The organism is Pseudomonas sp. FFUP_PS_473 (assembly GCF_002858665.1).
GTDB classification, from domain to species: Bacteria; Pseudomonadota; Gammaproteobacteria; order Pseudomonadales; family Pseudomonadaceae; genus Aquipseudomonas; species Aquipseudomonas defluvii.
Genome location: NZ_PJQQ01000008.1, coordinates 1 through 115,343, shown reverse-complemented (window position 1 = coordinate 115,343; position 115,343 = coordinate 1). Strand labels below are relative to the sequence as shown.

The 115,343-nt window shown below is 61.0% G+C and carries 101 protein-coding genes, 1 tRNA gene and 4 pseudogenes (1 of these 106 running past the window's edge); 74 read left to right on the top strand and 32 right to left on the bottom strand.

The features are described 5' to 3' along the window. Positions 1-2,031: the 3' portion of a phage receptor gene (locus tag CYD26_RS07795; protein WP_102052299.1), read on the top strand. It extends 831 nt beyond the left edge of the window; the window shows 2,031 of its 2,862 coding nt (coding positions 832-2,862); the start codon falls outside the window, past its left edge; the stop codon is at positions 2,029-2,031. Beyond that, positions 2,031-2,882: a DUF4434 family protein gene (locus tag CYD26_RS07790; protein WP_102052298.1), complete on the top strand. Its 852-nt coding sequence runs from the start codon at positions 2,031-2,033 to the stop codon at positions 2,880-2,882. Before CYD26_RS07795 ends, CYD26_RS07790 begins: the two co-directional genes overlap by 1 nt. An 11-nt stretch (positions 2,883-2,893) precedes the next feature. On the opposite strand, the gene paaX is transcribed toward CYD26_RS07790, so the two are convergent. Next, the gene (gene paaX / locus CYD26_RS07785; protein WP_102052297.1) at positions 2,894-3,856 is read right to left on the bottom strand and encodes a phenylacetic acid degradation operon negative regulatory protein PaaX; all 963 of its coding nucleotides are present in this window, start codon (positions 3,854-3,856) and stop codon (positions 2,894-2,896) included. A 77-nt stretch (positions 3,857-3,933) separates the two neighbouring features. Then, positions 3,934-4,533: a phenylacetic acid degradation protein PaaY gene (gene paaY / locus CYD26_RS07780; RefSeq protein ID WP_102052296.1), complete on the bottom strand. Its 600-nt coding sequence runs from the start codon at positions 4,531-4,533 to the stop codon at positions 3,934-3,936. Between the two features lie 288 nt (positions 4,534-4,821). Here paaY and paaF point away from each other — a divergent pair, with 288 nt between their 5' ends. The 16 genes from paaF (at position 4,822) to CYD26_RS07700 (ending at position 20,870) form a co-directional block, all read left to right on the top strand. Then, positions 4,822-5,592, top strand: a complete 771-nt coding sequence (gene paaF, locus CYD26_RS07775; RefSeq protein ID WP_102052295.1) for a 2,3-dehydroadipyl-CoA hydratase PaaF — start codon at positions 4,822-4,824, stop codon at positions 5,590-5,592. Positions 5,593-5,645: 53 nt separating this feature from the next. After that, positions 5,646-6,437 (top strand): 2-(1,2-epoxy-1,2-dihydrophenyl)acetyl-CoA isomerase PaaG, encoded by a 792-nt coding sequence (gene paaG, locus CYD26_RS07770; RefSeq protein WP_102052294.1) that lies wholly within the window; start codon positions 5,646-5,648, stop codon positions 6,435-6,437. 2 nt (positions 6,438-6,439) lie between these two features. Next, positions 6,440-7,957, top strand: coding sequence for a 3-hydroxyacyl-CoA dehydrogenase PaaH (gene paaH, locus CYD26_RS07765; RefSeq protein ID WP_102052293.1), 1,518 nt, complete (start codon positions 6,440-6,442; stop codon positions 7,955-7,957). Further along, positions 7,950-8,390 carry a hydroxyphenylacetyl-CoA thioesterase PaaI gene (gene paaI / locus CYD26_RS07760; protein ID WP_099774747.1) on the top strand — a complete coding sequence of 147 codons (441 nt, stop codon included), beginning with the start codon at positions 7,950-7,952 and terminating at the stop codon, positions 8,388-8,390. The genes paaH and paaI overlap by 8 nt, the downstream gene beginning before the upstream one ends. Then, positions 8,387-9,598, top strand: a complete 1,212-nt coding sequence (gene pcaF / locus CYD26_RS07755; protein ID WP_102052292.1) for a 3-oxoadipyl-CoA thiolase — start codon at positions 8,387-8,389, stop codon at positions 9,596-9,598. The genes paaI and pcaF overlap by 4 nt, the downstream gene beginning before the upstream one ends. Before the next feature lie 94 nt (positions 9,599-9,692). Further along, the gene (gene paaK, locus CYD26_RS07750; protein ID WP_102052291.1) at positions 9,693-11,003 is read left to right on the top strand and encodes a phenylacetate--CoA ligase PaaK; all 1,311 of its coding nucleotides are present in this window, start codon (positions 9,693-9,695) and stop codon (positions 11,001-11,003) included. Between the two features lie 191 nt (positions 11,004-11,194). Then, the gene (gene paaA / locus CYD26_RS07745; protein WP_065758394.1) at positions 11,195-12,184 is read left to right on the top strand and encodes a 1,2-phenylacetyl-CoA epoxidase subunit PaaA; all 990 of its coding nucleotides are present in this window, start codon (positions 11,195-11,197) and stop codon (positions 12,182-12,184) included. A gap of 15 nt (positions 12,185-12,199) precedes the next feature. Next, the gene (gene paaB, locus CYD26_RS07740) at positions 12,200-12,481 is read left to right on the top strand and encodes a 1,2-phenylacetyl-CoA epoxidase subunit PaaB (protein ID WP_065758393.1); all 282 of its coding nucleotides are present in this window, start codon (positions 12,200-12,202) and stop codon (positions 12,479-12,481) included. 1 nt (position 12,482) lies between these two features. Next, the gene (gene paaC, locus CYD26_RS07735; RefSeq protein ID WP_102052290.1) at positions 12,483-13,238 is read left to right on the top strand and encodes a 1,2-phenylacetyl-CoA epoxidase subunit PaaC; all 756 of its coding nucleotides are present in this window, start codon (positions 12,483-12,485) and stop codon (positions 13,236-13,238) included. Then, a complete protein-coding gene (gene paaD, locus CYD26_RS07730; protein WP_102052289.1) occupies positions 13,225-13,758 on the top strand; it encodes a 1,2-phenylacetyl-CoA epoxidase subunit PaaD in 534 nt (177 codons plus the stop codon). The genes paaC and paaD overlap by 14 nt, the downstream gene beginning before the upstream one ends. A 20-nt stretch (positions 13,759-13,778) precedes the next feature. After that, the gene (gene paaE / locus CYD26_RS07725; protein WP_102052288.1) at positions 13,779-14,855 is read left to right on the top strand and encodes a 1,2-phenylacetyl-CoA epoxidase subunit PaaE; all 1,077 of its coding nucleotides are present in this window, start codon (positions 13,779-13,781) and stop codon (positions 14,853-14,855) included. 86 nt (positions 14,856-14,941) lie between these two features. Continuing rightward, entirely contained in the window at positions 14,942-15,250 is a 309-nt protein-coding gene (locus tag CYD26_RS07720; protein WP_102052287.1) for a DUF485 domain-containing protein, read from the top strand. Continuing rightward, complete coding sequence (locus CYD26_RS07715; protein ID WP_218060839.1) at positions 15,247-16,887, top strand: cation acetate symporter; 1,641 nt, start codon at positions 15,247-15,249, stop codon at positions 16,885-16,887. Before CYD26_RS07720 ends, CYD26_RS07715 begins: the two co-directional genes overlap by 4 nt. A 42-nt stretch (positions 16,888-16,929) precedes the next feature. Continuing rightward, positions 16,930-18,183: an OprD family porin gene (locus CYD26_RS07710; protein ID WP_102052286.1), complete on the top strand. Its 1,254-nt coding sequence runs from the start codon at positions 16,930-16,932 to the stop codon at positions 18,181-18,183. 59 nt (positions 18,184-18,242) lie between these two features. Continuing rightward, on the top strand, positions 18,243-20,297 hold the full coding sequence (gene paaZ / locus CYD26_RS07705) for a phenylacetic acid degradation bifunctional protein PaaZ (RefSeq protein WP_102052285.1): 2,055 nt from the start codon (positions 18,243-18,245) through the stop codon (positions 20,295-20,297). A gap of 144 nt (positions 20,298-20,441) precedes the next feature. After that, a complete protein-coding gene (locus CYD26_RS07700; RefSeq protein WP_102052284.1) occupies positions 20,442-20,870 on the top strand; it encodes a GNAT family N-acetyltransferase in 429 nt (142 codons plus the stop codon). A 100-nt stretch (positions 20,871-20,970) separates the two neighbouring features. Here CYD26_RS07700 and CYD26_RS07695 read toward each other — a convergent pair whose 3' ends face one another. The 3 genes from CYD26_RS07695 to CYD26_RS07685 all read right to left on the bottom strand — a co-directional run bounded on the left by CYD26_RS07695 (position 20,971) and on the right by CYD26_RS07685 (position 23,336). Further along, entirely contained in the window at positions 20,971-21,591 is a 621-nt protein-coding gene (locus tag CYD26_RS07695; protein ID WP_065758384.1) for a TetR/AcrR family transcriptional regulator, read from the bottom strand. A gap of 151 nt (positions 21,592-21,742) precedes the next feature. Continuing rightward, on the bottom strand, positions 21,743-21,985 hold the full coding sequence (locus CYD26_RS07690; RefSeq protein WP_102052283.1) for a DUF2790 domain-containing protein: 243 nt from the start codon (positions 21,983-21,985) through the stop codon (positions 21,743-21,745). A 121-nt stretch (positions 21,986-22,106) separates the two neighbouring features. Continuing rightward, positions 22,107-23,336, bottom strand: coding sequence for a cyanate transporter (locus CYD26_RS07685; RefSeq protein WP_256587980.1), 1,230 nt, complete (start codon positions 23,334-23,336; stop codon positions 22,107-22,109). A gap of 101 nt (positions 23,337-23,437) precedes the next feature. Between CYD26_RS07685 and CYD26_RS07680 the strand changes: the two genes are divergently transcribed. Both CYD26_RS07680 and zapE read left to right on the top strand, forming a co-directional pair. Then, the gene (locus CYD26_RS07680; RefSeq protein WP_065758382.1) at positions 23,438-24,286 is read left to right on the top strand and encodes a LysR substrate-binding domain-containing protein; all 849 of its coding nucleotides are present in this window, start codon (positions 23,438-23,440) and stop codon (positions 24,284-24,286) included. Positions 24,287-24,410: 124 nt separating this feature from the next. Further along, a complete protein-coding gene (zapE, locus tag CYD26_RS07675; protein ID WP_256587610.1) occupies positions 24,411-25,511 on the top strand; it encodes a cell division protein ZapE in 1,101 nt (366 codons plus the stop codon). 48 nt (positions 25,512-25,559) lie between these two features. Here the strand turns inward: zapE and CYD26_RS07670 are convergent, their stop codons facing one another. The 7 genes from CYD26_RS07670 to CYD26_RS07640 all read right to left on the bottom strand — a co-directional run bounded on the left by CYD26_RS07670 (position 25,560) and on the right by CYD26_RS07640 (position 33,694). Beyond that, positions 25,560-27,449 carry a propionyl-CoA synthetase gene (locus CYD26_RS07670; protein ID WP_102052282.1) on the bottom strand — a complete coding sequence of 630 codons (1,890 nt, stop codon included), beginning with the start codon at positions 27,447-27,449 and terminating at the stop codon, positions 25,560-25,562. A gap of 85 nt (positions 27,450-27,534) precedes the next feature. Continuing rightward, positions 27,535-28,125: a TetR/AcrR family transcriptional regulator gene (locus tag CYD26_RS07665; RefSeq protein WP_065758379.1), complete on the bottom strand. Its 591-nt coding sequence runs from the start codon at positions 28,123-28,125 to the stop codon at positions 27,535-27,537. A gap of 32 nt (positions 28,126-28,157) precedes the next feature. Then, positions 28,158-29,381 (bottom strand): multidrug effflux MFS transporter, encoded by a 1,224-nt coding sequence (locus CYD26_RS07660; protein ID WP_102052281.1) that lies wholly within the window; start codon positions 29,379-29,381, stop codon positions 28,158-28,160. Positions 29,382-29,548: 167 nt separating this feature from the next. Further along, positions 29,549-30,049, bottom strand: a complete 501-nt coding sequence (locus tag CYD26_RS07655; RefSeq protein ID WP_065758377.1) for a PaaI family thioesterase — start codon at positions 30,047-30,049, stop codon at positions 29,549-29,551. Between the two features lie 112 nt (positions 30,050-30,161). Beyond that, positions 30,162-30,866, bottom strand: coding sequence for a YebC/PmpR family DNA-binding transcriptional regulator (locus CYD26_RS07650; RefSeq protein ID WP_102052280.1), 705 nt, complete (start codon positions 30,864-30,866; stop codon positions 30,162-30,164). 100 nt (positions 30,867-30,966) lie between these two features. After that, positions 30,967-32,358: an FAD-dependent oxidoreductase gene (locus CYD26_RS07645; RefSeq protein ID WP_102052279.1), complete on the bottom strand. Its 1,392-nt coding sequence runs from the start codon at positions 32,356-32,358 to the stop codon at positions 30,967-30,969. Between the two features lie 19 nt (positions 32,359-32,377). Beyond that, positions 32,378-33,694: an MFS transporter gene (locus tag CYD26_RS07640; RefSeq protein ID WP_102052278.1), complete on the bottom strand. Its 1,317-nt coding sequence runs from the start codon at positions 33,692-33,694 to the stop codon at positions 32,378-32,380. A 286-nt stretch (positions 33,695-33,980) separates the two neighbouring features. Between CYD26_RS07640 and CYD26_RS07635 the strand changes: the two genes are divergently transcribed. Next, positions 33,981-34,892 carry a LysR family transcriptional regulator gene (locus CYD26_RS07635; protein ID WP_102052277.1) on the top strand — a complete coding sequence of 304 codons (912 nt, stop codon included), beginning with the start codon at positions 33,981-33,983 and terminating at the stop codon, positions 34,890-34,892. A gap of 197 nt (positions 34,893-35,089) precedes the next feature. On the opposite strand, the gene CYD26_RS07630 is transcribed toward CYD26_RS07635, so the two are convergent. Both CYD26_RS07630 and CYD26_RS07625 read right to left on the bottom strand, forming a co-directional pair. Beyond that, on the bottom strand, positions 35,090-36,373 hold the full coding sequence (locus CYD26_RS07630; RefSeq protein WP_102052276.1) for a Zn-dependent hydrolase: 1,284 nt from the start codon (positions 36,371-36,373) through the stop codon (positions 35,090-35,092). A gap of 45 nt (positions 36,374-36,418) precedes the next feature. Further along, complete coding sequence (locus CYD26_RS07625; protein WP_102052275.1) at positions 36,419-37,906, bottom strand: NCS1 family nucleobase:cation symporter-1; 1,488 nt, start codon at positions 37,904-37,906, stop codon at positions 36,419-36,421. Between the two features lie 588 nt (positions 37,907-38,494). On the opposite strand from CYD26_RS07625, the gene hydA reads away from it, so the two are divergent. From hydA to CYD26_RS07605, 4 genes are all read left to right on the top strand, one after another. Beyond that, positions 38,495-39,934, top strand: coding sequence for a dihydropyrimidinase (gene hydA, locus CYD26_RS07620; RefSeq protein WP_102052274.1), 1,440 nt, complete (start codon positions 38,495-38,497; stop codon positions 39,932-39,934). A gap of 66 nt (positions 39,935-40,000) precedes the next feature. After that, positions 40,001-41,368, top strand: a complete 1,368-nt coding sequence (locus CYD26_RS07615) for an NAD(P)-dependent oxidoreductase (protein ID WP_102052273.1) — start codon at positions 40,001-40,003, stop codon at positions 41,366-41,368. Further along, the gene (preA, locus tag CYD26_RS07610; protein ID WP_102052272.1) at positions 41,369-42,643 is read left to right on the top strand and encodes an NAD-dependent dihydropyrimidine dehydrogenase subunit PreA; all 1,275 of its coding nucleotides are present in this window, start codon (positions 41,369-41,371) and stop codon (positions 42,641-42,643) included. Positions 42,644-42,805: 162 nt separating this feature from the next. After that, on the top strand, positions 42,806-43,192 hold the full coding sequence (locus tag CYD26_RS07605; protein ID WP_102052271.1) for a DUF2784 domain-containing protein: 387 nt from the start codon (positions 42,806-42,808) through the stop codon (positions 43,190-43,192). Between the two features lie 6 nt (positions 43,193-43,198). Here the strand turns inward: CYD26_RS07605 and CYD26_RS07600 are convergent, their stop codons facing one another. Further along, the gene (locus CYD26_RS07600; RefSeq protein ID WP_102052270.1) at positions 43,199-44,392 is read right to left on the bottom strand and encodes a sugar transporter; all 1,194 of its coding nucleotides are present in this window, start codon (positions 44,390-44,392) and stop codon (positions 43,199-43,201) included. A gap of 395 nt (positions 44,393-44,787) precedes the next feature. Here CYD26_RS07600 and CYD26_RS07595 point away from each other — a divergent pair, with 395 nt between their 5' ends. From CYD26_RS07595 to CYD26_RS07585, 3 genes are all read left to right on the top strand, one after another. Further along, positions 44,788-45,399: a DUF4157 domain-containing protein gene (locus CYD26_RS07595; RefSeq protein WP_083199920.1), complete on the top strand. Its 612-nt coding sequence runs from the start codon at positions 44,788-44,790 to the stop codon at positions 45,397-45,399. A 143-nt stretch (positions 45,400-45,542) separates the two neighbouring features. Next, on the top strand, positions 45,543-46,589 hold the full coding sequence (locus CYD26_RS07590; protein ID WP_102052269.1) for a class I SAM-dependent methyltransferase: 1,047 nt from the start codon (positions 45,543-45,545) through the stop codon (positions 46,587-46,589). A gap of 248 nt (positions 46,590-46,837) precedes the next feature. After that, positions 46,838-49,339, top strand: coding sequence for a LysM domain-containing protein (locus tag CYD26_RS07585; protein ID WP_102052268.1), 2,502 nt, complete (start codon positions 46,838-46,840; stop codon positions 49,337-49,339). A gap of 51 nt (positions 49,340-49,390) precedes the next feature. On the opposite strand, the gene CYD26_RS07580 is transcribed toward CYD26_RS07585, so the two are convergent. Then, positions 49,391-50,395, bottom strand: coding sequence for an SUMF1/EgtB/PvdO family nonheme iron enzyme (locus CYD26_RS07580; RefSeq protein ID WP_256587978.1), 1,005 nt, complete (start codon positions 50,393-50,395; stop codon positions 49,391-49,393). 102 nt (positions 50,396-50,497) lie between these two features. Continuing rightward, on the bottom strand, positions 50,498-51,463 hold the full coding sequence (locus tag CYD26_RS07575; RefSeq protein ID WP_102052267.1) for a bile acid:sodium symporter family protein: 966 nt from the start codon (positions 51,461-51,463) through the stop codon (positions 50,498-50,500). Positions 51,464-51,555: 92 nt separating this feature from the next. On the opposite strand from CYD26_RS07575, the gene CYD26_RS07570 reads away from it, so the two are divergent. Further along, positions 51,556-52,374, top strand: a complete 819-nt coding sequence (locus tag CYD26_RS07570) for a helix-turn-helix domain-containing protein (protein ID WP_102052266.1) — start codon at positions 51,556-51,558, stop codon at positions 52,372-52,374. 1 nt (position 52,375) lies between these two features. Here CYD26_RS07570 and thpR read toward each other — a convergent pair. After that, positions 52,376-52,921 (bottom strand): annotated as a pseudogene (gene thpR / locus CYD26_RS07565) (RNA 2',3'-cyclic phosphodiesterase). A 336-nt stretch (positions 52,922-53,257) separates the two neighbouring features. Between thpR and CYD26_RS07560 the strand changes: the two are divergent. The 8 genes and pseudogenes from CYD26_RS07560 (at position 53,258) to CYD26_RS07525 (ending at position 63,157) form a co-directional block, all read left to right on the top strand. Then, positions 53,258-54,610, top strand: coding sequence for a PAS domain-containing methyl-accepting chemotaxis protein (locus CYD26_RS07560; protein WP_102052265.1), 1,353 nt, complete (start codon positions 53,258-53,260; stop codon positions 54,608-54,610). 151 nt (positions 54,611-54,761) lie between these two features. Continuing rightward, positions 54,762-56,573, top strand: coding sequence for a copper resistance system multicopper oxidase (locus CYD26_RS07555; protein WP_102052264.1), 1,812 nt, complete (start codon positions 54,762-54,764; stop codon positions 56,571-56,573). 9 nt (positions 56,574-56,582) lie between these two features. After that, a pseudogene (locus CYD26_RS07550) lies at positions 56,583-57,472 on the top strand (copper resistance protein B). 68 nt (positions 57,473-57,540) lie between these two features. After that, on the top strand, positions 57,541-57,924 hold the full coding sequence (gene copC / locus CYD26_RS07545; protein WP_065761415.1) for a copper homeostasis periplasmic binding protein CopC: 384 nt from the start codon (positions 57,541-57,543) through the stop codon (positions 57,922-57,924). A gap of 4 nt (positions 57,925-57,928) precedes the next feature. Further along, positions 57,929-58,867 (top strand): copper homeostasis membrane protein CopD, encoded by a 939-nt coding sequence (gene copD, locus CYD26_RS07540; RefSeq protein ID WP_102052263.1) that lies wholly within the window; start codon positions 57,929-57,931, stop codon positions 58,865-58,867. An 87-nt stretch (positions 58,868-58,954) separates the two neighbouring features. Continuing rightward, on the top strand, positions 58,955-59,620 hold the full coding sequence (locus CYD26_RS07535; protein ID WP_099774689.1) for an ABC transporter ATP-binding protein: 666 nt from the start codon (positions 58,955-58,957) through the stop codon (positions 59,618-59,620). Further along, complete coding sequence (locus tag CYD26_RS07530; protein WP_102052262.1) at positions 59,620-62,097, top strand: FtsX-like permease family protein; 2,478 nt, start codon at positions 59,620-59,622, stop codon at positions 62,095-62,097. Before CYD26_RS07535 ends, CYD26_RS07530 begins: the two co-directional genes overlap by 1 nt. Further along, positions 62,087-63,157, top strand: coding sequence for a lipocalin-like domain-containing protein (locus CYD26_RS07525; protein WP_099774685.1), 1,071 nt, complete (start codon positions 62,087-62,089; stop codon positions 63,155-63,157). The genes CYD26_RS07530 and CYD26_RS07525 overlap by 11 nt, the downstream gene beginning before the upstream one ends. A gap of 6 nt (positions 63,158-63,163) precedes the next feature. Here the strand turns inward: CYD26_RS07525 and CYD26_RS07520 are convergent, their stop codons facing one another. Further along, positions 63,164-63,982 (bottom strand): helix-turn-helix transcriptional regulator, encoded by an 819-nt coding sequence (locus tag CYD26_RS07520; protein ID WP_102052261.1) that lies wholly within the window; start codon positions 63,980-63,982, stop codon positions 63,164-63,166. Positions 63,983-64,156: 174 nt separating this feature from the next. Here CYD26_RS07520 and CYD26_RS07515 point away from each other — a divergent pair, with 174 nt between their 5' ends. From CYD26_RS07515 to CYD26_RS07485, 7 genes are all read left to right on the top strand, one after another. Next, on the top strand, positions 64,157-65,599 hold the full coding sequence (locus CYD26_RS07515) for a sodium:alanine symporter family protein (protein WP_099774681.1): 1,443 nt from the start codon (positions 64,157-64,159) through the stop codon (positions 65,597-65,599). Positions 65,600-65,696: 97 nt separating this feature from the next. Beyond that, positions 65,697-66,689: an asparaginase gene (locus tag CYD26_RS07510; RefSeq protein ID WP_102052260.1), complete on the top strand. Its 993-nt coding sequence runs from the start codon at positions 65,697-65,699 to the stop codon at positions 66,687-66,689. A gap of 116 nt (positions 66,690-66,805) precedes the next feature. After that, the gene (gene alkB / locus CYD26_RS07505; protein ID WP_102052259.1) at positions 66,806-67,462 is read left to right on the top strand and encodes a DNA oxidative demethylase AlkB; all 657 of its coding nucleotides are present in this window, start codon (positions 66,806-66,808) and stop codon (positions 67,460-67,462) included. 134 nt (positions 67,463-67,596) lie between these two features. Continuing rightward, the gene (gene ada, locus CYD26_RS07500) at positions 67,597-68,679 is read left to right on the top strand and encodes a bifunctional DNA-binding transcriptional regulator/O6-methylguanine-DNA methyltransferase Ada (RefSeq protein WP_102052258.1); all 1,083 of its coding nucleotides are present in this window, start codon (positions 67,597-67,599) and stop codon (positions 68,677-68,679) included. A 166-nt stretch (positions 68,680-68,845) separates the two neighbouring features. Continuing rightward, positions 68,846-70,276 (top strand): cytosine permease, encoded by a 1,431-nt coding sequence (locus tag CYD26_RS07495; protein ID WP_099774674.1) that lies wholly within the window; start codon positions 68,846-68,848, stop codon positions 70,274-70,276. Continuing rightward, on the top strand, positions 70,273-71,109 hold the full coding sequence (locus tag CYD26_RS07490) for a nitrilase family protein (RefSeq protein WP_102052257.1): 837 nt from the start codon (positions 70,273-70,275) through the stop codon (positions 71,107-71,109). Before CYD26_RS07495 ends, CYD26_RS07490 begins: the two co-directional genes overlap by 4 nt. A gap of 128 nt (positions 71,110-71,237) precedes the next feature. Continuing rightward, on the top strand, positions 71,238-72,101 hold the full coding sequence (locus CYD26_RS07485; RefSeq protein WP_102052256.1) for a LysR family transcriptional regulator: 864 nt from the start codon (positions 71,238-71,240) through the stop codon (positions 72,099-72,101). Here CYD26_RS07485 and CYD26_RS07480 read toward each other — a convergent pair. After that, positions 72,075-73,241 (bottom strand): HPP family protein, encoded by a 1,167-nt coding sequence (locus tag CYD26_RS07480; protein ID WP_099774668.1) that lies wholly within the window; start codon positions 73,239-73,241, stop codon positions 72,075-72,077. The genes CYD26_RS07485 and CYD26_RS07480 overlap by 27 nt on opposite strands. A 498-nt stretch (positions 73,242-73,739) precedes the next feature. Between CYD26_RS07480 and CYD26_RS07475 the strand changes: the two genes are divergently transcribed. Beyond that, positions 73,740-75,452 carry an amidase gene (locus CYD26_RS07475; protein WP_102052255.1) on the top strand — a complete coding sequence of 571 codons (1,713 nt, stop codon included), beginning with the start codon at positions 73,740-73,742 and terminating at the stop codon, positions 75,450-75,452. A 219-nt stretch (positions 75,453-75,671) separates the two neighbouring features. On the opposite strand, the gene CYD26_RS07470 is transcribed toward CYD26_RS07475, so the two are convergent. Further along, positions 75,672-75,746 (bottom strand) — tRNA-Gln (locus CYD26_RS07470). Between the two features lie 371 nt (positions 75,747-76,117). After that, positions 76,118-76,630, bottom strand: a complete 513-nt coding sequence (locus tag CYD26_RS07465) for a GNAT family N-acetyltransferase (RefSeq protein ID WP_065761197.1) — start codon at positions 76,628-76,630, stop codon at positions 76,118-76,120. Between the two features lie 292 nt (positions 76,631-76,922). Between CYD26_RS07465 and CYD26_RS07460 the strand changes: the two genes are divergently transcribed. Next, a complete protein-coding gene (locus CYD26_RS07460) occupies positions 76,923-77,657 on the top strand; it encodes a phytanoyl-CoA dioxygenase family protein (RefSeq protein WP_102052254.1) in 735 nt (244 codons plus the stop codon). 8 nt (positions 77,658-77,665) lie between these two features. Here CYD26_RS07460 and arsJ read toward each other — a convergent pair whose 3' ends face one another. The 4 genes from arsJ to CYD26_RS07440 form a co-directional block, all read right to left on the bottom strand. Continuing rightward, on the bottom strand, positions 77,666-78,886 hold the full coding sequence (gene arsJ, locus CYD26_RS07455) for an organoarsenical effux MFS transporter ArsJ (RefSeq protein WP_065761199.1): 1,221 nt from the start codon (positions 78,884-78,886) through the stop codon (positions 77,666-77,668). A gap of 13 nt (positions 78,887-78,899) precedes the next feature. Continuing rightward, positions 78,900-79,904 (bottom strand): ArsJ-associated glyceraldehyde-3-phosphate dehydrogenase, encoded by a 1,005-nt coding sequence (locus CYD26_RS07450; RefSeq protein ID WP_102052253.1) that lies wholly within the window; start codon positions 79,902-79,904, stop codon positions 78,900-78,902. Between the two features lie 111 nt (positions 79,905-80,015). Next, complete coding sequence (arsH, locus tag CYD26_RS07445; protein ID WP_099774662.1) at positions 80,016-80,732, bottom strand: arsenical resistance protein ArsH; 717 nt, start codon at positions 80,730-80,732, stop codon at positions 80,016-80,018. Between the two features lie 73 nt (positions 80,733-80,805). Continuing rightward, the gene (locus CYD26_RS07440) at positions 80,806-81,162 is read right to left on the bottom strand and encodes a metalloregulator ArsR/SmtB family transcription factor (RefSeq protein ID WP_102052252.1); all 357 of its coding nucleotides are present in this window, start codon (positions 81,160-81,162) and stop codon (positions 80,806-80,808) included. Positions 81,163-81,522: 360 nt separating this feature from the next. Here CYD26_RS07440 and CYD26_RS07430 point away from each other — a divergent pair, with 360 nt between their 5' ends. The 3 genes from CYD26_RS07430 to CYD26_RS07420 are packed head-to-tail and all read left to right on the top strand — an operon-like array spanning position 81,523 to position 83,923. After that, positions 81,523-82,602 (top strand): ArsO family NAD(P)H-dependent flavin-containing monooxygenase, encoded by a 1,080-nt coding sequence (locus tag CYD26_RS07430; protein ID WP_099774657.1) that lies wholly within the window; start codon positions 81,523-81,525, stop codon positions 82,600-82,602. 27 nt (positions 82,603-82,629) lie between these two features. Beyond that, positions 82,630-83,667, top strand: a complete 1,038-nt coding sequence (locus CYD26_RS07425; RefSeq protein ID WP_102052251.1) for a permease — start codon at positions 82,630-82,632, stop codon at positions 83,665-83,667. Positions 83,668-83,686: 19 nt separating this feature from the next. Further along, positions 83,687-83,923, top strand: coding sequence for a thioredoxin family protein (locus CYD26_RS07420; RefSeq protein WP_102052250.1), 237 nt, complete (start codon positions 83,687-83,689; stop codon positions 83,921-83,923). Between the two features lie 138 nt (positions 83,924-84,061). On the opposite strand, the gene CYD26_RS07415 is transcribed toward CYD26_RS07420, so the two are convergent. Further along, entirely contained in the window at positions 84,062-84,580 is a 519-nt protein-coding gene (locus CYD26_RS07415) for an isochorismatase family protein (protein WP_102052249.1), read from the bottom strand. A 592-nt stretch (positions 84,581-85,172) separates the two neighbouring features. On the opposite strand from CYD26_RS07415, the gene CYD26_RS07410 reads away from it, so the two are divergent. The 4 genes from CYD26_RS07410 (at position 85,173) to CYD26_RS07395 (ending at position 90,562) form a co-directional block, all read left to right on the top strand. Continuing rightward, positions 85,173-87,473 carry an Orn/Lys/Arg decarboxylase N-terminal domain-containing protein gene (locus CYD26_RS07410; RefSeq protein WP_102052248.1) on the top strand — a complete coding sequence of 767 codons (2,301 nt, stop codon included), beginning with the start codon at positions 85,173-85,175 and terminating at the stop codon, positions 87,471-87,473. 80 nt (positions 87,474-87,553) lie between these two features. Next, on the top strand, positions 87,554-88,894 hold the full coding sequence (gene potE / locus CYD26_RS07405) for a putrescine-ornithine antiporter (protein ID WP_102052247.1): 1,341 nt from the start codon (positions 87,554-87,556) through the stop codon (positions 88,892-88,894). A gap of 47 nt (positions 88,895-88,941) precedes the next feature. Further along, positions 88,942-89,847: an amino acid ABC transporter substrate-binding protein gene (locus CYD26_RS07400; RefSeq protein ID WP_102052246.1), complete on the top strand. Its 906-nt coding sequence runs from the start codon at positions 88,942-88,944 to the stop codon at positions 89,845-89,847. Positions 89,848-89,923: 76 nt separating this feature from the next. Further along, a complete protein-coding gene (locus tag CYD26_RS07395; RefSeq protein WP_099776659.1) occupies positions 89,924-90,562 on the top strand; it encodes an START domain-containing protein in 639 nt (212 codons plus the stop codon). 11 nt (positions 90,563-90,573) lie between these two features. Here CYD26_RS07395 and CYD26_RS07390 read toward each other — a convergent pair whose 3' ends face one another. Further along, entirely contained in the window at positions 90,574-91,074 is a 501-nt protein-coding gene (locus tag CYD26_RS07390; RefSeq protein WP_099774643.1) for an HPP family protein, read from the bottom strand. Between the two features lie 109 nt (positions 91,075-91,183). Between CYD26_RS07390 and CYD26_RS07385 the strand changes: the two genes are divergently transcribed. Further along, positions 91,184-91,741 (top strand): TetR/AcrR family transcriptional regulator, encoded by a 558-nt coding sequence (locus tag CYD26_RS07385; protein WP_099774641.1) that lies wholly within the window; start codon positions 91,184-91,186, stop codon positions 91,739-91,741. 16 nt (positions 91,742-91,757) lie between these two features. Here the strand turns inward: CYD26_RS07385 and CYD26_RS07380 are convergent, their stop codons facing one another. Further along, positions 91,758-92,639 (bottom strand): LysR family transcriptional regulator, encoded by an 882-nt coding sequence (locus CYD26_RS07380; RefSeq protein WP_102052245.1) that lies wholly within the window; start codon positions 92,637-92,639, stop codon positions 91,758-91,760. Between the two features lie 99 nt (positions 92,640-92,738). On the opposite strand from CYD26_RS07380, the gene CYD26_RS07375 reads away from it, so the two are divergent. From CYD26_RS07375 to CYD26_RS07335, 10 genes and pseudogenes are all read left to right on the top strand, one after another. Continuing rightward, positions 92,739-93,803: an alkene reductase gene (locus CYD26_RS07375; RefSeq protein ID WP_102052244.1), complete on the top strand. Its 1,065-nt coding sequence runs from the start codon at positions 92,739-92,741 to the stop codon at positions 93,801-93,803. Positions 93,804-93,814: 11 nt separating this feature from the next. Beyond that, on the top strand, positions 93,815-94,651 hold the full coding sequence (locus CYD26_RS07370; RefSeq protein WP_102052243.1) for a pirin family protein: 837 nt from the start codon (positions 93,815-93,817) through the stop codon (positions 94,649-94,651). Positions 94,652-94,699: 48 nt separating this feature from the next. Continuing rightward, positions 94,700-95,284 carry an isochorismatase family protein gene (locus tag CYD26_RS07365; RefSeq protein ID WP_099774635.1) on the top strand — a complete coding sequence of 195 codons (585 nt, stop codon included), beginning with the start codon at positions 94,700-94,702 and terminating at the stop codon, positions 95,282-95,284. 77 nt (positions 95,285-95,361) lie between these two features. Continuing rightward, positions 95,362-96,249, top strand: a pseudogene (locus CYD26_RS07360) (LysR substrate-binding domain-containing protein). Positions 96,250-96,357: 108 nt separating this feature from the next. Then, a complete protein-coding gene (locus tag CYD26_RS07355; RefSeq protein WP_256587977.1) occupies positions 96,358-96,579 on the top strand; it encodes a LysR substrate-binding domain-containing protein in 222 nt (73 codons plus the stop codon). 175 nt (positions 96,580-96,754) lie between these two features. Beyond that, a complete protein-coding gene (locus CYD26_RS07350) occupies positions 96,755-97,213 on the top strand; it encodes a (2Fe-2S)-binding protein (protein ID WP_099774632.1) in 459 nt (152 codons plus the stop codon). After that, positions 97,213-99,471 (top strand): xanthine dehydrogenase family protein molybdopterin-binding subunit, encoded by a 2,259-nt coding sequence (locus tag CYD26_RS07345; protein ID WP_102052241.1) that lies wholly within the window; start codon positions 97,213-97,215, stop codon positions 99,469-99,471. The genes CYD26_RS07350 and CYD26_RS07345 overlap by 1 nt, the downstream gene beginning before the upstream one ends. Before the next feature lie 81 nt (positions 99,472-99,552). Continuing rightward, positions 99,553-100,554: pseudogene (locus tag CYD26_RS25470) on the top strand (XdhC family protein); the annotation flags it as partial. Then, positions 100,528-101,226, top strand: a complete 699-nt coding sequence (locus CYD26_RS25465) for an NTP transferase domain-containing protein (protein WP_256587986.1) — start codon at positions 100,528-100,530, stop codon at positions 101,224-101,226. The pseudogene CYD26_RS25470 and the gene CYD26_RS25465, both read left to right, overlap by 27 nt. Positions 101,227-101,257: 31 nt before the next feature. Then, on the top strand, positions 101,258-102,184 hold the full coding sequence (locus tag CYD26_RS07335) for a transporter (RefSeq protein WP_102052239.1): 927 nt from the start codon (positions 101,258-101,260) through the stop codon (positions 102,182-102,184). Positions 102,185-102,256: 72 nt separating this feature from the next. On the opposite strand, the gene CYD26_RS07330 is transcribed toward CYD26_RS07335, so the two are convergent. Then, positions 102,257-102,955 carry a potassium channel family protein gene (locus CYD26_RS07330; RefSeq protein ID WP_102052238.1) on the bottom strand — a complete coding sequence of 233 codons (699 nt, stop codon included), beginning with the start codon at positions 102,953-102,955 and terminating at the stop codon, positions 102,257-102,259. A 227-nt stretch (positions 102,956-103,182) separates the two neighbouring features. On the opposite strand from CYD26_RS07330, the gene CYD26_RS07325 reads away from it, so the two are divergent. The 9 genes from CYD26_RS07325 (at position 103,183) to CYD26_RS07285 (ending at position 111,767) form a co-directional block, all read left to right on the top strand. Beyond that, the gene (locus tag CYD26_RS07325) at positions 103,183-104,130 is read left to right on the top strand and encodes a sensor domain-containing diguanylate cyclase (RefSeq protein WP_102052237.1); all 948 of its coding nucleotides are present in this window, start codon (positions 103,183-103,185) and stop codon (positions 104,128-104,130) included. A 370-nt stretch (positions 104,131-104,500) separates the two neighbouring features. Next, entirely contained in the window at positions 104,501-105,490 is a 990-nt protein-coding gene (locus tag CYD26_RS07320) for an aldo/keto reductase (protein WP_102052236.1), read from the top strand. Beyond that, the gene (locus tag CYD26_RS07315) at positions 105,487-106,077 is read left to right on the top strand and encodes a flavodoxin (RefSeq protein ID WP_102052235.1); all 591 of its coding nucleotides are present in this window, start codon (positions 105,487-105,489) and stop codon (positions 106,075-106,077) included. Before CYD26_RS07320 ends, CYD26_RS07315 begins: the two co-directional genes overlap by 4 nt. Positions 106,078-106,101: 24 nt before the next feature. Continuing rightward, entirely contained in the window at positions 106,102-107,094 is a 993-nt protein-coding gene (locus CYD26_RS07310; RefSeq protein ID WP_102052234.1) for an aldo/keto reductase, read from the top strand. A gap of 59 nt (positions 107,095-107,153) precedes the next feature. Further along, positions 107,154-107,621: a cupin domain-containing protein gene (locus tag CYD26_RS07305; RefSeq protein WP_102052233.1), complete on the top strand. Its 468-nt coding sequence runs from the start codon at positions 107,154-107,156 to the stop codon at positions 107,619-107,621. A 229-nt stretch (positions 107,622-107,850) separates the two neighbouring features. After that, complete coding sequence (locus CYD26_RS07300; protein ID WP_102052232.1) at positions 107,851-108,624, top strand: carboxymuconolactone decarboxylase family protein; 774 nt, start codon at positions 107,851-107,853, stop codon at positions 108,622-108,624. Between the two features lie 121 nt (positions 108,625-108,745). Continuing rightward, the gene (locus CYD26_RS07295) at positions 108,746-109,690 is read left to right on the top strand and encodes an alpha/beta fold hydrolase (protein ID WP_177442442.1); all 945 of its coding nucleotides are present in this window, start codon (positions 108,746-108,748) and stop codon (positions 109,688-109,690) included. A 49-nt stretch (positions 109,691-109,739) separates the two neighbouring features. Next, the gene (locus CYD26_RS07290; RefSeq protein ID WP_102052231.1) at positions 109,740-110,792 is read left to right on the top strand and encodes an alpha/beta hydrolase; all 1,053 of its coding nucleotides are present in this window, start codon (positions 109,740-109,742) and stop codon (positions 110,790-110,792) included. Between the two features lie 81 nt (positions 110,793-110,873). Further along, on the top strand, positions 110,874-111,767 hold the full coding sequence (locus CYD26_RS07285) for a LysR family transcriptional regulator (RefSeq protein WP_099774609.1): 894 nt from the start codon (positions 110,874-110,876) through the stop codon (positions 111,765-111,767). A 291-nt stretch (positions 111,768-112,058) separates the two neighbouring features. Here the strand turns inward: CYD26_RS07285 and CYD26_RS07280 are convergent, their stop codons facing one another. Beyond that, positions 112,059-112,889, bottom strand: a complete 831-nt coding sequence (locus CYD26_RS07280) for a class I SAM-dependent methyltransferase (RefSeq protein ID WP_102052230.1) — start codon at positions 112,887-112,889, stop codon at positions 112,059-112,061. 329 nt (positions 112,890-113,218) lie between these two features. Here CYD26_RS07280 and CYD26_RS07275 point away from each other — a divergent pair, with 329 nt between their 5' ends. Beyond that, positions 113,219-113,968, top strand: coding sequence for a 3-oxoacyl-ACP reductase family protein (locus tag CYD26_RS07275; RefSeq protein WP_099774605.1), 750 nt, complete (start codon positions 113,219-113,221; stop codon positions 113,966-113,968). Between the two features lie 133 nt (positions 113,969-114,101). Here CYD26_RS07275 and ltrA read toward each other — a convergent pair. Next, positions 114,102-115,343 (bottom strand): group II intron reverse transcriptase/maturase (gene ltrA, locus CYD26_RS07270; protein ID WP_102052229.1); only part of this gene is annotated, 1,242 nt, incomplete at its 5' end.

Below are 115,343 nucleotides of genomic sequence, written 5' to 3'. Positions count from 1 at the left end.
CTCGTCCAGCAAAGCGACCGCAGGGCCTTGGCCCAACGCCTGCCGGTCGAAGCAGTGGCGCATCCTCTCGATCGCCCAGGTGAAGCCATTGATGCCTGGGAGCGCCTTTACCACCTCAACGGTAGCCTGGAGGCGCTGGATCAGGCGACCTACCTGCAACTCACACACCATCAGGATGACCGTGCACAACAACTGCTCGAACAGGCCTACGACCGTCGCCAAGGCCCCTGGCCACCGGTGTTACTGCAACGGTTAGGTGGATTGTACAGCCGCGTCGACAGACCACTGGATGCAGGCCGTGCGAAAACCCTGATCCCGCAACTCGACAGCGCCAGCCGCGAGCAACTGCTGGCACGCTTGGCACAGAGTGGTCACTGCGAGGTCGTTCGCGCTGCGACCCCGCCAATACCTCGTGAAATCGGTGAGCTGCGTGCACTGGGCCGCTGCGCGATGCCAGAACGCCCCGGCGAGGCCGTCGCCTATTACCAGGCGGCCGTACGCCGTGGCGACCCGGCCAGCCAAGTGCCATTGGCCTATGCACTGGACGCGGCGGGCGACGCCGAAGCCGCCTACAGGATCTGGCAGCAACTGCCCCCCGAGCAGTGGACGGCCAATGCCCGACTCACCGCCGCCCGTAGCGCCTTGAACAGCAACCATACTCAAGAGGCCTGGGAGCATTGGCGTGCTGCGCCACACAGCAGCGCCGACGACTGGGCATTGGGCGCGGCCATTGCGCAACGCCGTGGCGCTTCTGCCGAAGCCATGGCCCTGCAACGCGAAGCCCTGCGCCATCAGCCGCGCGCCGATCACTACTATGCAGCCTCCGTGACTGCACAACACGCCAACGACCCACAACAGAGCCGTGAATGGCTGGCAGAAGCGGCACGGCTCGCCCCCGACAACCCGCGCTATCGCGCCGACTACGGCGTGCGACTGGCCGCCGCCGACACACCACAACTGCGCAGGCAATCGCTGCCCTACCTGATACAGGCCAGCCACGACTTTCCAGAAGACTACCGCATCGGCGAAACCCTGGCCTGGCGCTACGACGAGGTTGAAAACAGCGCGGCCGCCCGCCAGGAACTGCGCCGTATCATCGACCTGGAACAGAACATGGTGGACGACGGAACCGATGACACCCGCCTCGCCGCCCGTGTGTACCGGCAACGCCGCGCCCATCAGAGCCTTTCGCAACGCGACAGCATCAGTTTGGCCAGCACCTGGTCGCCGGCCGGCGTCTCGACCAACGACACCCTGCGCAGCAACAACCCACAACGCCGTGCCGCCTCGCAGAACGTTCAGTTGGCCCTGTGGGACCATGCCCTGGGTGATGAGCCGAGCCGCAACGGCAGCACACTGTCGGTGTATGGCCGAGTGCTGTTCGGCGGCCAGGACCGCAGCAACTATGCTCAAAGCATGGGGACCGGGCTTGGCCTGCGCTACAAACCATTCGGCACCACCAACCTGAACCTGTACGCCGAGTTGTACCAGCAACGCCAGATCGACGATCAGCACTACAGCGGCCTCAGCCTCGGCCAACTGCTCAGCCCCGGCAAGGTCGCTGACAACTATGGCGACCTGCGCGGCAATGCCCAGAGCAGCAATGACCTGCTGCTACGCGCGACTGCTTCGTTCCTCGATCAAGGCGACTACCGCAATGACTGGCGTGTCGAGGAGAACCACTGGAGTGAACGGTTTCTCTACCTGGACGCCGCCTGGTGGACGCATGCTGGTGAACACCAGTGGACATCACGATTCCAGCAGGGGCATACCTGGAAACTGCCAGCTACCCGCCCGCAAACACTGATGCCCTATGGTTTTCTGGCGTTTTCCAGCCAGGATCCCGGCAACGACTGGCGTCAGGACCTGCGCACCGGCCTCGGCCTGCGCTGGCAATGGTGGTTCGATGACGACCGCTATAACGCCTACCGCGGCCATCTGACAGTTCGCACCGAATACCAGCAGGCGCTGGGCGGCAATCTATATGAGCAGGCCAACGGCGTGCTCCTGGGCGTGGAGTTGAACTTCTGATGGGGCGATACGTACTGGGTGTGCTACTGCTGATACTGAGTGTTCTGGTCAATGCTGACGAACGTCTGTTTTACCAGCCGCTCAGCCGCGATGCGGCGCTGAGTCCGGCACAGTGGCGCACCCTCTGGCGCGAAACCGCAAACCAGGGCGTCCAGACCCTGATCGTGCAATGGAGCCGCTACGGCAGCGAGGACTTTGGCGGCGCCCAGGGTTGGCTCGCCAACAGCCTGCGCCTGGCCCATGAACAGGGCCTGCAATTGGTACTCGGGCTGCACATGGACGACGCCTACTACAGGCGTATCGACGAACTGGACGGCGCGGGCCTGATCGCCTACTGGAAAGCACAACTGGGCCAATCGCTGGCTCAGCAGCAACGGCTAAAGGACACCTGGGCGCTTCCGGTCAGCGGTTGGTACCTGCCCATGGAACTGGATGACCTGCACTTCCAACAGGCCGACCGCCGTGAGGCGCTGCACACGCTGCTGCAAGCCTTCCTGCGCGAAGCAGGTGGCCCCATGCACCTTAGTGTTTTCAGCACTGGCAAGCTGTCACCGAACGGACAAGCACAGTGGCTGGAGGCATTGGCCCGTCTCGGCCTGACGGTATGGTGGCAGGACGGCGCGGGGACCGGGCGCTTGCCTGAGTTCGTCCGCCAGCAGTACGCGGCAGCGCTCGCCTGCGAGATTGGCATCATCCGTGAAGCGTTTCGCCAAACCAGCACGGAAGGTCAACCGTTCAAGGCCGCCCCCGCACCACCGCAAACCACCACAGGCTGCCATCCTCAGGCCGTATTTGAATTGCATTACCGGCCGTGGGCCAAGCACCTCCTGCCCGCGCCAGACGGTAGCTGAGCCAGCTTCTGCTAGTCCGCTGTATCGGCTTCGCTGCCAGGCCCGGCGCCGATCGGCAAGCCGCCAAAGCGTTTGTAGAACCCTGCGCTGGCATCCGGCAACGGCCCGTCGGCGGTCTCCATCGCCGACTCCAGCCACTGCTCGGCTGCCGCATAGATCAACCGATAGATATTCCGGCACAACTGCCGCGCTGCACGCCCTTCCCAATCGCCAGGGAGCAATTCGTCAGGCAACTGCGGGTCACGCAGCAGCAGCTTGCGGTACTCATGAATCAGCAGGATGCGCGCCAGGAAGCATTCCTGTGGGTCAAGTTGCTCCTGCTCGCGCAGGCTTTGCCACAGTGGCCGGAACAACTGGATGAACTCGCTGTAATGCGCCGCCAACTCATCGATGTTCCAACTCTCGCGAACCTGCATGCGCAGTGCTTTTGAAGCCATCACATCCTGTGCGGTGGTCTCGAACAGCAGTGTGTCTTCCTGTGCGCCGAGGTCCAGAAGCGTGGCATTCACATCGGCCCGGTCGCAACGTGGACACGCCAGCACCACCGGAGAAATCGCACCAAAGCCTTGCCACTCCAACTCTTCACGCACCTGCTTGCGCTTGTCGGCCGGCAGTTGAGTCAACATTGCCAGGCACCACGAGCCGTCCCAGGCCGGTAAAGTGCTGGCGTAGACCCGCTTGAAGGCCTTGTCGAAACGACGCCGTCCCGTGCCGGTCAAGCTGTAATAGCTGCGCCGCCCGACTTTTTCAGCCGTTAGCCAGTTCTCCTTGGTCAAGCGAAAAATGGATGTGCGAATCAAGCGCTCGTTGATCCCAACGGGTTCGAGCAGCTGGATCAGGCTTCCCAGCCACACGGTACCGCCATGTGGCTCAATGGCATCACCGTAGAGCGTGATGATCAACGAACTGGCGCGAATGGGCGTTTGCTGCTGGAAACGGTCGATCAGTTGAGTGAGCGGAGCTAGGGACGACATGGGCGTTCCGGTCGAAAAATAAGAAATATACCCCTGGCAGTCAGCAATGACCATTCAGGGCACAGCCGGGGCGCTGTTCAGGCGCTGCCCGACGACTTGGGGCGCAACCCGCTGTCATGGATACGGCGGCGGTCGGCCTCGACGACGCTCAGTGGCGTGCATTCCTGCAGCGAGGCCATGCAGCGTTGCGCCAACACTTGATACTCGCGCGTACCGGCCTGCTTCCAGGCCACTTCCTCATCGCTGAGCCGGCGCTTGACCTGCGCAGGTGAACCCAGCACCAACGATTGCTCTGGGCAACTGAAACCAGCCTTGACCAGCGCACCGGCCGAAACGAATGAACGCGCGGCGATATGCGCGTTATCCATCACTACTGCATTCATACCAATCAAGGCATCTGCACCGACCCGGCATCCGTGCAGTACCGCGCCGTGACCGACGTGGCCATTGCGTTCAACTACCGTGTCGCTGTCCGGAAAACCATGCATCACACAGGTGTCCTGAACGTTCGCGCCCTCCTCCAGCACGATCCGACCGAAGTCACCGCGCAAGCTGGCCAGTGGGCCGACATAGCAACGCGGGCCGATGATCACATCACCGATCAACACGGCGGATGGGTGAACGTAAGCCGTTGGATCAACCACTGGCGTCAGTCCATCGAGGCTGTAACACGTCATAGGCACGCTCCTCGCGTCTAAAGCTGGAATTTTGTTCGCTGCAAAATCGTCTTTCTTGTATCACATTGCAACAGCGCCAAACATCCAGAAATCACTAATTCCACAACAAAAATCGGCAAAAATAGTGAGCGGCGCGAGTAAGAGACCCGCGAATTTAAGACACGCTATTTTATTTTAGTATTGTATTTGCGTATCACGTTGTGGCTATACTCTGGAAAAACGGCCCTGGGGCCCGTCCAAAAAACCAGTCCGGCCAAAGGCCGCGTCCGCCTTGCGAGAGTCCTTGCCATGCCGCAAACACTTGCCGTGCAATCCCACCAGGCGGTGTGCCTGATCACCCTGCAGCGCCCTCAGGCTCTGAACGCACTCAGCACCGAACTGCTCGCCGAACTGGCGAACGAACTGGAACGCTGCAACCACGACGACACCATCCGCGCCGTGGTGCTGACCGGGAGCCGCAAGGCGTTTGCGGCAGGCGCCGACCTCAATGAAATGGCTGAGCGCGACCTCGTCGGCATGCTCAACGACCCCCGCCAGGCCCACTGGCAGCGCATCACCGGCTTCGCCAAGCCCTTGATCGCTGCAGTCAACGGCTATGCCCTGGGCGGCGGCTGTGAGCTGGCCATGCACGCGGACATCCTGATCGCTGGCGAAGATGCTCAGTTCGGTCAACCCGAAATCAATCTGGGGATCATGCCGGGCGCAGGCGGCACCCAACGGTTACTGCGCGCAGTTGGCAAATCGCTGGCCATGCAGATGGTCCTGAGCGGCGAGCCCATCAGTGCGCGCCGTGCAATGGAGGCCGGGTTGGTCAGTGAAATCACACCACCAGAGCTGACGGTCGAACGCGCCCTGCAGATCGCTAGCACCATCGCCAACAAGGCCCCGCTGGCGGTACGCCTGGCCAAGGAAGCGCTGTTGAAGGCGCAGGACCTCGACCTGGCCAGCGGCCTGCGCTTTGAACGCAACGCCTTTACCTTGCTCGCCGGCACCGCCGACCGAAACGAGGGTATTCGCGCCTTCCAGGAAAAACGCCCAGCCCGCTTCAACGGCCAGTAAGCCCCTGCGTTCGTTTCGCGACATTGACAGACCTGCAACCAAAGGCAGCCACCATGACGTTTGAACACATTCTGTTTTCCATTGAAGACGGCGTTGCACGCCTCAGCCTCAATCGCCCCGAGCAACTGAACAGTTTCAATACCCAGATGCATGAAGAGGTTCGCCAGGCACTCAAGACAGTGCGTCAGAGCGGCGAGGCGCGGGTACTGTTACTCACTGCCGAGGGGCGTGGCTTCTGCGCAGGTCAGGACCTGGGCGACCGCAATGTCGCGCCAGGTGCAGCAGTGCCAGACCTGGGCGAATCCATCGAGCGTTTCTACAACCCGTTGATCCGCACGCTGCGTGAGCTGCCAATGCCGGTTATCTGTGCGGTCAACGGCGTGGCCGCCGGTGCCGGCGCCAACATTCCGCTGGCCTGCGACCTGGTGCTGGCCGCCCGCTCAGCAAGCTTCATCCAGGCATTCTGCAAGATTGGCCTGATTCCCGACTCTGCCGGCACCTGGGCCCTGCCTCGATTGGTCGGTATGGCTCGGGCCAAGGCCCTGGCCCTGCTGGGTGATCGTTTGAGCGCCGAGCAGGCCGTGGAGTGGGGCTTGATCTACCGCTGTGTCGACGATGCCGACTTGCGTGATGAAGCACTGAAATTGGCCCGACACCTGGCGACTCAGCCGACCTATGGCCTGGCCCTGATCAAACGTAGCCTGCACGCCAGCCTGGACAACACCTTCGAGCAGCAACTGACACTCGAGCGCGACCTCCAGCGCCTGGCCGGGCGTAGCGAAGACTACCGTGAAGGGGTGAGCGCCTTCATGGCCAAGCGCACCCCAGTGTTCAAGGGGTGCTGAACATGCCCGCCTTGAACCCGCACACCCTGATCGCAGTGATCGGCGCAGGCGCCATGGGGGCCGGCATCGCACAAGTGGCCGCCCAGGCCGGGCACCCGGTACGGCTGTACGACAATCGTCCGGGCGCGGCCGCGCAGGCGATCGCCAACATCGACCAACAGCTGGCCAAACGCGTTGCCAGCGGCAAGCTGGTGGCCACCGCCAAGGCCGATTGCATCGCCCGGCTGCAGCCAGCCGACAGCCTTGAGGCCCTGGCTGATGCCGGGCTGGTGATCGAGGCCATTGTCGAGAACCTGGAGGTCAAGCAGGCACTGTTCAGCGAACTGGAACGCCTGTGCCGCAGTGACTGCATCCTGGCCAGCAACACCTCGTCACTGTCCATCACCCGCCTGGCGGCAGGCCTTCAACGCCCGGCCCAGGTTGTCGGCATGCACTTTTTCAACCCGGCACCGTTAATGGCACTGGTTGAAGTGATCAGCGGCCTGGCCACCGATCCAGAGGTTGCAGCCTGCATCCTGGCCACCGCCCGTGCCTGGGGCAAAACACCGGTGCTGGCGCGCTCAACGCCGGGCTTTATCGTCAACCGCGTGGCTCGCCCGTTCTATGCCGAAAGCCTGCGTCTGCTGCAGGAAGGTGTGGCCGATTGCGCCAGCCTCGACGCACTGTTGCGCGAAGCCGGTGGTTTTCGCATGGGCGCCTTCGAGCTGACAGACCTGATCGGACACGACGTCAACTATGCCGTCACCTGCTCAGTGTTCGACGCCTACTACCAGGACATGCGCTTTCAGCCTTCATTGATCCAGAAAGAGTTGGTCGACGCTGGCCACTTGGGTCGCAAGCGTGGACTTGGCTTTTATGACTACCGTGAAGGTGCTGTGCGCCCCCAGCCGAGCAACCTGCACAGCACCGCCGTGGTCGAGCAACTGATCGTGGAAGGCGAAAGCGGCCTGCTCGAACCGCTGGTCACGCGACTGGCAGCCAGCGGCATCAGCGTGGTACGCCGAGCAGGCCGCGGCGTGCTGCGGGTCGGCGATGCCACCGTGGCGCTGAGTGATGGTCGATTGGCCAGCAAACGGGCCCGTGAGGAGGGTCTGGACAATCTGGTCCTGCTCGACCTCGCCCTTGATTACCAACAAGCCTCTCGGTTGGCCATCAGCACTGCGGCAGACACCACTACGCTGGCCCGCGACCAGGTCGTCGCACTGCTCAACCGTGCCGGTATCGCCGTCAGCGCCCTGCGGGACAGCCCGGGCCTGTGTGTACTGCGTACCGTCGCCATGCTGGCCAACGAAGCGGCTGACGCCCTGTTGCAAGGCGTTGCCAGCGCTCAGGACCTGGATCTGGCCATGTGCGCGGGGGTCAACTATCCCTGCGGCCCCCTGGCCTGGGCGGATGCCATCGGTATCGAGCGGGTTGTCCAGGTGCTGGGCAACCTGCAGGCCGCTTACGGCGAAGAACGTTACCGTCCTTCTTTGCAACTGCGTCGGCTACTGGCCGAAGGAGCACTGTTCCATGAATGACTGTCTTGATCTGGCCAGCCGCTGCGCCCAGGCCCTGTTCCAACGCGACCAGGCCAGCCAGGGCATGGGCATGCGCCTACTCGCCACCGGCCCTGGCAGTGCGCGGGTCGGCATGAGCGTGCGCGAGGACATGCTCCAGGGCCACGGCACCTGCCACGGCGGTTACCTGTTCGCCCTGGCGGATTCGGCCTTCGCTTTTGCCTGCAACAGCTACAACGATGCCACCGTGGCGATTGGATGCAGCATCGACTACATCGCCCCGGCACGACTCGGCGACACGTTGACGGCGGTGTGTACCGAGCAAAGCCGCAGCGGCCGTACCGGCAACTACGACGTACGCATTGAAAACCAGCAGGGCGAACTGATCGCCCTGTTTCACGGCAAGTCCTACAAAGTGCGCGGCAGCGTGCTGAACACGGAGACCCCGGCATGAACGACGCATTGATCATTGATGCCCTGCGCACCCCCATTGGCCGCTACGCCGGAGCGCTCAGTGGCGTGCGCGCTGACGACCTCGGTGCGGTTCCGCTGCTTGCACTGATGCAGCGCCACCCACAACTGGACTGGAGCGCCATTGACGATGTGTACTACGGCTGCGCCAACCAGGCGGGCGAAGACAATCGCAACGTCGCGCGCATGTCTGCCCTGTTGGCCGGTTTGCCGCTGAGCGTGCCCGGCACCACCCTGAACCGCCTGTGCGGCTCGGGCCTAGATGCCATCGGCAGTGCGGCCCGGGCCATTCGCAGTGGCGAAGCCGGATTGATGCTGGCCGGAGGCGTCGAGTCGATGTCCCGTGCACCACTGGTCATGGGCAAGGCCGAGCAGGCTTTTTCGCGCCAGGCGGAGCTGTTCGACACCACCATTGGCTGGCGTTTCGTCAACCCGCTGATGCAACAGCAGTACGGCATCGATTCCATGCCGGAAACGGCAGAGAACGTCGCCGAACAGTTCAACATTTCCCGTGCCGATCAGGACGCGTTCGCCTTGCGTAGCCAGCAGCGCACCGCCGCGGCGCAGGCCCGTGGCCGACTGGCCAAGGAAATCATCGCCGTCCAGATCGCCCAGCGCAAAGGCCCACCCAAGGTGGTCGAATACGACGAACACCCGCGCGCCGAAACCACGCTGGAACAATTGCAGAAACTCGGTACCCCGTTCCGCGCCAATGGCACGGTCACCGCAGGCAATGCCTCCGGCGTCAACGACGGCGCTTGCGCCCTGCTCCTGGCCAGCCGCGCCGAAGCCCAGCGCTATGGCCTGAAAGCTCGCGCCCGGGTCGTGGCGATGGCCACCGCCGGGGTTGAACCACGGATCATGGGCATTGGCCCGGTACCGGCTACCCGCAAGGTTCTGGAGCGGTCGGGCCTGAGCCTGGCCGACATGGATATCATTGAGCTCAATGAAGCCTTTGCCGCACAAGGGTTGGCAGTGCTGCGCGAACTGGGCATCGCCGACGATGATCCACGGGTCAACCCCAATGGTGGCGCGATCGCGCTGGGGCACCCGCTGGGCATGAGCGGCGCCCGCCTGGTGACCACCGCGTTGATCGAGTTGGAGGAACGTCAGGCGCGCTATGCCCTGTGCACCATGTGCATCGGTGTAGGCCAGGGCATTGCGCTGATCATCGAACGCCTTGACGGCTGAACGTACACCCCAGGCCATGGCGCCCAAGGTATTCTTGGCGTCATGCACTCAGGCCGGTAGCCCCGGCCCTTACAAAAACAATTTGAGTGAACCCATGAACATGCAGATCAGCAATGCCGCCGTGCTCGACCCGATGGAAACCGCCAGCATCGACCAACTGCGCCAGCATCAGCTGGAGCGCTTGCGCTGGAGCCTCGGTCACGCCTACCAGAATGTCCCCATGTACCGTCAGCGCTTCGACGAAGTCGGCGTACACCCCGACGACATCCGCAGCCTCGACGACCTGGCAAAACTCCCGTTTACCTACAAGGCCGATCTGCGCGACAACTACCCCTACGGCATGTTCGCCGTGCCCATGCACGATGTCGTCAGGCTGCACGCGTCCAGCGGCACCACCGGCAAGCCAACCGTGGTCGGCTACACCCAGAACGACATTGACACCTGGGCCAACGTGGTCGCCCGCTCGATCCGTGCCGCCGGTGGGCGCAAAGGCGACAAAGTTCACGTGTCTTACGGCTATGGCTTGTTCACAGGCGGCCTTGGCGCCCACTACGGTGCCGAACGCCTCGGCTGTACAGTGATTCCGATGTCCGGTGGCCAGACCGAGAAGCAGGTGCAACTGATCCGTGACTTCCAGCCCGACATCATCATGGTCACGCCGTCCTACATGCTGAACATTGCCGATGAAATCGAGCGCCAAGGCATCGACCCGCACCAACTGGCCCTGCGCCTGGGTATTTTCGGCGCCGAGCCCTGGACACCTGAGCTACGCAGCGCCCTTGAGTCGCGCCTGGGCATCACGGCCCTGGACATCTACGGCCTTTCGGAAATCATGGGGCCGGGCGTCGCCATGGAGTGTGCGGAAAGCAAGGACGGGCCTACCGTCTGGGAAGACCACTTCTATCCCGAAATCATCGACCCGGTGACCGGGGCGGTACTCCCTGATGGTGAGTTGGGCGAACTGGTGTTCACCTCCTTGAGCAAAGAGGCGCTGCCGATGATTCGCTATCGCACCCGCGACCTCACTCGCCTGCTGCCTGGCACTGCCCGACCGATGCGACGCATCGACAAGATCACCGGACGTAGTGACGACATGCTGATCATCCGGGGTGTCAACGTGTTCCCGACCCAGATCGAGGAACAGGTCCTGAAAATAAAACAGCTTTCCGAGTGCTACGAGATGTATCTGTATCGCAATGGCAATCTCGACAGCCTCGATGTACACGTTGAGCTCAGACCCGACCAACAGCACCTTGGCGAGGATCAGCAGAAAGCCCTGTGCGGCGATCTGAGCCGACACATCAAAACCCACATCGGCATCAGTGCACGTATCGTGCTGCAGCCCGTGTTTTCGATTAAACGCTCCGAAGGCAAGGCCTGTCGGGTGTTCGACAAGCGCACGTAACCCGCCCCATAAGGGCTATTCCAGCAGCACGAAAAGAGCCTCGCTTCGGCGGGGCTTTTTTTCGCCCGCCGTTCGGGTAAAAGCGATACAAAAATTTTATACGACACGTATTTTTGTGTTTGATATTTGATTATGTATCACTTATAACTACTGCCAGGCCCAAGCCCACCCCTCAAGGCTGGAGACACAGCATGTACGCACAACTGGTTGAGACCGGCGTAAAACGCCTCAAGACGCTGGAGGAGATGTCCGAGCAGGAGCGCGCGTTCCAGGAAAAGATCGATGCGGAAATCAAGATCGAACCGAAGAACTGGATGCCCGATGCCTACCGGCAAACCCTGATTCGACAGATTTCCCAGCACGCCCACTCGGAAATCGTCGGCATGCTGCCCGAAGGCAACTGGGTCACTCGCGCCCCTAGCCTGAAGCGCAAACTGCAACTGATGGCCAAGATCCAGGACGAAGCGGGCCACGGCCTGTACCTGTACAGCGCCATGGAAACCCTGGGTGCCGACCGTGACGAAGAAGTCGCCAAGCTGCACAGCGGCAAAGCCAAGTACTCCAGCATCTTCAACTACCCGACCCTGAACTGGGCGGACATGGGTGCCGTTGGCTGGCTGGTCGACGGCGCCGCGATCGTCAACCAGGTCGTGCTGCAGCGCACCAGTTACGGCCCCTACTCGCGGGCAATGATCCGTATCTGCAAGGAAGAGAGCTTTCACCAGCGCCAGGGCTACGAAATCCTCCTGACCATGATGCGTCACGGTACCCAGGCACAGAAGGACATGGTTCAGGACGCCATCAATCGCCTGTGGTGGCCTGCCCTGATGATGTTCGGCCCAAGCGACGAACACTCACCCAACAGCGCGCAATCGATGGCCTGGAAGATCAAGCGCCAGAGCAACGATGAACTGCGCCAGCGCTTCATCGACCAGACCGTACCGCAACTGGAACTGTTGGGCTGCACCGCACCCGACCCGGAGCTGAAATGGAACGCTGAACGCGGCCACTACGACTTCGGTGCGATTCAGTGGGAAGAGTTCTACGAGGTGCTCAAGGGCAACGGCCCCTGCAACCAGGAACGCCTCGCTACCCGTCGCAAGGCCATCGAAGACGGTGCCTGGGTACGTGCCGCCGCCGTTGCTCATGCCCGTAAAAAACACAACAAGAACGCCGCCTGATCTGGAGTAGCCGAGATGTCCGAGTGGACCCTTTTCGAAGTTTTCGTGCGTAGCAAGCACGGTTTGAACCACAAGCATGTCGGCAGCGTACATGCCGCCGACGCCGCCATGGCCATCGAAAATGCCCGTGAGCTGTACACCCGCCGCAACGAAGGGGTGAGCCTCTGGGTAGTGCCCTCGGCACTGATCACCGCCTCGTCGCCAGACGAAAAAGACCCGTTGTTCGACCCCGCCGAAGACAAGGTCTACCGCCATGCCAGCTTCTATGAGCTGCCGGCTGAAGTGGGGCATATGTAAGATGAACCAGGACCTGATCCAATACCTGCTACGCCTGGGCGACAGCGCCCTGATCCAGGGCCAGCGCCTGTGTGAATGGTGCGGTCGGGCGCCCGCACTGGAAGAAGAATTGGCCTTGATGAACGTTGGCCTGGACCTGGTTGGCCAGGCCCGCAACTGGCTGGAGTACGCCGCCGAGCTGGCCAATGACGGTCGCGATGCCGATCACCTGGCCTTCCGCCGCGACGAGCGTGCCTACCGCAACCTGTTGCTGGTCGAGCAACCCAATGGCGATTATGCCGTCACCGTGCTCAAGCAGTTCTTCTATGACGCCTGGCACCTGGCGGTACTGGAAGGCCTGACCCACTCCAGCGACAGCCGCCTGCAAGGCATCGCCGCCAAGGCCGTGAAAGAAGTGACCTATCACCTGCGCCGCTCCAGCGAGTGGGTCGAGCGCCTGGGCGACGGCACCGAGGAAAGCCACCAGCGCATGCTCGCAGCCATCCCGCAGCTGTGGCGCTTTACCGTCGAGCTGAGCGACAGCGATGCCGTCGAGCAGCGCCTGCACGCGGCGGGCCTTATCGGCGACCCGCAGCAGATCGCCGCCGCCTGGCAACAGCAGGTCGAGCGAACGTTCGACAGCGCCACCCTGCCCTTGCCGGCACCCGCCTGCCACTTCTACCTCAGCGGTCGTCAGGGCCTGCACAGCGAGCATCTGGGCTTGCTGCTGGCTGAAATGCAGTTCTTGCCACGAGCCTACCCCGATGCAACCTGGTGAGCTGATTGCCAGCGACCTCGGCGCCCGCGCCGCGGCCCCCGGCGACCTCGACCAGGCCTGGCGGGTGCTGGGCCGGGTCATGGACCCGGAAGTGCCCGTGATCAGCGTGGTAGAGCTGGGGATTGTTCGTGCACTGGCCTGGAATGCCGGGCATTTGCATGTCGTGGTCACCCCGACCTATTCCGGTTGCCCCGCCACTGAAGTCATCGAAGCCGATATTCGTCAGGCCCTGGAAGACGCAGGGTTTAGCGCGCCGCAGCTCGAACGACAGTTGCACCCGGCCTGGACCACCGACTGGATCACCAGCACCGGCCGCGAGCGCTTGCTGGCCTATGGCATCGCGCCCCCGCTGGGCAGTGCCAACAAACGCAGCCTGCTCGGCGATGACGGCACCGTGAACTGCCCGCAATGTGGCAGCGCGCACACCGAACTGCTCAGCCAGTTTGGCTCGACCGCCTGCAAAGCCCTGTACCGCTGCTGCGATTGCCGCGAACCCTTCGATTACTTCAAGTGCATCTAAGCGCGTGATGGAGAGCCACCATGAGCCAATTTCACAGCCTGACCGTCAAGCAAGTGCGCACAGAAACCCGCGACGCGGTGTCGATTCTGTTCGACGTGCCGGCGACGCTCAGCCATCAGTTTCGTTTTACCCAGGGCCAGTACCTGGTCATGCGCACCCAACTGGACGGTGAGGAAGTACGCCGTTCCTATTCAATCTGCACCGGGGTCAACGACGGCGAGTTGCGTGTAGCCGTCAAGCGGGTACCGGGTGGTCGCTTCTCGGCCTTCGCCAACGACGTGCTGAGCGCAGGCGATGTGCTCGAGGTCATGCCGCCAGCCGGCAGCTTCAATGTCCCCCTCGCCCCTGAACGACAGGGCCGCTACCTGGCGGTTGCCGCTGGCAGCGGCATTACCCCGATCCTGTCGATCATCAAGACCACCCTGGAAACCGAACCCAACAGCCACTTCACCCTGCTCTATGGCAACCGCGCCAGCAGCAGTGCGCTGTTCCGCGAACAGCTTGAAGACCTGAAAAACCGTTACCTGCAGCGCTTGAACCTGATTTTTGTCTTCAGCCGCGAACAACAGGACATCGACCTCTACAACGGCCGTATTGATGCGGACAAGTGTGGGCAACTGTTCAGCCGTTGGATTGATGTGCCGCGTCTTGATGCTGCGTTCATCTGCGGACCACAGGCCATGACCGAGATCGTCCGCGACCGCCTCAAGGACAGCGGCCTGGCGGCCGAACGCATCCATTTCGAGCTGTTCGCCGCAGCCGGCAACGAGCAGCGTCGCGAAGCTCGCGAGGCGGCACGCCAGGCGGATTCGGCGGTCAGCCAGATCACCGTGATCAGCGACGGCCGCGCCCTGGCCTTCGACCTGCCGCGCAACAGCCAGAGCATCCTCGACGCCGGCAATGCCATCGGCGCCGAACTGCCCTACTCGTGCAAGGCAGGCGTGTGCTCGACCTGCAAGTGCAAGGTCGTCGAAGGTGAAGTGGAGATGGACAGCAACCACGCCCTTGAAGACTACGAAGTGGCCGCCGGCTACGTGCTCTCGTGCCAGAGCTACCCGGTCAGCGACAAGGTCGTCCTGGATTTCGACCAGCTTTGATCCACCCGCAGGGGCAGGCAATGCCTACCCCTGCCGCAAGCCGGCAATACCCCCAAAACAACTACAAAAAAGATCAAGAGAGCGCCATGACACCCAACGATATCGAAAGCATCTGCAAGCACCCGGACTTTCAACAGCTGGTCAAGCGTAAACAGCGCCTGAACTGGTCGCTGACCTTGGCCATGCTTGTCATCTACTACGGCTTCGTCCTGCTGGTTGCCTTCTCACCCAGCACCCTGGGTCAATCCCTGAGTGGCGGGGTCACCTCGGTCGGCATGCTGGTCGGGGTCGTGATCGTGCTGTTGTCCTTTGCCTTGACCGGCATCTACGTCTACCGCGCCAACAACGTACTCGACCCGCTCAACGACAAAGTCCGGCAGGAGTGCGCCCAATGAAACCCGTATTTACCTTACTGCTGCCGGGCCTGATGATCAGCGACCTGGCGCTCGCCGCCGATGCTGCCCGCCCGTTGAACTGGAACGCCATCGGCATGTTCCTGATGTTCGTCCTGTTCACCCTGGGCATTACCCGTTGGGCTGCACGGCGCACCCGCTCAGCCAGCGACTTCTATACCGCCGGTGGCGGCCTGACCGGTTTCCAGAACGGCCTGGCGATTGCTGGCGACATGATCAGCGCGGCGTCGTTCCTCGGCATTTCCGCCATGATGTTCCTCAATGGCTATGACGGCTTGCTCTATGCGCTGGGTGTCCTGGCCGGGTGGCCGATCATCCTGTTCCTGATTGCCGAGCGCTTGCGCAACCTGGGCAAGTACACCTTCGCCGACGTGGTCTCCTATCGTCTGGCACAGACACCCGTGCGCCTGACCTCGGCGTTTGGCACCCTGACCGTGGCCCTGATGTACCTGGTGGCGCAAATGGTCGGTGCCGGCAAGCTGATCGAGTTGTTGTTTGGCATCAGCTACCTGTATGCGGTCATTCTGGTGGGCGTTCTGATGGTGTTCTATGTCACCTTCGGCGGCATGTTGGCCACGACCTGGGTGCAGATCATCAAGGCCGTGCTGTTGCTGTCGGGCACCACCTTCATGGCGCTCATGGTACTGCGGCACTTTGGCTACAGCACTGAAGCGATGTTTGCCGGCGCGGCAGCGGTACACACCAAGGGGCAAGCGATCATGGCGCCCGGCGGGCTGTTGTCCAACCCGATCGACGCGATTTCGCTGGGCCTGGGCATGATGTTCGGGACCGCCGGCCTGCCGCATATCCTGATGCGCTTCTTCACCGTCAGCGACGCCAAGGAAGCGCGCAAGAGCGTGTTCTACGCGACCGGTTTCATCGGCTACTTCTACCTGCTGCTGATTGTCGTCGGCTTTGGCGCCATCGTCATGGTGGGCACCGAGCCAGCCTACCGCGATGCCAGCGGCGCGATCATCGGCGGCGGCAACATGATCGCCGTGCACCTGGCCCAGGCGGTTGGCGGCAACCTGTTCCTCGGTTTCATTTCGGCAGTGGCCTTTGCCACCATTCTGGCGGTGGTCGCCGGCCTGGCGCTGTCCGGTGCTTCGGCGGTCTCCCATGACCTTTATGCCTGCGTCGTGCGCAAGGGCAAAGCCACCGAGCAGGAAGAAATGCGCGTGTCGCGTATTGCCACCCTGGCCATCGGCGTTCTGGCGATCATCCTCGGCCTGCTCTTCGAGTCGCAGAACATCGCCTTCCTCTCCGGCCTGGTATTGGCCATTGCGGCCTCGGTGAACTTCCCGGTGCTGTTCCTCTCGATGTTCTGGAAAGGCCTGACCACCCGCGGCGCAGTCGCCGGCAGCATGGCTGGCCTGGTCTCGGCGATCGCCCTGCTGGTGCTCAGCCCGGCGGTCTGGGTCAACGTCCTGCACTTCGACAAGGCACTGTTCCCCTACAACAACCCGGCCCTGTTCTCCATGAGCCTGGCGTTCCTTGGCGCCTGGGTGTTCTCAGTAACCGACAGCTCACCACAAGCAGCGCAAGAACGCGGTCGCTACCTGGCCCAGTTCATTCGCTCGATGACCGGAATCGGCGCCGCCGGTGCCAGTAAACACTGACCATTACGTAACGCTGTCACAGGACTGTTGGGTATAAAAATAATGAACCACATACGTACTGCTTCCGCTCCACAGCTTGCCGCCATGCTGGCTGGCCTCACCTTGCCGATGGCCGCCGCACCGGCCTTGGCTGACTTTATCGAGGACAGCCACGCCAAGATCGAACTACGTAACCACTACCTGAATCGTGATTTTCGTCAAAGCAACGCGCCACAGGCCAAGGCCGACGAATGGGCACAGGGCTTTACCACGAAAATCGAGTCGGGCTTCACCGAAGGCACGGTGGGCTTCGGTGTCGACGCCATGGGCCAGTTGGGTATCAAATTGGACTCAAGCCGCGATCGTCGGGGTACGGGCCTGCTGCCTTACGGTCGTAACAGCCTGGAGCCGGACGATGATTACAGCGAGCTGGGTTTGACGGCCAAGCTGCGCGCGTCAAAGAGTGTCCTGCGCCTGGGCACCCTGCAGCCGCTGCTGCCGGTGGTGGTCTACAACGACACCCGCCTGCTCGCCTCGACCTTTCAGGGTGGTTTGCTGACCAGCCAGGAACTCGACGGGCTGACCTTCAACGGCGGGCGGCTGACCAAAACCAATCTGCGCGACTCCTCCAGCCGTGACGATATCGGGTATGGCGCAGCCACAAGTGATGCCTTCGACTTTGCCGGCGGCAGTTGGGCAATCAACCCGCAACTGGCACTGAGCTACTACTACGGCAAGCTGGAGGATATCTACCGTCAGCAGTTCGTCGGCCTGGTGCATACCTGGCCATTGGCCGAAGGCTTGAGCCTGCGCAGCGATATCCGCTACTTCGACAGCCGTGAAGACGGCGCCGAACGCGCCGGGCGCATCGATAACCGCAACTTCAACGGCATGTTCACCCTGGGTGTCGGTGCCCACAAGTTCAGCACCAACTTCCAGCAGCAGTCCGGCGACAGTGCGTTCCCGTTCCTCAATGGTGGCGACCCCTATGTGGTCAACCTGGTGACCTACAACACCTTCACCCGCGCTGGCCTGGACTCCTGGCAAGTGCGCTATGACTACGACTTCGCCGCCCTCGGCGTACCGGGCCTGAGCTTCATGACCCGCTACACCGACGGTCGTCACGCCAAGACGGCCAGCGTGGACAACGGTCGTGAGTGGGAACGCGATACCGATATCGCCTATGTGGTGCAGAGCGGGCCACTGAAAAACGTCAGCCTGCGCTGGCGCAACGTCACCTTCCGCTCCGGCAATGGCCTGACCAACGCCGTGGACGAGAACCGCCTCATTGTCGGCTACACCCTGGCGCTCTGGTAAGCGCCCTCCCGCTGCGCCAGCGCTGGCGCAGCGGCCTTATTCACGTAGGAGAACACCTGATGTCTCACGCCCCAACCTTGCAAAGCTTCATCGGCGGCCGCTGGATAGGCCAGCACGGCGCTCAACCCCTGCGCAGCGCTTTGGACGGCCATATCCTGGCCTACAGCCACGAAGAGCGCCCAGACTTCGCCGAAGCCATTGAACACGCACGGGCCCGTGGGCTGGCTGAACTCATGGCCATGGACTTCCAGCAGCGTGCCGCCCGGCTGAAGGCCCTGGCGCTGTACCTGAGCGAACGCAAGGAGCAGCTGTATGCCCTGTCGCACCACAGCGGTGCCACCCGTGCCGACAGCTGGATCGACATCGAAGGCGGCAACGCTACCCTGTTCGCCTACTCGGGTATCGGTACCCGTGAACTGCCTTCGGGCAATATCGTCCATGAAGGCCCGGCCATGCCGCTGGGCAAGCAAGGACACTTCGCCGGTAGCCATATCCTGGTGCCGCGCGCGGGCCTGGCCGTGCACATCAACGCCTTCAACTTCCCGATCTGGGGCATGCTGGAAAAGTTTGCGCCGACCTTCCTTGCGGGCATGCCGTGTATCGTCAAGCCGGCCACCTCCACCAGCTACCTGACCGAGGCAGTCGTGCGCCTGATGGATCAGTCCGGCCTGTTGCCGGTCGGCAGCCTGCAATTGGTGATCGGCGGCACCGGCGACTTGCTCGACCGCCTGCAGGGCCAGGACGTGGTCACGTTCACCGGTTCTGCCGACACCGCCGCCAAACTGCGCGTCACGCCGAACCTGATCCGCAATTCGGTACCTTTCACGGCCGAGGCCGATTCGCTGAACTGCGCGATTCTGGGCCCGGACGTAACCCCGGACGACCCGGAGTTTGACCTGTACATCAAGGAAGTGGTCCGCGAGATGACCACCAAGGCCGGGCAGAAATGTACCGCCATCCGCCGCGCCATCGTCCCGGCCAAGCACATCGACGCGGTCGCTAGCCGCCTGCGCGAGCGCCTGAGCAAGGTGGTGGTCGGCGACCCATCGGTGGAAGGCGTACGCATGGGCGCACTCGCCTCCCATAGCCAACAGGCCGATGTCGCTGAACGTGTGCAGAGCCTGCTGCAAAGCTGCGACCTGCTGTTCGGCGAGCGCGATGGTTTTGCCCCGGTTGGCGAAGGCGTCGCGGAGGGTGCGTTCTTCGCCCCGACCCTGCTCCAGGCGCGCAATCCACATGCCGAGGGCGGTGCTCACGATATCGAAGCCTTCGGCCCGGTCAGTACACTGATGGCCTACGACGATCTGGACGAAGCCCTGGCACTGGCAGCGCGCGGCAAAGGCAGCCTGGTCGCAACGCTGGTCACCCATGATCGCCAGGTCGCCGCCAAGGCGATACCCGCCGCTGCCGCCTGGCACGGGCGCCTGCTGGTGCTGGACCGCGAAGCGGCAGTAGAGTCCACAGGGCACGGCTCACCATTGCCACAGCTCAAGCACGGCGGCCCCGGTCGAGCCGGCGGCGGTGAGGAACTGGGCGGCCTGCGTGCGGTCAAGCACTACCTGCAGCGCGCCGCCGTGCAAGGCTCACCGAGCATGCTGATGGCCGTGACCGGTGAATACGTACGTGGCGCCGAGGTGATCGAAACCGAGGTGCACCCGTTCCGCCGTCACTTTGAAGACCTGCAGATTGGTGAGTCACTGCTGACCCATCGACGTACCGTGACCGAAGCCGATCTGGTCAACTTCGGCTGCCTGTCGGGCGACCATTTCTACATGCACTTCGATGACATCGCCGCCAAGGAATCGCAATTCGGCAAACGCATCGCCCATGGTTACTTTGTGCTGTCGGCGGCGGCAGGGCTGTTCGTCAGCGCCGCACCCGGCCCGGTGCTGGCCAACTATGGCCTGGACACCCTGCGGTTTATCAATCCGGTGGGCATCGGCGACACCATCCAGGCGCGCCTGACCTGCAAGCGCAAGATCGACCAGGGCAAAAAGAGCCCGCAGGGTATCCCGCAAGGGGTCGTGGCCTGGGATGTCGAAGTCACCAACCAGCTCGGCGAGCTGGTGGCCAGCTACGACATCTTGACGCTGGTGGTAAAACGCCAAGGCTGATTCGCGCAGCAAGCGTGCGCCGCTAGACCGCAGGAACGCCAGCACCCATGCAGTCAGTATGGGTGCTGGCCTGCCGGCAGAGTTGACGATCACACCCTGACGGTTACGATGGTCGCCCACCCCTTGCCCGCAGAAACCTCACTTATGACCGTGCACATTCGCCCCGCCCGCCTTGAAGACGCAGGGCGCATTCTCGAGCTGATCATCGAGCTCGCCGACTACGAACGCGCCCGCCATGAAGTGGTCGCCAGCCTTGCCGATATCGAGCGCAGCCTGTTCAGCCCTGAGGCGACGGCCAAAGCGCTGATCTGCGAGCGCGATGGCCAGGTCATCGGCTACGCGGTGTACTTTTTCAGCTACTCCACCTGGCTGGGCAGCAACGGCATCTACCTCGAAGACCTGTACATAACCCCCGACCAACGCGGTAGCGGCGCAGGCAAGCAGTTGCTGCGCCATATCGCCCGAGAAGCCTGCGACAAGGGGTGCGGCCGCCTGGAGTGGAGCGTACTGGACTGGAACGAACCCGCCATTCAGTTCTACCGTTCGATTGGCGCACAGCCTCAGGATGCGTAGGTGCGCTACCGGATGGAAGGCCAGACCTTGCACGCGTTTGCGCGCGGCGACCGCTAAAGCGGATCGGGCGTAACGCCCGGTGCCGTCCGCGACGGCACGCTCAGGGTTCCAGCCCGATACCTCGCAAGATGACGCAGGTGACGGTCTGCACAGCGCGCTCAAACTGCAGGTCATCGAGGGGCTGATGCGCGTTCAGCAGGCTGACCTGATGGCTGAAATCGGCGTAGTGCTGGGTCGAAGCCCAGATCATGTACAGCAACCCTGAGGGCTCGACCGGCAGGATGCGTCCGTCTTCGACCCACTGACGAATTTTCGCCTCCTTCAGTTTCGCCCAGCCACACAGGCTGTCATCCAGGGCTGTGCCGAGGTTGGGCGCACCATGGATAATTTCATCGGCCCAGACCTTGGAGCCATGAGGCCGGCTGCGCGAATGATTCATCTTGGCGCGTATGTAGCTGCTGAGCACGATCCTCGGATCGTCATACAGCTCGAAACACAGCGCATCCTGTTTCCACACCTCAAGCAAGCCGAGCACTACAGCCTGATACAACTCTGCCTTGGTACTGAAGTAATAGTGCACATTGCTACGCGGCAGTTCGGCAGCCTCGGCAATGTCGGCCATGGCGGTGCCGGCAAAGCCTTTTTCGGCAAATACCTTTTCCGCAGCGAGGAGAATACTGTCGATATTGCGTTGGCGAATACTGGGTTTGCGCGGGGCCATGGGCGAATCCATTGCGGCTGACACGGCAAGGCTACGCCGATTCACTCACCTCAGGCAAAAGCCTTGTGTGCGGTCATGGTCATTCAACGAGACTCAGCAGCACCTACCCACACCATGACTGCACTCAGGCCATAACATCAACGACGGCGGATCAACCGCCATGGTTGCAGGCTTGCGCCAGTTTCAGGTAGTCCAGGCTACGCACTTGCCCGGCCGAATCCTTGTAGACCATACGTGCCTTTACCACCTCACACAGCATCGACTCCGGCTCACTCAGGTTGACCACCTTGGCCACATCAAGCGGCATGCCATAGTGATACAACGGTACTGCTTCTTGTGCCTGCACAGCAGCACAGGCCAGCAAGGCCGATACCAACACCCAACGGGCTTTCATGAGGGTTGCCCTCCAAATGGAAATGGCTGACACCCTTGAGTGTGGCGTCGCACAGACCACGCGTAGGTTTTGCGGATCAACGGCACGCCTTCAGTTACACGGGTGAAACACCCGCCGCCCATCATCTGGCCACAGGGCTCGCCTGACGCTTACCCTCCTCGCTCATGGCGCCGGCATAACCGCCCGGAGAAAAGCGCAAGGTCACCACGAGCATCAGTACCACTGTCAAGGTCAGCAACAACCACGAGGCCTGGAAATCGCCGCTGATATCCCGCAGCCAGCCTGTCAGGTAGGGAATGATGCCGGTGATGATAAAACCGATACCTTGGACAAACGCCGCCAGTGCCCCTGCCTCGGCAGGCTTGCCGCGCAAGTGTTCAAGGGTGAGGGTCAGGCTCAGGCTGAAGCAGGCGCCCAGGCCGAAACCAATCAGCGCCACCCACAGCCCCGACCATAATGTAGGTTGCATCAGCAGGCCGATAAAGCCCAGCAACTGCGACAACAGGGCCACCAACAGCCCCGGGCGCCGATCAGCAAAACGCCGCAACAGCAACGGCAGGCCCAACGCACCCAACACCTGGAAAATGGTCATCAAGCCAATCAACTCGCCGCCGCCCTGGGCGCTGCCACCGATCTGCCGATAGTAGGCCGGCAACCAGGCAACCATGCTGGTGTAACCACCGTTGATCAGGCCAAAGTAGCCCGCCAGCAACCACGCACGGCGGCTGCCGAAAAAGTGTCGCCTGGCCTCTGCCCCACTACGCGCCTGCTCCGCGCTGGGGCGCGCCACGCACCACAAGACCAGGGCCAGCAGCGCCGGGAGCAGCCACACCCCAAGACCCGCCTGCCAGTGCCCGGCCGTTTCCGCGATCCGCGGGCCGAGCACGGCGGCGATTCCGCCACCGCTCATCAACGCGGCCGAATACACGCCCATGGCCAACGCCAGGCGTGAAGGGAACCAACGATTGACCAGGCCTGGCATCAAGGCCTGGATAAAGGCCACGCCCAGGCCAGCCAACGCGGCACTGGCAATCAGCGCCGAACCGCTGTGCAGAAACAGGCGCCAGGTACACGCCAGGGCAATGGCAGCTAGCCCGGCAAGCATCCCGTGGTGCTCGCTCAGCCAGCGGCGTAGCCAGGGTTGCAGCAACGGTACCAGGCCCATGCACAACACCGGCAACGCGGTGAGCAGTGCCGCCTGCTGGTAACCCAGGCCGGTGCTGTTGCGAATCTCCTCCAGCAACGGGCCGATGCTGGTCAGGATCGGCCGCAGGTTAATCGCCACCGCCACCACCAACAGCCAGCCGAGCGCGCCGGTCCGACTCAGGTGCGCGTTCATTTCGCTGTTCATGCTTGCGCCTTTTAATGAGATTCAACACAGGCCGGTGATTATCCTGAGACGCCGGGGTAGTATGAAATTAATTGATTTCATGCATGCCAGTGGGATTTCGAATGCTTGACCCTTTACTGTTGCGCAGCTTCGTCACTGTCGTCGAAGCCGGCAGTTTCACCCGCGCTGGCGAGCGCCTGCACCTCACCCAATCAACCATCAGCCAACAGATCATCCGGTTGGAGCAACGCCTGGGCTGCCGTTTGCTGGACCGCAGCCAGCGGCAGGTCTGGCCGACCGAAGCAGGCGAACGGCTGCTGGGCTATGCCCGGCGCATCCTGCGCCTGGAAGAGGAAGCGCGCCACGCCCTGAGCCCTCAGCAACCGGAGGTGGCGTTGCGTCTTGGGGTGCCGGATGACTTCGCGGGCGAAATTCTCACGACGCCATTGAGCCACCTGCTGGCCGAGCGGCCACGCATGCGCCTGGAAGTAGAGTGCGGCCTCAGCCTGCCGCTGCTGCACTTGTACCGTAATGGCGAACTGGACCTGCTGCTGGTCAAGCAATGGGGCGCTGACAGTGACTGTCATGCGTACTGGCCGGAACCGTTGGCCTGGGTCAGCAGTGCCAGGCATCCGATAACCGACCCCGTGCCCTTGGTGGTGTTCCCGGTAGGTGCGCTGTATCGCCAGGAAATGATCCATGCGCTGGAAGCGGCCGGGCGCCCTTGGCGTATCAGTTACTCCAGCACCAGCCTGGCCAGCATCAGCGCGGCAGTGAGTGCAGGCTTGGGGGTTAGCCTGATCCCGGCACGCAGTGTTGAACCCAGCCATCGCGTACTGGGTGTCAATGAAGGCTTCGCGCCCATCGCCGGGTTGACACTGGCACTCTACGCCCGCCCGGCGCTGGACGATGATGGCGCGGCACTGCGCGACAGTCTGGAGGCCTTGTGTGAGCGTCGCGCCGCACACTGACAGCCTCAAGGCACCGTAACACTCCCAGGGCTCAAGATCGCTGGTCGCCTGTGTCGCTATTGGGTAAATTAGCCGCGCTCGCTCTAGGTGGGCTGTTCGTTCCCCTTAAGCCAAGGACCCCACGTTGACTGCAAAGCCGCCCTCTTCGTCCTGGATTCGCTCACCCTTGCGCAGCTTGCGCCAGCGTATGCAACGCGGCTCTACCCTCAACGATGGCCCCGCTCAGCAGTTGCGCCTGTGGTTCCAGCACAAAGCCCACGAACAGGGCTATACCCTGAGCCACAGCCAGCAACAGGTGATCGGCTTCATGGCCGGGCAGGTCGAACAACTGGCGCGGGGCCAGGCACGCAGCCTGTACCTCTATGGCGGTGTCGGGCGCGGCAAAAGCTGGTTGCTGGAGGGATTCTTCCGGGCAATCACCCTGGAGCAAAAACGCCGCCTGCACTTTCATGACTTCTTCGCCCGGCTGCACGACGGCATGTTCCGTCATCGGCATGCCGACAATGCGCTGGCCTGCACCCTTGACGAGTTGCTCGAGGACTGCAAAGTCCTGTGCTTCGATGAGTTCCATGTCCATGACATCGGTGATGCCATGCTCATCACCCAACTGTTCAAGGCGTTGTTCGAGCGACGTATCCTGCTGCTGGTCACCTCCAACTACCCGCCCGAAGGGCTGCTGCCAAACCCGCTCTACCACCAGCGTTTCGAGCCGGTCATCCGCCTGATCAAACAGCATATGCACGTCGTCGAAGTGGGCGGCGAGGACTACCGGGGCCTGCCGGGCAGCGGCAGCCACCAGCGTTTTACCCAGGGTTGCTACCTGTGGCCAGGCAATGCCGAGCAACGCGCTGCCCTCGACCTGCCACCGGCGCAGCCCACCGCCCTTGCAGTAGGAAAACGAGATGTACAGGCCTGGCTAGTTGACGGCGAGCGTGTTGCGTTCGACTTCGCGGCCCTTTGCGAACAACCCACCGCCGTCATCGACTACTTGCAATTGGCACAGCGCTTCGAGCATTGGGTCATCGATGGCCTGCCAAACCTGGCGGACTGTTCGATCGCCGCCCAGCAGCGTTTCATCAACCTGATTGACGTGCTCTACGACCAGGACAAGTATCTGGTGCTGATTGGCGAACAGCCATTGGACGCCGCCCTGCAAGGGACAGCCAACGACCTGGCCCGCACCCGCAGCCGCCTCGGGCAGTTGCAGCAGAAGACAGAACAGTGAGAACACACGGTACATGGCCTGTGTCTCAGGCCATGTACCGCCTACCCGTTAGCCTGCCCGGGCAAGGCTGGCGAGCACTGCCTCGATCTCATCCAGCACGGCGGGGTCATCGAGCGTCGATGGCGGCGTATAGGGCTGTTGATCGGCGATCTTGCGCAACACGGCCCGGAGAATCTTCCCTGAGCGCGTCTTGGGCAGGCGCTTGACCACACGAACCTGATTGAAGCAGGCCAGTGCACCGATCTGCTCGCGAACGCGGGCAACCAGCTCGCTCTGCAACTGCTGCTCACTGATTGGCGTCGCGTCCTTGAGCACTACCAGTGCCAGTGGCACCTGGCCCTTGATCTCGTCGTAGACACCGATCACCGCACATTCGGCCACGGCCGGATGCGCGGCCACCAGGTCTTCCATTTCACCGGTCGACAGGCGATGGCCTGAGACGTTGATCACATCATCGGTGCGCCCCATGATGTAGACAAAGCCGTCATCATCCAGGTAACCGCCGTCTCCGGTATGGTAGTAACCCGGATACGTCTGCAGGTACGACTGCACGTAACGTGCATGGTCGCCCCACAAGGTCTGGCTGCAGCCGGGGGGCAACGGCAAGGCAATGACGATGGCTCCTTGCTGATTCGGCCCCAGCAAATGCCCGTCGTCATCCAGTACCTGAACGTGGTACCCCGGTACCGCACGGTTGCTCGATCCCGCTCGCACGCCACTGCCATCAAGACCGACACAGGGCGCTGTCACCGGCCAGCCGGTTTCGGTCTGCCACCAGTGATCGTGGACCGCCTTGCCACTGGTTGCCTCAAGCCATTGGTGGGTGCTGGAGTCAAGTTTCTCGCCGGCCAGGAACAACTGACGCAACGAGCTCAGGTCATATTTACGCAGCAACAGGCCTTCGGGGTCCTCCTTGCGAACCGCCCGCATCGCTGTCGGCGCGCAGAACATCCCGTTAACCTTGTACTGCTCTACCACACGCCAGTAAGCACCGGCGTCTGGTGTACGAATCGGCTTGCCCTCATAGAACACACTGGTGCAGCCATTCATCAGCGGCCCATAAACGATCAACGAGTGCCCGACCACCCAGCCCACATCGGAGATTCCCCACCAGACATCACCCGGCTGCATGCCATAGATGTGCTGCATGGCGAACTTCAGCGCCACGGCATTGCCGCCGTTTTCGCGCACGATACCTTTGGGTTTTCCGGTGGTGCCCGAGGTGTACATGATGTAGAGCGGGTCGGCAGCGCCCAGCTCGACCGGCGCGACCGGTTCAGCGCTGGCGACAGCGGCCTGCCAATCCAGATCGCGTCCCTCGATCATCTCGGCACGGGCTTGCGGGCGCTGAAGCACCAGTACCTGCCTGGGCTGATGTTGTGCCAGTTGCAGGGCCCGGTCGACCAAGGGTTTGTAGGCAATGACCCGGTCGAACTCCAACCCGCAGGAGGCAGTCAGCAGCAGTTTTGGCCGGGCATCATCGATGCGCAGGGCCAACTCATTGGCGGCAAAGCCACCAAACACTACCGAATGCACCGCGCCAATGCGGGCACAGGCGAGCATGGCCATGGCGGCCTGGGGCACCATGGGCATGTAGATGATGACACCGTCACCCTTTTCCACACCCAACTGGCGCAGCAAGCCGGCCAGGCGTGCGACTTCGTCGCGCATTTGCAGGTAGGTAAAGGTTTGCTGGGTGTGGGTTACCGGGGAGTCATAGATCAGCGCGACTTGCTCGCCACGGCCTTGCTCGATTTGATAATCGAGGGCCAGGTAGCAGCTGTTCAAGCGGCCATCGCTGAACCACTGGTGCGTACCATCGGCGTTTTCGGTCAGCGTCTGTGTCGGTTTTCGGTACCAGGCCAGGTCATTGGCTTGCTCGGCCCAAAACGCAGCGGGGTCAGCAATGGAGCGATCATAGCAGTGCTGGTAAGTCATCGATGTCGAACCCTGAGTTTGTTGTTATTTAAGGGCGAACGATGAGTATGGACCGCTTCAATGAAGCCGCCATGGTACTAAGGTCTTATTTTTCGGCGCCGCTACGCGCCAATGAATCCTCGAACACCTTCCACAATGCGGCCAGCCGTCGGGCATAGGCCTCAGGCCCGGCGTAGATCAGTTCCACCGCCAAACTGTCGACAATTCCCATGTAGGCATCCCGGTAGAGTACGGCCTGCTCATCCTCGAACGTCGGCCGATAGGCCTTCATGCGTGCAACGAACAACGCCGCCAGCCGCGCCAGATAACCTTCGAACCCCGCGGAGATCCAGGCCCGCAGCTCCGTCGGCGGAAAAAACGCCGTGCGCAGCAAGAAACGTAAATGCGCCGACCCTAGATAGCGCTCACCCAGACGCTGGCAGTACAGCCCACCGGGAACATCGCCATGCGGATGAGCAAAACAGTCCTCGACATACAACCGCTCTGCTTCCACCGCACGCTCGAAGACGGCCTGGAACAGGTCGTCCTTGCTGCTGAAATGCGCATACAACGATGGCTTGCGCATACCCGCCGCCACCGCAATGTCATTGAGCGAACAGGCGTCGTAGCCGCTGTTGGCAAAATGCTCGACGGCAATCACGCATATCTTTTCTGCCGAAGGCGACAGGGTTCTCATGCAGCGTTCTCCAGAAAACAGTTACCCGGGCCTCAGTGCCCGGCCAGGTGCGGCCGCTCGCCAGGCGCACAGCGCACACTGGCGCGTACCAGCACCGCTACCAACGCAGCCGACAGCGCCAGCAGCAACGCCCAATGCGATGCGCCCAAAGGCGCCATGATGCCTGACAACGGCGTGGCGAACGACGAAATGATCAACTGAAACGCCCCCAGCAATGCCGCCGTAGAGCCTAGTGCACGGGTTTGTGAAGCCATGGCCATCGACATCAGCGTGGCCTCGGCTACGCCCAGCCCAAACATGGCCAGGGCCATGCCTGCGACGATCCCGACCAGCCCGCTGGCGGTAACGGCGCCAATCAGTACCAGTAGCGAACCGAGCAACATGCAGCCGGCACCAACCAACGCCAAACGCCCAAGCCCTTTGCGCGCCACCAGCCGCCCCGCCGTGATCGCACCCAGCAAAATCGCAATGCCGGTGGCTCCGAACAGCGTGCCAAACGCCTCGACCGACAGCCCATAGTGGTGCTGATAGACGTACGCGGCGCCACCAATGTAGGCGAACAGGAAGAAAAACACCGCCGCCAGCGCCAACGCCGGGCGCAGGAACTGCCGGTCACTGGCAATCCATGCATAGGTGCGCAGACACGCCCTGGGTCGAAAGGCCATGCGCTGGTCTGCAGGCAAGGTTTCCTTGAGCACCAGGCTGGCGTTCAGCAGCACGACGGCACCCAGCGTGGCCAACACCAGCATGACCATTCGCCAGCCATAGTGCGCACCAACAACGCCCCCCACGGCCGGCGCAACAACCGGCGCCAGGCCTTCAATAGTCATCAGCAAGGCAAAGAGTTGCGCCGCCCGGGCGCCTTCGGCGACATCGCGCACCATGCTCATGATCACGACCAGCGTCAGGGCACTGCCCAAGCCCTGGACAAAACGCGCCACAACCAACGCGTCGAGGGAATCTGCGCGGGCCGCCCATACCGAACTGAGGATGAACACCAGCAGCCCTGCCAACAATGGCCGACGTCGACCCAGCATATCGATCAGTGGGCCAAACAACAGTTGCCCGGCGCCCATGGCCAGCAGGAACACCGTCAAGGTCAACTGCACGGCGGCGTATGACGTTCGAAATTCGGCAGCAATCGCCGGCATGCTGGCCAGGTACATGTCGACTGCCGAAGGGCCAAGGGCGCCGATCAGCGCCAGCGCCACGGCAAACCGAACAGGCGGTGATGGCGTTTTTGTTACGGTATGCATGTGCTCGATTTCCAATTCGCCCCAGACAAAACCTAACGGTCGGTAGGCTTCTGAGTGACGCGAGCGTATACACCTCTTTTCAACGGGTCAAGTCATCAACACAGGCGGGCCGGAGCGACACCCCCGTTGCACGGCCAACAGGGCTGCCATTCCAAAGACGTACAACCTTAAGCGGGGGTGTGAGCCTGTTGGCGCAGGCGTTCGGTGTCTACACGAACAAACACCGAGTCGGCGGTCACGGTCAGGACATCACCGGCCCAAATTTCGCAAATCACCCGGCTCTTGCGCCCTACTTCGCCTTCAACGCGGGCCTTGAGCACCAACTCGACACCCATGGGGGTCGGCTTGAGGTAGGTCAGGCTCAGTTGCCCGGTCACACAGTCGATACGTGGCAGGCTGCCCGGTTCACGGCCCTCGGCACGGTAGTGATAGGCCATTGCCGTCCAGTTGGAATGACAATCGACCAGCATCGCCAGCAGACCGCCGTAGACCAGCCCCGGCCAACCATGGAATTCACTTGCCGGGGTGTGCTTGCACAGCACATGCACGCCGTCTTCGGCCCAATGGCTTTCAACGTGCAGACCGGTAGGATGGGAGCAGCCGCAGCCGTAGCAGGAACCCTCGGGCGAGGCCAACTGCTGGATGGAAAGTACATGGGTGTTGTTCATAAACGTCCTGATTGTTGTTATGGGAACAATTACAGGACCGATGTTAACGCCATGCTGGCGTCTCGACCACCGGGCAGGCAACGAGGCTGCCCGGCAGTGTGACGGGAAGGTGTTAGCCTGCCAGACCGACGTAGACGTTTTGCACGTCGTCGTGGTTATCGATGGCCTCAAGGAAGGCTTCGACTTCAGCGAGCTTTTCTTCGCTGTCGAGGGTGACGGGGTTCTTCGGTACATAACCGATTTTCGCCGAAATGACGCTGAAACCGTGCTCAGGCAGCGCCTTCTGCACCGCATCCAGATCGGTGGTTTCGGTAATGAACAGGGTCGCGCCCTCTTCGGCAGGCTCGAAATCCTGGGCGCCGGCTTCGATGGCGGCCATTTCCGGGTCGGCGTCGGCGCTGTCCGGGCTGGCTTCGATCAGGCCAACGTGGTTGAAGTCCCAGGACACCGAACCCTCGGCACCCAACTGGCCCTTGCGGAACAGTACGCGGATTTCAGCAACGGTGCGGTTGACGTTGTCGGTCAGGCACTCGACGATCAGTGGCACCTGATGCGGAGCGAAACCTTCGTACTTGACCAGGGTGTACTGCACGACGTCACCCGACAGGCCAGCACCTTTCTTGATCGCGCGCTCCAGGGTTTCGCGAGGCATCGAGGCCTTCTTGGCCTGCTCGACCACCAGACGCAGGCGGGAGTTCATGTCAGGGTCGGCACCACCGCGTGCGGCGATCTGGATTTCCTTGGCCAGCTTGCCGAAGATCTTGCCCTTGGCATTGGCTGCTGCTTCTTTATGTTTGGCTTTCCACTGTGCGCCCATGTCGACTCTCTTTCTGTGCTTCAAGCGCCGGTTCAGGTAGCGACCGGCAAAGTGGGTGCAGTTTATACGCCCTCTTTGCCGCAATCGACAAAAAATCGCCTCAACCCTTGTCGGCCTTGCCAGCCGCTGCAGCAAACCTGGCCAGGTGCACATCCAGGCGGCGGGGTCGGCGCCCATGGTCTTCGGCCTGCTCCTTGCGCCGGATCGCATTGCGCACCATCAACGACCCCAGGTAACGGATCGGTTCAGGTGGAAAATAGCCCAACGGGCCATTGACCAGCGGCGAGCGCGTCCAGGGGTTGTCGAGCCCCAAAACCAATGAGGACAGAATCTGCCCGCCCATATGGCAAGGCCCCACCCCACTCCCGGAGTAGCCAAAGCCGTAGAACACCTGGCCCTCGCCCTGCAATCGGCCAAAAAACGGCAAGCCGGTGACCGAGCGGTCAGAAGGACCGTTCCAGGTCGCCGCGATCCGTGCGTCGGCCAATGCCGGGAAAAACTCGCCAAGGCTTCGCCGCAACAACGGCTCGTAAGGCGACGGCTGATCGAACACCGGCAGCATTTTTCCGCCATAAGCAAAGGTATTACCGCCTTTGCCAAGCATCAGCCGGCCATCCGGGGTGTTGTGGTAGTAATGCACGAAAATCCGCGAATCCAGCACACTGATACCTGTGCTCAAGCCCATCTGTTCGAGTAACTGTGGGTAGGGCTCAGTGATGATCATGTCACTGGAGACAATCGCTACGCTGCGTTCGAACTGTGGGAACGCCCGTGCCATCCAGGCATTCAAGGCCAGCACCACACGGTCGGCGTGTACCGTACCGTGGGCGGTCTGTACCTGTGATTGTCGCCCCTGCTGCAGGCCGGTCATCGCAGTCTGTTCGTGGATACGAATGCCCCGCTGCAGCGCGACCCGGCGCAAACCACGTACCAGTTTACCGGGCTGAACCGTTGCTGCCGCCGGCGAGAACCACCCCTCCAGGTGCTTGTGCGAACCTGCCAGGCGCTGCACCTGCGCCAATGGCAAACGCTGGAACGAGTTCACGCCCTGGCGCTCCAGCGCGGCGATCACACGGTCTGTCGCCCCCACTTGAGCGGAGTTGGTGGCGGTGTACAGGGTGCCATCCAATCGGTAGTCGGCGTCGATACCATGGGCAGTACAGTAGTCGCCGATAGCCCGAATACTCTGTTCCGACTCCCGGACCAGGCGCACCGCCTCCTGAACCCCAAACAGCCGCTCCAGCGTGAAATACTTGGCCGACCAGGACAAGGCACAGCCACCATTGCGCCCGCTGGCACCTGCGCCGCAGGTATCCGCCTCAATCAGCAGGATATCCAGCGTCGGCTGTTGCTCCTTGAGCATCAGCGCGGTCCACAAACCGGTGTAGCCGCCGCCGACGATGCATACATCGCAACGGCTGTCACCGGCCAGCGGCGCACAAGGCGCCGCCTCTTCCTGGTCCAATGCCTGCTGTAACCAGAACGGCCTCATTGTGTGTCTCCTTGTCGACTCAGGTGCGCATTGGCTTGATTGCCATTGATGTGTTCGGTGCGACGGCTGCCGTATCGGCCAGGCTGGCCGGGCGGCTGTTCCAATGCGGTACCAGTACCAGCGCCGAGAACAAGGCGCAGCCAGCAAACACAATGAACACCGTGACCGTGTCGAAGTAGCCCGGCAGCAGGCCGCCAAGAATGGCCCCCACCGAGCCACAGCCATTGACGAAACCAGCAGCAGTGGCGCCCGCTTTGGCGGTACCGAAGTCAATTGCGGCGGCGCCGCTGATCATCGAATCCGGCCCATATAGGGTCAGGCCCATGACAAACAACAAGGCCACGACCAACATCACGCTGCCGGTGTGCATCGCCCCCATGAACAACCCCAGCGTCACGGTCAACACCAGCAGGCTGAGTACACAGGCGGGCATACGCCGGGCGCCAAACAGTTTGTCCGAGGCCAGACCAATCATGATCGGCCCGAGCAAGCCGGCCAGTTCAAACGCAGTAGGCACGATGGCCGCGCCAACCTTTCCCAGCGACGGCATTTGCTCGAAGACGATGACCGGCCCCCAGAGCAGAATCGCGTAGCGCGCCGGCTTCAACATGAAATAGGCCAGGCCCAGGGTGAGCACCGTGCGGTTGCGCAGAATCTCGCGTAGAGGTGCCCAGACGCTGCACAGGGTGGTACCAGGCACCATGCTTTCCGGCTCCGGCTCAACCGCCGGCAAGCCAACGTCCTCGGGCTTGTTGCGCTGCAGGAAGAAGAACAGCACTGCCACCACAGCGACCACCGCAGCACTGGAGAAAAACGCAGCGTGCCAGCTGCCAATCAGCGTGTACGCCCACCAGCCGGCAAACGGCGAGGCGACCAGGCCGCCGAAGGCGTAGCAAGAGCTCCACAGCCCCAGTACACGGCCGCGCTGAACCGCCGGGAAGAAGCTGCCAATGTTCTTGCACAGCCCTGCCCAGCCGGTGGATTGCGCCAAGCCCTGAATCAGCATGCAGGTGGCGAAAATCGGGAACGTCGCATAACTCCCCATGACCACCGCCGCGGCGGCCGAAATCACCAGGCCGCCCAATACCACCACCCTGGGACCAAAGCGGTCGGCGAGCATGCCCCAGGTGAACTGGCCGACGGCATAGGCCGTCAGGTAGATCGCATCGAGGTTGGCCATGGCCATTTTGTCGAGGGTGAAGCTGGGGTCTTCGCCAATGCCCAGTTTGGCCACCGAGAAAGCCTTGCGGGTGAAATAGAACGCCGCATAGGCCAACCAGGTGATGGCGAAGATCTGCATGCGCCAACGTTTGATGCTTGCGATGTGTTTATTCATGGTGAATCTGACCTCGGAATCTGAGTGTGCCGGCAGAATTGGGAAAAAACGCCTGTCTTGTTCTTGTGTTGCGCACTGCGTGACGGCCAAGCAAGGCCATCACCTGGTCAGATGGATCCCGGGGATACGCGGTTGTTGTTTGCGCTGTCGTCCAGAGCCCATGGCCCGGGACACACTCGAACGAATGTTGCCCGCGGGCTGAGAGCGATGGAAACAATTACTGACTGATAAAGAAAATCGATTTATCGTATTTCAAATATAAGCTCAGCTTGTAACAGGTGCCGCCATGTCCGTTTCACACGCTCAACTCAAGGCTTTCCACGCGGTTGCGCTGCACGGCAGCTTCACCCGTGCCGCCGAACGATTATTCCTCACTCAGCCAGCGATCTCCGATCAGGTGCGCAAACTGGAGGAGCGTTTCGGCATCCTGCTGTTCCACCGCAACAAACGCTCGGTGCAACTGACCGATCTGGGTGAGCGCCTGCTGGGCATCACCCAGCGTCTGTTTGCCTGCGAGGACGAAGCGCACGAACTGCTGCAGGATTCACGCGCGCTGCAAACCGGCACCCTGGTACTGGCGGTAGACGCCCCGGTACACGTACTGCCGCAGATCGCCCGGTTCTGCCAGCGTTACCCCGGCATCAGCGTGAAGATCGAGACGGGCAACACCGACGAGTCGCTGCTGCGCCTGTTCAACTACCAGGCCGACCTGGCCCTGCTGGGGCGCGATGTCGACGATCAACGGCTGCTCTGCGTGCCCTTGCGCGACGACCCGATGGTCGCCTTCGTTTCCCACCAGCACCCGTGGGCAAGCCGTGCCTCGATCAGCCTCCAGGACCTCGACGACACGCCCATAGTGCTGCGCGAACCGGGCTCGGTGACCCGGCAAACCCTGGAAGAAGAAATGCAACGCGCAGGCCTGCGCATTCGCCCGGCGATTCAGGTCGAAGGCCGCGAAGCGGCGCGGGAGGCTGTGGTGGTGGGCATTGGCGTCGGGGTGGTGTCGGCGGCCGAGTTCGGCGCCGATGCGCGGGTTTGTGCCCTGCCGATTGTCGACTGCCAACGACGCTTGACCGAAACCCTGGTGTGCCTGCGCGAACAGAGCTCACGGCGACTGGTGGCAACCTTTCTGCAGATGGTTCAGGAAAGCCTGGATGAAGACAACCTCATGACGCAAAGCCCGCGTTCGACGCCCTGAATTGCCCCTGTGGGACGTTGGCTTGCCAACGATACAGGCGCCACGCATTCACTGACGCCCCCTCGAAACCATCGCAGGCAAGCCCGTCACAGAACCCTGAAAGCGGTCAAAATAACAAGCTAGAATTTACTTTAAGTACAGGTATTTAATCTAATTAAAACAAGTAGATACCCTATACACATAATGTAAATTCGAGATCATGCCGCTTCCCGATCACGCGCTATGGCCTGCGCTGCCGACAACATCGCCCGCAGCAACACCGCACACCCATCGGCGAGGTCTTGCGGTGCGGCATTCTCGATTTCGTTGTGGCTGATCCCGCCTTCGCAAGGTACGAATATCATCCCGGCCGGCCCCAGTTCTGCCAGGAAGATCGCGTCATGCCCGGCACCGCTTACGATGTCCATGTGTGACAGGCCCAACCCCCTGGCGGCATTACGCACCGCCTCCACACAACGTTCATGGAAGTACAGGGGCGGGAAGTCGGCGGTCGGCGTCAGGGTGTAGCTCAGGCCATGCTGACGACAGGTGTCGGTGATCACGTCCTTGACCTGCGCGATCATCGACGCCAGGCGCTCGGGCTCCAGGTGACGGAAGTCCAGGGTCATGCGCACTTCGCCAGGAATGACGTTGCGCGATCCCGGGTAGGCCTGCAGGCACCCTACGGTGCCACAGGCATGCGGCTGGTGCTCCAGTGCCACGCGGTTTACCGCGGCCACCACAGCGCTTGCCCCCACCAGCGCATCCTTGCGCAGGTGCATGGGTGTCGGCCCGGCGTGGGCCTCGACCCCGCGCAGGTTAAGGTCAAACCACTTCTGGCCAAGGGCACCGAGCACCACGCCAATGGTCTTTTGCTGGTCTTCAAGTATCGGCCCCTGTTCGATATGCGCCTCAAAATAGGCGCCCACCGGGTGCCCGGTCACCGCACGCGATCCTGCGTAGCCGATGGCATTGAGTGCTTCGCCGACAGTGATGCCCTCGGCATCGGTCTTGGCCAGGGTTTCCTCAAGGGTGAACTTTTCGGCAAAGACGCCCGAACCCATCATGCACGGAGCAAAACGCGAGCCCTCCTCGTTGGTCCAGACCACCACCTCCAGTGGCGCTTCGGTCTCCACCTTCAGGTCATTGAGGGTGCGCAACACCTCGAGGCCCGCCATCACCCCGAAGCAACCATCGAACTTGCCGCCCGTAGGCTGCGTGTCGATATGGCTACCGGTCATCACCGGCGGCAGTGTCGGGTTGCGCCCTGGACGACGGGCAAAGATGTTGCCCACCGCATCCACCGTCACCGTACAACCGGCAGCCTGCGCCCACGTCACGAACAGGTCACGGGCCTGGCGGTCCAGGTCAGTCAGTGCCAGACGGCAAACGCCACCTTTGGCGGTGGCACCAAGCTGCGCCAGCTCCATCAGTGAACGCCAGAGTCGACCTCCGTCGACGTGGTGGAGGGTAGATTGCAGAACGTCCTGAGCTGTTTGCATGTGCATCTCCTGCATCAGTCAACGGGCCTCCACGGGCCTGAGGGTTTAAACGCTGGCTTTGACGCTCGCAGCGCGGTAAGCCTTGAGACTGCCAAGCATGTAGTAGATCAGCCCACCCAAGGCCGAACCGGTAAACCAGCCGTAATCATAGAACCAACTGAACGCCGTGCTGCCTAGCGACAACAGGGTCAGGGCCACGGGCACACCGAAGGCCACGAAACCGGCCAGGTTCCAGGCGGGATACACGTCGTCGCGGTAGAGGCCAGCCAGGTCCAGGGTCTGCCGACGAATCAGGAAATAGTCCACCACCATGATTCCGGCAATCGGCCCCAGCAGGCTGGAGTACCCCAGCAGCCAGTTGGAATAGACCGACTCCAGGCTTACGTCAGAGACGATCAGGCCGAGCTTTTTCAGCAACTCATGGGCCATCAGCAACAGCCCGACCACGCCGGTCAGCATGACGGCACTGGTGCGGCCGATCCATTTTGGCGCCAGGTTCTGGAAGTCGTTGGTCGGCGAAACAATGTTTGCAGCCGTGTTGGTCGACAGCGTGGCGATGATGATCAGGGCCATCGCCAAGGCAACCCACAGCGGGTTCTGGATGTGCCCGATCAGGCTGACCGGGTCAGACACCGTTTCCCCTACCAGCGATGCCGATGCGGCCGTCAGTACAACCCCCAGGGCGGCGAAGAGGAACATGGTCAGCGGCAAACCGATGATCTGCCCGACGATCTGGTCCTTCTGGCTTTTCGCGTAGCGGCTGAAGTCAGGGATGTTCAGCGACAAGGTGGCCCAGAAGCCGACCATGGCTGTCAGTCCGGCGAGAAAGTAACCGGTCACGCTCGCGCCTTCCGGGCGTTTCGGCGGTTGCGCCATCAGTTCGCTGATGGAAACGTTCGGCAAGGCCCAGAACAGCAACCCAGCCCCCACCAGCATCAGCAATGGAGCCGAGAGGGTTTCCAGCCATTTGATCGACTCGGCACCGCGCAACACCACCCACAGGTTCAAGGTCCAGAACAGCAGAAAGCCGATCACCTCACCGGTGCCGCCCAAGGCTTTCCATTCGGGCGAGATCGCGCCAAAAAACAGGTGGATAGCCAGGCCGCCGAACATCGTCTGGATGCCAAACCAGCCACACGCCACCAAGGCACGGACCAGGCACGGCACGTTGGAGCCGATGATGCCGAATGAAGAGCGCAACAACACCGGAAAAGGGATGCCGTATTTGGTCCCGGGAAAGGCATTGAGTGTCAGTGGGACCAGCACCACGACGTTTGCCAGCAGGATCGCCAGCAACGCCTCCCCAACCGTCAGACCGAAGTAGGCGGTCAACACACCGCCCAAGGTGTAGGTCGGCACGCAGATCGACATGCCGACCCACAGCGCAGTGATATGCCATTTGTTCCAGGTGCGCTCGTGGACTTTGGTCGGCGCAATATCGTGGTTGTACCGGGGGCTCTCGAGAACATCACTGCCGGCGTCGAGCTCGAACAAGCCGTCGCGTTCGCTCACTTGCGATTTGATCTGCTGCATGGCCGCTCCACTGTTGTTCTGATTGTCTGCACATCGTGACGATGGCTGGAGTTCTTGCACTTGCATTGAACAATCGCGGCTCCGGCCAACGCACAGCGGCGGCAAACAATAAGCGTGCCGAAACAGGCGACGGCGGCTGCGATTGTGTTGAAACCGGCGTACAACGCCGCTTTCCCGGCACCGACAGCACCGATGGACGCACCCCGGCGGCGACTGGGTTCACGGTCACCTGACGCAGGTACGCCCCTGGGGAACCAAAGGGGTGCAGGGAATATTTTTGGGTGATTGCCATAGGCCCGCACCTGTCCCGGTCAAACCGCTGATTTCCCATGAGAAATCTTGACCATTTCGGCTTTCTGTCAAGTGCGTCAATTTGGTGAGCGCCTGCACCAATTTGTTGATTTTGTATTTTTATCCTTAAAAATCAGTAGCTTGAATTAGGAATAAGCTTATTAGAAATATTCTTGCCCAATCGAAAAAGCACAACTAGATTCAATTTCTGACAGCAGTGGCAGGATTCTGCCAGCAGCGTCCCGTGGCACAAAACGTAGAACCGGAACACCGGTCAAGCCTGTGAGGAGCTTCGCTATGACGTTGTTGATCCGTGGCGCCACCCTGATTACCCATGAAGAGCGATACAGGGCTGATGTGCTCTGCGCTGACGGCCTGATCAAGGCCATTGGCGACAACCTCGAGGTCCCCACTGGCTGCGAGGTACTCGACGGCAGCGGCCAGTACCTGATGCCGGGCGGCATCGACCCGCACACCCACATGCAATTGCCCTTCATGGGCACCGTGGCCAGCGAGGACTTTTTCAGCGGCACCGCCGCAGGCCTCGCCGGGGGGACCACGTCAATCATCGATTTCGTCATTCCCAACCCGCAGCAGTCGCTGCTCGAAGCCTTCCACCAGTGGCGTGGCTGGGCCGAGAAGTCCGCCGCCGACTACGGCTTCCATGTCGCAATCACCTGGTGGAGCGAACAGGTACGGGAGGAAATGGGCGAACTGGTTCAACAGCACGGTGTGAACAGTTTCAAGCACTTCATGGCCTACAAGAACGCGATCATGGCCGCCGACGATACCCTGGTAGCCAGTTTCGAGCGCTGCCTGGAACTGGGCGCGGTGCCTACCGTGCATGCCGAGAATGGCGAACTGGTCTACCACCTGCAACGCAAGCTGCTGGCCCAGGGCCTCACCGGCCCCGAGGCGCATCCCTTGTCGCGGCCATCGCAGGTCGAAGGTGAGGCGGCCAGCCGCGCGATCCGTATCGCCGAAACCCTCGGTACGCCGTTGTACCTGGTGCATGTCTCGACCCGCGAGGCACTCGACGAAATCAGCTACGCCCGGGCCAAGGGCCAGCCGGTGTACGGCGAGGTACTGGCCGGGCACCTGCTGCTGGATGACAATGTGTACCGCCACCCGGACTGGCAGACGGCCGCCGGCTACGTAATGAGCCCACCGTTCCGCCCAATCGGCCACCAACAGGCGCTGTGGCAAGGCCTGCAATCAGGCAACCTGCACACCACCGCCACCGACCATTGCTGCTTCTGCGCCGAGCAGAAAGCCGCCGGGCGCAACGATTTCAGCAAGATCCCCAATGGCACGGCCGGCATTGAAGACCGCATGGCCGTGCTTTGGGATGAAGGGGTCAACAGCGGCAAGCTGTCGGTGCACGACTTCGTCGCCCTGACCTCGACCAACACCGCGAAGATCTTCAACCTCTTCCCGCGCAAGGGTGCCCTGCGCGTCGGCGCCGATGCCGACCTGGTGCTCTGGGACCCGGAAGGCACGCGGACCATTTCGGCCAAGACCCATCACCAGAACGTCGACTTCAACATTTTCGAAGGCAAGACCGTGCGCGGCATACCCAGCCACACCATCAGCCAAGGCCGCGTGGTCTGGGCCGACGGTGACTTGCGCGCCGAGCGCGGTGCCGGGCGCTACCTCGAACGGCCCGCCTACCCTGCGGTATTCGACCTGTTGAGCAAGCGTGCCGAATTGCATAAGCCGAGCGCCGTGAAACGCTGAAAGCAAGGCCGTGACGCTGCTCCACTGGTCGTAGTGACTCTAACAATCAGAACAGAGGCCACCACCGTGATCGACTCCTTGAATCACCTCCCCCGCCCCGGCGTCGATAACGCCACCCTGGCCGAGCGTTTCAGCGACCTGGCGCCGCCGCTCAATGCCCGCCAGGCTGCGCTGGAAAGCGCACGCTGCCTGTATTGCTACGATGCGCCGTGCGTCAACGCCTGCCCCAGCGAAATCGACATCCCCGCCTTTATCCGCAACATTCATCAGGACAACCTCCAGGGCGCGGCCGAGAAAATTCTCTCGGCCAACATTCTCGGTGGCAGCTGCGCGCGGGTCTGCCCGACCGAGGTGCTGTGCGAGCAAGCCTGTGTGCGCAACCATCATCAGGAATGCGCGCCTGTGTTGATCGGCTCGCTGCAGCGCTACGCCCTGGACCACGCTGACTTCGACGCCCACCCGTTCCAGCGCGCGCCCGTTACCGGCAAGCGCGTCGCGGTGGTCGGTGCCGGCCCGGCCGGGTTGGCCTGTGCCCATCGGCTGGCCTGGCATGGCCACGACGTGGTGATCTTCGAGGCACGGCCCAAGGCCGGAGGGCTGAACGAGTACGGGATCGCCAAGTACAAGCTGGTCGACGACTTCGCCCAGCGCGAACTGGCGTTCGTGCTGCAGATTGGCGGCATTGAAATACGCCATGGTCAGGTACTGGGCGACAACCTGAGCCTGTCGGATCTGCGCCAACAGTTCGATGCGGTGTTCCTTGGCCTTGGCCTGAACGCCAGCCGTCAACTCGGCCTGGCCAACGAAAACGCGCCGGGGTTGCTCGCCGCCACCGACTACATCCGCGAACTACGCCAGGCCGACGACCTGAGCCAACTGCCACTGGCCGAGCGCTGCATCGTGCTCGGTGCCGGCAATACCGCCATCGACATGGCCGTGCAGATGGCCCGCCTGGGTGCTCGTGAGGTCAATCTGGTGTACCGCCGTGGCTACCCGGACATGGGCGCAACGGCACATGAACAGGACATCGCCAAGGCCAATCAGGTGCGTCTGCTGACCTGGGCACAACCCGACGAAGTCCTGCTGGATGAACAGGGTCGGGTGCGCGGCATGCGCTTTGCTCGTACCCACCTGGACGAAGGTCGCCTGCAGCCTACAGGGGAAACCTTCGAACTGGCCGCCGATGCCATCTTCAAGGCCATCGGCCAGACCTTCGATGAACACGCCCTGAACGACGCCAGCGGGCAACTCCTGGCCCGCGACGGCGACCGCATTCGCGTCGATGAACAGATGCGCACCAGTCTCCCCGGTGTGTATGCCGGTGGTGACTGTACCCAACTCGGGCAGGACCTCACCGTCCAGGCCGTGCAGCACGGCAAGCTGGCAGCCCAGGCCATTCACGCCCAACTGATGACCCATGTGGAGGCCGCATAAATGGCAGACCTGTCGATCGAATTCGCGGGCATCAAAGCGCCCAACCCTTTCTGGCTGGCCTCCGCCCCGCCCACCGACAAGGCCTACAACGTGGTCCGGGCGTTTGAGGCCGGCTGGGGTGGCGTGGTCTGGAAGACCCTTGGCGAAGACCCGGCTGCGGTCAACGTGTCGTCACGTTACTCGGCGCACTATGGCGCCAACCGCGAGGTTATCGGGATCAACAACATCGAATTGATTACCGACCGCTCACTGGACATCAACTTGCGCGAAATCACCCAGGTCAAAAAGGACTGGCCCGACCGCGCCCTGATCGTGTCGTTGATGGTGCCTTGTGTCGAGGCATCCTGGAAAGCCATCCTGCCGCTGGTGGAAGCCACCGGCGCTGACGGTATCGAGCTGAACTTCGGTTGCCCCCACGGCATGCCTGAGCGTGGCATGGGGGCGGCAGTCGGCCAGGTGCCGGAGTACGTCGAGCAGGTTACCCGCTGGTGCAAGACCCACAGCAAGCTGCCAGTGATCGTCAAACTCACGCCGAACATCACCGATATCCGCCAATCGGCACGTGCGGCCTACCGTGGCGGCGCCGACGCGGTGTCATTGATCAACACCATCAACTCCATCACCAGTGTCGACCTGGAGCGCATGGTCGCCCTGCCCATTGTCGGGAATCAGAGTACCCATGGCGGTTACTGCGGCTCGGCGGTGAAACCGATTGCCCTGAACATGGTCGCCGAAATCGCCCGAGACCCGGCCACCCAGGGCCTGCCGATCAGCGGCATCGGTGGTATCGGCAGCTGGCGCGATGCGGCCGAGTTCATCGCGCTGGGCTGTGGTTCAGTACAGGTCTGCACCGCCGCCATGCTGCATGGCTTTCGAATCGTCGAAGCCATGAAGGACGGCCTTTCACGCTGGATGGACAGCCAGGGTTATCACACGTTGCGGGATTTCAGCGGGCGGGCCGTCGGCCACACCACCGACTGGAAGTACCTGGACATCAACTACCAGGTCATCGCCAGGATCGACCAGCAGGCCTGCATCGGCTGCGGGCGCTGCCATATCGCTTGCGAAGACACCTCGCACCAGGCCATCGCCAGCCTGAAACAGCCCGATGGCAGCCACCGCTACGAGGTGATCGACGCCGAATGCGTAGGCTGCAACCTCTGCCAGATCACCTGCCCGGTGCAGGACTGCATTGAGATGGTCGCGCAGGATAACGGCAAACCCTTCCTCGATTGGCAGCATGACCCGCGCAACCCCTATCACGTAACACCTTGAAGGGCATCTCAGCGATCAGGGGCCAGCCGCAGCCGCGGCTGGCCGTCACTCATGTGAACAGGCGCAGCCCCAGCGGCCCCGTTAAAATAAAACTGCGGCCCGTAATGGCAGCTGGATTATCCTGCTGCGTAACAGGGACCGTAAGCCGATTCAGGAGTGATCATGTTGTACCGTCTGGGCGCCGATGGTTTGGTGCTGTTTCATCTGCTGTTTATTCTTTTTGTGCTCTTTGGCGGACTGCTGGTTCTCAAGTGGCGCCCGCTGATCTGGTGCCACGTGCCGGCCATTGCCTGGGGCGCAGCGGTCGAAGGCTTTCATTTGACCTGCCCCCTGACCGCCTGGGAAAACGCCTTGCGCCAGGCCGCCGGCAGTTCGGGCTACAGCGGCGGGTTTATTGATCACTATGTCTGGCCGTTGATCTACCCGGCCGGGCTGACCGCCTCGATCCAGATCGTACTGTGTGCCGTGGTGCTGCTGGTCAACGGCCTGGTCTACTGGTGGGTATTGACCCACTGGCGTACTACCCGGCGAGTACGCAACAGCTACTGAGCCACTCTACTGCGAAACAACCTTGGCCGGCGCGCTGTAGCGGTAGGTGGTCACCACGCACACCAACAGTGCAGCACCGGCCAGCAGACCACCGACGACGCCGATGTGAGCCACACCCACGTGGCTGATCACCACGCTACCGAGCAAGGCTCCACCACCGATACCGATGTTGTAGATCGCCGAATGCAGCGACATCGCCACGTCGGTGGCATCCGGCGCCAGGTTCAGCACTTTGGCCTGCATCACCAGCCCGAAACACATGATGGCCACGCCCCACAGTACGCACAGCGCGCCCAGCGCCAATACCTCACCGGAGAGGGGCAACAACAGCGCCAGGCACAGCGCCAGTGCAGCGATTGAGGCCATCAGCAAACCGCGAGGGAAGCGGTTGTTGTAGCGGCTGAACAGCAACGAACCGAACAACCCCGCACCACCGAACAGCAATAACAGCAAGGTGGTCACCTCGCCGCTCATGGCCGCCACGACGTCGACAAACGGCTCGATGTAACTGTAAGCGGTAAACTGGGCGGTAATCACCATTGCGGTCAGCACATAGAGCGACACCAGCGCCGGCCGCTTGAACAGCACCGGCAGGCTTCGCAGCGAGCCGGAATTCTGGCTGGGCAGCAACGGCAAGGACTTGGCCAGGCACAGCATGGTTAACCCGGACACCCCGGCAATCGCCATGAAGGTCATCCGCCAACCCAGCGCCTCGCCCACCACCCGCCCGAGCGGAATGCCCAACACCATCGCCAGTGTTGTGCCGGTCGCCAGCAGGCCGAGTGCCTGCACCTGCTTGCCCGGCGGCGCCACGCGCACGGCCAGCGAGGCGGTGATCGACCAGAACACAGCGTGCGCCAACGCAATACCGATGCGGCTGAGCAGCAACATGCCAAAGCTCCAGGCCATGCTGGACAGCACATGGCTGGCAATGAACAGGACAAACAGCAGAACCAACAGCTTGCGCCGCTCGATATTGCGCGTAAGCAGCATCATCGGCAGCGAGGTCAACGATACGACCCAGGCATAGACCGTCAGCATCAGGCCGACCTGAGCGGTCGACAGTTCAAAGCTCGCGCCGATGGCGCTCAGCAGGCCGACCGGAACGAACTCGGTGGTGTTGAAAATAAAAGCCGCCAGGGCCAGCGCAATCACGCTCAACCAACTACCGGCACGCGTATCCGTGGGTGTATTTGTCAAAAGATGGGCAACGCTCTGGGAGCACACCGCCTACAGGGGCCGCTGCCGGGCTGGTCTAGAACCAACCCGGCACCTGTACGGGCACTCGAAACTCAAATTCATACGCAAAAGACCTGCGCAGGCTATCGCCACCCAAGGGCGCAGCCCTGGGTAAAGCGAGCAGTCAACAGATCATTATGAGTATGGAGGGTGCGGCCTGATGCCCGGGATTCTACGCCGCCCCCCTGCGCTGAACAACACGGCCGTCGGCAGCGCCATGGAACGCGGGCCCCAGGCCTCGGCGAACACAGGTGATAACTGCGGGCCGACAACGCAACTTACCGCCTTCTCAATGGTCGAACAGTCGCTAGAATCCACCGCCCTTATTGCCGATCAGCCTTGGTTCCAGACCCCTCATGCCAGCCGCTTCCTTGCGTACACTGGGCCGTTCGATGGCCCTGAGCATTACCCTGTGCAGCCCCCTGCTCGCCTCTGGCGCCACCACACAATGCCCCACCGGCCAGTACCAGGTGTGCATGGGCAGCTGCTTCTGCGCGCCGGTCAGCCAAACAGAGATCGGTACCGTCTTTGCGCAAGTCGGCCAAATAGCGGCTACCGGCCTTGCCGGATGGATCAAGCAGTCGCGCAATTCAGCCGCTGCGGGTGATGTTCAGCCGATTCCGCTGAACATCCGTGTGCAACTTGAACCCTACTACGACTTCCAGGTCCTCGACAGCGCCCGCTACAAGGTCGGCGATACCCAGGAGCTGAACGCCGCCAATGCCATGCTGCAAAACCCGGACGTGAATGCCGTGACCTTGATGGACATCATCGTCTTTCGCCATGAGCAGGACGCCCTGAACAACGTCGCCCTCTGGGCCCATGAGCTCAAGCATGTGCAGCAGTACCAGCAATGGGGCGTCGATGACTTTGCCGCCCGCTACACCCGTGATTACGACGCGGTGGAAGCGCCGGCCTACAAGATCCAGGCCGATGTTGCCAAGGCACTCGGCAAACACGGCTCATAGCCAGCACGGGGCTGGAGCCGAACGGATCACCGTCACTACGGTGCGGAACTATACTTAAAGCCTCACTCCCGATGTAACGGCCGGAGGTCACCGACCTGGTCGGTGCCTGCGTTGATAGTGGTCTTCTGAAAGGAGTACACACCATGGACGAGGCCAAACTGAATGACTTCATGGGCAAGCTGGTGACCGACATGGGCGCCGCTGCAATGCTTGCCAACGTAATTCTTGGCGAAGAGCTGGGCCTGTATCGGGCCATGGCCGACAGCCAACCCACCACCCCTGAAGCGCTGGCCAGCAAAACCGGTTGCAATGCCCGGTTGCTGCGCGAATGGCTGAGTGCTCAAGCGGCGTCAGGCTACATGGAGTATGCCGAGGGCCAGTTCCGCCTGCCTGAAGAGCAGGCCATGGCCCTGGCAATAGAGGACTCGCCGGTGTACGTCGCCGGTGGCGCCGTGGTGATTTCAGCGTTGTTCCACGACAAGGACAAGCTGGTAAAAGCCATGCGTGGTAACGGTGCCCTGCCATGGGGCGAGCACCATACCTGCATGTTCAGCGGCACCGAGCGTTTCTTCAGGCCCGGCTACCGTGCGCACCTGGTCGCGGAGTGGCTGCCCGCGCTGGACGGCGTCGTCGAAAAATTGCGTGCAGGCGCCAAGGTGGCCGATGTCGGCTGCGGGCATGGCGCCTCGACCGTGATCATGGCCCAGGCCTTCCCGGCGTCGCGGTTTACCGGCTTCGACTACCACGCGCCGTCCATTGCCACGGCAACACAGCGCGCAGTGGAAGGCGGTGTGGAAGATCGCGTGCAGTTCATCCAGGCCAGCGCCAAGGACTATCCCGGCGCGGACTACGACCTGATCTGCTACTTCGACTGCCTGCATGACATGGGCGACCCCGTGGGGGCTGCCCGGCATGCCCGGGCAACACTGAAACCGGACGGCACCGTGTTGCTGGTCGAGCCCTACGCCAACGACACCCTGGAAGAGAACAGCAACCCGGTGGGCCGGCTGTTCTACGCCGCCTCGACCTTTATCTGCACGCCCAACTCCTTGTCCCAGGAGGTCGGCCTGGGCCTGGGTGCGCAGGCCGGAGAGGCACGCTTGCGCAAGGTGTTCAACGAGGCGGGATTCAGCCGGTTCCGCCGCGCAACGGAAACTCCCTTCAACCTGATCCTGGAAGCCCGTGTGTAAGGGCTGCGAACGCAGAGCGGTAGTAGTCGGCATTGCTGGCGATCGGTGTATCGCCGGCAATGCTGCCGCTTACACGGGAGACAGTCCAGATGACGTGCTCGATTTTTCGGAGAGATATGTCGCAGCACTAGGAATGGTCCTACATTGGTTTTCATAGGCATTTGTTAGCGTCACAACCTTCATCGCTGTGCGCACTCAGGGCTGCGGGTTGGCCATGAGAGCCGCTAACGTACAAGGACGACAAACAGATGCTGGTTAACACCTACACCGTCAAAGCCGGCGACACGCTAGTGCTCATCGCCCAGCAGAATGGGTCTAGCGTGCCAGAGGTACTGGCGCTCAACCCCATCATCAAGGATCCCGATGTGATCAAGGTGGGCTGGCAACTGAACCTGCCTGCTACGCCTTCGCGTCCGCGGTTGCCCCCGCGCATGCACGCGGACAGCCAGACCTGCCTTTCCATTGAAGGCAGTATCGAATGCAAGGAAGAGCTGGTTGATGTGGTCCATGTGACAGGCTCGCCGCACCTGTGCGTGTTGACCGCCCCGCAGGCCAAGGCCCTGAAACAGGAAGTCGCCTTCGTTCGCGAGCTGATGGACGAACTGCACGAAACGCTGGCAGCCGCCCAGCCCGTCAGCCACTGCGCCCGCATCGAAGTGCCTTATGCCGCGTGCACTTGCACCCGTTGCGTCAAGGAGGACTGGACGCTCAAGGCCGAAGCCGCAGGCGTGCTCACCCGTGACGCCCCGGCCGAACCTGCTGAGCCGAGCACACCAACGCCGACGACCGAGGAAGATCTGTCCGGGCAACTCCGTACCCTGCAGGAAGCCCGCGACTGGTACCAACGCTATGAGCCCAGCCTGTTCTCGGGCAGCCGCAGCGAAAGCAACTGGGAACAACTGCAGCAGCAGAAAGTGCAGGATATCGACGCGCAAATCACCGAGCTGCGCACGCAATTGGCCGCCCAGCGCAAGGCCCAGGCTGAAGCCAGCAGCACCCGTTCCACGGCGGCCATGCCCGACCTCAAACACGGTAAAGGCCGTGAGCGAAGAGCAGAACAAGGGCATCAACAGCGCACCGGCATCCATGTGGTGGAAGTGATCCTGTTCAGCGACCCGAGCCGTCGCTACTACATTCGAACAGTGTTTCATGAGCGCATCGACTGGAAAGTGCGCATCAGCACGCAGACTCTTGCCAGTAAACCCTTCAACAAGCAGTTGGCCGGTGAGCTGATCAAGGACATTCAGTCGGCGATCAGCACCAGCCGTAAATCAGGGCCACTGGGTAGCCTGGAGGCCAAGCTGGCCTCGTGGAGCAGTGACAAGGACAACCTGCTCAATACCCTGCACCAGGAAGTGTCCTGGACCTCCAACGCCACCGATGCGGCCCGCTACGCCGTCTCGGCCGACGCCCAGGCCTTGCGCTTCGCCGCCAGCGCCAGTGCCGGTATCAATAGCTGGAACCCGGCGCAGGGGCTGATCGATGTCGGGGTCAAGGGCACGGCCGAATTTTCCCTGGCTGACGCAGCGGTGTCCTTCAACAGCTACTTTCCCAGCCAGGGCGGCTACCTGGCCAGCATGACCTACCGCAACGGCGAGGGTAAGACCGTGCGCCACCCCCTGGGCGTGTTCCGCCTGAGCGGCCGGCTGGAGCTGAGCTGCTTTGTGGGCACGCAGTTACAGGGGGAAGCGGCAACAAAGACACAGTACAAACCCCGCGAGCAGCCCGCGGGCGCAACGGCCTTGCTCGGCACGCCAACCCTGGACGTCGGCAAAAGTGGCTACATCGGAGTCAAAGGCACCGCGTTCGCCGGCGCCCAAACCGGTGGCGCCCTCACCGGCAACTTTCAATGGATCGAACCCGACCTGCAAGGCATTGGCAACATCGAGCCCGGTCAGGCGAATGCCAGCAGCAACTGGGTGGATCTGGCGCAGATCAAGGCGGAGGGGAATGTTGCGTTGGGGGCTGGGGTCAGTGGTGAGTTTGGTATTGAAATTGCGAAGAACCGACTGGCTATACGCTGCAGTGGTTCGCTGGTACTGGGGCCAGGGGCCGGAGGCGGCTTCACTGCCGTAGTCGACGTGGAACTGACCGGGAAACTGGCCTTATTGTTTTGCAAGGCATTGGCTGAGGTGGATTATCGGTATCTACTCGGAATTAGCACTGAAGCCTTTGGCTTTATGTATAAAGCGCTCTACCATGCCGCGACCAACCCAGTAGAAACCGCTCAGACGGTATTCAATTTCGGTGCAAACGAAATGGCTATTTGGTGGAAAAATCGACAAGCGACTCTGAGTGAAGCAGATGCACTAGTAGAACACCTGCTGACACATCGTGCTGTTTTAGTGGGCAAACAGTACCTCTCAATTGACTTACTGCCGCCGGAAACTATTGGCCCAATGGTTTATCTTTTGTCTGAGAGTCTCGTCTGGAGTTTCAACGAGAGGCGGGAGCATGCGTTGATTTTACTGCTTTCTGGCGTCCGCAGCTGGCGACACTTCATTGAAGTGCTGGAGCACTGCGACTCCAAAGCCCAAAAAGTAAATGCCATGGAGAGTCTAGCGCGTATCAACACGTTACTCGATGGCAGCGAGCAAAACCTATTCAATCGTTTCATTGATGGATTAGCCATTAACCCAAAATCCGGACGCAGTGAAAAGCGCATGGCCTGGATGCCGAGCCCTTTTAGCACCAAGCAAGATATCCTGTTGGCCGCGCAACGTAGCGGGAAATTTACCGGATTGGTCTAGGGACTAAAGCCAACAAGGGCGTATCATCACGCCGTTATTTTCTGTTTTGACTCACAAGGGTTGATCGGTTTGTATGGAGCAACGAAATCCATAGCCAGGTACGTAACCTATTTTAAAAGGGTCCGCAGCCCATCGCCGGACAGTACTTGCTGTAAGGGGTGGGCTTTCCGAAAAAGACGATCCCCTGTGAATTTTTAGGGTTCCCTTATCTGGTCCTTTCGGGTTCTTCAATGGTGAATGTCTATAATAGTCTTCGTCATACCAGTCATTTACCCAATCTACGGCATTGCCTGATAGATTATAAATGCCCAGCGGATTGGGCGCGAAGCGGTCTACGGCAAAGGTTTGGTCGCCCCCTCGAAGTGGAAAGTTACGCCCGTAATTCAAACTGCCATTATCGGTAGAAAAGTGCACATGCTGACCACGGCTGCGAGCGGCATATTCCCATTGCGCTTCGGTGGGTAGGTCTACGGGATAACCACTCAAATCACCTAGCCAGTTACAATAACCTTTGGCTTCATCCCAGCTTTTTGGGGGAGCAGGGTTACTAGGCTCATACAAATCCTGTACGTCTTCACGTTTACGGTTGTCCGCGTCATACAGCGGTTTGCCTTGGGCAATAAAAAACAGATCGAAATCGTGAATCGTGGTCTGGAATTTCGAAAAATAGTAACCGCTCAATTTAACCGGATGAACAAAATCATCATCCCCGTCCATGCTGATATTGCACAACTGGGCTGGCTCAACCCCGCACGGCCACTCACACATATCATGCGGATTATCATCACACTTCCAGCCAAAATCCCCCATCTGAAACTCGCCGCCTTCGACAAACACCATATTGTCCAGCGACTGCACCACGGTATTGAGCAGTTGGGTGCGTATGTCGGTGGACAGCTTCGGGTAGGTCTGGTCGATGGTCGTCGCGATCTGCGCGACTTTTTCTGCGGAGAGTTTTTCGCTCTTGGGCAATGACAGGGATTGGGCCTGGCAGCCGGTCAGCAACAGCAGAACCGCAGCGGGAAACAGCAAGCGAACAGTGGGCAGACAGAGCACAGCAGTATCCCCATGGGCCGATAGCCCGAAAAGCTTGAACGCTAGCAGATCCACCTGCAGGCTGGCTGTAGGACCGTTCTGAAATCAACAACTCGACCCGTATCAACCCACGCGACGCGCATAACGTTGTGCCAAGACCGCGCAAACCATCAACTGGATCTGGTGAAAGATCATCAGCGGCAGGATTACCGCGCCAATGCCACCCCCGGCAAACAAAACCTGAGCCATTGGCACACCGGTGGCCATGCTTTTCTTTGAGCCGGCAAAGAGGATGGTGATGCGATCCTCCAGGTTGAAGCCCAGCCAACGGCCCAATGCCTGGGTGCACCACAGCACTGCGGCCAGCAGTACGCAACACGCCACCGTCAGGCCCAACAGTCGTGAGAACGCGACGGACTGCCAGAGCCCGCTGACCACCGCATCGCTGAAGGCGGTATAGACCACCAGCAAAATCGAGCCCTGGTCCACGGTTTTCAGCCACGTAGCGTTACGCATCACCCAGGCGCCAATCCAGCGTCGGGCCAGTTGCCCGGCCACGAAGGGCACCAGCAGTTGCAGAACAATCTTCAACAACGCATCGAGGCTGGAAGCCCCCTCGCCCTCCACCCCCATCAACAGCACCACCAGCACAGGCGTCAGTACGATACCCAGCAAGCTCGATGCGGCGGCGCTGCAGATTGCCGCCGGAATATTGCCACGGGCCAGTGCGGTAAAGGCGATGGCCGACTGCACCGTCGCAGGCAAAGCACAGAGGTACAGCACGCCCAGGTACAGCTCATCGCCAACCAGTGGCAGGAACAGCGGTTTGAGTGCCAGCCCCAGCAGCGGGAACATCACGAAGGTGCACCCAAACACCAGCAGGTGCAGACGCCAGTGCCCTGCCCCGGCCACGACCGCCGCTCGGGAAAGCTTGGCCCCGTGCAGAAAGAACAGCAGGGCGATGGCCAGGTTGGTCAACACGCCAAACACCAAGGCGCCCTGCCCCTCGCATGGCAACAGCGTGGCGACGAGGATCACCGCGAGCAGCGCAAGGGTGAAATTATCGAACAACACACGTAACGACTTCATCGGACGTCCTGGCAAATGAGGTTAGGCTTGAAGCTTGCCGGGCGAGACGATACGGTCTGTGGCCCATTCCGACTAACGCCAGAACGCTGCCAGTGTCGCCAAACGGACAACACGCAATACGCCCCACACAACGCCTCGCCGCGCTCAAGCGGCTGCCGCGGCCGGTGTACGGCCATGCACACGCATTACCCAACATTGCGCTCGGCTACGCCCATCGCCACCCGTGGGCGCAGTTGTCCCATGCCATCAGTGGCGTGTTGGAAGTGCATACCGAACACGCGTTCTACGTCGTACCGCCACACCGCGCGGTATGGATACCCGCCAATACCGTGCATCGGGTGACCTGCACGTCGGGCACCTGTATTCGCAGCCTGTACGTGGACCAAGCTGCCAACTGCAGGCGTACCACCGACTGCCGCGTACTGGGCATCAACCCGCTGCTACGCGAACTGATCTCCACCTTCAGCGCCCTACCGGTGGACTACGAACAACACGGCGCCGATGGTCGTCTGGTGCAGGTATTGCTGGATCAACTCGCCAGCGCGCCTGAGCAAGACATGCGTTTACCGCTGCCCGGCGATAAACGACTGCGTGGTTTGTGCCAGCGCTTGCAGGAGCACCCCGACGATGCAACAGGGCTCGCGACCTGGGCTTTCCAGCTGGGCGTTTCGGAGAAAACCCTCAGCCGAGTGTTCCGACGCGAGACGGGCCTGACCTTTCGTGCCTGGCGTCAGCGCCTGCGTATGCTGAGTGCGCTACCGGCACTGGAGCGTGGCGACCGCGTGACCGATGTGGCGCTGGCGTGCGGTTACGAGTCGTTGTCAGCATTCATTGCGGCTTTCGGTCAGCAGTTCGGCAGATCACCCGGCGAGTGGCTGCGAGGCAACACCAAGGCCGTGGCAGTACCCTGAGCTAGCCGCCTAAACGCCACTCGCCCACAGGTCGATATTGGCCTTTATGGGACTCGAACAACGTGAAATGGCCGGTGTTCAAATGAAAGTCCGGCGGCGCGCTGCTTTCCGGGACGGCAGTACGGTAGTCGCGCATCAGTGTCAGGTGCGGCCGGAAATCCTTGGGCAACTCAGTGAAGCCCAACGGCAACATGGCTTCCCGCAGGGCATAGACCAGTTGACGCAGCAGCAGCGGCGTCTGCACGGAAGTCAGCAAGAGCACACGGGACTGACGCCACACCTCCAGGCGATCAAGTGGCAGTGTCAAGTGCTGGCCTGCTCGCGCAACAGTCGCAGCCGCCGTACAGAGGGTAGGAACCTACGATACCGCAACGGCACCAAGAAATAGCAACGTGACGTGGAAATTGTCGACCGGCACCGGGCGCCCGCTGTCCACGTGGAGAGCACCGCGCCATTGAGCAATGGCTCGACGTTGTGCCGGCGCACAAGGCAAGGCGAAAAACAGGCGTTTGACGGGTTCACCCGGCTCACGCGATTCGTTGCGCATACACGCCTCCCTCTCGGCAGAGCCCTGTGACTGGCTAGAAAAGCAGAACACCTGCGCTTGCAATACCCCTTTAAAGCCTACGCCTAAAGCTCAATTTACGAGTCAAAACCTTTCGGATTCAATACCAGTGGCCCACGCAGATGCTTGCTGCTGCGCGTGGCCAGCACATGGCACGGGTGTGACCCACCAAGTGACTGCCTGGTGCAGCCAGGCACCTCACCCCAAAATACTTGTACATAGAATTACTTATGTACAAGTATTTGGTGCACAATGGTACGACAGTATCAAATTGCCTTCTGCGACTCTCACGCTACGCTTCTCTCTGGAACTCCCGGCATGTTCACACGTAAATCCACCCTTCTGAAAAACGCCCTGGATGCCTGCCAGCAGCGCCTGGCCGAGCGGAACGCCGAACACGAGGCCCTGCGCGGGTCGATGGCAATCATCGAATTCAGCACTAGCGGTGAAATTCTCGATGCGAACCCGTTGTTCCTCACCCTGATGGGGTACTCCCTGAGCGCCCTCATGGGCCGCCATCACCGCCTGTTCTGCACCAACGAGTATGCCAACAGCCCGCAATACGCGGCACTCTGGCGCCGCCTGCAACAAGGCGAGCCTGTCAGTGGTGAGTTCCAGCGCCTGTCGAGCACGGGGCGAGCGGTCTGGCTGGAGGCCACTTATCTGCCGGTTCGCGGCGCCAATGGCCAGGTTGAAAAAGTCATCAAAGTGGCCTCCGACATCACCGAAGGTACGCTGCGCAACCAGATGCACGCCAGCGTAATGGATGCGGTGAATCGCTCGATGGCAGTGATCGAGTTCGACCTGCAGGGCAAGGTGGTGAACGCCAACGATAACTTCCTGAAAACCATGGGATACCGCCTGGAAGAGATTCGTGGCAAACACCACAGCACCTTCTGCCTGCCCAGTGAAGTGCACGACGCCGCCTATAAAGATTTCTGGCTAGGCCTGTGCCGAGGTGAACCGCGTTCGGGGCTGTTCCAGCGCGTAGCCAGGCAAGGCCGACACGTCTGGCTACAGGCTACCTATAATCCGCTCTACGACGTCGACGGCAAGTTGTACGGGGTCATGAAACTGGCGAGCGACATCACTGAGAGAATCGAGCAGCGCCGGTCCGAGTCGCAGGCGGCGATGCTGGCCTTCGAAACCTCGCGTGAAACCAATGAGCATGCCAGTCAGGGCACGGCCGTGGTTGCCCAGGCGGTCAGCCGGGTACAGGACATTGCCGAGGAACTTCGGGAGGCCGCCGGCAACATCAATGCGCTGAGTCAGCTGTCCGAGGAAATTGGCAGCATTGTTGGCGCCATTCGCGCCATTGCCGAGCAAACCAACCTGTTGGCGCTCAATGCTGCCATCGAAGCGGCACGCGCCGGTGAACAGGGCCGCGGTTTTGCAGTGGTGGCCGACGAAGTACGCAACCTGGCGACACGCACCAGTACCTCCACCCTTGAAATCGGCGAGGTGGTGGCGCGCAGTCAGGCGCTTGCCCAGCAAGCAGTCAAAAGCATGCACGACAGCACCCTCAAGGCCGAACAAGGCCTGGCACTCGCAGAGGAAGCAGGCGCTGCCATGCAGGCGATTCACGTGGGTGCCAAACAGGTGGTCGAGGCCATTGGCCGCTTCTCGGATATCCTCGAGAGCGATCAGGGGGCGAAGGGTACCCAGCCCTGAATCAGCCAACCTGACTGAAATGTAATCACCTGCCCGATTGCGCTGTGGCATCGTAATGTCCATGGCGCCTGGCATCCGCAAAAATGCCTCCCGCCCTGAGATAACACGTTCTCTCCAATCGAGAGATTCTGACTGACGGGACACCACAGGCATGTCTTCCAAGACCTCCAGACGCACCTTTGTCAAAGCCCTGGCCGCAGGCGGATTGCTGGCAGGCTGCGGCCTGTGGCGCACGCCAGTATGGGCGATTGCCAGCCCTGGCCAGCCGAATGTACTGACCGGCAACGACTTCGATCTGTCCATTGGTGAAATGGGCGTTAACTTCACCGGTACGCCACGTACCGCCATGACAATCAATGGCAGCCTGCCAGGGCCGCTACTGCGCTGGCGTGAAGGTGATACGGTCACCCTGCGAGTCAGGAACCGTCTGAAAGAAAATACCTCGATTCATTGGCACGGAATCATCCTGCCGGTGAACATGGACGGCGTACCCGGCCTGAGCTTCCACGGTATCGAGCCGGGTGGTGTGTATGTGTACCAATTCAAGGTCAAACAGAACGGCACCTACTGGTACCACAGCCATTCCGGCTTTCAGGAACAGGTTGGTGTCTATGGGCCGCTGGTCATAGACGCGAAGGAACCCGAGCCATTCAGCTACGACCGCGACTATGTGGTGATGTTGTCGGACTGGACCGACGAAAACCCGACGCATGTCATGAAAAAGCTGAAGAAGCAGTCCGACTACTACAACTACCACAAGCGTACCGTCGGTGACTTCATTGATGATGTCGGCAAGAACGGCTGGGCCGCCACTGTAGCCGATCGAAAGATGTGGGCACAGATGAAGATGAACCCCACCGATCTTGCCGACATCAGTGCAGCCACCTATACCTACCTGCTCAATGGGCACGCTCCCGACGCTAACTGGACCGGCCTGTTCAAACCGGGTGAGCGGCTACGGCTGCGGATTATCAACGGCTCGGCCATGAGCTACTTCGACCTGCGCATTCCCGGCCTGAAAATGACCGTCGTCGCAGCAGACGGCCAATACGTCACGCCGGTAAGTGTCGATGAGTTACGTATTGCCGTGGCCGAAACCTATGACGTGCTCGTCGAACCGACCCTGGAGGCCTATACCCTCTTTGCCCAATCAATGGACCGCACCGGCTTTGCCAGGGGCACACTCGCCGTACGCGAAGGGCTGAGCGCTCCTGTGCCAACGCTCGACCCACGGCCGCAGATCAGCATGAGCGACATGGGCATGGGCGGTATGGACCATGGCGATATGACCAACATGGACCAAGGGGCTATGCAGAGCATGGATGGAATGCAGAGCATGGACGGCCTGCAAACCATGGATGGCATGCAGAGCATGGACCATGGCCAGCCAGGCACAACGCCTGAGCACAGCATGCATGACATGAGCGCGATGAGTGGCATGGAGCACCACCCAGCTTCTGAAACCGATAATCCACTGGTAGACATGCAAACCATGGCCCCGGCCCCCAAGCTCAGTGATCCCGGCATGGGCCTGAGAAACAATGGCCGACGCGTACTGACCTACGCTGACCTGAAGAGCACCTTCCAGGACCCCGATGGCCGCGAACCGAGCCGCACGATCACCTTGCACCTGACCGGCCACATGGAGAAGTTCTCGTGGTCGTTCGACGGCATCAAGTTCGCCGATGCCGGGCCGATTCGGCTCAAGTACGGGGAGCGAATCCGTATTGTCCTGGTCAACGACACCATGATGACGCACCCGATACACCTGCACGGCATGTGGAGCGATCTGGAAGATGAAAACGGCAATTTCATGGTTCGCAAACATACGATAGACATGCCACCCGGCACCAAGCGCAGTTACCGCGTCACCGCCGATGCACTGGGTCGATGGGCCTATCACTGCCATCTCATGTACCACATGGAAATGGGCATGTTCCGCGAAGTACGGGTAGATGAGTAGGAGAACGGCATGAACATCGAAAAAACCGCGAAACCGTTGCGCGCAAGCCTCGTGGCTTTCAGCCTGGGGCTATTGCACCTCCCTGTGGCGGTGGCGCAGGAACAGTCGATGCAAGGCATGGATCCTTCCCAGATGCAGGGTATGGATTACAGCCCTATGCAGGGCATGGCCCCAAGTGCAACGCAGGAAAGTCGCACACCGATTCCGGTGCTCACCGACGCTGATCGCGCAGCCGTCTTCGAGAGCGCGGGCGGCCATCAAATGCATGATGACGCGATCAACTCAAAGGTGCTGATCGATAAGCTCGAATGGCAGGACGCGGACAATGGCGCCGTACTCAACTGGGATGTGAACGGCTGGATTGGCACCGACCTGAACCGTTTGTGGGTACGCTCCGAAGGTGAGCGCAGCAACGGTGTCACCGAAAAGGCAGAACTGCAGGCGCTTTGGGCGCATGCCATCGGCCCTTGGTGGGACGTCGTCAGCGGGATACGTCAGGACTTCAAACCAGGAGATCCCCAGACCTGGGCAGCACTGGGGGTGCAAGGCATGCCCCTGTATGACCTCGAAACGAGGGCAACCGCCTACGTGGGCGAGAACGGTCAAACGGCCGCTCGACTTGAAGGTGAGTACGACGTATTGCTCACCAACCGCCTGATCCTGCAGCCAACGGCTGAACTGAACCTCTACGGCAAAACGACCCGCAACGGGCTACAGGCTCCGGATTGGCCAATACCGAGGTAGGCCTGAGGCTGCGCTATGAAATCCGTCGAGAGTTTGCACCTTACATTGGCGTTACCTGGAATCGTACGTATGGCAAGACCGCCGATTACGCCCTTGACGACGGTGAAGACCGCAGCGAGGCACGCTTGGTGATGGGCGTGCGCATGTGGTTCTGAACAGCGGCCCCCCCTTGAAGCCCACCACACACTAACCCAACCACGGCCCAGGCCGTCAGGAGCCTTGCATGTCCCCTCTGAAAACACTCAGCGTCGCTGCCGCACTCAGCGCCGGTCTGTTCCTCAGCCTCAGCGCTCAAGCGCATCCCAAGCTGCTCTCCTCCAGCCCGGCAGAGGGCGCCACTGTCGCCTCACCGGCGAAAATCGAACTGCACTTTTCCGAGAACCTGGTGACGCAATTCTCAGGCGCGAAACTGATGATGACCGGCATGCAGGGTATGGCGCACGCCCCGATGGCCGTCAAAGCCGCGGTCAGTGGCAGCAGTGACCCGAAAGCCATGCTCATCACGCCGGCAGCGCCACTCAGTGCGGGCACCTACAAGGTCGAATGGCGAGCCGTATCTTCCGACACCCACCCTATTACCGGCGCTGTTACCTTCACGGTGAACTGAGAGCATGGATGACCTGCTCAACATCGCCTTGCGTCTGGTGCTCTGCATCGACCTGATGCTGCTCTTTGGGCTGGCAGCCTTTCGCCTGTACAGCCCTGCGACGCAGGTTGTGGCCGAAAGCTCGGCAGCGCGCTTCAGCGCACTGCTTGCCTCTGGCGCCGTGTTGGGTGTGCTGTTGTCGGCCCTCGGCATACTGCAACTGACGAAAACGATGAGTGGCGCCTCAGATTTCACTGAACTGCACCCGCACATGCTGCAGATGGTACTGATGGAAACCGATGTCGGGCACATGTGGTGGCTGCGCATCGGCGCGCTAACCCTCGCGACCCTCGTAGCCCTCGGCGTAGGGCGCGACTCACCCGTGGGTCAGTGGCTGGTGATGCTGTGTGGCGCAGTGGCCCTGGCAACCCTTGCCTGGAGCGGACACGGTGCCATGGACGATGGCTACAGGCGCTACCTGCATTTCACCAGCGATATTGCGCACCTGCTGGCCGCAGGTGGCTGGCTGGGAGCATTGTTCGCCTTTGCCTGGTTGCTAAAGGCCAATCACCCCACAGCAAACCAGCAACTGCGGGCACTGGCCCAGGCGCTCAGGGGTTTTGAAGTCACAGGGACATTGATCGTGGTTGTGCTGGTGCTCACCGGCGTCGTCAACTACCTGCTGATCGTCGGGATGACGTTGGAACCGCTGACAAACAGCACATACGGTGGGTTGCTGTCGCTCAAACTCATACTGTTTGCTGGCATGCTGGTGTTTGCCGCACTCAATCGCTTCCAGTTGAGCCCACTGCTGGAAACCTCGCTACAAACCGGCCATTACCAAAGCGCTATCAACGCCTTGCGGCGCAGCATGGTCCTGGAGCTATCGGTAGCGGTGATCGTTCTTGGCCTGGTGGCCTGGCTGGGTACCCTTAGCCCGGAGGTGGAACTGCCCAGCGGCTAGGCGGATCCGGGTTTGAGGTGGACGCCTCGATAGCATCCAGCGGATGGCCTACCCTACTCAGGTGCTCCCCGTGCAAGTGTGCTACCCATGCTAAAGGTCGAAAACCTGTACAAGTCCTTCACCACCGCCCAAGGCACACTGCCGGTTCTGCGGGGCGTAGACCTGCACCTGCCCAACGGGACGAGCATGGCGTTGATGGGCGAGTCCGGCAGCGGCAAGAGCACCCTGCTGCACCTGATCGCAGGCCTGGAACGGGCAGACAGCGGGCACATTCTGATCGATGGCACACCGCTTCAAGGGCGTCGGGAAGCGGAGCTGGCACGCTGGCGACGGCTCGGCATTGGCCTGGTATTCCAACAGTACAACTTGATCAGCAGCCTTGATGTGGCCGCGAACCTGACCTTTCAAGCGCGCCTGGCAGAGCGTCACGACCCCGCCTGGGCCACCTACCTGGCCGAACAACTGGGGCTGCGCCCCTTGCTTGAGCGTTACCCCGAACAACTTTCCGGTGGCCAACAGCAACGCCTGGCCATTGGCCGCGCGCTGGCAGCAAAGCCCTCGCTGATGCTGGCCGACGAACCGACGGGCAGCCTCGACGAAGCCAGCAGCGACACAGTACTCGAGCTGCTCCTGCGGCTGGTCGGTGAGGCCGGCAGCAGCCTGTTGATGGTCACCCACAGCCCACGCCTGGCTGCCCGACTGTCCCGGCAATGCTATCTGCACCTGGGCCGTGTCCAGCCCCAGGCGGTGTAATGAGCAGCCTGAGGATCAGCCTCCAGGCCCTGCTCAGCCACTGGCGGCGCCACCCGCTGCAGTGCTTCAGCATTTTCACCGGGCTCTGGCTGGCTACCGCACTGTGGGCCGGCGTACAGGCACTCAATACCCAGGCACGGGCCGACTACGCCCGGGCCAGCGCCGTACTCGGCGGCGTGGCGCAGGCATATTGGGCACCACGCCAAGGCCCGCACATCGGCCAAGCGGTCTATGTTGCGCTGCGCCGTGAGGGCTGGCCCGTTTCGCCGCTGCTCGAAGGCCGCCTGAACCTTGTGGGTGATGCCGCGCTTAACGTGCGGCTGATCGGCATCGAACCGCTCACCCTGCCCCAGGGATCAGCCATCGCCGGGCAAGCCAACGAAGGACTCGACCTTGGCGGCTTCATTGGCCCGCCCGGGCAAGCCTGGGTCGGCCCGGACACCTTGCAACGCCTTGGCCTGAAACCGGGCGCCCAGGTGCAGACCGAAGATGGTCAATACCTGCCGCCCCTGCACGTGCAGGGGCAATTGGCCCCTGGGGTGATCGTTGTCGATATTGGCTACGCGCAAACACTGCTGAAAGCGCCAGGGCAGGTTTCACGGCTGCTGATGCCAGCGGCCTTCGCCGATAGCGCACCGCGCCTGCCGGCCAACTTGGCTGGCACGTTGCAACTGCACACTTCAAGCGACGCACAGGACCTGCAGCGCCTGACCGAGAGTTTCCACCTGAACCTCAGCGCCCTTGGCCTGCTGGCGTTCCTGGTCGGCCTGTTTATCGTGCACGCCGCCATTGGCCTGGCCCTGGAGCAACGCCGCAGCCTGTTACGCACCTTGCGCGCCTGCGGCGTAAGCCTCGCCGCACTGGTCAGCGCACTGGCACTTGAGCTTGGTCTGTTTGCCCTGTTGGGCGGTCTGGCCGGCGTGCTCAGCGGCTACCTGCTGGCGGCCTTGCTGCTGGATGACGTCGCTGCCAGCCTGCGCGGCCTCTACGGTGTGCAGGTGGCCGGGCAACTGAGCCTGTCACCCACATGGTGGCTGACAGGCCTGACCATCAGCCTGCTCGGTGCACTCTTGGCCGGAGCAAACAGCCTGTTGCGCGCAGCTCGCCTGCCACTGCTGGCCCTGGCACAACCACACGCCTGGCAGGCGGCACAAAGCCTCTGGTTGCGCCGCCAGGTCCTGTTGGCGGTTGGCCTGGCGCTGCTGGCCTTGGCCTGCTGGCGGTTCGGTGACAGCCTGCGTATCGCCTTTGTGATGATCACCGCCTTGTTGCTGGCCGCCGCTCTGCTACTACCGGCCTTGCTCGACGCAGCGTTGCTGCTGCTCGCACGCTACTGTCAGCGGCCGCTGGCGCACTGGTTCATCGCCGACAGCCGCCAACAGCTACCGGCGCTGGCCCTTGCCCTGATGGCGCTGCTGTTGGCCTTGAGCGCTAGTGTGGGCGTGGGCAGCATGACCGAAGGCTTTCGCAAGACCTTCATGAGCTGGCTCGACCAGCGTCTTGCCGCCGAGCTTTACCTGAGCCCACGCGATACTGCACAAGCGCAGGCGATCAATGACTGGCTGACTGCCCAGCCGCAGGTCGAAGCCGTGCTGCCGCGATGGCGCGTAGAACTGCGCCTGCAGGGTTGGCCCGCCCAGCTCTTTGGCATCACCGATCACCCTTACTACCCGCAGCACTGGACGCTACTTGAACAACAGGATGACGCCTGGCGACAACTGGCCACCGGCCAGGGCGTGATGCTCAGCGAACAACTGGCCCGCCACCTTCACCTGAGCCTGGGTGATCGCCTGTCACTGCCTGCCCCGGCTGCAGCGCCCAGCCTCGGGGTTGTCGGGGTGTATGCCGACTATGGCAACCCGAAGGGGCACCTGCTGGTCAGTGCCGATTGGTTACAACGCTACTGGCCCGAGGCGGATTTCTACGCCCTGAGCGTGCGCCTGGCCGCACAGCAGGTAGCGCCACTGATGGCGCAGCTGCAACAACAGTTTGCCCTGGACAGCAACCAGCTGACCGATCAGGCGTCCCTCAAACGCTGGTCCCGCGAGGTTTTCGAACGCACTTTCGTCGCCACCGCTGCGCTGAACAGCCTGACCCTGGCGGTCGCCGGAGTGGCGCTGTTCATCAGCTTGCTGACCCTTGGCCAGAGCCGCCTCGGGCAGTTGGCCCCGCTGTGGGCGCTGGGTGTCGAGCGGCGCACGCTGGCCTGGTTGAGCCTGGGGCAAACCTTGATGCTGGCCGGCCTGACGGTGTTGCTGGCAATCCCCTTGGGGCTGTTACTGGCCTGGTGCCTGGTTGCTGTGGTCAATGTGCAGGCCTTTGGCTGGCGGCTGCCGTTGCAGGTGTTTCCATCACAACTGCTGCAGTTGGTTGTACTGGGCCTGCTGACCAGCCTGTTGGCGGCCATCGGGCCGTTGTGGCAACTGCTGCGTAGCCAACCGGCTGACCTGTTGAGGCAATTCGCCGATGAAGCGTAAGGTCCGGATCATCGCCTGTGCCCTGCTGCTGAGCGGGTGCGACAAGGCCCCGCCAGCGACTGAGGGCTTTGCCGGGCTTGGCCAGGCAACTGCGACCTACACACCGGTAGTGCGTGGACAAGCGCTGAGTTTTCCTGCTGACCACGGCGCCCATGCGGGCTACCGCATCGAGTGGTGGTACGTCACGGCCAATCTCACCGACGAGCAAGGACATGACTGGGGCGTGCAATGGACCCTGTTCCGCTCCGCCTTGCGCCCAGGTGCCGAGGTAGCCGGCTGGTCCAGCCCGACCGTGTGGCTGGGGCACGCCGCGCTGAGCAGCGCGTCCAGCCATCAGTTCAGCCAGACCCTTGCCCGTGGCGGCATCGGCCAGGCGGGTGTCGACGCGTACCCCTTCCGTGCCTGGATCGACGACTGGTCACTGGCCAGCACGGCAGGCCAAGGGCTTGACCAGTTGCAGATGCGCGCTACCGGCAACGGCTTCAGCTATCGCCTGCAACTGATCAGCCAAGGGCCGCTGGTGCTGCATGGCGACCGCGGCTACAGCGAGAAGTCTGGCCAGGGCCAAGCGTCGTACTACTACAGCCAACCGTTTTATCAGGTCAGTGGCGAGGTTGAGCGCCATGGCCAACGCTACCCGGTCACGGGACGCGCCTGGCTCGACCGGGAATGGAGCAGCCAGCCGCTGAGCAACACACAACAGGGGTGGGACTGGTTCTCCCTTCACCTGGAAAACGGCGCCAAGCTGATGCTGTTCCAGGTGCGCCAACGCGACGGCCAGCCCTATCGAGCAGGTACCTGGATCAGCCCCGACGGCCACGCCGAGCCGTTGCGAAGCGAGCAAATCCAGCTCGACCCGCAAGCCTGGACGCGCCAGGACAACGGCAAGCAGCTCCCCACTCGCTGGCGCTTGCAAGTCGCCACGCACAACCTGGACGTACAGGTCGCGGCCCTGCAACCACACGCCTGGATGGGTACTACCGTTGCCTACTGGGAAGGCCCGGTGCAACTGTTGGGCAGCAACCCCGGGCGTGGTTATCTGGAGATGACCGGCTACTGACGACGCTCAGTCAATCTCGAACAAACCGTTACGGATGGGCCCGACCTCCAGGCGCGCACGCACATCATCATCGATGCGCGGATCATCCGGCCGGTACAAGCGGACCTGACGGTAAGCATTGATACGGTTGATTTCCGGCCCCAGGTACTCCCACACCACTCGGGTGCAGGTCGGGGTGCGCCGGTCACCACTGGAGACACCGGTCTTCAGGCCATTGAGGCGGGTGATGCGGCTTTTGAAGCTGGGGATGAGGATGGTCTGGCTCATCTCGTTGACCGTCAACGACTCGTAGTCGACCAGAAACAGGCGGTCCTGCAGCTGGAACGCTGCCCCCAGGTAGCGGCAACGCACCCAGTCGTCGGCCTGTACGTCGATGCTGCTGGTACGTTCCTGACGCTCCTGGCGTTCGAACAGGAACGTACCTCGCTCTTCGCGCAAGTGCACCAGTGACAGCAGGATCGAGCCCGGCACCGACATGCAGTTGGAGTACTCGAAGTAGTAACCGCAGTAACGCGACAAGTTACCGCCGTGATCACGCAAAGGACGCAGCAACTCGACCAGCGGGTCCTCCTGACCGGCGCCAGGCAGTACGGTAACGCGCGCGCCGATGAGACGGGCGAACTGCTCTGGCGGCAAACCCAGCTCGTAATCCTCGACACCGAAAAAGTCGCCGATGCGCTTGAGGTTGTAAGGCGTCGGTTGGCTCTGGCCGCTGAGGTACTTGTTGAACTGTCCACGGTTGATCGACAGCTGGCGGCAAACCTCCGAGATAGAGCGGTAGTGGCTGCAAGCCAGTTTGAGGTTTACGCCCAGGTTTTCACTCATTGATGCACTTCCGATTGATGCTAGCGGCGCCAGCTTAGCATCAAGTCGCATCATTTCAGATCAACCCGCGAAATTGTAACCAGGCTTTTCTTGGCCAACCATGCGCGCCATGCCTGCACCGCACTGTTGCGGTCGTTTGTCTTTCACTTAAACAATAAGAATCGAGGTCTCTTCATGCTCGAAGCGCTCAACGATTTCCTTTCGGGGAAACTCCTCATCGTGCTGATCGTCGGACTGGGTAGCTACTTCACCTTGCGCTCTCGTTTCGTCCAGTTCCGTCATTTCGGCCACATGTTCAGTGTGTTCAAGGAATCGCTGCGCGGCCAGGCAGGCCAACTGAGTTCGTTCCAGGCCCTGATGCTGAGCCTTGCCGGCCGTGTCGGTGCCGGGAACATCGCCGGTGTCGGCATTGCCGTTACCCTCGGCGGCCCAGGCGCGGTGTTCTGGATGTGGGTTACTGCACTGGTCGGTATGTCCAGCAGCTTTTTTGAATGCACCCTGGCCCAGGTCTACAAACGCAGCGACGGAGACGGCCTGTACCGTGGCGGCCCGGCGTACTACATCCAGCATGGTCTGAAACTGCGCTGGATGGCGGTAGTGTTTGCCGTGTTGCTGCTGGTGACCTATGGCTTCACCTTCAACGGCCTGCAGTCCTATACCGTTACCCACTCGCTGCAAAACGCGTTTGGCTTTGAACCACAGCAGACCGGCTTTGCCCTGGCAGCCTTGCTCTGCGTGGTGTTCATCGGCGGCATCAAACGTATCGCCTCGGTGTCCGACCTGCTGGTACCGGTCAAGACCCTGGCCTACATCGGTGTCACCCTATACGTGATCATCACCCAGATCGAGCACGTGCCGGCCATGCTGGAAACCATCATCAAGAGCGCCTTTGGCCTCGACCCGGCATTCGGCGGTCTGCTGGGCAGCGCCATCGTCATGGGCGTGAAGCGCGGGGTTTTCGCCAACGAAGCGGGCCTGGGCAGTGCGCCTAACGTCGCCGCTGTTGCCGCGGTGCGCCACCCAGCCGCACAAGGCGTGGTACAAGCCTTCAGCGTGTTCCTCGACACCTTCGTGATCTGCACCTGCACCGCCCTGCTGATCCTGCTGTCGGGTTTCTACACACCAGGTTTTGAAGGTGACGGTATCGCCCTGACCCAGAACTCGCTGGCCGCGGTAGTCGGTGACTGGGGGCGTCTGTTCGTCAGCGTTGCGCTGTCGCTGTTCGTCTTCACCTGCATCCTCTACAACTACTACCTGGGCGAAACCAGCCTGCAGTTCCTCAGCCGCAACCGGCTGGTGCTGATCGCCTACCGTGGCCTGGTGGTACTGCTGATCCTGTGGGGTTCGGTGCAAGACCTCTCCACCGTCTTCGCCTTTGCCGACATCACCATGACCTGCCTGGCCTTCGTCAACCTGGCCGCCCTGGCCATGCTGTTCAAGGTCGGCCTGCGGGTCATGCGCGACTATGACGAGCAGCGCCGTGCTGGTATCGCACAACCGGTGTTCGACGCCGCACGCTTCGCCGACCTCGACCTGGACCCGCAAGCCTGGCCCGTGGGCCAACACGCCGAAAGCCCGGCGCACGCTGAACCCCAACTGGCACCGGCGCAACGCTGAGTGACCACCTGAAGGCCGCCCTATGCCGGGGCGGCCTTCCCTGCCACCGCTCCCGCGATCTTTCACACCGCACTTTCCATCTGCCTGGACGCTTCCCATGCGCGCAGTAAAGAACCTTCTTGTCCTCTATACCGGCGGCACCATCGGCATGCTGCAAACGCCACAAGGCCTGGCCCCGGCCAGCGGCTTCGAGGCACGCTTGCACGATTACCTGCTGGAGCACCCCGATACACCGGCACCTGCCTGGCGCCTGCTTGAACTGGAACCGTTGCTGGACAGCGCCAACATGCAGCAAGCGAACTGGCTGGCCATGCGTGACACCATCGTCAACGCCGTGGTCGAAGATGGCCACGACGGCGTCCTGCTGCTGCACGGTACCGACACCCTGGCCTACAGTGCAGCGGCGCTGTCATTCCTGTTGCTCGGCCTGAATGTTCCAGTGGTGCTGACCGGCTCGATGCTGCCGGCGGGCGCACCAAACAGCGATGCCTGGCAAAACCTCAGGGGTGCCCTCGGCATCATGGCCTCGGGTATCGAGGACGGCGTACACCTGTACTTTCACGGTGCCCAGCTGCACGGTGCCCGTGCCATCAAGCTGCGCAGCGAAGCCTTCGATGCGTTCGCCGAACTGCCTCGTCATCGTGAAGGCGCTCGCGCTGAAACACTGCCAGCACGCCTGTGCTATCGCCAGCCACGCACACCGGTCAAGCTGGCGGTGCTGCCACTGTTCCCCGGCTTTCAAGCTGAACAGCTGCGCAGCGTGCTGAACAGCGGCATCCAGGGCTTGCTGCTGGAATGCTACGGCAGCGGCACCGGGCCATCCGACGATGCCGCACTGCTGCAAGTGCTGAGTGAAGCGCGTCAGCGCGGCGTAGTGCTGGCGGCCATCAGCCAGTGCCCACAAGGCAGCGTGCTGTTCGACACCTACGCCGCCGGCAGCCGCCTGCGCGATGTCGGCCTGGTCTCCGGGGGCGGCATGACCCGGGAAGCGGCCTTGGGCAAGCTGTTCGCCCTGCTCGGCGCCGGGCTGAGTGTGGACGAGGCCGAACACTGGTTCGCCCTGGACCTGTGCGGCGAACGCGCGGCCTGACCGGCCACTGGGCACGGGCTGGCGCGCAGCTGAGCCCAGAGCCCACGTAATGGAGTACATTGGTGCTGATGTGACGGGCCAAATGGCCGCATCCTCACAACCGCGAAGCAAGCACCATGAGCACACTCGATCTGTTTGAAGGCCTGCACACACCGACGCAGGCCATGGAACCCCTGGCACAACAGGCCTGCGTGTTGCGCGGCTTTGCCCTGCCCTTTGTCGAGGCAGTGCTGCCGGCCCTGGCCCACATCTGCGAAGTCGCGCCGTTTCGGCACATGGTCACCCCAGGCGGTTTCAGCATGTCCGTGGCCCTGACCAACTGCGGGCATCTGGGCTGGACGAGCGACCGCAGCGGCTACCGCTACAGCCCGATCGACCCCGCCAGCGGGCAGCCCTGGCCGGAACTTCCAGGCGCGTTTCTGGCGCTGGCGACAGCGGCGGCAAACGCAGCAGGTTTCCCCGACTTTGTGCCCGATGCCTGCCTGGTCAACCAATATCAACCCGGTTCGCGGATGTCCCTTCACCAGGACAAAGATGAACGCGACTACACCTGGCCGATAATCTCGGTGTCTCTGGGCATCCCGGCCACTTTCCTCTTTGGCGGCCATCACCGGGCCGACAAGCCCCAACGCGTGCCACTGTTTCATGGCGATGTGGTGGTCTGGGGTGGTGAAGACCGGTTGCGTTACCATGGTGTAGCGCCAATCAAGGAGGCGCTGCATTCAGTGATGGGCGCGCAACGCATCAACTTCACCTTCCGTAAGGCGGGTTGACGAAACACCGTTTCATCGTGTCTCGATGAGTGACTCATGCTGTCGATGGAATTCAACCGCAAGAGTCGGAGTGCCTCACTGCGGATAGCAGCTTAACGTGCAGCCTGTAGGTCACTGACAGCGGGAACAGCATTATGAACACAGACAAGGACAGCACCACAGTGCCGGCCACTTCAGTGGAGCGAGACCCGCGCTGGCAAGCCGTACTGGCACGCGACACGACCGCCCATGGGCAGTTTGTCTATGCCGTACGCACCACCGGCGTGTACTGCCACCCGGGCAGCACTGCCCGATTGCCGCGAGCGGAAAACGTCGAGTTTTTCAACACGCCAGAGGCAGCAGAGGCGGCCGGCTATCGTCCCTCGAAACGTGCCGGGGCTTTGCCGTCCATAGTGCTGGCCCAGCATGCAGCGCGAGTGGCCGATGCCTGCCGGCTGATCGAGAGCAGCACTGAACTCCCCTCACTCGCTGACCTGGCGGCCTATGCCGGCTTGAGCCCGTTTCACTTTCATCGGGTGTTCAAGTCCGTGACCGGCCTGACCCCAAAGGGCTACGCCAATGCCCACCGCGCGCGCCGGGTACGCGAGCAACTGGCCCTCGGCGGCCGGGTCACCGATGCCTTGTATGAGGCGGGCTTCAACTCCAACAGCCGTTTCTATGCGGCTTCGGACCACCTGCTTGGCATGCGCCCGAGTGATTATCGCGCCGGAGGCCAGCACCTGGATATCCGCGTTGCCGTGGGTGAGTGCTCACTGGGCTCGATTCTGGTCGCGCAGAGCGCGCGGGGTATTTGCGCGATTCTCCTGGGAGACGACCCGCAACAGCTGCTGCACGACGTGCAAGACATGTTCCCCAATGCCAATTTCATCGGCGCAGACACCAACTTCGAGCAACTGATCGCCACCGTGGTTGGCTTCGTCGAAGCCCCGGCCCTGGGTCTGAACCTGCCTCTGGATGTGCGGGGCACGGCCTTCCAGGAACGGGTATGGCAGGCCTTGCGCGAAATCCCGGCGGGCAGCACCGCCAGCTACGCGCAGATCGCCGAGCGCATTGGCTCACCGAAGGCGGTGCGCGCCGTGGCTCAGGCCTGCGCCGCGAACACACTGGCCGTGGCCATCCCCTGCCATCGCGTGGTGCGCAGCGACGGCAACCTGTCGGGCTACCGCTGGGGCGTAGAGCGCAAACGCGCCTTGCTGGCGCGTGAAGTCAAGCCCTGATGACCGGTCTCAAGTAACCGCCGGTATTACTTCAGAAATTTCTGAAGTAATTATTTCCCTACGCCGATTCCCTCGACCTTACTCACTGTCGGAACATCCACCCCACTTATGTCCGCCAGTGCGGGCCCATTACACGCGTACACAACAACAAGACATGAGGTTCCCAGTGAGCAACGCCAACAAGGTCACCGCTCGACCGAAAATCGAGGTTCGCTCCATCGACTACGTGCCGCGCACCGAACGCCATGGCAAGGTCTGGCATCAGGCACCATTCTGGTTTACCGGCAACTTCGTCCTCACCACCATGGTCACCGGGTTCACCGGCCCCGCACTGGGCCTCGGCGCCTTGTACTCGATACTTGCGATCATTATCGGCGTCTGCTTCGGCACCTTCTTCATGGCCTTTCACGCCAACCAGGGCCCCCGCATGGGCCTGCCACAGATGATCCAGTCACGCGCCCAGTTCGGCCTCAAAGGCGCCATCGTGCCCTTCGCTGCCGTGGTGTTCGTGTACATCGGCTTCAATGTGTTCAACGTTATCCTCGCCACTGACGCCATCAACACCGTACTGCCCGGCCAGCGTGCCCCCTGGTACCTGGGCGTCATCGCCGTTGCCGTGGTGCTGGCGGTGGTGGGTCACGACCTGCTGCACACGGTTCAACGCTGGCTGACCTACGTGATGATCGTGGTGTTCGGCGCCTTGACCGTCAGCGCCGTGATGACCCTGCAGGCCGATGCGGCCCTGGACAACGCACACTTCTCCTGGGGTGCCTTCCTGGTACAACTCTCTGCAGCAGCGGGCTACCAGATCAGCTACTCGGTGTACGTCTCTGACTACTCGCGCTACCTGCCTCATGATACGCCTGCCCGCAAGGTGGTGTTCTGGACCTACCTCGGCGCGGCCGGATCGGCCCTGTGGCTGATGTCGCTCGGCGCCTTCCTGGCCTCGGCCCTGCCATCGCCGGATGCCATCGGCAGCGTGCGTGAAGTGGGCAACCAGTTCATCCCGGGGCTGGGCACCTTTACCGTACTGATCTCGATACCGGCGCTGGTCGGCATCATGGCCGTCAACTGCTACGGGGCGATGCTTACCAGCATCAGTGCCATCGACAGCTTCCGCAAAGTCACCCCGTCACTGAAAATCCGCGTCTCTGGCATTGCCATCATCGCTGCCATCGTCTTCATCGTCGCGCTGGCGATTCCCGAGAGTTACCTGGGCAGCTTCAACACCTTCATCCTGTTGATGCTGTACTTCCTGGTGCCATGGACGGCGGTGAACCTCGTCGACTTCTACGGTGTGCGCAAGGGTCACTATGTGATCAGCGAGATCTTCAATCCCAATGGCATTTACGGCGCCTGGGGCAAGGCCGGCCTGAGCGCCTACGGCATCGGCCTGCTGGCGATGGTGCCGTTCATGTCGCTGAGCTTCTACACCGGCCCCGCAGCCGCCGCCCTCGGCGGTGCCGACATTGCCTTCGCCGTTGGCCTGCTGGTAACCGGTGTGATCTATGCACGCCTCTGTCGAACCCTGGACCTGAACGCCGAACAACGCCTGCTGGCCGCCAACGACCGCCAGCTTGAGGAAGCCACACGATGAAATCAACGCCCACACACCTCACCGTCGCATGCTGCCAGTTGGCCCCCAGGGTCGGCGACCTTGAGCACAATCGGCAACAGGCACTGGCCGCCATACGTGCGGCAGCCAGCCAGGGCGCGCAGGTGGTGGTTCTGCCAGAGTTGGTACAGAGCGGCTACGTCTTCATCGACAAGGCCGAAGCCCTGAGCCTGGCTGAAACCGCCCACGGTGAAACCCTGCGCCAATGGGCGGTGCTGGCCACGGAGCTGGATGTCGTCATCGTCGGCGGCTTCTGCGAACGCACCGAACGCGACGAGCTGTACAACAGCGCGGCATTGATCGATGCCAACGGCGTGCAGGCCGTGTACCGCAAAGCGCACTTGTGGAACGATGAGAAACGTTTCTTTACCCCCGGCAACTGCCCGCCGCCGGTGGTTGAGACGCGCTTTGGCCGCATTGCCATGATGATCTGCTACGACCTGGAGTTTCCTGAATGGGTGCGCCTGCCGGCACTGGCCGGCGCCGAACTGCTGTGCGCCCCCGTGAACTGGCCGGACGGCCCTCGCCCTGCCGGAGAGCGTCCTGCTGAAGTGGTGCGGGTGCAGGCCAACGCCTCGGTCAACCGCCTGTATATCGCTGCCTGCGACCGTCGCGGCACTGAACGCGGTGTGGACTGGGTCGGCGGCTCGGTGATTGTCGATGCCAACGGCTACCCCTTGGCCGGGCCACTTCACGGCGCCGCTGCCGACCCTGCAATCATCCTCGCCCACCTGGACCTCAGCGAGGCTCGCGACAAGCGCATCAGCGCCAACAATCACGTACATCAGGACCGCCAGCCGGCACTCTACGATTGAGTGCATTGCGCGGCTGACACCGCCCCTGCCAAACCGGCGTCGGCCTTGCCGGCGCTGCCTCACCCACACACCTCGCCCCATGCCCGACAAAACCACTAGAATGGCCACCTTGCTGATCAGGTGCATTCATGGATATCGAGCTGGCCCGAACCTTTCTTGAGATCGTCCGTTGCGGCAGCCTGGCCTCGGCGGCCGAGCGCTTGCACGTCACACAGACCGCCATCACCGCCCGAGTGCAGAAACTCGAACAACAACTGGCCTGCCAACTGTTCGTGCGCAGCCGCAGCGGCGCGAGCCTTACCGCCGACGGCGAAGCCTTCGTGGTGTACGCCAACCAACTGGTGCAAACCTGGGAAGCCGCGCGCCGCGACCTGCCGCTGCCCGATGGCTGCCATCAGGTGCTGCACATCGGCGGCGAAGTCAGCCTGTGCAACCCACTGATGCTCAATTGGGTCAGTGCCCTGCAGCGGGAACTGCCAAACCATGCCGTGCGCTGTGAAGTCGGCGAGCGCAACAGCTTGCTGCAAGAGCTGGAGCTAGGGGTACTCGACGCGGTGCTGGTCTATCAGCCAAGCTACGGCCCGGGCCTGCAGGTCGAGCAACTGATGGAAGAGAAGCTGATCCGCATTCGCAAGGCCTGCACGCCCGAACCCTACGTCTACATTGATTGGGGCGATGTCTTCCGCCGCCTGCACGATGCAGCCTTGCCCGAATGCGCCCGCCCGGCACTGAGCTTCAACCTCGGCCCGATGGCCCTGCAGTACATACTCGAACACGGCGGAAGCGGCTATTTTCGCACACGCGTGGTACAAGCCTACCTGGACAGCGGCGTGTTCGAGCGCGTGCCGCAAGCGCCCGAATTCACCTACCCCACCTACCTGGTGTATGCCCGCGAACGCGACTCGCAGGTGCTGCAACAGGCGTTCAGCGTATTACGCGAAGTCGTCGCCCGCGACAATGACTGGTCACAACGCTGGGACCCGCAGATCTGAGCGCACCGTTGCCACTTTGCTGAGCAACTGACGCTTGAGCGCGGCAATCAGGTCGGTCTGGGTGATCACCCCTACCACCTGCTCACCGTCCAGCACCGGCAGGCAATGCAACCCTTGCTCACAGAGCAACGGCAGCAGCGTGACCGCCTGCTGCTGACTGCCGACACTGACCACACGCCGGCTCATGATCGTCTCGAGCCGCACCGGCTGACGCCGACCAAACAGCGCACGCCAACTGAACCGTTGCTGGGCCATGGCCGGGCCAATCAAATCACTCAGGCTGACAATCCCGACCAGGCGCTTCGTCTCATCGAGCACCGGCAAAGCCTTCACATGATGACCTGACAACTGCTGCCAGGCCTGCTCCAGCGTGGTGCCGGGCGTGGCGAACTGTACGTCCCGTGACATCACCCTGGCTGCGGTAATCCCGCCAAGGCTACGCTTCAACGCCTGCTGCTCGGTGGCCATGATGATTCGTTCCAGTTCATCACGGGTGACATCGACAAACTCGCCCAACGCTTCCAGCGCCTGATCCAGATCTTCGCCACTGACCCCTACCCGTTCACTCGGCAATGGGTCGAGGGTATGGTGCAAGTCCTTGCGCGGCGCAGCCGTCTTTGGGTAGCGCACCCCGGTTGCCCGGTTGTACAGCACCGCCACCAGCAACAGGCACAAGGCGTTGAGCAACACGGGCTCCAGGACCTGAACACCGAGTACAGCGAGCGAGGGGTCCGCCAATGCCAGGCTCACCGCCAGTGCCCCGCCCGGCGGATGCAGACAACGCAGCAGGCACATCAGCAGAATGGCCAACATCAGCGCCGAACTGGCGGCCAGCAGCCCGGGGCCGATCCAGTGGTGCAGCCCCAGCGCCACCAATGCAGCGATGACATAGCTACCGATCAGCGGCCACGGTTGTGACAACGCCCCGGAGTGCACCCCGAACAGCAACACGGCCGACGCCGCCAAAGGCCCCAGCAGATGCAGGGCCACCGCGCTGCCGAACAGCGCGCTGCACACCGTGCCCGCGAGCAAAACACCGAGCAACGCGCCAAGACCGGCGCGAAACCATTCTTTGGGGGGGATATTCAGCGTTGCCGGGGCAAGGCGCTGCAGCCAGTGACGCAGACCACGGGTAGACATGGGAGGAGCAAATACCTTTTGAAAAAACACGCACCGTCAATACCGAGCGATACACCTTGCGCAAGCAGCCATGCGGGGCAAAACTCGATTGCGCAGGGATTCTGAAGGAGATGAGTACGCTGGCGGTAATGCAAAAAAATGAGGGGAAACTGCATTATTTTTGAGGGGTGCGACGAGGGAGTGCCTCCCCCCCTTGAACCCTGGACGGGAATGGCAATGTGCTGATGGTTATCAGAACGTCACACTGACGTGCGTCACAGGCCGTATTGCAACCAATAACTGCCAGAACGTGCCGCTTCAATAGAAGTCGACCGTAGCAGCAAACCGTTACACTAACGCACCCGCTCCTGGTGTGTTGATAGACAGGACGCCCAAGCGCTTACCCGGCCCAGCGTGCAAGCCCGGCCCCTGCCGTGCAATGAGAACCGACATGAGACACCCTGTTCAGACAACTGACATCCCAGTATCCAATTCCCCGTGTGACGGAGCACCCGCAGCATGATCGAGGTAACCGAGGTTTCCATTGCCGACCTGCGTGCGGCGCTCGAATCCGGGCAGACAACAGCGGTCGCGCTCGTCCAGGCGTACCTCGCCAGGATCGACGCCTATGACGCCCCTGGCACAGCCACCGCGCTCAATGCAGTGGTGGTTCGCAACCCCGACGCACTCAAGGACGCGCAGGCTTCCGATGCCCGTCGGGCCAGGGGCGAAACCTTGGGGCCACTCGATGGCATCCCCTACACCGCCAAAGACAGCTATCTGGTCAAGGGTCTCACCGCCGCCTCTGGCAGCCCGGCATTTGCCGACCTGATTGCCTATCGCGACGCGTTCACCATTGAACGGCTGCGCGCCGCCGGTGCGATCTGCCTGGGCAAGACCAACATGCCGCCCATGGCCAACGGTGGCATGCAGCGTGGGGTCTACGGCCGAGCAGAGAGCCCGTACAACGCCGACTACCTCACCGCCCCCTTCGCATCGGGCTCATCGAACGGCGCCGGTACTGCCACCGCGGCCAGCTTCGCAGCCTTCGGCCTGGCCGAAGAGACCTGGTCGAGCGGGCGCGGCCCGGCCTCGAACAACGGCCTGTGCGCCTATACGCCTTCGCGTGGGGTGATTTCGGTGCGCGGCAACTGGCCACTGACGCCGACGATGGACGTTGTCGTGCCGTACGCCAGAACCATGGCCGACCTGCTCGAAGTGCTCGATGTGGTGGTCGCAGAAGATCCCGACACCCGCGGCGATCTGTGGCGGATGCAGCCCTGGGTGCCGATTCCGAGTGTCGCCTCGGTTCGTCCTGCCTCCTACCTGTCGCTTGCCGCGAAGCATGAGGCACTGGCTGGCAAGCGGCTCGGCGTTCCCCGCATGTACATCAATGCAGACCCCGAAGCGGGCACTTCTGAGGCCCCCGGCATCGGTGGCCCGACCGGGCAGCGCATCAATACCCGCCCGTCAGTGATTGCGCTCTGGGAAGACGCACGCAAGGCACTCGAAGCCGCCGGGGCTGAAGTGATCGAAGTCGATTTCCCGCTGGTCTCCAATTGCGAGGGTGATCGCCCAGGGGCGCCGACCGTGTTTACACGAGGCCTGGTGTCCAAAGAGTTCCTGCATCACGAACTGTGGGATCTGACCGCCTGGGCGTTCGATGACTTCCTGCAGGCCAACGGTGATCCGAAATTGAACCGTCTGGTCGATGTGAACGGCCCACTGATCTTCCCCCACGACCCGGGTACCCTGCCCAACCGCGAGGGCGACCTTGCCGCTGGCATGGACGAATACGTGCGAATGGCCGAGCGCGGGATTACGCCGTGGGACAAGATCCCGACCGTGCCAGACGGGCTGCGTGGGCTTGAAAAGACCCGCAAGATCGACCTCGAAGACTGGATGGAACGGCTTGGCCTGGATGCGGTGATCTTCCCGACAGTAGCCGACGTTGGGCCGGCAAATGCCGATGTCGACCCTGAAGCTGCAGACATTGCCTGGAGCAACGGCGTATGGGTCGCCAACGGCAACCTCGCCATCCGCCACCTCGGGGTTCCAACCGTCACCGTACCAATGGGCGTGATGAAGGACATCGGTATGCCCGTGGGGCTGACCTTCGCTGGGCGTGCCTATGACGATTCAAACTTGTTGCACCTTGCTTGCGCGTTTGAATCGACCGGGAACAAACGAATGATCCCACCACGCACACCACCACTGTCGGCTGGCCAGTAACCGAAATGCCGGGATTGGGGCAGTAAAGGCCCCGATCCCGGCCATCAAACGCACGGCACAGGAACAAGACAGTGGGCCAATCGGTGCTATGCCAGAGACGTTACATGGAGGTAAATATTGCTGATTCAGGAAACACTAGATCGCACTTCCCGACAAGACGAACACCCTGAACTCGAGCAGAATCTGCGCGCTGAGCCATACGTGGATGCTGATAGAAAATGGCAGGGGCGGCTGGATTCGAACCAACGCATGGCAGGATCAAAACCTGCTGCCTTACCGCTTGGCGACGCCCCTGTATCTGTTGCTACGAGTGCCATGACTCGATTGATGATTCTGCAGCTTGCGAACCAGCGCCGCTGCAGGAATGTGCGAAATTTATCAACTTTCGCGCTGTATGGGAAGCCTCAAAAACAAAAAAATCGGTTTTAAAACAGCAATTTACTGTCTCACCGCCAAGAGCCCCCAATCAGGCTACCGTCATTCCTCGTTTGCTTGCGGCAATGTCGCCTAGAGGCATCGCCCAGGACGGGCTCCTTGCGAACCCGCGAAATGCGTGCAGAAACTAAATTCCAGCACGGTAGAAATCAAACTGAAAACACCTCGATTTCATGAAGATTTCATTACCTGGCCGAAGGTTAGCAGTGCTTTCAGTACCCTACGCGTACTCAGTGCACCACGCGCGGTAGCAGGAAGCTCAACAGTTCGGGGTCATCATCCGGCTCGATAGCCTGAACCGCGCGCGGCAGGTGCTCCATGACTGAACCCCAGAATGCCGCTGCGGCTTCATCCTGATAGTAGTAACGCACCAGCCAGGCATGCTCCGCACTCATCAGCATCTGGGCCGCTACAGCACGCCCGATGCCTTTACGGCGGTACTTTTTCAGAATGAACAAGTCCGCCAGTTCCAGGGCATCGATACCGGGTAAGTCACTGCGCTCGATCAGCAGAAAACCGGCAATGAAACCGTCGACCAGCAACAGGTTGGCGCTCCACTGCGGCTCTTGCCAGTAGCGCTGCAGGTGCTCATCGTGGATATAGAAGCGACCGTCCAGTTCAACGTCTTCCTGCTCCCAGTCCGAGGACTCGTAGGCATAGAACTGGTAAAGGTTACGCACCAGTTCGATTTGATCAGGGCTGGCCTGCACCAGTTCAAGGGTGATGTCAGTCGTCGAAGGCATGGGAAGCTCAAAGAGAAAATACTAATGGCGGCCGCAGGCAGCGGCCGTTTTGCGCGCGCTATTGTTTATAAAAAAAGGCGAGAATGCTACCGGTGATCCGTGCAGTTGCTAAGGATCATGCGGTTGGTGTTGCAACGCCATCACCGTCAAGGTCCTGCTGGCACACCTGACTGATCGTCGTAGTGGGCTCGCAAACGCTGCGCTGAGTCATTGGCCGGTTTTGTCGATTGCTTTAGTCTAGCGCCGGGCCACCCTGCAAGACGCGTTGGTGGCGGTGAGAACTGAGGACGCTATGACTGACCGCGAACAGCTTCATCGAGAGGGTTATGTGCTGCTCCGCCGTGCAATCCCGACCGAGTGGTTGGATGACCTTCGTGCCGTTTTCGATGCGGGCGTGATTCCGTCGGACCAATGGCCAGTGCCACGTGGCATGGACTGGCGTCACTCGCTGCTGGACACCGACCCGAAGGTTCAGGCGGTGTGTCGTCTGCCGCAGGTACTGACGGTGGTTGGCGAGCTGATTGGAGAACGGTTCTTCCTCGCACAGGTCGAGGGTCGCGAACCCCTTGCAGGTGGCGGCCATCAGCAACTGCACCGCGACTTGTCGGCGCAACGACTAGGCGACATCGTCGGCGCTTTAGCTTATTTCGACGATTATGGCCCTGAGAACGGCGCAACCCGTATCGTCCCCGGCAGCCATCGCCCCGAGCACGGAGCGCCGCCGTTCGACTTCAACGACGAATCCAGATCTGTGCAGCTTTCAGGCGCTGCAGGTGACATTCTGGTGTTTGATGTCGATCTGGTGCATGCCGCCAGCCTGAACGCAATCGGCGCACGCCGTCGCACCCTGCTGATCAGCTATTTTTCTGAGCGTCTGTACGCGTCGCACCTGGAAACAGTGGGCCTGCGAAATGTACGGATGGACACGAGCGATCGATTCGATCCTTCGGATTTAGCCTTCGTTGGGTATGACGATGGTGGTCATTCTGTACGCTCAACCGACCCAAGCGTGGTTCAGGCCGGTTGATTGAATCGTTAGTGCACAATCGCGTGCCGAGGCAAGGCCACGGAAATCAGTGCGGCCAACAGGACGAATGCGGTGGAAACCCACAAGCACGCCTCCAGCCCGTAACGCTGATAAATCCAGCCCGACAACACAGTGCCCAGTAATCGTCCCATTGCATTGGACATATAGTAGAAGCCTACGTCCAAGGACACCCCGTCTTCCTTGGCGTAGGAAACGATCAGGTAACTGTGCAGCGACGAGTTCACGGCAAACAGTGCGCCAAACACCAGGAGGCCGCCCAGCAGCACAAGTTGCGGAGAGCCGCCCGCCGAGAGTCCCAGGGCAATGGCCGCAGGCAGGCCTGCCAACAGCCCCGCCCAAACGAAGGCAGCCCGCCCATCAGGAACGTGGCCGCGTTTCTTTCCTGTGATGTTTGGAGCCAGCGATTGGATAATGCCGTAGCCGATCACCCAGGCAGCCAGGAATCCGCCCACCTGCCAGAAATCCCAGCCAAACACGCTACTCAGGTAGACCGGCAAGGCCACCACGAACCACACATCGCGGGCACCAAAGAGGAACATTCGCGCTGCCGAGAGGATATTGATTGCCCGGCTCTTGGACAGGATGTCGCGGAACTTTGGCTTTCCTTTGGCCCTGCCAAGATCTTTCTTCAGCAAGAACAGGCTAGCTAGCCAGATCAACGCCAAGACCGCCGCCATGACCAGTACTGCGCTTTTGAAGTCCATCAGCGCGAGCAATGCGCCGCCTAGGAAGAAGCCAACGCCCTTCAATGCGTTCTTCGAGCCGGTAAGGATCGCTACCCACTGGTAGAGCGTGCCTTGTTGACTGTCGGGCACCAGGAGTTTTATTGAACTCTTGGCGCTCATCTTGTTGAGGTCTTTGGCAATCCCCGACATTGCCTGGGCACCCATCACCCAAGGGATGGTCAGCCAAGCCGCAGGTACGGCAAGCATCAACAACGCCGCAACCTGGAGCCCCAGACCAATGTTCATGGTGCGATTCAGACCCACCCGGGCGCCAAGGTAGCCACCCAACAGATTGGTAATGACCCCGAAGATCTCGTAGAACAGGAACAGGAACGCAATCTGCAACGGGCTGTAGCCCAACGCATGGAAGTGCAACACCACCAACATGCGCAGTGCACCGTCGGTGAGCGTAAAGGCCCAGTAATTACCGGTGACCAGCAGGTACTGGCGCACCTGCGGGGAGAGGGCTGACAGCGCGTGCATGATCACTCTCTTCTCAGCCTACCAAACCGACCAGCCTGGCCAGCTCGACAGCACGGTTGGCGTACCCCCACTCGTTGTCGTACCAGGCGTAAATCTTCACCTGGGTGTCATTGACCACCAAGGTCGAGAGCGCATCAATGATCGAGGAGCGCGGGTCGGTGCGGTAGTCGATGGACACCAGCGGGCGTTCTTCATAGCCCAGGATATTTTTCAGCGGGCCCTCTGCGGCCGCTTTAAGCAACGCGTTGACCTCATCCACGGAGGTAGCGCGCTCGACTTCGAACACGCAATCGGTAAGCGAGGCGTTGGCCAGCGGCACGCGCACGGCATGGCCGTTCAGCTTGCCGCGCAGCTCAGGGAAGATCTCGGCAATCGCGGTGGCAGAACCCGTGGTCGTCGGGATCAGGCTCATGCCCGAGGCACGGGCGCGACGCAAATCCTTGTGCGGCTGATCAAGGATGCTCTGGGTGTTGGTCAGGTCGTGAATAGTGGTGATCGAGCCGTGGCGAATCCCCAGATTTTCATGGATCACCTTGACCACCGGGGCCAGGCAGTTGGTGGTACAGGAGGCTGCGGTCACGATACGGTGCAATGACGGGTCGAACAGGTGTTGGTTAACCCCCATGACAACGTTCAGCGCGCCGCTTTCCTTGACCGGCGCGCACACAACCACACGCTTCACACCCTGATCCAGGTAGGCCTGAAGTACCGCAACGGTTTTCATCTTGCCGCTGGCTTCGATGACCAGATCGCAACCCGACCAGTCGGTGTCGGCAATCGCCTTGTTGGCGGTCACCTTGATCCGCTTGCCGTCAATCACAACCTGATCACCCTCGGCGCTCGCTTCGTGGCACCAGCGGCCATGCACCGAATCGAAGTTGATCAGGTGCGCATGCGTTGCTGCGTCGCCTGCCGGATCGTTGATCTGCACGAACTCAAACTCAGGCCAGCTCCAGGCTGCACGCAAGGCAAGACGACCGATGCGACCGAAACCGTTGATACCTACTTTTATACGCATGTGTTTGTTCTCTTGAAGCAACGGCCTGCAGGCAGTTACGACGTGACGATGTCGGACTTGTTGATGCCGTTGATAATGACGTACGGGCATTACGAAACAGTAACGAACCCTTCAAATGGCGCGTTGATTGACACGCCTGGAGAGTTCTTCTGCGGACTCCTTTCGCTCGGAATAACGGTCGACCAAATAGTCGGAGCGCTCACGCAACAGCAGGGTGAATTTCACCAGTTCTTCCATCACATCCACGACGCGGTCGTAGAACGTCGACGGCTTCATACGGCCCTCTTCGTCGAATTCCAGGTAGGCCTTGGGTACCGACGACTGGTTCGGAATGGTGAACATGCGCATCCAGCGTCCGAGTACGCGCAACTGATTGACCACGTTGAAAGACTGAGACCCTCCACTGACTTGCATCACGGCCAGGGTCTTGCCCTGGGTCGGACGCACGGCGCCCATGGCCAGCGGTACCCAGTCAATCTGCGCCTTGAACACGGCAGTCATCGCACCGTGACGCTCAGGTGAGCACCAAACCTGCCCCTCCGACCACTGCATCAGCTCGCGTAGTTCCTGCACCTTGGGATGGTTGTCCGGAGCATCGTCAGGCAAGGGCAGACCGGATGGATTGAAGATCCGCGTTTCGGCACCGAAGTGCTCCAGCAAGCGAGCGGCTTCCTCCGTCAGCAAGCGGCTAAACGAGCGCTCGCGGGTCGAGCCGTACAGAAGCAGGATGCGTGGTTTGTGCGTGGCCAACAGGGTACTGCCAAGCTTATCGGGAGTCGGCAGTTCGACCAGTTCAGCATTAAGGTTGGGGAGATGTTCTTCAGTCACGGATTGACTCCTGAGCAAGTGCGCCCTGCGGGCTATCTCATAAAAGCCGAGCACAGCTCGGGCAAGCGTTGACTCAACAGCAAGCAGAAAGGCGCTGTGGGCGGTCACCCATCACGTCAAGGCGCTTGGCGTCGGGGCTGAGCCAACGCTGGTTGGCGTCAAGGGTGCTCTTGAGCACAGCGATCACCCAGGCCGGGAGGTTGGGATGCAGGCGGTAATAAACCCATTGCCCCTGCCGACGATCCTCAAGCAAACCGCAATTGCGCAGCTGTGCCAGATGACGGGAAATCTTGGGCTGGCTTTCATCGAGCGCACAGGTGAGCTCACAAACGCACAGCTCTTGCTCACGAGCAATGAGCAACACCAGGCGAACGCGGGTCTCATCGGCCAGGCATTTGAATACGGTGGTTGGCGTCAGGGGGTCAGCCATAGGGGTCTCGACGTTTGGTTTTCACCAGCACAAACCTCTTGATATGTTCATGGCTGTCGTGAAGAGGATGGCGGTAAGCATCGGGCTTGGCGCTCATTACCAAGTTCAGGGGCTTATATGGTTAAACGAATATATGATTTTTCAAATATACAGTAAAGCGCCACCTTCGTTTCCTGGCTGGTTGGCGAGTCAAGAGGCCTGTGGTTTGCACGAAACGCAAAACGCATAGCAGTCATGGCCATCTGCAAATGCACTTTTTTCGCCTGATAATCGCAATGGCTTTGTGAGCCAGATCAGTTGGCGTCAAAACGGAGTCGCTATACTAAGCACCGCCCCGCATCGACTCCAGGCTCCCCTCCCATGGCTCATCCGCTTAGCAGTCAACTAGACATCGTCATCATCGGTGGGGGCCAATCAGCCTTGGCTGTAGCGTATTTCCTGCGCCGCACCCAACTTTCTTTCGTCATCCTCGACGCAGAGGAAGCGCCAGGAGGCGCCTGGCGTCATGGCTGGAACTCACTGCGCCTGTTCTCACCGTCCACCTGGAGTTCAATCCCCGGCTGGATGATGCCCCCCACGCAAGATGGCTACCCGACACGAAATCATGTGATCGGGTACCTCAACCAGTACGAGCAGCGGTACCAGTTTCCGGTCGAGCGCCCAGTGCAGGTCTCGCGTGTGGAGCGTACAGCGTCTGGCTTGCGAGTACACGCTGACGACAGGCATTGGGATGCCAAGGTTGTCATCAGCGCGACAGGTACCTGGAGCAACCCTTACATTCCTCACTACCCCGGTGCCGAACAGTTCGCTGGGCGGCAGTTGCACTCTGCGCACTATGTTGAAGCACATGCATTTGCGGGCAAGAAAGTGCTGGTGGTGGGCGGCGGTAATTCCGGGGCGCAGATTCTGGCAGAAGTTTCCAAGGTCGCCGAGACCACATGGGTAACCCCTGCTGAACCGGTGTTTCTGCCTGACAATGTTGATGGGCGGGTACTTTTCGAGCGTGCGACTGAGCGATTGAAAGCTCAACAGGAGGGGCGTGTCATTGACCAACCCGTCGGCGGGTTGGGCGACATCGTCATGGTGCCTCCCGTTGTCGAGGCTCGTGAGCGTAACGCTCTCAGATCTGTACGCCCTTTTGAACATTTCACTCGCAACGGCGTGAGGTGGGCCGATGGAACTGAATCTGCCGTGGATGTGGTGATCTGGTGTACCGGATTCAGGCCAGCCCTGCAGCATCTGAATGGACTTGGCGTAATCAATGCCGAAGGCCGCGTTGACGTCGAAGGCACTCACTCGACCCAAGAACCGAGGCTATGGCTGGTCGGCTATGGCGAGTGGACAGGTTCGGCTTCTGCCACGTTGATCGGCGTAACACGCAGCGCACGTAGCACCGTCAACGAAATTTCAGCCTTTCTTGGCCATTCGTCCGTGGTCTAGTGCGTCTGCACCCTGGGAGTCGTGTGCATGAACGAAGTAATTGTGCGCTGGCCTGAACGTAACCCCCGCCTCTTTTTGGCAGTGGCCGCGTCTGTCTGGTTCGGACTGTATGAGGCCCTGATTCCTGCGTCCGAAGCGTTGGTCGCAACGCTTCCGGTTGATCGCAATAGCCACCTTGGCGGCGCCTTACAGTTTTTCTTCTACGACACACCCAAAGTGCTGATGCTGCTGACCGGCATTGTGTTCTTGATGGGCATGATCAACTCCCACTTCACGCCTGAGCGCACCCGCGCAATGCTGGCGGGACGCAGCGAGGGGATGGCCAATGTCATGGCCGCGTCACTTGGTGTGTTTACTCCATTTTGCTCCTGCTCAGCCGTTCCTCTATTCATAGGTTTTGTTCAAGCGGGCGTGCCACTAGGGGTGACGTTCTCTTTCCTCATTTCCGCGCCTATGGTGAATGAGGTAGCGCTGACACTGTTGCTTGGCCTGTTCGGCTGGAAGATCGCACTGCTGTACCTGGGCTTGGGTTTGTTTATTGCGGTTGTCGCAGGTTGGGTCATTGGACGCCTGAAAATGGAGGCCTATCTGGAGGACTGGGTTCGTGAAATGCCCAAAATCCAGGCAACCGCCGGTGACACGAGTATGCCGCTGTATGAGCGGATAAATGCCGGGTTTAGCAGCGTACGTGAAATCGTTGGGAGAGTATGGCCTTACATCCTTGCCGGTATTGCCATTGGCGCAGGCATTCACGGGTATGTGCCTGAGGATTTCATGGCCAGCTTCATGGGCAAGGAAGCCTGGTGGTCGGTTCCGCTCGCGGTACTTATCGGCATCCCCATGTACACCAATGCTGCAGGCATCATCCCGATTGTGCAGGCACTGCTCGCAAAGGGCGCGGCGCTGGGCACTGTGCTGGCCTTCATGATGAGTGTCATCGCCCTCTCCCTTCCGGAGATGGTGATCTTGCGCAAGGTGCTGAAACCTTGCTTGATAGCCACCTTCACTGGGGTCGTCGGCGTCGGCATTCTCATCGTCGGTTACCTCTTCAACTTCGCGCTTTAATCCACGTATTGAGGTTTTTATGAAAGACATCAAGGTTCTGGGTAGCGGTTGTGCCAAATGCAAATCAACAGTAGCCATCATCGAACAGGTGGCGAGCGCGACAGACATCCCGGTGAAGCTGGAGAAGATCGAAGACATGCAACAGATCGTCAGCTACGGGGTTATGTCCACGCCCAGCGTCGTGATTGATGGAAAGGTTGTTCACTCAGGGGGCGTCCCCTCCCGTGACAAGGTCGAACAGTGGCTCAGCGCTTGAGGTAGGCAGCCACTGCGTTACCTGTGCGCATACGCGCACAGGTAGTTCCCGCATCAATACACCACCTACTTGGGCCCTAGTCGCCGAGGCCGTTATCGACTCACTCGGTAGCACATTCTGTAGAGCCGTTAATGCAATCTAAAAGTGCCAGTCCTCGGCATCGACAACACGACAGAATGCCCCCGCCAGTGTTGCATTGTGGTGCGCGACGATCATCTCGGCCGTCAATGCCGGGGTATCGCTGCAGGTGTGACCATCAGCAATCAACACCGTATCAAACCCACTATCTCGCGCCGCGCGGCAAGTACTGTCGACGCAATACTGGGTTTTCATCCCGGTAATGACCACGCCCTCTGAGCCGCACACCCGCAACCGGGCGGCCAAGTCCGTCATGGCGAAGGCACTGGGTCGGTATTTCTCAAAGATGATTTCGTCGCCGTGTAGCACCAGTTCCTGAACCAGTGCTGTCAACGGGCTGCCCGGCTCGATAGGCGAGCCAGCCGGGCCGACATGACGCGCCAGAAAAACCGGCGCACCCGCCTTCCGGGCTTTGCTCAACAGGCTGTTCAGTGTGCTCAGCAGCGCCTCGCCACGCCACGGCTTGTCAGGGCCGTGAAAAAGCCCAACCTGCATATCGAGAATCAAGAGTGCATGCATGCTGCGTTTCCTTACATTGAGCCAGCGACACAAGGGCAAAAAAAAGACCCTGTCCATCGCTGACGGGGCCTCTAGGGTTCGTACGCTTACTGGCTCACGACACCGCTCACGCCCCGCCTCTGGCGGTCGTGGTAGTGGTTGTCGAGGTAACACGTGATTGACTCATAACGTTGACCCTATCGACTCCCGACGTGGCTGGCAAGTGACCTTGAAGTTCTGTGGATGAAATCGACAGCGTGCAGCCTCGCTATTCATCATTTCGACAAAACATTACCTGCCCACCAATATGATCTATAACCAATAACACGGCGGCTTTGGGTCGGAATCTGGGCGACCTGCGGCCCCATGAAGGCCCAGCGCTACTTGCGCAACAACTGTACGGCCGAGGTGCTCAAACGGCACGTGGCAGACGTCGACGGTCACATCGCCGCCTAAGGCGCCTTACCCTATACGCCTGGCGTGCTCTGTGCAGTACCTGGGGAAGTAGAGTGCGGAGTATTGTTGAAACAGGACGGTGGACGCACTCGCGCTTACGGCTACGTGCTCAAGACTTGACGCTACACACGCTATCCACCCTCAAGGAGCCTTCCCGATGAGTCAATCGCAAACGCGCTTACCCGCCGACATGGTTCAACGCTTCCCCGTCCTGATCGTGATCAATGCCAAGGGGCACGACGACAGCATCATCGTGCGCAGCGCCCACGCCATTGCTGAAGCGCTGCATGAACATGAACTCGGGGTGGAGCTGGTGGGGTCGCTCGATGAGGCAGAGATCGCCATCAGTGCCAACTCAACTTACAGCTGCGCCATTATCGGCTGGGGGCTATGCGACGCGGCACCAGAACAGGCGCTGCGACTGATTCGCCTGATCCGGCGACGCACCGCACAGTTGCCGATCATGCTGGGCCTGAGCCAAGCGACCCAAGGCCAGATTCCGCTGGCGTTCTTCGAGCACATCGACGGGATTATCTGGCAACCTGAAGACAGCCCTCAATTCATCGCCGGACGCATCGAAACGGCTGCCCGTCGCTACCTCGACAGCATCCTGCCGCCGTTCTTCGGTGCCCTGGTCAATTTTGCCGGCACCCATGAGTACTCCTGGCATACCCCGGGCCATACCGGCGGCACGGCGTTCATGAAGACCGCCGTCGGACGTAGCTTTCTCGAATTCTATGGCGAGCAAATGCTGCGTTCAGACCTCAGCGTCTCGGTTGGCGAGCTAGGCTCGCTCAACGACCATTCCGGCCCGGTGGACGAAGCAGAAAAATACGCCGCGCGGGTGTTTGGTGCCGACTACACCTTCTTCTCGATGGGCGGCAGTTCAGCGAGCAACCAGATGGTCTTGCACGCTGCCGTGACCGACGGCGATGCAGTACTGGTCGACCGTAATTGCCATAAATCGCTGAACTATGCGCTGAACATGTCCGGTGCGGTACCGCTGTACTTGCGCCCACGCCGTAATGCACGCGGCCTGATCGGCCCTGTACCGCGCAGCGAACTGACACCGGCAGCCGTGGCCCAGAAACTCGCCGACAGCCCCTTGGCAACCCACAAGCAGGCACGCCCGGTATTGGCCGTGCTGACCAACTCGACCTACGACGGCCTGTGCTACAACGTGCAGGTCACCACCCGAGAGCTGAGCCAGAGTGTCGACCGCATCCACTACGATGAAGCCTGGTTCGCCTACGCGCGTTTCAACACACTCTATGAAGGACGCTATGGCATGCACCGTGGCGAGCGCCATGCCGATGATGCGACAGTCACCGTCACCCACTCGACCCACAAACTGCTGGCCGCGCTGTCACAGGCGTCGATGATCCACATCCGCTCAGGCAAGGTGCCGGTGAAGCCGGCACTGTTCAACGAAGCCTTCATGATGCACACCTCGACGTCGCCGCAATACAGCATTATCGCGTCGATCGATGTCTCGTCGAAGATGATGGACGATGCCGGCGAGTACCTCACCGACGAATCGATCAGCGAGGCCATTGCCTTCCGCCAGGCCATGGTGCGCCTGAGCAACGAACTGCGTGAGCGCGATCCCGGCGACTGGTGGTTTGGCGTCTGGCAACCGGATGAGGTCAACGGCGTGCCCTTTGCCGAGATCGACCCCGATGCGCTACACCGAGGCGATGCCTGGGTGCTCAAACCAACGGCCAGTTGGCACGGGTTCGGCGACCTGGGTGACGACTACTGCATGCTTGACCCGATCAAGGTCACGGTGCTTACGCCCGGTCAGACACTCGAAGGCGCAATGGAGCCCAGCGGTATCCCGGCCCCCTTGGTCTCGACCTTCCTCGCCAGTCGTGGAACCGTGGTGGAAAAGACGGAACCTTACTCGATACTGCTGCTGTTCAGCATCGGCGTGACCAAAGGCAAATGGGGCACGTTGGTCGCTGGCCTGATGGAGTTCAAGAGGCACTACGACAACAATTCGCCGCTGGAACAGGTACTGCCCGACCTGGTCGCCAGCCATGGTGATCGCTATCGCGACATGGGGCTGAAGGACCTTGCCGAGCAGATGCACCAGGACATGCTTGCCTCGAAAATGCTGCACAACATGGATGCTGCCTACACCCTGCTACCTGACCCGGTGGCCTCCCCGCGCGCCACCTACGCCAGGCTGGTTCGTGGCGAAATAGAGCAGATTGCCGTACGCGACATGCTTGATCGAACGGTCGCGGTGCAGATCGTTCCCTATCCACCGGGCATCCCGCTGATGATGCCGGGAGAGAAAGCCGGTGCCGACAAAAAGGCCATCGTCGATTACTTGCTGGCAATGGAGCTGTTCGATGGTCACTTTCCGGGTTTCGAGCATGACAACCATGGCATCGAAATCGTGCGTGATGGCCAGGGGCGGCCAACCTACAAGGTGTATGTGGTCAAACAATAGCGTTTAGCCCCCTCCCCTGCGGCCTGCAGTAAACCGCCGGAATCAGGGTCAGTGCTTTTGAGAGCGTAAGGAGTTTTCAGATGGCTGATTCAAGCAAGAAAATGAGCCTCGTGGGGCTGACCACTCTGGTAACGGTCAACATGATGGGCTCCGGCATCATCATGCTGCCCACAAGCATGGCCCAACTCGGCGCAGTATCACTGTTGTCATGGCTAGTGACCGCTGTTGGGTCCATGGCCATCGCCTACTGCTTTTCCCAATGTGGCATTTTCTGCGCACGATCAGGCGGATTGTCTGCCTATACCGAAGAGGCGCACGCAAAGTCTGGGTTCTTCCTCTGTTCGTATCTGTACTTCCTGTCGCTGGCCATCGCCAACGTCGCCGTCGCCATTTCCGCAGTGGGTTACATGACCTCATTCGTACCCTGGCTGGGCAGCGGCGCCATTCCGTTGTTCATCGGTACCGTGGGCCTGCTCTGGTTGACCACCCTGGCCAACTTTGGCGGGCCCAGCATCACCGGCAAGATCGGTGCAGTCACCGTCTGGGGCGTGATCATCCCGGTGGCAGGCCTGTGCATCATCGGCTGGTTCTGGTTCAAGCCTGACGTGCTGGCCGCGGCCTGGAACCCTAACAGCCTGCCGATCTCCGAGGCAGTGAGCAAAGCCATTCCCTTGACCCTGTGGGCATTTCTGGGCATGGAGTCGGCCGCGCAGGCCTCCGATGCGGTGGAAGACCCCAAACGTACAGTACCGCTGGCCTGCCTGTTCGGCACCCTGGGGGCTGCGGTGGTGTATGTGCTCTCGACTACCGTCATCCAGGGCATCATCCCCAACGCTGAACTGGCCAACGCGTCAGCGCCTTTCGCACTCGTCTATGCGCACATTTTCAACCCTACGGTCGGCAACATCATCATGGCGCTGGCAGTGATGGCGTGCGTGGGCTCGCTATTGGGGTGGCAGTTCACCCTGGCGCAAACGGCCAAGATGACCGCCGACCAGAGCATGTTCCCGAAACTGTTCAGCAAGGTCAGTGCACGGAATGCACCGATCATCGGCATGATCGTCTGCGGCGTACTGCAGACCCTCATGGCCCTGTCGACCATTTCGCCCAATGCCAGTGCCCAGTTCAGCAAACTGGTCAACCTGGCGGCAGTGACCAACCTGATTCCCTACGTGACAGCGCTCACCGGGCTGCTGGTCATGATGTACAAGGCCAAGGCTTCATCAGCAGTCAACACACGCAATACCGCTGTGCTGCTGGTTGCAGTGGCCTATTCGTTGTACGCCCTCTATGCCTGCGGGAGAGACGCCGTGTTCGGTGGCACTCTGGTGTTGGCCTTCGGTTACCTGCTCTACGGCTTCCTCGCCAAACGTTTTGTCAATGAGCCTCAAACCGCCCAGGCCAGGGCCGGCAATCCTTAGGCGTTGCTGTCAGGACTGCAAAGACATCTGAACACGGGGAACAGGATATGAACGTACAGTCAACCAAACCCGCAAGCCTGCTGATGACCTGCTTGCTTGCGCTGATGCCGGTCGTGGCCAGCGCGAACACCCTGGAGCGCGTTCGCGCCAACAACACCTTTAACCTGGGCTACCTGCCAGACTACGCACCGTTCAGCAGCATGGAGGGCGACAAGGTCGGCGGTTACGCCATCGACCTGTGCCTGAAAATCGCCGACAAGGTCAAGGCCGAACTGGGGCTGACCTCGCTGCAAGTGCACTACCAGCCCATCAACATCATCGAGGCCACCAGCGCCGTCAGCTCGGGCAAGATCGACATCCTCTGTACGCCAACACCGGCGACACTGGAACGGCGTAAAACCGTGAGCTACTCAATACCGGTCTACACCGCCGGGCTTTCCGTGGTCGTGCGTGACAACGCCAATGAGGCGTTACTCAATGTGCTCAATGGCAAGGTGGCCCACAGCGGGCCGACCTGGCGCGCCACCGTCAACCGTGGTCTCGCCAACCAGACCTTCGTCACCACCGGTGGCGGCGTCTCCGAGGCGTGGATACGCGAGAAAATGCGCTTGCTCGGCGTAGTTGCCACACTGATCACGGTCAAGGACAACGACGAAGGGATAAAACTGGTCGCCGATGGCAAGGCCGATGCGTTCTTCTCTGAACGGATGTCGCTCAAAACCCATGTCGCCGCCGATTACCCGGGCGCAAAGCTGATGATACTGGACCGTATCTTTGAATTCGCACCCGTCTCATTGATGGTGGAGCGCGGCGATGAAAACTTCCGCTTGCTGGTCGATACCACACTCAGCGAAATGTACCGTTCCGGCGAAATCGAACAGGCCTACGACAAGTACCTGGGAGGCGCCGGCGAGACGGCCAAAAAACTCTTCAAGGTGTATGCCCAACCCTAGAACCGGAGACTCACAGCAGCGGAGCGGCTCAACGTGCTAGTACCCAGGGAGTCTGACCATGAACCTACTCCCAGCGATGGCCACGGGCCTGTTGCTCATGCTGGGCTTGTGCCGCCCAACGCTGGTCAGCGCCGAGGACTGGCAACTGGCCGCAAACGAGGACGGCATCCAGGTCTACCTGAGCAACGTGCCGGGCTCTCCCTACCAGCGCTTTCGTGGCGTAGCGCTGATCAAGGCCAGCGTGGCCACCCTCAGCGACCTGCAGGAAAACCTGCGGGTCGCCTGCAAATGGCTATACGCCTGCGCAGACATGCGCCTGTTGAAAGTCGAAGGCGATGACACCTGGGTTTACCTCACCACCGCCCTGCCATGGCCGGCCAATACCCGCGACATCGTACTCAAGGTACACACTGAGCGTACCGACGACGGCGCAGTCATACGCCACCTCAGCGCCGTGCCTGGCATGGTGCCTGGCGTACCGGGCCAGACCCGGGTGCGCAAGCTGAGTGGCCTATGGAAAATGGTGCCCAAAAGCGACAGTGAAACGGAGGTGACTTACCAACTGCAAGCCGATCCTGCAGGGGATATTCCTTCATGGCTGGCCAATCAGTTCGTCATCGACGCCCCGATGATTACCCTGAGAACACTACGCGCTGTCGCCGAACGGCAAGGCCTCCACCCGGCCTCGACCGACAGCAGCGAACCTCGCAACTGAGCACAGTCGGCCTATAGCCAGTACTTCGGATAACTGGAACGGCTACGGGCGTTGTTCAAGCACCAGGCAACGGCAACGATCACGATTGAGCCGGCCAATACCGGCGTGAGCAGAAAACTGAAAGGCGCACCGGCTGCCAAAACCACCAATGGATTCCCGCCTGCCGGAGCATGCAATGTGCGCGTGTGTTGCATCGCTACCAGCGCCAGGCCCACGGCCAGCGCACCGGCCCACCACGAATTCCCCAACGTGTGAAGTACCAGCAACCCGACCAGTGTCGATACCAGGTGCCCACCGATGATGCTGCGCGGCTGGGCCAAGGGTGACTCCGGCAACCCGAAGGCGAGTACACAGCTTGCACCAAAGGACGCCATCAACCAGGGTGCTCCAGACACATGGCTAAGCCAGCCTGTGGCACCAATCGCGATAACCGCACCAATGAATGACAACAGGCTGAAATGCAGCGAAGGCGCGGGGGGCGCACTCGATTTGAGGATGGGGCCGATGGGCATCGTAGCAACTCCAGAAAGGCTTTAGACCGCGCAAAAGATACCGATCGGTATACATGCATGTCAACCGATCGGTGTACACTACGTCCAGTACCCCAGGAGGCCAGAACACATGAGCACATCCCAGACCATCACCGCGTCGGCCTTGCGCTTGTTTTACCGCCAGGGCTACCACGCCTCCGGCGTAGAGCAACTGAGCCAGGTGGCCGGGGTCACCAAGAAAACGCTGTATCGGCATTTCCCGAGCAAAGAACACCTGATCGACGCCGCGCTACAGCTTCGCCATACCGAATTCATGGCGCAGATGAAGGCAGCGCTAGAGGCAGCGCCTGGCCCGCTGCGACCACTGGCCTACATCGACTTCATTGCCGCTTGGGCGCAAGGGCCAGACTTTTTTGGCTGTGCCTTTATCAACGCCGCTGCTGAATACAGTGACCAGCGCGAAACACCTCACCAACTGGCAAAGCAACATAAGCAACAGGTGCTCGCCTACCTGGAAACGATCTGTACCGAGGCACAGCTCAAGCAACCGTCTGTGGCTGCGATGCAGCTTTTCGTGATCGGTGAGGGGCTGATCGTCACGTGCCAGGTCAATGGGGCTTCGACGGCATTCATCGCGGCAGCACGAGAGATGGTTGCGGGGATGCAAATGCCTGCCAAGCCTCTATGAAGCGCGCCTAAGACGCTCAGGCGGTTTCGAGCTTGTCGCGCAAAAACTCGATAAACCGTTGAGTCTTGGCTGGCAACAGCCGTGTCTCGGTCAGTGCGTAGACCGATACCGGTGACGCTTGCCACTGCGGCAGAACTTTTCGCAGTGCCCCACTGGCCACATCCTGTGCGGCAATACCCTCCGGCAGCAAGGCAATGCCCAGGTCCAAGGATGCCAGGCGCCTGAGCATCCCCACACTGTTGAGTGCGAATCGCCCTCTTACGTCCACGTGCTCATTACCGGCCTCGCTGGACAGCGTCCAGCGGTCGGCACCTAATCCGCGCATCCGTAGACATTCATGGTTGATGAGCTGGGAGGGATGGTCCGGCTCACCAGAACGCTCAAGGTATCTGGGTGAGGCGTACAGGCAACGTTGCAGGCTTGCGAGTTTACGCGCAATCAGGTTTGAGTTGGGCGGCTCGCCCATACGGATGACAACGTCCACAGGCTCACTGACGAGGTCCACCTGACGTGGCGTCAGATCGAACTCGAAGCTGATGCCGGGATACAGCCGGGCAAACTCGGCAATCAATGGCGCCAGGTAGATGTTGGCGAAGTCTACCGGCAGTGAAGCTCGCAACAAGCCGCCAGGGCGGGCCAGCATCTCGCCCAACTGCTCATGGGCCAAGCGGGCCTCGTCGACGATGCGCTTGCAGCGCTCGAAGTAGAGCTGACCGGCTTCGGTTAGCTCGATCCTGCGAGTCGTGCGATGGAGCAGGCGCAAGCCAATCTGCTTTTCCAGGCCGCTGATGCGCCGCGAGAGCGTCGAGTTCGGCATGCCCAAGGACTCCGCCGCCCCGCGGAAACTGCGCATCTTCACGACCTCGACGAACAAGGCCATGTCATTGAGATATTCCAAATGATTGCTCCATCAGTGGATCAGTTATTTCAATTTTACCGGATTTATCCCGTATTCGGATTGATCCATCATGGCTCCATCACCACTGAGGAGCCCCAAATGAACGCTCTGTTTTCCGAAGTCCAAGTAGGTCGCTACACGCTCTCCAACCGCATGGTCATGGCCCCCATGACACGCTCGCGCGCTGACGATGCGGGTGTGCCGAAGGATCTGGTCGCCACCTACTATGCACAACGGGCAAGTGCCGGGCTGATCATTTCTGAAGGCGTGTTTCCCGTTGCACTCGGCAAGGGCTATGTCCGTACGCCTGGTATTGAAACCGCCGAACAGGTCGCCGCCTGGAAGAAAGTCGCTGAAGCCGTACACGCTCGCGGTGGCCGCATCTTCATGCAACTGATGCATTGCGGTCGTGTTTCACACCCGTCGTTGCTGGCTGACGGAGCTCAACCGCAGGCGCCTTCTGCCATTAAGGCGGCGGGTCAGACCTACACTGCCACGGGGTTGCAAGACTTCGTCACACCGCACGCACTGACCGTTAGCGAGATTGCCGCTGTTGTCGAAGGCTACCGCCAAGCCGCGCGCCGCGCGATTGAAGCCGGGTTCGACGGCGTAGAACTGCACGCCGCCTCGGGTTATCTGCCTGAACAGTTTCTGTCGACCGGCAGCAACCAGCGCGATGACCACTATGGCGGTTCGGTTGAGAATCGAGTCCGTTTCGTATTGGAAGTGATTGGCGCCCTGATAAGTGAAGTGGGCAGCGACCGTGTGGGTATCAAGATTTCCCCCGAGATGAACTTTAACGACATCGTCGATGCCAATCCGCAGGAAACCTACACCTATCTGGTCAAGCAGCTTGGTGGTCTGAACCTGGCCTACCTGCACGTGGCACTGTTCGGCGCCACGTTCGACTACCACGCGGCATTGCGCCCTCTGTTCGGCGGCAGCTACCTGATTGGCAGCGGCCTCAATAAAGACAGCGCCGAATCGTTGATCGCTACCGGCAAAGCGGATGCCGCTGTATTCGGCGGCGCATTCCTCGCCAACCCCGACCTGCCTGATCGCTTCCGTGCAGGCGCCGAGTTGAATCTGCCAAACAAGGACACCTTCTACGCACCGGGCGCTGAAGGCTACATCGACTACCCAACCCTGTCCCAAGGGGCCTGAGGAGCACTGTCATGCAACCCATCGCCCGCTTGCAGCGTATGAATCACGGCAGCCAGTTCAGAGCATTCAGCCTCCGTGGCGACCTGTATGCGAAACCGATCGATCCGTTCCTGGGGGTAGATCATGCCTGGATGAGTGGGCCGACATTCCCCGCCCATCCTCATGCGGGCTTCTCGGCAGTGTCTTACCTGTTTCTGGACTCGGAAACCGGTATCGACAACCGCGACGCCTTGGGCAATCGCAACCTGATTCAACCGGGTGGCCTGCACTGGACGGCGGCGGGTAACGGTGTGGTGCATGAAGAGGTTCCAGCCGAACCAGGCAAGACGGTTCACATGCTGCAAATTTTCATCAACCTGCCGGAGGACAAACAGGCAGGCGCGCCTTTTGTCTTCAGCCTGGAAGCGCAGGACGTGCCTGTTGTCCGCCTGGCAGGCGCTAACGTTCGAGTGCCCCTCGGAAGCTTTGCGGACGCAGTGTCACCCCTGTCACTCCCTACGGACGTCCGGCTGCTGGATATCGCCCTTGAGCACGGATGCGAGGTGCAGATTCCCGTTCCAGAAGGGCACGTCGCATTCGTGATGCCGATTGACGGGGAGATTCATGTCGATGGTCATGCCTTTGACCTGACTGACCCGAAAGCCCCGGTAAACCTGCCGCATGGGCCGGATCGACTGGTTACGTTGCACGCAAAAAACGGACACGCGAAAGCCGTGGTGTTTTCGGGTACTCCGTTGAATCAACCGGTGTATTGGCAAGGCCCTCTTGCCCTTGCTTCGCCAGAGGCGCTGGCCAAGGCGGTAGACGACTACCGGCGCGGTGCCTTTGGAACACTGCACGCTCGTTGACCCCACCACTGGGTGTTGTACCCACCTGTAACGATTAGGAGAATCACCATGAAGTACGAAAAGTTCAGCGCTGACAATGCCGCCTTCCTGCTGATTGATCATCAGGTCGGCACTATGGGCTGGGCCAAGTCCATGCCCTTTGACGAGCTGAAACGCAACGCCCTGATGCTTGCCAAGGCCGCACGCATTTTGAAGATGCCTGTCGTGTTGACATCAAGCATGGAAGCATATGCACAAGGCCCGTTGCTGAGCGAATTGGAACAGATCCTTCCCTCGGCGTTTGCCGCCCGCGTAAAACGGCTGGGTATCGTGAACGCGATGGATGACGAAAACTTCGCTGCTGCGGTGAAAGCTACAGGTCGCAATAAGCTCATCATCGCGGGCGTAACCAATGACGTGTGCACCGTATACCCAGCACTGACGTTGGTACGGGAAGGTTATGAAGTCCAGGTAGTCGCCGATGCAGGCGCCTCGCCAACGGCAATGGCCGATGACATCGCATTGCGCCGGATGGACAAGGCCGGTGTAACACTCACCACCACCAACCAGTTGATTGCCGAACTGGCAGGTAGCTGGGCAACCCCAGAAGGTGGAGAGCTGGTTCAAGTACTCATGGAATCCTTCGGCAGCTAGAGGGCTTTTCAGGTGTTCCATGAGCGAGTGCGTTGCCAAGCCTGCTACAGATGCGGTTATTCGAGGTTTGCCAGCCCATGGAACACAAGACCCTGCGCGACGCTTTTGCCGGCCTGACCGTATTTTTTGCGGTGGCGCGGGAACGGAGCTTCACCAAGGCAGCCGCACGCCTGGGCCTGTCCCAGACCGCCGTCAGCCACGCCGTGCGTACGCTGGAGACGTGCAGTTGCTGTCACGCAATACGCGTACCGTGACCCCAACCGAAGCCGGTGAGCAGTTGTTGCAGACCGTGGCGCCGCAAATGGAGCAGATAGACGCCGAACTCGAAGCGCTGAATGATCTGCGCGACAGCCCGACCGGCACCCTGCGCATCACCGCCTCGGACCACGCGGTTCATACCGTGCTGATGGGCAAGCTGAAGCGCTTCCTGCCCAAGTATCCCGGTATCAAGGTGGAGGTATTCACCGACAACGGGCTGGTGGATATCGTCGCCGAGCGCTTCGATACCGGCGTGCGGCTCGGTGAGTCCCTGGACCAGGACATGATCGCCGTGCGCATCGGCCCCGACGCACGGTTCGCTGCGGTGGCAACCAGAAGCTATCTTTCCCAACACCCCGCACCTGAACAGCCTGAGGATCTGATGCACCATAACTGCATCAATATCCGCCTGCCCACCCATGGCAACCTGTGGCCCTGGGAGTTCGAGAAGAACGACCGCCGGTTGAACATCCGGGTCGACGGCCAGTTGATCTTCAACACGACCTTCGACTGCCTGGACACCGCCATTGCCGGGCTGGGCGTATCTGCCGGAAGAACTGGCCGAGCCCTACCTGCGCTACGGGCATCTGGTACGACTGCTGGATGACTGGTGCCCGATGTGGCCCGGCTTGCACCTGTACTATCCCAGCCGACGGCAACCCACCGGCGCCATGTCACTATTGATCGCAGCACTGCGTCTGGAGTGAAGCGCCCCACCCTGTCGGCTTGATTAATCAATTTCTTGCATAGGTACATGCGCTTTATGCGGGTTACCTGCTAGTCGAGCAGCACCTAAAGTAGGCAGCTTCGTCCCCTTGGGGACTTGTCGCATACGGAGGAGAGCCCTCATTTCAGGATGGGGCCTGGCGTACGTACCCGAAGACCTGGCCCGCCCACACCTGGCGTCGGGCCGGGCAGTGCCGGTGCTCGAAGAATGGTGGCGCAGCTTTCCCGGCTATCACCTCTACTACGCCGCCCAGCGGGAGACCTCACGGGCCATGCAGGTCGTGATCGACGCCTTGCGCCTGGTGGACTGATTGCCTTCAGGCGCACTACGGCATAGCCCGTTTTATCAAGCTCATCGCTAGGTCATAGCAATACCCTGCGGGCATCGCCGGGCCGACCTTGTGCTAGCGTCTTTGGATGACGTGCGCCTAGCGTATTGCTCCCACGAGAAAACCGAGACACCAACCGACTGATTGCAGGTGAGCCATGGAGCTTCGAATCAACCAACAGACCTACCAGGTCGATGCCGACGCGGACACACCACTGCTGTGGGTCATCCGGGACGACCTGGGGCTGACCGGGACCAAATACGGCTGCGGCCTGGCACAGTGCGGCGCGTGCTCGGTGATGGTCGACGGCAACGTGCTGCGCGCCTGCGTCACCCCCATTGCGGGCGTCGTCGGGCGCGATATCACCACCATAGAAGCAATCGAAGCCGATGCGGTGGGCAAACGGGTGGTCGCCGCCTGGGTCAAGCATCAGGTCGCCCAGTGCGGCTATTGCCAGTCCGGACAAGTCATGGCGGCCACCGCCCTACTCAAGCACACGCCCCATCCGACCGACGCAGAGATCGCGGCGGCAATGACCAACCTGTGCCGTTGCGGAACCTACAACGCCATCCAGGCCGCCGTGCATGAGGTAGCGGCCGATCAGGAGAACAGCTGATGAACGACAGCATATTCAGCAGCCCCGACGGACAGCCATACCCGGTCGGGGAACCGGTGAATATTTCCCGGCGCCGATTTCTCCTTGCGTCCGCAGGGACCGCCGCAGGCGCGTTGGTGCTCGGCTTCGGCCTGCCAATCAGCCTTACCCGGGCCCAAGCCGCCGCAAGTGGCGGTCAGGCGGCGGGCACACAGGTGCCGGCTTTCCTGGAAATCCGCCCGGACAGCACTGTTCGCCTGCTCAGCCCCTTCATGGAGGGCGGGCAAGGCACCTTCACCGCCATGGCACAAATCGTCGGCGAGGAGCTCGATGCCGACCCTGCGACCTTCCTGGTCGACAGCGCCCCGCCCGGCGAGCAATACGTGGTCATGGACAACGGCATGCGCATCACTGGCGGCAGCATGTCGGTGCGTACCAGCTACCCAACCATGCGCCGCCTCGGTGCCCTGGCCCGGGCCATGCTCCTGCAGGCAGGCGCTGAACGCCTGGAGGTGCCGGTCGGCGAACTGACCACCGAACCCGGTCGCGTGGTCCATGCCGCCTCGGGCCGTGTCCTGAGCTATGGCGAACTGGCCGAACGCGCCATGGACCTGCCGGTGCCTGATCCTTCCCATTTGCAGCTGCGTGATCCGAGCCAGTTCCGCTGGATCGGCAAGCCGGTGCAGCGGGTCGATGGTTACGACAAGTCCACCGGAAAAGCCGTCTACACCATCGATGTCAAACTCGACGGCATGCTGCACGCAGCCGTGCAGCATGCGCCGCGCCTGGGCATGACCGTGGGCGCCTTGCGCAACGAAGCGCAGGTCAAGGCCATGAAGGGCGTGCATTCGGTTCATCGCCTGCCTGGCGCAGTCGCCGTGGTTGCCGAGCGTTGGTGGCATGCCAAGCGCGCCGTGGAAGCCGTGCAGGTGGAATGGCAGGAAGCTGGCAAAGACTCGCCGCTGCGCCCGATGCCCGCTGATTTCTCCAGTGACGCCTTTCGTGAGCGACTGGCCGGTGAGCCGGGCCCAGGCCGCGATGCGGAGAACGAGGGCAACTTCAGCGCGGCGTTCGCCTCGGCGCCAACCAAGGTCGAGGCCACCTACCACAACCAGTACCTGAACCACGCGCAGCTTGAGCCCCCTTCGGCCCTGGCACGCTTCAACGCCGATGGCACGCTTGAGCTGTGGTTGCCCAACCAGGCACCCGACATGTTCCGCGCCGACATTGCCAAACGTACCGGCCTGGACCCGTCACAGATCACCCTGCACTCACCCCTGCTGGGTGGTTTCTTCGGCCGTCACTTCCTCTACGACAGCGCCAACCCCTACCCACAGGCGATCCTGCTGGCCAAGGCCGTCGGGCGCCCAGTCAAACTGATCTGGAGCCGCGAGGAGGAGTTTTTGCGCGATGCCTTGCGCCCCATGGCGGTGGTCAAGTTCCGCGCGGCACTGGACGCCGAGGGCCTGCCCGTAGCGCTTGAAGCCGTGAGCGCGACCGAAGGCCCAACCGAAGCAATCGCCGGAAAACAGGGCGAAAGACTCGACCCCTCGGCACTCGAGGGGCTGACGGGCAAGTCGTACACCATCACCCACAAGCGCATCGCCCAAGTGTATGTCAAAGGCCCGGCAATGCTGGGCTACTGGCGCTCGGTGGGCAACTCGATGAATGACTTCTTCTACGAAGCGTTCCTCGACGAACTGGCCGACCACGGCAAAAAGGACCCCTTTGAGCTGCGCTTGCACCTGCTGCGCGGCAACGACCGCCTGACCCATCTCCTGCAGGCGGTCGCCGAACTGTCGGGTGGCTGGAAACGTGGCCCGTTCACCGCCGAAGATGGTTCGCGCCGGGCACGGGGCGTGGCCATGGCCTCGCCGTTCGGCTCGGAAGCGGCGGTAATTGCCGAGGTGTCCATCGAGCAGGGCCAGGTAAAAGTCCACGATATCTGGCAAGCGATTGATCCGGGCAGCATCGTCAACCCGGCCATCATCGAGGCTCAGGTCAATGGCGCCGTAGCGCTGGGATTGTCCCAGGCCCTCGTGGAGGAAGCGGTGTATGCCAACGGCCAGCCACGTGCACGCAACTACAACCTCTACCCTATCCTGACACCGCAGCGCATGGCGCGGGTGCATGTGCGCATCATCGAGAGCGGCGCGAAGATGGGCGGGATTGGCGAACCGCCGTTGCCGGCAGTCGCACCGGCGGTGGCCAACGCGGTGGCGCGGCTGACTGGCCAGAGCATCCGTAGCATGCCGTTGTCCAGGTACACCTTCGGCTAGGCAGGCCCGGAGCCGCGAGGCCGATGAACATCGAGCCTCAGGCTCAACCTGTGACGCCGCAGTGCTCACTGAGGGAATTCCATGGAAAGCATTGACCTGCTTGTTCTTCGCACCGCCCGGGATTGGCTCGCTGCCGGCGAGCGCTGCCTGCTGGCGACAGTGGTACGCACCTGGGGCTCGTCGCCAAGACCGGTAGGCTCGATGATGGTGCTGCGCCACGACGGACGCGTCGTGGGCAGCGTCTCCGGTGGATGCATCGAGGATGACCTGATTCACCGCTACAGTAGTGCCTACGGAGGGCCCGGCTTGCCGGAAGGTGCACCGCAGCTTGTTCGTTACGGGGTGAGCGCCGACGAAGCACACCGCTTCGGCCTGCCCTGTGGCGGCACGTTGGAGATCGTCCTTGAATTCGCACCGTGCCTGCAGGCGCTGGAACAGCTTCTGGCGCGACTTGATGAAGGCATGCTGATGCGTCGCCACCTGAACCTGGCGACCGGCGAGGTCGCACTCGAAGCAACCACCACACCAGATCCATTCAGCTTCGACGGTCAGCGCATCAGCAACCCACTCGGCCCAGGTTACCGCATGCTGCTGATTGGCGCCGGCGCACTGGCTGAATATGTGGCGATCATGGCCCAGTTCAATGGCTTCAAGGTCTCGGTGTGCGACCCCAGGCCCGAGTACATCAACACCTGGACGGTTACCGGCGTCGATACAGTGGTCGGCATGCCCGACGACGTCGTCCGGGCCTTCGCACCTGACGTGCGTACCTGCATCATTGCCCTGAGCCATGACCCGAAACTGGACGACCTGGCCTTGCTTGAAGCCCTGCATGGCCCGGCGTTCTACATTGGAGCCATTGGTTCCCGGCGCAACAGCCAGAACCGCCGAGAGCGGCTGATCGAGCATTTCGGTGAGACCGAAGCGTCGCTCAGGCGCTTGCATGGGCCGATCGGCATTTACATCGGCAGCAAGACCCCGGCGGAAATCGCGGTCAGTGTCATGGCCGAAGTGCTTGCCGCCAAGAACAATGTCGCACTGCCTGGCGAGCTGTCCGTGGACCAGGCCAAGCGTACGAGGGAGCAACACGACAGGTGTAATCAGCAGCCTCATGGCTCGCAGGGCGGCTGTGTCGCGCTGGTACTGGCAGCGGGCCGCGCCGAGCGCTTTGGCAGCGACAAGCGAAAAGCCCGACTGCGTTCGGGGCAATCACTACTGGCGGCAACCCTGGCGCGTGCGCGGGAGGTGTTCGACGACGTTCGGGTGGTACTACGCCCAGGTGACGTCCCCGAACAGTTGGCAATCGACCTCCAGGTCGACATCGTGTGGGCGGCGCATGCCGATGACGGGATGGGGGCCAGTCTCGCGGCGGGCGTACGCGCACTTGAGCATTCAGGGGCAAAGGCCGTGGCGGTTCTGCTCGGTGACATGCCATGGGTCGACGCGCAGACGCTGAAGCAACTGCGCACGTTGTCCAGCACCGACCACATCGTCCTGCCCTTCCATCAAGGACAGCGGGGGCATCCCGTGGTGTTTGGTCGGCGCTTCTGGCCAGCGCTTGCCCATCTGCAAGGCGATCAGGGCGGCAGACAGGTCATCCTCGACAATGCTGACGCCTGTATTCCGGTAGAGGTTGAAGATTCAGGTGTCCTGCTGGATATCGACTCACCCACAGACATCCTCAGCGATCAGCACATGGAGCGGGTAGCCGCGGCCAGTGCCAAGCAAATCCAGATGCGCTACAACAATACATAGCACTTCAGGGCCTGACAGGAAGCAAACGTGGATGAAACACAAACGCTGCGTCGTCAGGCTGGTTCGATTCGCATCCGCTTTGCTCGTCATAGCAGCCCCCAACGCAGTCGCAGAGGATCTCGAACCCAGGTCTTACGCCAATACGCCGGTCGGTATCAATTTCCTGCTGATGGGTTACAGCGATCTCCATGGCAGCGTGACGGCCAACCCCTCAGTTCCGCTCCAGGATGCCAAGCTCAACATCAAGACAGTCGTGTTTGCCTTTGCCAGGTCCCTCGACGTCTGGGGCCGCTCGGGGAAGTTCGACATCGTCGTGCCTGAGGCAAAACTGAGCGGCTCTGCCCTGTTCAACGGTGAACCCAAGGAGCGCAATGTCACGGGTTTGATCGATCCAAGATTGCGCTTCTCGGTGAACCTGTATGGCGCCCCGGCGATGTCCCTGGCTGAATTCCCCCGCTATCAACAAGATGTCATTATCGGCGCCAGCCTGGCGATCACCGCGCCTCTGGGGCAATACGACGCGAACAAACTGGTGAACCTGGGCAACAACCGCTGGTCGTTCAAACCCGAGCTTGGGATTTCCAAACGCCTGGGACCAGTGACCCTGGAGTTATCCGGCGCGGGTACCTTTTACACCGACAACAACGAGTTCCTCGGCGACCACACGCTGTCACAGAACCCGATCTACCAAGTACAAGGGCATCTCATCTATGCCTTTAGCAATGGTGTTTGGGCGTCGCTGGATACAACCTATTTCGCGGGCGGAAGTAGCTCAGTCGATGGGGTCGGCAACCATGACTTTCAGGAAAATACACGCTACGGATGCACCCTTACGCTGCCATTGAACCGCAACCATTCGCTAAAGCTGAACGCGAGTAATGGCGAGCATACCCGTACAGGCAGCGAATACGATGCCATTGGCATCGTCTGGCAGTACCGCTTCGGCGGAGGGCTCTGACCCCCAGGACATTCGCTGCATCGCCTTCACGGGGTCGTCTGCAATCAGGGACAACTCAGTCAAAATCGAGCGTCACCTGAGCTGATTCGACGGATAAAGGCCGGCAAGCCGCGCGATGACAACACCCACGTAAAAGACGCCTGAAAACTCTTCGACCATCACCAGTGAGCGGGCGTGGTCAGTCAACGGGATCACATCACCATAGCCGGTGGTCGTGAGCGTCGTGAGGCTGAAATAGATCAGCTTGAAGAACGAGCCGGGCTGCATGAAGTCGAGTTGCCCGGGGCCGAAGGAACCCGCGCTGGATACCTCGACCAGGCCATAGACGAAGGACCAGACGAAGGCCAGCATGATGTAACCTGCAAGCGCACCATGCAGCTTGTCGGCTGTAATGGGCCCGCGCTTGAGAATGTAGCGGAGCACGCCGCTAAACGAGACGGCAAGAGACGCCGCATAACATACGGCGGCAAAGACAAGAGTCGCGACACTCTCCGCCCACAACGCCGTCCATTGAAGGCCAACCCCCAGCAACGCCAGGCCCAGCTTGAGGATCAACCCCCGCCGAGTCTGCCGAGTGGCAGAGGCGCCCACCAGCAGCACGATTGAAAACAGAATGCCGAGCAACGTGCGGGCCAGTATCCCCTCCTCGAGAAAAGGAAACAGGAGGATCAATCCGAGCAACAGCAACAACAGGTAGGTGCAGGGGCCCCGCCCTATTACCATCTGGGCCAGATCCTCTTCGGATTCGGTTTTGTCTTGCAGATTTGCCATACCGGTATCCCATAGACGGAAATAACACTAGCGACCTGACATTGCAGGGTTGAAACCGGACCTGGCTTTAGAAGGGTCGGCAGTGGAATTCTAGTCGCGAATGCCGGTGAGAGCGCATCGCTGATCGGTCGCAGGACAGATGACGTTGCAACACACTCAGTAAATTTCCACGACTGCCTGCTTAAGGCTAAAGTGGCTTACTGATATGACTCTGAGGGCTATTGCGTATGTCCGATGCAAGCGAGTTCGTTAATGACAGTGAGGTATACAGAACCTTGCTGGAGTCGACCAAGGCGATTCCTTGGAAGATTGATTGGGCCTCAATGAAATTCGCCTATATCGGCCCTCAGATCGAAGCGTTGCTGGGCTGGAGCCCTGAAAGTTGGGTGAGCGTGGAAGACTGGGCTATGCGCATGCATCCAGAAGATCGCGAATATGTGGTGAATTTCTGCGTAACACAATCCCAGGCTGGCGTGGACCATGAGGCGGACTACCGAGCGCTGACCAAGGACAACGGCTATGTGTGGATTCGCGACGTTGTGCACGTGGTGCGCAATGACAGAGGCGAGGTCGAAGCACTGATCGGCTTCATGTTTGACATCAGCGAACGCAAGAAGACCGAGGACCAACTGCTGAGCTTGCAGAAAGAGCTAGAGGTGCTTTCGTTCAAGGACGGTTTGACGAGTATCGCCAACCGCCGCCGCTTCGATAGCTGCTTCGAGTTGGAGTGGGAACGCGCGCGCCGCGAGCGCCAGCCACTGTCTCTGCTGTTGTTTGACGTCGATTTTTTCAAGCAGTACAACGATTTGTACGGCCATATTCAAGGCGACAAATGTTTGATAGCGATTGCACAGACGCTGAGTTTGGCGTTGGATGGCCCTCGCGATCTTGTGGCTCGCTACGGAGGCGAAGAGTTTGTCGTGCTGCTGCCCGAAGCCAATGCCGAGGTGGCGCGTAGAGTTGCTGAGCGCTGCCAGCGGTTGATTCAGAAGCAGTCCATCGTGCATGCGCTATCGCCGCATGGTCACCGCGTCACGGTCAGCATAGGCGCGGGCTCGGTGGTGCCAGGTGCGCGGGAAAAGCCTACAGACTTCATCAACGCCGTAGACCAGCAGCTATATGCGGCTAAAAACAATGGACGGCACCGCATCGAATATGTGCAGTTGGAGGAGTAAGCGTGCGAGTCTGCAGTTGAAAGTGCAGAAGAACAAACAACTACCAGTCATTCATAGAGAACCTGTGAGCTTCTGCTCAGGGTCGGGTAGCGCTCATCCATGACAAGCAGGCCTTGACCCAAACCTGCCCTTTGCGGAGGGCAGGTAACGGCCAGAAGCGATCGCTCGATTATTTACTATCAAACGCGATAGTTAGGCCTGTTTCTGAGCACTTGCTCAGGGCGTCTAGGTATCCATGAGGACACAGTCGTCACCTCCCGTTTTCTGAGACTGATGAGCAAATTTCATGAACCCTTGCCGATTTAACCGTCTAGTGCCCGCTCATTAGCTCGCTTACTGTTCTCCCAACGCCAAATGTCGGGAGATCCAAATGCACAAGCGCACACTCGGAAGCAGTTCACTCGAAGTGTCAGCCCTGGGCTTGGGTTGCATGGGCTTGAGCCATGGCTACGGCCCGGCGACTGACACACAACAAGCCATTGCTCTGATCCGATCGGCGGTTGACCGAGGCGTCACGCTCTTCGATACCGCCGAGGTTTACGGCCCTTACCTGAACGAACAAGTCGTGGGCGAAGCCCTGGCACCGGTGCGTGATCAAGTGGTCATCGCCACCAAGTTCGGCTTCACCTTCGGCGACAACAATAAACAGCAGATTCTCAACAGCCACCCCGAGCACATCCGGGTCGCTGTCGAGGGTTCGTTGCGTCGACTGAAGACCGATTACATCGATTTGCTTTACCAGCACCGCGTCGATCCGGACGTGCCGATCGAGGACGTCGCCGGAGTAGTGAAGGATTTGATTGGCGAAGGCAAGGTCAAGCACTTCGGCCTGTCGGAGGCCGGTGCGCAGACCATTCGCCGTGCGCATGCGGTGCAGCCGGTCACAGCGCTGCAAAGCGAATACTCGCTGTGGTGGCGCGAGCCTGAGCAGGAAATCCTGCCGACGCTTTGGGAGTTGGGCATCGGCTTAGTGCCGTTCAGCCCATTGGGCAAAGGTTTTCTCACCGGCACGGTGTCGGCGGAGGCCACTTACGGCAGCGACGATTTCCGCAGCGTCGTCCCGCGTTTCCGCCAGTCGGCGCTGCAAGCCAATCAGGGCCTGGTGGTGTTGATCCGTCAGATCGCCGCGCAGAAACAAGCCACACCCGCACAGATCACGCTGGCATGGCTGCTCGCGCAGGCGCCGTGGATTGTGCCGATTCCGGGGACGACCAAACTGCATCGTCTGGAAGAAAACCTCGGCGGCGCAGACATCACGCTCGACGCCTTCGAACTGAAGGCAATTGATACAGCATTGGCGCAGATACGCATCGAAGGCGAGCGTTATCCCGAGGCCCTCAAGGCGCGTGTCGGTCGATGAGCAACGATCATGATCCACTGCGGCGCACGGTGATCGCCGCACTGGCCAGCGCCCCGCTGCTATCGCTCGCCGACACGCAAGGCGCTAGTGAAACACCGCGCTCAGGCTCGCGGATTCTGGTCGCGTATTTCTCGCGCTCGGGCAATACCCGCGTCGTTGCAGGGCTGATCCAGCGTGGACTGAGTGCCGATCTCTTCGAGATTCGCCCGACCCACGCCTACCCCGAGGACTATCTGCAAACCGTGGAGCAGGCGCGTCAGGAGCGTGACAGCGGCTTCGAACCCGAGCTGCAAAGCAAGATTCACGCCCTCAGCGACTACGACACAATCTATCTCGGCTTTCCGATCTGGGGTGAAACCGCCCCGCCGATCGTGCGCGCCTTTCTCAGCGCCCACGACCTGACCGCCAAGACCCTCATCCCCTTCAACACCCACGGGGGTTATGGCTTGGGCAACAGTCGCAGCGTGCTGGTCGAGCACGCGCCGAAGGCTAGGGTTCTGAAGGGATTTGTGATGGAGAGTGAGCAGGAGCGCAAGACTATGGAACGCGTGAACGCCTGGCTGAGCGATCACCCCCGCACGCGTTAATCGAATTCTGTACGGAGTGACATCATGAAAATCCGCACGTTGGGTAATGGCCTGGAAGTGTCCGCACTGGGCCTGGGCTGCATGAGCATGACCTCGGCCTATGGGCCGGCTGCCGACAAAGCCGGCATGATCAAGCTGATTCGTTCGGCTCACGAGCAAGGCATCACCCTGTTCGACACCGCTGAAGCGTATGGCCCGTTCGCCAATGAAGAACTGCTGGGCGAGGCCTTGCAGCCGATTCGCGAGCAGGTCGTCATCGCTACCAAGTTCGGCTTCGATATCGACCTGATCACCGGCGCACGCGGCGGCGGCACCAACAGCCGCCCGGAGCATATCCGCGCCGTGGCCGAGGCATCGTTGAGGCGCCTGCGCACCGACTGCATCGACCTGTTTTATCAGCACCGCGTCGATCCTCAGGTACCCATCGAAGACGTCGCCGGTACCGTCAAGGAGCTGATCGCCGAGGGGAAGGTCAAGCATTTCGGCCTGTCTGAGGCGGGTGTGGAAACCATTCGCCGGGCACACGCGGTGCAAGCGGTTACGGCGGTACAGAGCGAATATTCGCTGTTCTGGCGAGGCCCAGAGCTGGAACTGCTGGCAGTGCTGGAAGAACTGCGGATCGGCTTCGTACCGTTCAGCCCGCTCGGCGCCGGTTTCCTCACCGGTCAAATCGACGAGCACACGCAGTTCGACGCCAGCGATTTCCGCAACTTTGTACCACGCTTTTCCCCTGAAGCCCGCAAGGCCAATCTGGCGCTGGTCGACGTGGTGAAAGCCGTCGCGCAACGCAAACACGCTACTCCGGCGCAAGTCGCGCTGGCATGGTTGCTTGCACAGAAACCGTGGATTGTGCCGATCCCGGGCACGACCAAACCCCATCGACTCGAAGAGAACCTGGGCGCAGTCGAGCTTCAATTGACCAGTGACGATCTGCGCGTGATCAACGAGCAGATGGCGCAGATTCAGGTGCAAGGTGAACGCCTGCCGGAATCGGCACTGAAGATGACAGGACTCTGAGTCTGCCCAACGCGCCGCCACGTGCGGCGCCGCTTTCACGCCTGACCGGAGTTGACCCGATGAACCGATTGATCGCACCACTCGTTGCTTTGTCATGCATGGCGGCAGAATCCCAGGCCGCCAGCGAAATCCGCGTTACGCCGAACGGCTCGCAGCCCTCGGTCAAGGGCGCGGCGCAAAACTTTACCGGCACGGTGCGCGTTGATGGCCTGTTTAAAGTTGATGCGCCAGCGCGCATCGGCGGCGGCACGGTGACCTTCGAGCCCGGCGCACGCACGGCGTGGCACACCCATCCGCTGGGGCAAACGCTGATCGTCACCGCAGGCGTCGGATACGTGCAGCAAGAGGGCGGCCCGCGACAGGAAATCCGACCGGGCGACACTGTCTGGATTCCGCCGCATACCCGTCACTGGCATGGCGCCACGGCCAGCAACGGCATGACCCACATCGCCATCGCTGAAGCCGAGGACGGCAAGACCGTCACCTGGGCGGAACAGGTATCGGAGGCGCAGTACGCCGGCCAATGAAGTTACGGAATGTGTCGAAGTTGCTCTCCCGGCACCTTTGTCGCAAACCGTCATCCGACCTCCATGCCCCGCACCAGCGCGGTCGCGCCGGAATTGCAGCGGTTATGTCAATGTCGACTCATGAGTTCTGCTCAGAAGTCCATGCGAAATTTCGGGATTAATCGCAACAACCATCCTCCGTACGATCCAGTGACACCGCAGTGACCCGCAATGGATGGAGCCTTTCACGATGACCACTGACGCACGCAATAGCACTGCCCTCCCCACACTCATGGCACTTTGTCTGGGCATCGGGGCGATGTTCAGCGTTACCACTCAAGCAGCCGAGGCATCGCAGACCATGGCCAGCACGCCAGCCAGCGCAGCTACCTTGTCGCGCCAACAACAAACGATTCCCCTGATCGCCGCGTTCATGGCAACCAGCGACATACCCAACCTCAACACCGCGCTCAATCAAGGGCTCGATGCCGGCTTGACCATCAGCGAAACCCGGGAAATTCTGGTGCAGCTATACGCCTATGTGGGCTTCCCCCGCAGCCTCAACGCCTTGAACGAGCTGATGACGGTGGTGCAAACGCGCAAACAGCGCGGTATCGAAGACGCGCCGGGGCGTGAGCCGAGCCGGGCGATTCCGATCGGGAATGAGCTGCTGGCCGCCGGAACCGCGAATCAAACCAGGATCTCCGGCGCCCCGGTCAAAGGCCCGGTGTTCGAGTTCGCTCCGGTGATCAACCGGTTCCTGCAAACCCACCTGTTCGGCGACATCTTCGAGCGCGACAACCTCGACTGGCAAAGCCGCGAACTGGCGACCGTCGGGGCGCTGGCCGCAACGCCAGGTGTCGAGCCGCAATTGCGCTCACACATGGCGGCGAGCTTGCGCGTCGGTCTGAGCACGGCACAGTTGCTCGAGGTCACGGAACTGCTGAAAAAACACGGCGATGCGCAGACGGCTGAACGTGCCAATACCGCGTTGACCCAGGCCCTCGCGGCTTCGGGGAAATGACATGAAATCTGTAAAGTACCTGCTGAGCATCACGCTGTTGAGCCTGTTGGCGGCCTGCGCGAACCAACCCGATGGCTCGTTGCTGATTCAACAACAAGGCAGCTTCGCCGCCGGCGGAACGGTGACCACTGCACCGGGCACCTTCAACCCGCACAAACCGATGACGCCCAACGGCCAGACCTACCACGGTGACCACGTCTACGCCTTCTATCAAATCCCGGTGGATGCGCGAAAACTGCCCATCGTCATGTGGCACGGTGCGGGTCAGTTTTCCAAGACCTGGGAAACCACCGCCGATGGTCGCGAAGGCTTTCAGAACATTTTTCTGCGCCGCCATTACGGCGTCTATCTGATCGATCAGCCACGGCGTGGCGATGCCGGGCGCAGCATGGTCGAGGCCACAATCAAGCCTGTGCCTGACGAGCAACTGTGGTTCAACCAGTTCCGCATCGGCCTGTGGCCCAACTACTTCAACGGCGTGCAAGTGGCACAGGATGCCCAGACCCGCGAGCAGTTTTTCCGGGCGATGACGCCGAACACCGGGCCGTTCGACATGGGCGTGGTCTCTGATGGCGTGTCAGCACTGTTCGACAAAATCGGCCCGGGGATTTTATTCACCCATTCGCAAGGTGGCGGGCCGGGCTGGTTGACGGCGATCAAGAACACCAAGGTGAAAGCCATTGTTGCGTTCGAGCCAGGCAGCAGCTTCGTGTTCGCTCAAGGTGAAGTGCCTGCGCCGATTCCCAGCGCGTTCGACACAGTGCAAGGCGCGGCGGTGCCGATGGAGCAATTTATGGCTCTCACGCGCATTCCGATTCTGATCCTTTACGGCGACAACATCCCGGAGCAGGCGGTCGACCTGCCCGCTCAGGACAGTTGGCGCGCACGCCTGAAAATGGCCCGACTCTGGCGTGACGCGGTCAATCGCCACGGCGGTGATGTGCGACTGATCCACCTGCCGGAGATCGGCATTCACGGCAATACCCACTTCCCCATGTCGGATCTGAACAACGTGCAGATCGCTGACCTGGTCGCGCAGTTCCTCAAAGAAAACCAGCTGGACTGACCCAAATACTTTTGCCACTGCCGCCCTTTTGATTGCTCAGGAGCTTCACGTGAAAAACACACTCAAAGCCACATTCATGTCGGCATTGGTCGGCCTCTCCGCGGGCGAAGCCTTGGCCGCCGATTACAAAAAGAACCCGTTCACCCTCGCCTACGACGGCGCGATCAGCAAGAACGAACCGGGCAAGGTCAACATCCATCCGGTCAGCTACAAGCTCAACGGTCTGGATATCGCCGCCAACGTGTACACACCGGCTAACTATGACGCGAAAAAGACCTACCCGACCGTGGTCGTTGCACACCCCAATGGCGGCGTGAAAGAACAAGTCGCCGGTCTGTACGCGCAACGCCTGGCCGAACAGGGCTACATCACCATCACGGCCGATGCGGCGTATCAGGGTGCCAGCGGTGGTCAGCCGCGCAGCATCGATAAACCGGCGTATCGCATCGAAGACATTCACGGCATGGCCGACTTCATCAGCCAGTTTGCCGGCGTCGATGACAAGCGTCTGGGCCTGCTCGGCATCTGTGGTGGCGGTGGTTATTCGCTGGCGGCAGCGCAAACCGACAAACGCTTCAAATCGCTGGCAACGGTGAGCATGTTCAACTCGGGCCGGGTACGTCGCAACGGCTACAACGACTCGCAAATGGACAGCATTCAGCAACGCCTGCAACAGGCGTCAGCAGCCCGCGCGCAAGAGGCGGTCGGCGGCGCGGTGCTGTATTCGGGCGATGCCAACCTCACCGACGAGCAGATTGCCAAACTGCCCTTCGAGCTGTATCGCCAAGGTTATGAGTACTACTGGAAGACCCACGCGCACCCGAACTCGACCTTCAAATACACCACCAGCAGCCTGATCGACTTGATGCGTTTCGACGCCACTGACCATATCGAGCTGATCAACCAACCGTTGCTGATGATCGCTGGCAGCAAAGCCGACAGCCTGTACATGACGCAGGACGCCTTTCCGAAAGCCACCGGCACCACCGACAAGGAAGTGTTTATCCTCGACGGCGCGACCCACATCGAAACCTATTGGGTGCCGCGTTATGTCGATGCCGCGATTGGCAAACTGACCGCGTTTTACGCCCGCACCTTGTAATCAACTCTCTTGGGGGTCGCGCATCCGTGTGCAACCTGCTTTCATGGATTAACCCGCGCCCCTCATGAGAGGTTTTCATCAATGTCCCGCGCCAATCTCAACGACCTGCAAGCCTTCGTGATAATCACCCGCGAAGGCAGTTTCACCCGCGCGGCCGCCCAGCTTGGCGTCTCGCAGTCGGCGCTGAGCCACACCATGCGCGCGCTGGAAAGCCGATTGGGTGTGCGCCTGCTAACGCGTACCACGCGCAGCGTTTCGCCGACCGAGGCGGGTCAGCGGCTGTATCAGTCAATGGCGCCGCGGTTCGATGAGATTGAACTCGAACTGGCCGCAGTCAGCGAGTTTCGTGACACCCCGGCAGGCAATGTGCGGATTCAAGCATCCGAACATGCCGCCAACAATATTCTGTGGCCCAAGCTTTTAAAGGTGCTTCCCGACTATCCGGACATCAAAGTCGAAATCACCGTCGACTACGCCCTCTCCGACATCGTCGCGCAACGCTATGACGCCGGTGTACGCCTGGGAGATCAGGTGGCTAAGGACATGATCGCCGTTCCTATCGGGCCACCCTTGCGCATCGCAGTCGTGGGCTCACCTGAGTATTTCAACAAGCGGCCAGTGCCGAAGGTGCCCGGTGATCTGGCGGCGCAAAATTGCATCAATCTGCGCCTCCCCACCCATGGCAACCTGATGCAATGGGATTTTGAAAAGGATGGTCACGAACTGAAGGCCCGTGTCGAAGGGCAATGGACATTCAACAGCAGCCTGCCGATCCTGCGTGCGGCCGTGGCGGGATGTGGCTTGGGTTTCCTGCCGGAGGACATGGTGGCGAAAGAGCTAGCCGACGGTAGCCTTGTGCGGGTGTTGGAAGATTGGTGCCAACCCTTTGCCGGTTACCATCTCTACTACCCCAATCGCCGTGAACATTCATCAGCGTTTGGCGTTGTAGTTGAAGCGTTACTCTACAAGCGCTGAGTCATCGACCTTCAAGGCATCTGAATTCTACCCGCCCCACAAACCCGCGAATGAGCAGATGCTTTTGATCGATTGCAGTCGTACGCGACCGGTTGAATCCACAACCCATAGCGGTCATTGGGAATGGCAGGAATCGGCCAGGAGCTGTCACTCCATGCACGTACAAAAAGAGGATCGATTCAGTTTTCGATTCAGTCGCATATCCTACTGTGAGGCGAATTGACTGAACCCTCCACGCAGATACCGTCGATAAACATATCCAAGAGGATAAACTTACCCTGCGAGCATAGCTCACTTCCTCGCAACGATTTGTGCAAGAGCAATCCGCCCCTCTTGCAGGTTTCGACCCTGATTCTGCGCCATCACCTTGAAATCAGCGCCAAGCAGCAAATGGAATCCAAGGGATGGTAAGCCTTCTTTCTGGATCTTCTCGGCCAGGGTCACAAACCACGCGCGCGCCGCTTCTGTTGTGTCAGACCAGTCGGTAATCGTGAATGCTGCTTCCTCGAGAAGCGCGCGCAACTCAGTTGGCGACACGAGGAAACTCGTATCCGGTGTGCGCGCCCACGGAACCGGAAACAGCACCGGGCCAGACGGACCAGCAAGTACATCGTAGATAGCGAGCGTGCCGCCCGGCTTTAGAACGCGGTGCATTTCCTTGTACAGCCGCGTCTTGTCCGGGATGTTCATTGCCACATGCTCCGTCCATACGACATCGAATGTCTGGTCATCAAATGGCAGCTTGGTGGCGTCGCCTTGGCGGTAGTCGACGAGGTGTGCAAGGCCAGTCTTGGCCGAGAGCATCGAAGCAGCGCGGCAGTACTCGTCTGTAAGGTCGATGCCCGTGACACGGCAACCGAACTCCTTCGCCAGGCAACGCGAGGTCCCGCCTACGCCGCTACCCACATCAAGTACGTGCTTTGATGCATCGAGCCCTGCAGCCCGGGCAAGCTCGAGCGTCGCCGCCCGTCCGCGGATATGAAACTGGTCGATGGGCGCCAAGTCTTCGGGCGTGAGGTGGTTTATGTCCTTGCCCGCTTTCTCCAGCGCCGTCAGTATGACGTCTCCCAAGTCCGCACGGGTGTAGTGCGTCTGGATTGCTTCATTGATACGCGTTTGCATAGACACGGTCCTCCTCGTATTGGCGCTGCCTGACGTGTGATGAGGCGCACCCGCCCGTTGATCCTGGGTCACGTTCCGCGGTGAATCCCGGTGTGGGCTATGCTGCCATTCTCGCTGCGTTCTCGAATACCGGCCAGTGGCGGACGCCCATAATCCTGACTTAACCACCCACTGCAATACTCTGCACCTCGACACACCGCGCCCGGATGAACCGTAAAAGATTATGGGGCCCTGCTCCTGATCAACAGGCTATAGCTAAGCAGGCCCATGGCAATAGATTGCTCACACCGCAGTCGGGCTGAACTAACTTTCTGTAAAGGAGATACACCATGACCTCTACCCAAACGCTGCAAGGAAAAGTCGCTTTCGTTCAAGGTGGCTCCCGCGGTATCGGTGCGGCCATCGTCAAACGCTTGGCCCGTGAAGGCGCGGCAGTAGCTTTCACCTATGTATCGTCTGCTGAGCGGGCCAATGTTTTGGTCAGCGAAGTGGTTGCCGCTGGTGGTAAGGCACTTGCCCTCAAGGCCGACAGTGCTGATGCCGCAGCCGTGCAACAGGCCATTCGTACAGCAGTCGAGCACTTCGGCGGCCTGGATATTTTGGTCAACAACGCCGGCGTGCTGGCCTGGGGCAACACTGAGGAAATCACCCTGGAGCAGCTTGACCACACCTTGGCGGTGAACGTGCGCAGTGTATTCGTCGCCAGCCAGGAAGCTGCCAAGCATATGCTCGACGGCGGGCGCATCATCAATATCGGCAGCACCAACGCCGAACGCATGCCGGTTGCTGGCGGCGCAGTGTACGCCATGAGCAAATCGGCGCTGGTCGGCTTGGCCAAAGGCATGGCCCGCGACCTGGGCCCGCGCTGCATCACCGTGAACAACGTGCAACCCGGCCCGGTGGACACTGAGATGAACCCGGCCGATGGTGAGGGCGCCGAGTACCTGAAAGGTCTGATGGCACTGGATCGTTACGGCAAGGCCGAGGAAATTGCCGGCTTTGTCGCCTACCTGGCCGGCCCGGAAGCAGGCTACATCACCGGCGCCAGCTTGACGATTGATGGGGGGTTCTCGGCCTAGTTCTTTGCGCCCCGGGGCGAGCCCTGATCATCTGCGCAGCCAGGTTGCCCAGCAAACGCCTGATCGAGTAGGAGGCGGATTCACACCCGCCGTCCTCTCACACCACCGTGCGTACGGTTCCGTACACGGCGGTTCAGGTTACGCGGCTAAGCCGGTTAATCGTATCCAGTATCGAGACCAGCCCGAGCCGGTCCCACAGTTTCTTTGGCAGCGCGTAGTTCATATGTTGCGCTCCCGAATTCCACCATGGACCTCGGCCATTGAAGGCTGACTTGTTGGCACGCTCCTCGCTCAACCCCAGGCGCATCAAGTTTCTCAGCCTCGTGGGAGGCTGCTTCCATTGACGCCAGATGACGCAGCGGAGTTTGTGCCTGACCCAACCATCCAGTTCCTCAAGCGGCCGCTTGCTCTGGCTGAGCTTGAAGTAGCTAGCCCAGCCTCTCAGGACGGGGTTGATCCGCTCGATGACAGTCGCCATTTTGCGAGCCCGTACGCTGCGCAGCAGCATTCTGAGCCGGTCGCGTAAGCGGTCTAGGCTCATCCTTGCCACGCGCAGCCTTGGCTGCTGGTGCCAGCTCATCCCATAGCCTAGGTAGTCGCACTTCCACGCCCTTGCCACTTGGCTTTTCTTCCTGTTCACCGTCAGCTTCAGACGTTCTCTCAGGAAGCGCTCGACGCTGACCAACACCCGTTCGCCGGCCCGGGGACTGCGTACATAGATGTTCGCATCATCGGCATAACGTACGAAGCGATGGCCCCGTCGCTCCAGCTCGCGGTCGAGTTCGTCGAGCAGGATGTTCGACAGCAACGGCGAAAGCGGGCCGCCTTGCGGCGTCCCCTCCTGCCGTGGGCTGACGACACCGCCCGACATGATCCCGGCTTCAAGGTAGCGGCGGATAAGCCTGAGTACGCACTTGTCTTTGATCCGACGTTCGATGCAGGCCATGAGGATGTCGTGATTGACCCGATCGAAAAACTTCTCCAGATCGAGTTCCACGCACCAGCGGTGTCCCGCTGTCACATGAGCACGAGCCATCTCGATGGCTTGATGCGTACTTCTGCCCGGACGAAAACCATAGCTGTAGTCCGAGAACAGTGGGTCGAAGATAGGTGTGAGCTGCTGCTGCAGTGCTTGCTGGATCAGGCGATCCACGACGCTGGGGATTCCCAGTTGCCGTGTGCCGCCCTGCGGCTTGGGAATTTCAACCGCTCGCACTGCTTGGGGCTGGTATTCACCGGCCAGTAACCTGGCCTTGAGGGTTGGCCAATACTGTCTCACGTAGCCCGCCAAGTCAGCGACCGTCATGCCATCGGCACCCGGTGCTCCCTTGTTGCTGACCACGCGTTGATACGCACGTCTGAGGTTGGCCGGTGC

Bases quoted from the DNA above. Each gene is read 5' to 3' on its own strand.
- CYD26_RS07790 (WP_102052298.1), top strand. From the start codon at position 2,031: ATGGGGCGATACGTACTGGGTGTGCTACTGCTGATACTGAGTGTTCTG.
- paaX (WP_102052297.1), bottom strand. From the start codon at position 3,856: ATGTCGTCCCTAGCTCCGCTCACTCAACTGATCGACCGTTTCCAGCAG.
- paaY (WP_102052296.1), bottom strand. From the start codon at position 4,533: ATGACGTGTTACAGCCTCGATGGACTGACGCCAGTGGTTGATCCAACG.
- paaF (WP_102052295.1), top strand. From the start codon at position 4,822: ATGCCGCAAACACTTGCCGTGCAATCCCACCAGGCGGTGTGCCTGATC.
- paaG (WP_102052294.1), top strand. From the start codon at position 5,646: ATGACGTTTGAACACATTCTGTTTTCCATTGAAGACGGCGTTGCACGC.
- paaH (WP_102052293.1), top strand. From the start codon at position 6,440: ATGCCCGCCTTGAACCCGCACACCCTGATCGCAGTGATCGGCGCAGGC.
- paaI (WP_099774747.1), top strand. From the start codon at position 7,950: ATGAATGACTGTCTTGATCTGGCCAGCCGCTGCGCCCAGGCCCTGTTC.
- pcaF (WP_102052292.1), top strand. From the start codon at position 8,387: ATGAACGACGCATTGATCATTGATGCCCTGCGCACCCCCATTGGCCGC.
- paaK (WP_102052291.1), top strand. From the start codon at position 9,693: ATGAACATGCAGATCAGCAATGCCGCCGTGCTCGACCCGATGGAAACC.
- paaA (WP_065758394.1), top strand. From the start codon at position 11,195: ATGTACGCACAACTGGTTGAGACCGGCGTAAAACGCCTCAAGACGCTG.
- paaB (WP_065758393.1), top strand. From the start codon at position 12,200: ATGTCCGAGTGGACCCTTTTCGAAGTTTTCGTGCGTAGCAAGCACGGT.
- paaC (WP_102052290.1), top strand. From the start codon at position 12,483: ATGAACCAGGACCTGATCCAATACCTGCTACGCCTGGGCGACAGCGCC.
- paaD (WP_102052289.1), top strand. From the start codon at position 13,225: ATGCAACCTGGTGAGCTGATTGCCAGCGACCTCGGCGCCCGCGCCGCG.
- paaE (WP_102052288.1), top strand. From the start codon at position 13,779: ATGAGCCAATTTCACAGCCTGACCGTCAAGCAAGTGCGCACAGAAACC.
- CYD26_RS07720 (WP_102052287.1), top strand. From the start codon at position 14,942: ATGACACCCAACGATATCGAAAGCATCTGCAAGCACCCGGACTTTCAA.
- CYD26_RS07715 (WP_218060839.1), top strand. From the start codon at position 15,247: ATGAAACCCGTATTTACCTTACTGCTGCCGGGCCTGATGATCAGCGAC.
- CYD26_RS07710 (WP_102052286.1), top strand. From the start codon at position 16,930: ATGAACCACATACGTACTGCTTCCGCTCCACAGCTTGCCGCCATGCTG.
- paaZ (WP_102052285.1), top strand. From the start codon at position 18,243: ATGTCTCACGCCCCAACCTTGCAAAGCTTCATCGGCGGCCGCTGGATA.
- CYD26_RS07700 (WP_102052284.1), top strand. From the start codon at position 20,442: ATGACCGTGCACATTCGCCCCGCCCGCCTTGAAGACGCAGGGCGCATT.
- CYD26_RS07695 (WP_065758384.1), bottom strand. From the start codon at position 21,591: ATGGCCCCGCGCAAACCCAGTATTCGCCAACGCAATATCGACAGTATT.
- CYD26_RS07690 (WP_102052283.1), bottom strand. From the start codon at position 21,985: ATGAAAGCCCGTTGGGTGTTGGTATCGGCCTTGCTGGCCTGTGCTGCT.
- CYD26_RS07685 (WP_256587980.1), bottom strand. From the start codon at position 23,336: ATGAACAGCGAAATGAACGCGCACCTGAGTCGGACCGGCGCGCTCGGC.
- CYD26_RS07680 (WP_065758382.1), top strand. From the start codon at position 23,438: ATGCTTGACCCTTTACTGTTGCGCAGCTTCGTCACTGTCGTCGAAGCC.
- CYD26_RS07670 (WP_102052282.1), bottom strand. From the start codon at position 27,449: ATGACTTACCAGCACTGCTATGATCGCTCCATTGCTGACCCCGCTGCG.
- CYD26_RS07665 (WP_065758379.1), bottom strand. From the start codon at position 28,125: ATGAGAACCCTGTCGCCTTCGGCAGAAAAGATATGCGTGATTGCCGTC.
- CYD26_RS07660 (WP_102052281.1), bottom strand. From the start codon at position 29,381: ATGCATACCGTAACAAAAACGCCATCACCGCCTGTTCGGTTTGCCGTG.
- CYD26_RS07655 (WP_065758377.1), bottom strand. From the start codon at position 30,049: ATGAACAACACCCATGTACTTTCCATCCAGCAGTTGGCCTCGCCCGAG.
- CYD26_RS07650 (WP_102052280.1), bottom strand. From the start codon at position 30,866: ATGGGCGCACAGTGGAAAGCCAAACATAAAGAAGCAGCAGCCAATGCC.
- CYD26_RS07645 (WP_102052279.1), bottom strand. From the start codon at position 32,358: ATGAGGCCGTTCTGGTTACAGCAGGCATTGGACCAGGAAGAGGCGGCG.
- CYD26_RS07640 (WP_102052278.1), bottom strand. From the start codon at position 33,694: ATGAATAAACACATCGCAAGCATCAAACGTTGGCGCATGCAGATCTTC.
- CYD26_RS07635 (WP_102052277.1), top strand. From the start codon at position 33,981: ATGTCCGTTTCACACGCTCAACTCAAGGCTTTCCACGCGGTTGCGCTG.
- CYD26_RS07630 (WP_102052276.1), bottom strand. From the start codon at position 36,373: ATGCAAACAGCTCAGGACGTTCTGCAATCTACCCTCCACCACGTCGAC.
- CYD26_RS07625 (WP_102052275.1), bottom strand. From the start codon at position 37,906: ATGCAGCAGATCAAATCGCAAGTGAGCGAACGCGACGGCTTGTTCGAG.
- hydA (WP_102052274.1), top strand. From the start codon at position 38,495: ATGACGTTGTTGATCCGTGGCGCCACCCTGATTACCCATGAAGAGCGA.
- preA (WP_102052272.1), top strand. From the start codon at position 41,369: ATGGCAGACCTGTCGATCGAATTCGCGGGCATCAAAGCGCCCAACCCT.
- CYD26_RS07605 (WP_102052271.1), top strand. From the start codon at position 42,806: ATGTTGTACCGTCTGGGCGCCGATGGTTTGGTGCTGTTTCATCTGCTG.
- CYD26_RS07595 (WP_083199920.1), top strand. From the start codon at position 44,788: ATGCCAGCCGCTTCCTTGCGTACACTGGGCCGTTCGATGGCCCTGAGC.
- CYD26_RS07590 (WP_102052269.1), top strand. From the start codon at position 45,543: ATGGACGAGGCCAAACTGAATGACTTCATGGGCAAGCTGGTGACCGAC.
- CYD26_RS07585 (WP_102052268.1), top strand. From the start codon at position 46,838: ATGCTGGTTAACACCTACACCGTCAAAGCCGGCGACACGCTAGTGCTC.
- CYD26_RS07575 (WP_102052267.1), bottom strand. From the start codon at position 51,463: ATGAAGTCGTTACGTGTGTTGTTCGATAATTTCACCCTTGCGCTGCTC.
- CYD26_RS07560 (WP_102052265.1), top strand. From the start codon at position 53,258: ATGTTCACACGTAAATCCACCCTTCTGAAAAACGCCCTGGATGCCTGC.
- CYD26_RS07555 (WP_102052264.1), top strand. From the start codon at position 54,762: ATGTCTTCCAAGACCTCCAGACGCACCTTTGTCAAAGCCCTGGCCGCA.
- copC (WP_065761415.1), top strand. From the start codon at position 57,541: ATGTCCCCTCTGAAAACACTCAGCGTCGCTGCCGCACTCAGCGCCGGT.
- copD (WP_102052263.1), top strand. From the start codon at position 57,929: ATGGATGACCTGCTCAACATCGCCTTGCGTCTGGTGCTCTGCATCGAC.
- CYD26_RS07535 (WP_099774689.1), top strand. From the start codon at position 58,955: ATGCTAAAGGTCGAAAACCTGTACAAGTCCTTCACCACCGCCCAAGGC.
- CYD26_RS07530 (WP_102052262.1), top strand. From the start codon at position 59,620: ATGAGCAGCCTGAGGATCAGCCTCCAGGCCCTGCTCAGCCACTGGCGG.
- CYD26_RS07525 (WP_099774685.1), top strand. From the start codon at position 62,087: ATGAAGCGTAAGGTCCGGATCATCGCCTGTGCCCTGCTGCTGAGCGGG.
- CYD26_RS07520 (WP_102052261.1), bottom strand. From the start codon at position 63,982: ATGAGTGAAAACCTGGGCGTAAACCTCAAACTGGCTTGCAGCCACTAC.
- CYD26_RS07515 (WP_099774681.1), top strand. From the start codon at position 64,157: ATGCTCGAAGCGCTCAACGATTTCCTTTCGGGGAAACTCCTCATCGTG.
- CYD26_RS07510 (WP_102052260.1), top strand. From the start codon at position 65,697: ATGCGCGCAGTAAAGAACCTTCTTGTCCTCTATACCGGCGGCACCATC.
- alkB (WP_102052259.1), top strand. From the start codon at position 66,806: ATGAGCACACTCGATCTGTTTGAAGGCCTGCACACACCGACGCAGGCC.
- ada (WP_102052258.1), top strand. From the start codon at position 67,597: ATGAACACAGACAAGGACAGCACCACAGTGCCGGCCACTTCAGTGGAG.
- CYD26_RS07490 (WP_102052257.1), top strand. From the start codon at position 70,273: ATGAAATCAACGCCCACACACCTCACCGTCGCATGCTGCCAGTTGGCC.
- CYD26_RS07485 (WP_102052256.1), top strand. From the start codon at position 71,238: ATGGATATCGAGCTGGCCCGAACCTTTCTTGAGATCGTCCGTTGCGGC.
- CYD26_RS07480 (WP_099774668.1), bottom strand. From the start codon at position 73,241: ATGTCTACCCGTGGTCTGCGTCACTGGCTGCAGCGCCTTGCCCCGGCA.
- CYD26_RS07475 (WP_102052255.1), top strand. From the start codon at position 73,740: ATGATCGAGGTAACCGAGGTTTCCATTGCCGACCTGCGTGCGGCGCTC.
- CYD26_RS07465 (WP_065761197.1), bottom strand. From the start codon at position 76,630: ATGCCTTCGACGACTGACATCACCCTTGAACTGGTGCAGGCCAGCCCT.
- CYD26_RS07460 (WP_102052254.1), top strand. From the start codon at position 76,923: ATGACTGACCGCGAACAGCTTCATCGAGAGGGTTATGTGCTGCTCCGC.
- arsJ (WP_065761199.1), bottom strand. From the start codon at position 78,886: ATGCACGCGCTGTCAGCCCTCTCCCCGCAGGTGCGCCAGTACCTGCTG.
- CYD26_RS07450 (WP_102052253.1), bottom strand. From the start codon at position 79,904: ATGCGTATAAAAGTAGGTATCAACGGTTTCGGTCGCATCGGTCGTCTT.
- CYD26_RS07440 (WP_102052252.1), bottom strand. From the start codon at position 81,162: ATGGCTGACCCCCTGACGCCAACCACCGTATTCAAATGCCTGGCCGAT.
- CYD26_RS07430 (WP_099774657.1), top strand. From the start codon at position 81,523: ATGGCTCATCCGCTTAGCAGTCAACTAGACATCGTCATCATCGGTGGG.
- CYD26_RS07425 (WP_102052251.1), top strand. From the start codon at position 82,630: ATGAACGAAGTAATTGTGCGCTGGCCTGAACGTAACCCCCGCCTCTTT.
- CYD26_RS07420 (WP_102052250.1), top strand. From the start codon at position 83,687: ATGAAAGACATCAAGGTTCTGGGTAGCGGTTGTGCCAAATGCAAATCA.
- CYD26_RS07415 (WP_102052249.1), bottom strand. From the start codon at position 84,580: ATGCATGCACTCTTGATTCTCGATATGCAGGTTGGGCTTTTTCACGGC.
- CYD26_RS07410 (WP_102052248.1), top strand. From the start codon at position 85,173: ATGAGTCAATCGCAAACGCGCTTACCCGCCGACATGGTTCAACGCTTC.
- potE (WP_102052247.1), top strand. From the start codon at position 87,554: ATGGCTGATTCAAGCAAGAAAATGAGCCTCGTGGGGCTGACCACTCTG.
- CYD26_RS07400 (WP_102052246.1), top strand. From the start codon at position 88,942: ATGAACGTACAGTCAACCAAACCCGCAAGCCTGCTGATGACCTGCTTG.
- CYD26_RS07395 (WP_099776659.1), top strand. From the start codon at position 89,924: ATGGCCACGGGCCTGTTGCTCATGCTGGGCTTGTGCCGCCCAACGCTG.
- CYD26_RS07390 (WP_099774643.1), bottom strand. From the start codon at position 91,074: ATGCCCATCGGCCCCATCCTCAAATCGAGTGCGCCCCCCGCGCCTTCG.
- CYD26_RS07385 (WP_099774641.1), top strand. From the start codon at position 91,184: ATGAGCACATCCCAGACCATCACCGCGTCGGCCTTGCGCTTGTTTTAC.
- CYD26_RS07375 (WP_102052244.1), top strand. From the start codon at position 92,739: ATGAACGCTCTGTTTTCCGAAGTCCAAGTAGGTCGCTACACGCTCTCC.
- CYD26_RS07370 (WP_102052243.1), top strand. From the start codon at position 93,815: ATGCAACCCATCGCCCGCTTGCAGCGTATGAATCACGGCAGCCAGTTC.
- CYD26_RS07365 (WP_099774635.1), top strand. From the start codon at position 94,700: ATGAAGTACGAAAAGTTCAGCGCTGACAATGCCGCCTTCCTGCTGATT.
- CYD26_RS07350 (WP_099774632.1), top strand. From the start codon at position 96,755: ATGGAGCTTCGAATCAACCAACAGACCTACCAGGTCGATGCCGACGCG.
- CYD26_RS07345 (WP_102052241.1), top strand. From the start codon at position 97,213: ATGAACGACAGCATATTCAGCAGCCCCGACGGACAGCCATACCCGGTC.
- CYD26_RS07335 (WP_102052239.1), top strand. From the start codon at position 101,258: ATGAAACACAAACGCTGCGTCGTCAGGCTGGTTCGATTCGCATCCGCT.
- CYD26_RS07330 (WP_102052238.1), bottom strand. From the start codon at position 102,955: ATGGCAAATCTGCAAGACAAAACCGAATCCGAAGAGGATCTGGCCCAG.
- CYD26_RS07325 (WP_102052237.1), top strand. From the start codon at position 103,183: ATGTCCGATGCAAGCGAGTTCGTTAATGACAGTGAGGTATACAGAACC.
- CYD26_RS07320 (WP_102052236.1), top strand. From the start codon at position 104,501: ATGCACAAGCGCACACTCGGAAGCAGTTCACTCGAAGTGTCAGCCCTG.
- CYD26_RS07315 (WP_102052235.1), top strand. From the start codon at position 105,487: ATGAGCAACGATCATGATCCACTGCGGCGCACGGTGATCGCCGCACTG.
- CYD26_RS07310 (WP_102052234.1), top strand. From the start codon at position 106,102: ATGAAAATCCGCACGTTGGGTAATGGCCTGGAAGTGTCCGCACTGGGC.
- CYD26_RS07305 (WP_102052233.1), top strand. From the start codon at position 107,154: ATGAACCGATTGATCGCACCACTCGTTGCTTTGTCATGCATGGCGGCA.
- CYD26_RS07300 (WP_102052232.1), top strand. From the start codon at position 107,851: ATGACCACTGACGCACGCAATAGCACTGCCCTCCCCACACTCATGGCA.
- CYD26_RS07285 (WP_099774609.1), top strand. From the start codon at position 110,874: ATGTCCCGCGCCAATCTCAACGACCTGCAAGCCTTCGTGATAATCACC.
- CYD26_RS07280 (WP_102052230.1), bottom strand. From the start codon at position 112,889: ATGCAAACGCGTATCAATGAAGCAATCCAGACGCACTACACCCGTGCG.
- CYD26_RS07275 (WP_099774605.1), top strand. From the start codon at position 113,219: ATGACCTCTACCCAAACGCTGCAAGGAAAAGTCGCTTTCGTTCAAGGT.